The organism is Faecalibacterium sp. I4-3-84 (assembly GCF_023347255.1).
GTDB lineage: Bacteria > Bacillota > Clostridia > Oscillospirales > Ruminococcaceae > Faecalibacterium > Faecalibacterium taiwanense.
Genome location: NZ_CP094466.1, coordinates 2460688 through 2571919, shown reverse-complemented (window position 1 = coordinate 2571919; position 111232 = coordinate 2460688). Strand labels below are relative to the sequence as shown.

Here is a 111232-nt window from a genome sequence, read left to right as displayed (position 1 = left end):
TGCCGCCCCAGTGGATGGGGATGTTCCAGTCGCACCACTCCGTTTCGTTGCCGCGCTTGCCCTCGATAAAGGAGCGCAGGCCGTCTACGCTTTCGTCGCGCTCGATGTGGCTGATGTCGTTTTTCTTCTGTGCGAAGCAGTACCGGCAGCCGTGTGAGCAGCCGCGATAGGTGTCGAAACGCACAGGCAGGTTACAGAGAATAATCTGGCTCCCGCATTTGCAGCCCATTAAATCTCACCTCTAATCTTCTGGACGATTACGGCAACAAGGTCCTCTTTTCCGTTGTCCTTTATGTACTCTTTCAGGACGTCGCGGTCCTCCGCGCTGAACTTGAGCGAGATGTTGAACGTCTCCTCGATGCTCTTGAGCTCGCTGTCGAGAAAGTCGCCGTCTACGAGAGCGTCCACGTTGTTTTCGAGGGCCTCGATTTCGTACAGGTCGAATCCCGTCTCCGGGGCCGCGTCGCCGAGGCCGTCCAGCAGCTCCTTGAGCTTTACCTCGTCCCACTCGCCCGTCACTTTGTTCATGGCGATGTTGAGCTGCTTCTCTGCGGTCTCGTCGAGGTCAACAACAGAGACATCCGTCTCGGTGACGCCCTCGTTCATAAGCACGGTGAGACGCTGGTGGCCGGACACGACACGGTTCGTGCGCTTGTTCCAGATTACTGGGACTACCACGCCGAACCTGTCAATGTTCCTCTTGAGCTTCTCATACTCGTCATCGCCGGGCATGAGCTCCACGCGAGGGTTATACTCCGCGCGCTCCATGTCCGCGATTCTCTTTTTGATAATTTCCATCAGATAAGCCCCTTTGCCTTGTTCACGAGCAACTGCGCCAGTTCGACCTTGCCTGCGGGGTTCTCGTCAATGTACTTATCCATTGCCTCATGCACCTCCTCGGGCAGGGTGAACGTCATGGTGTAGCTTGTCGGCTCGCTCTTGCCGGTGTCGGAAAAGTCCTCGTTCAGCAGGTCCTCGATATGGTCGTATGTCACCTTGAGAGCATCGAGCTCCCAGTCATCAAAGCCGGTGAGGGCCATTTCGCCCTGCTCTTTCAGCTCGTCCAGAATCGCGGTGAGCTTCTCGTTGTCCCACCGGCCGGAGATTTTGTTGAGTGAAACATTGAGGATGCGCTCCTCCTGCTCGTTGAGCCCGACCTCTACCACCTGTACCTCGGTGTAGCCTTTCTGCACCAGCACCTTGAGCCTCTGGTGGCCGCCTACGATGTTGCCGGTGGTCCGGTTCCATACGATGGGCTCAACGTAGCCGAAGGTCTCGATGCTCCGGGCCAGCTTTTCGTACTGCTTGTCGCCCGGTGCGAGGTCCTTCCTCGGGTTGTAGTCCGCCGGATGGAGGTCGCTCACCGGCAGAGTGATAATTTTCATCTGCCGTTCCTCCTTGACCCGTTTCGGGTCGCTCCTGCGCATAAAAAAGAGGAGCCGCCCTGCGCAAGGCGGCTCCCGTCAAATAGGAGAAAAATTATGGGTTTAGGGGATTTCTTTTTGCTGTTGGTATTCTACATTTTGTAGTTTAGCACTCGTATAGTGCCTTGTCAATGCCGTGTTTTTGCCCCGAAACGGGTCGTCCGTCTCGTGCCGTCAGGCTTTCTTGATGCCGTCAATGCCGAAAATCAGGGCGGAGAGTGTAGCGCAAGCCGCGTCCACATCCTTGTAGACCGTCCGCTTGTCGATTTTTTCCCGCTCCGCTACGGCCGTCGGTGAGAGCGGCCGGTCTCTCAGGTAGAGGGCTTCGATGACGCGGTAGTGCCTCTGCTCGCCCTCGTCTACGCTGTTTTCGCAGACGACCTTGTAGATTCCGAGCATCCTGTTCACATGGCGCATAATAAGCTGCGTCCGGGCTGCCGACTTCATAATGCTCTCGACCTTGAGGTTCTCCTCGAGCAGCTCGTCCAGTGCCTCCACGATTTCCTCGACGCTCTCCTCTCCGGTGGCCGCGCTGGCCGCGTCGTATACTGCGTGGGAGCAGTTGGCATTGAGCACGGTATAGTTCCGCAGCAGGAGCTTGGTATTGCGGAATCTCCTGTCGCTCCGGCCGTCCCGGAACTTCTTGCGCTCCTGCTCCACGGCCTTGATGCTGGCCTCCGCTCCGAGGCGGGCAGCGTCCGTCACAGCGGCCTCGACGCTCTCCTGTATCTCTTTCCCTAAGATGGCCCGAACGGCAGCGACAGCCGCCTTTGCCGCTACCTCTGCGGCCATCATCACAATTTCCTGCTCAGTCATCGTGCTCCTCCTCTTTGATTCCGTCCGGCAGTTCGTCGAGTGTGGCCCGGGCGATTTTTGCAAAGCGTTCGCAAACTCCCGCCACTTCGAGTGCGGAGACGCCGCATTTCTTCATTGCCTCTTTGAGCTTGCCTGCGCTGTCCTCCGTGATGGGAACGCCCATAAATGAGAATATCGGGTTTCCCATGTTCGGTTGCTCCCTCCGTATTTCGTTCACCGGCACAAAGCGTTCCGGCGTCGTCCAGTTCATAAAGCGGTTAAATCTGTACACGGCCGCGCGCCACTCTGCCGTCTCGGGCTGCGTCCCGTAGGGCATCCCACAAAACGCCGTGAGTACATCGCTCACATTGGAAAGCGGGTTGATGTCGTACATCGTCGGGATGCCACGCAGTAGGTCCGGGGTAAAGCCCGGGCCAAACCGTACCGCGTATTCCTTGAGGTCCGGCTCCGTGACATAGCTCCGGCCGTACCGCTGCTTCATGCTGCGCCAGACTGTCCACGGGATTCTGTACATCCGTAGCCCGTCGAATGTGGCGACGATGAAGCAGTGCGCGCCGAGGGCTTCGTAGGAATCGAGCTTTTTGGCCTGCTCCGGGAGAACGCGGTCTTTGTTCAGCCTGCCGGTCCCGGTGCTCTTTGCCTCGAACATCACCGCGCGGCCGCCGAGCATGACGCCCTTGAAGTCTGGTTCCGCCTTTTTGGTGTAGACTGCGCGGAACTGGCCCGTTTTGTTCGGCTGGCTTACCGGCCGCATGGGCTCCGGTGTCTTGCTGATGTCCGCGCGGCCTGCCTCCGCCAGCCGGGTGCAGGATGCCTCGATTCTCTCCTCGAGCTGCCCGCCCTGCGCGCGGCTCCGGGCTCCCTGCAATGCCCGGAGCGGGTCCTTTACCGCGCCGCTCATTCGAGGTAGCCCTGCTGGCGGGCGAACTCTTCGATTTTGTAGGCGGTCGCGCTCTTGATGCCCTTGCACTCTCCGGCGTTGAGCTGCTCGAGGAGCTGTGGCAGGGTCTTGCCCGGGGCCGGGGTCGATGCGCGCTGGGCCTCGGCTTCGGAGTAGCCGGTGTTGTAAGCCTCTTCCCGGATGTGGTCGATGTGCTCCACGAGCTTGTCGTCGGTCATCTTGCGCAGCTTCACGGCGCGCTCATGTACATTCTTCTCCTCGCCGGTCATCCGGCAGTTCCTTTTCTTCACTGGGCTCCCTCTCTTTCCAGCCGCTTGCAGCGGCCATCCTCATAGGCCATGCACTTCTTTTCCGAGCACCAGCCGAAACGCTCCGTTGTAATCTCGGTCCGGCTAATCCACGAGTAGCTCACTTCCCGTTTCGTGCTTTTCTTGTACGGGCAAAACATACCATCATCTCTCATTGTGCTGTCTCCTATAAAACATTCATGTGAAGCGGCTGCCCGGTGGCAAGCTGCCGATGGATAAACTCACGCTCGAGGCAGTTACTCACCATAACGAGGGCTCGCAGCTCTCCGGGGAGAATCTTGCTGTCGAGATAGAGCTTCTCAATTTCCGGCCCCCGCGCGTGGAGCTCCCGGATGGCCGCCTCCGCGTCCTCCCACTCGGTCAGGTCGTACAGCTCGCCGAGTGCCTTGTCGAACTCACTCTTTTCCGGCATCGCTGGCCTCCTGCTTTGCTGCCTCTTTGTCCAGATTGTCATTGAGCCGGTCGAGCTTGTCCCATACGACTTTCGTGATGTTTACCAGCTCGTGAGGGTTAAAAATTGCAAAGAGCTGCACCAGCATGATGAAAACATCAGCAATTTCCTCCTCGATGTTCGAGTGTACTTCCTGCGTCTCCCTGTTAAACGGGGTATCATACTTGCGCTTGCACTCTTTGAGTTTGCAGAGGGCTTTGGTGAGCTCCGACATTTCCTCCACAGCCTTGGTGAGCTGGGCGTCTTTGCCGTAAGTGCCGATGGCGCGGTCGATGGTCTGCAAGCCCTCCGGCATAATCTCCGGAATGAGCGCGTCCTCGTAGTGCTTGAGCTTGTCGCGCAACGAGGCGAGAGCCCACGAGAGGGTGTAGTGCTCTGCAAGCAGGCCCTCGATGGTCTCCGGGCCGTCGAACAGATGCTCGCACAGGGTCATGTCGAACTCCTCCGGAGTTCCCTCGGTGTCAATATCTGCGTTGTGCGCCTTGATAAGCTGCTTCATGTAGTCGTTGAGGCTGATGCTCCGGCTGGGCATCTGCACCCAGCCGTCCTCGCCGCGCACGAACAGGTTGAGAGCCTGCTCATAATTCCCATCCGGGGTGTCGGTCGTCATTCTTCTCTGCGGAAACATAAATTTTATCCTCCAATTTTCAAATTTGATGGTTAAAGATTGAAATGCGCTTGAATCATTTTCAAGTTTCGGGGTTAGATTTTGCTTTATCGGTTCTGCTGTTCCACCTTTGGATGTCGTCTGGCGTGTCGAGAAAAAACATCCCGAATCCCAAAACGCAATCAGGCGTTTCGGGATGCTTCCAATACGTAATGCCGATATTACTACTTATCGCTTCACCGGTTTCGGTATTGACGACCTCCCTTTTTTCTGCAATGCGGCACGGATTCGCTCCGCAAAACGGGCAGGGCAGGATCTCTACTTGTCTTTCTTTCATTCCTGCCCATCCTCCGTGTATTTATTGTCGTAGAACATCCCGTCTTGCCCGATGGAAAAATCTTCATCTTCCCAGTATGCGCCGCAACCGTTTTCACAGGCCGCTACGCTCTCGCTTAGTTCTCCGCTTCTGGATACATAGCGTTTCGGAACTTTTCCGTCTTTTCGGATTGTGTAGTCCCGTGCGTTCTGGTAAAATTCCGAATAAATAATTTTCCCGCCACACCTCGGGCATCGGCCCCGAATGACTCCGTTCACGTTTCATCCTCCTTTTTTGTTTTCTTCAACTGGCGGCCGCACTCCGGGCAGAAGTTCAGCGGCCGTCTTTTGTGAGTGTAGGTTGAGGCAAGCCCGCAGCCCTTTCTGAGGGTTCTCTCATAAAGGCAGACGTAATACTTTGTGTATAACTCTCTGCCGGTCTTTGGCCTGTGCTTCTTGCTCCACTCGTAATCTTCGCAAAATTGGCAGTTCATACGCTTTCCTCGATTACTTCGAGGTCATACCCGCTCTTGACAAACTTCATGCACAGCTCGTGGTTGATGCCGTTGCCGAGGTTGGTGTAGATGTACTCCATGTCCTCCGGCGTGAATTTGGTGTCGAGCAGCTTGTTGATGCCGTCGAGATGCTCCTTGCGCAGCGGCTTTGTGAACGCCTTGAACGCAAACCGCGATACACCCTCGATGACCTCCGCCTTGAACTCGTCCGGGGTGCTGCAGTGGTTGAGGTTGATGTATGTGTTCGTCCTCGGGACGAGAATCAGCTCGAAGTTCATGGTGACGTAGGCTTTCGGGAAAGCGCGCTGAATCTTCCCGCACCACGGAGCCGCGAATGGGCTGAACCACGGCAGCATATAGCTGCGGAGCTCCTGCTGACTGACTGCTGGGGCGTCCCGAATGTGGTCAATGCAGCACTCGATGGCCTCCCGCTCTGCGAGGCTGTCCGCCTCCTCGAGCCAGCCGTTGAATACACGGACGATTTCCTCTGCGTTAATCGGTTTCATGTTGCTCCTCCGTTTCATCCTCCATCTTGAACCCGCAGACCGGGCAGAAGTTCCAGACCCAGCTGTCGAAATCGCTTTGCGAAATTTTGGCATTGCAATGGGTGCAGCGAATTGCCGGTTCCTCGTGACTGTTGTTTTCATCATCGACGATGATAAACTTCAATTCCTTGTCCTTCACCCACTTGGCATGACCGCGCAGGCTCTCTGGGTCGATGGTGGGAGCCTCATCCACGCTGTTCAGGGCGTCCTTATAGCAGCATTCTTCAATAGTGAACGGGTTACTGGCATGGAGATTCATTTCGATGCGCTTGTGCAAAGCGTTCGCGTCAATCAATCTTACTTCTTCCATTTTTGATAGCCTCCTTTACAAACTTCAAAGCGCGTTCTTTGAGCGGAATGCGCTGGCAGAGCCTCCCTTTTCCGGCGTTCCGGGCTGAAATCACCGGCATAACGCCGACGACCTCGATTTCGTCACACTCGCGGTGTTTCTTCCGCCCTGCTTCGTGTCCGAGGTACTCCGCCTCTTTTTGGTCGTCTGCCATGACTGCGACGCCGAAGTAGCAGGTGGAGCTCTCTGCCCTGCCCTCAAGGAACACATCATACCTCGGCATCCGGTTCCTCCTCGTATTGGTGAACATCGACGAAGATGGCTTTCTTCCACGGGAGCGCGTTGTACGCCGCCCGCGTCTCCTCCTCCGTCATGTTGTCCACGAGCTCCGGGTCATAGTGTTCACAGAGGACGTCGTTCATCTCTGAAATATCGTCCTCCCGGTAGTAGGTTCTCTCTCTGCCGATGACGAACTCCTGAACCGCGCTCTCTCCCCATGAGCCAAGCCAGCAGTAATACTCGTCGCCGCTGACAACATCCCCATCTACACAGGGAATGACCGGGAGCTCCGGGTTTGCCTGCATGAGCTCAAGGAGCTGCGTGAGCTTTTCGCTCTGTTTCATGTCATCCCATCCTTTCTTTTCCGGGGCTCCGCCCGGGTTGCTTTCTGCTCGGCGGCCTTGCACCATACATAGGCCACAACAACTATTACTGACAAGGCGACGGCCGCAAAGGAAAGCCAGTAAGTTAAGGTTTCCAGCAGGTCGTCAAGCTCTAAAAGAACCTCGTACATAGTCACCACTCCTTTACCTGAATTTCTTCTTGAAACTGCGCACGATGGCTCGGTGCGTCCACCTACGGCAGTAGGGGTTTCGGACGCTCCCGTCGTACTCCTGCTTCATCTTCTGGTATGCCGCCTTGTTCTCCGCATACCGTTCGCAATGGTCGTGGCATCCCGGGTGTCTGTCCGGGCACTCTTTCGGGCAGATAGTCATAAGCCGAGCATAACGCTGGCCCGTTTCCGGGCGGCCGTCATGGTTTCGTCGTACTTCGCTGCGCTGTATACCGCGAGCGGAGCCACTGCCCGGGCTGCTCTGGCCCTCCTGAATATCTCCGAGTAGACAGCGGCCGTCTCGTATACGCTGGGGCCTCTGCCCGGGGTCGAAAGCATCCCCTTGCGGTCGTCGGTGTCAGTGACGCGGAGGTCCTCTTTGAGGGCGTCCTGTACGCATCTGCGCAGACGGTCGAGGGCGAGGTCCTTATCCTCTTTTTCCCACTCGAGGTACTGCTTGTAGTTGTTCATGGAGTTCTGCTTGAGGCGCGCCAGCCGGTCTCTCCCGTAGCCGAACGTCTCGTGACAGGTGGCCGCCATAACAAGCCACGCGATTTCTGCGCCCTGATTGCTTGCCATGCGGAGCTGCTCCTCCCGGCGTCCTCTCGGAGCTCGGTCAACCGGCAGCCGGACCTCAAAATCACAGATGCCTTTGAGGTTCTCCCTCATGGCGTCCGTTGCGTTCTTGCTGCTGCCGTATAGGATGGCCGTCTGGTATTTTTTCTCAAAAGCGTCCATCTCGTTACACGCCCGCAGGAGGCGGGACGCGCCAATGCCGTCGTCTTGGTGCATAGAAACGACGATGCACCACATAAAGAGCTGCGCGGAGCGGTCGCGCTGGTCCTCGCGCTCCTGCTGGATGTTGTGGGTCAGTGCTTTCATCATCCAGCCCTCCTTACGTCGTATAGCAACGCTTGGCCGGGTTCCACGTGAGCTTCGGGATGCTCCGGCCGCAAACGCAGGAGAACTTCTCGTTTACGATTTCGGCGTCCTCGACGTTCGTCCGACCGTAGCTCTCCTTCTTGCAGACCGGGCAGGTGAACTCGAACCGTGCCAGCGCGTCCAGCGGGATTTTCGCGCCGCACTTCCGGCACTCGTTGGTCGTTTGCGGTTCGCGCAAGAACTGTACAAACTCGCTCTTGCATTTCGGGCAGCGCAGGAGCATGAGCCCCTTTGCGCCGACGGGCGTAAGCCAGCTTACCGGCTTCTTGGGGGGGGGCTTTCTTGTCCGCCGTGGAAACTACCGAGGCGGCCTGCTTCGGCTCGCTGGTGACGCTCTTTTCCGCCTCCGGCGCGCTGTCGCCGTTGTACAGCGTCGTGGTCTTGGCGATGGTCTCGAGTGTTTTGAGCGCGGTGTCGAGCTCTGCGGGGCTCTTGCCGGTCAGCGTGACGCTCACATCCGGTTCTCCCTGAAACTTGAAAATTTCCATCGAGACTTCAAACTTCGTACTTGCCATGTCGGTTATGCCTCCTGTTTCTTTTCTTCCAGCTTGTTTGACGGGTCGAATTTCCTGCCGTCCTCGACGCCGCGCCATGCTGCGTCGAGCTCTCCAACCGTCTTTGGCTGGGGCGTCTTTTTGAACTCTTTCGGCGGTCCAATCTTTTCGAGCTCGTCTTTGACCTCCTCCGGGACTTTCAGCACAAGGCCGTATTCTTGATTTTCCTCATTCTGTCTTGTGAACGCCTCGTATACACCTCTGGCGAACCCATAGCCGTAGGAATCGCAGATTTTTGCAATCTCCTGCGGTGTGTAATAGTCCCGGTGCTGTTTGCGGAGCTTCTTCTGCTCCGATTTAATGCACCGGACCGCATACCGGAATATCTTTACGCAGATTTCAATATCGCCCTCCAAGCCGATAAATCCGACGTGCCAAACGGTTGTTTTTGCGCTAATTTTGCATCGAAACGCCGAGCAGCAGTAGTTTTCTCCAATAACGATTGAGAGCGGGTCCATCCACGAGTTTGCTTTCTTGGAAAACTTCTCGCCGATGGCCCGTTTTATGACCGTAGTGTTCCGTTCCTCGAGGTCCCGCTCGCTGAGCTTGTGCTCCGCCATAAGCTTGCGGGCCTTGAGCAGGGCGAGCTTTGCCTCCTCCGGCTCCGGGCTCTTTGCAAGAGCGAGGAGCTTTCGGATTTTGTCCTTGTAGTCCATTAGGCTTCAACCTCCTGCGCTACAACTCCCAGTAGCTTACAGCGTGTAAGCATCATCCTCTCTAGCGAGGACTGGTACTTCTGAACTGGCTCCGCAGAGCCCTCAAAACACCGTCCTGCGTACCGCCATGTGCCGCCCTGTCGCTTGAACGTAAGGTAGGTCGGCTGCCAGCGTCCGTTGACATCCTTTGCGGTGCTGATTTCTCCGCCCACCTGCAACAGGCCTGCGCGGTTTGTGCGTGGCGGTAAGACGTCAAGAAAGTAGCCAATCAGGTCCTCGTCTACCTCGTCGCCCGGTTCGAGATAGTCCTCTGCGGTCGGGAGGCCGCTCTCAAACCATTTCCCGAGCGTCTTGAGGCCGGTTCCTGCGCACTCTGCGCGTTGCCTCTCGACTTCGTTGGCAATTAACGCCATCTGCGTGTTGCTCAAAAAAATGTCGCTGCCGTCGTCGAGGCGGAGATAAACGACGCCCGCCTCGAGGAGTGTTACAGGGAGGTCGAGGTATGTCGTTGTCGCTCCGCTCCTGTCAACTACCGGGATGCAGATGCGCTCGCGGGCGGCTCGTCCGCCCCTGTGGTAAAGTATCCTGTCGAATGCGTACCTGCGGCAGTCGCATTTCTCGGTGCAATAATTGACCGCGTCGTCCGGCCACAGGCCGATAATCATAAGTCGCTTCATGCTGTCCTCCTCAAACGTAATCGGCGTACCGGGTGCTGATGCTCTGCACCCACTCTTCGTCCAGCTTGTTGAGGTATGTGCTCCACGCCTCCTCGTAACTGTTCCACCACCATTTCCGGCTCTTGAGGGCAACAATAAGCTGCTGCCGAGGCTTCATAACGAACTTGATGTACGCCCGGTCGCCCATCGTGTAGGCGACGAGGTTCTCGTCCTCGAAAAACTTCTGCCGGTTCAGGTTTGCGAGTTTGCCCTCTTTCCCGGCCGCGTAGAGCTTGGCGATGACGCTGTTCTTGCGCCAGCGGTACTTTTCATGGAGCTTCTCGTAATACTCCATGAAGAGCTCCGGGTCCTTGTTGGCGAGCTCGCATAGGCTCGCGGTAGGATTAAGCGTCGGCCGCTCGATGCAGAATTTGATGTCATCGACCAGCCGCGCAATCTCCTTTGCGTCCTTGTCCTCGATACGGCCCTGCCAGACTTGCTCCTGCAGGCCGTTGAACCACTCCACGAACTCAGAGGAAAGGCGGAGAATGGTGTCGCTGTGGTCCAGCTTCTTTGCGTTGTACCGCGCCGGTCCTGCGACGGCGACGCTCACATGGGCTGCCTCGTGCCGGAGCTGCTCGCTCCACTTGGCATAAATCTGGTCCACGATTTTCTGCTTGCGGCTGTCCGGGATGTTCCAGCTCATAACTTTCTGGCAGTAGACCTCGTACTCGTGGGCCGAAATGTCGCCGCGCTGGCCGCTCATGCTGTTGCTGTTCGCCTGATGAATGAGGCTCTTGTCCAATTCCTTGATTTTCACCTCACTCATGGTAGACCTCCTGCCGGTTCAGCGGCGGTTTAGGGATAGAGGGCTTCTGCGGGGCCAAAACCAGCTCGTAATCGGATGCCTGTTGCGGGTCGAGCGGTGTGGCGTACTCAATGTAGCCCCATGCTTTATTGTCGATTTCCTCGCAATAGGTCCGACCGCTCTCGAAGTTTACGATTTCGGTAACGCTCTCCGTAGAGGGGATTCCGCCCACCATCAGCGGGCGGCGTGTGCTGTAATATCTGTAAGCCATAATTTTCTCTCTGCCTCCTGCAATTCAAATGCGAGCTCGTCAAGCTCTTTCTCGATTTCCTCCGCGTCGTGGACAATCTGCCGCGCGCCCGGAACGCCCTTCGTACCGTTCTGCTTTGCCTCAATCCACATCGCAATATGCTCGTCCGGGTCAAAGCTGTCGGAGTAGTCCAGAATCTCGTCCGGGAAGTTCTCGACTTTCACGCAGACAATGAAGTCCTCTCCGGCCGGTGAATACCACTCGAGCTCAACGCGGCCGTCGTCCGTATAATCGCAAACGCTCCATTCACGTTTCTCGAGAATATCCAAATACGCCTGCGGCAGCTCCTCTTTTGGCCTTTCGGTCTTATTCGAGCGGTTCGGGTCCAGCCAAATAGAGATGTTGTAGATGTACTGACCGCACCGAACGCATACATCATGTTTGCCCCAATATCCGAGCTTTTTCATGCCTCGGACGCTGCCGGTATAATGGATTGATGGATGCCGTTCTTTTTGCTCGTCAGTTAATTTCATGTACTTCAACGTCTGCTGCCTCCTGTTCTATAATCGGGCCACGCCATCGTGATGACCGTTGAGACCTCCCGCAGGCGGCTTATGATGGCCCGGGCTTTTGTGCCGTCTCCGCCTTTCGGGGTCAGTGCTCGCACCAGCTCGTCGGCGTTGTAGTTCGTCGTGATGATGGTCGGCTTCATATCCTCGTACCGGTCGTTCAGGATGGAGTAGAGGGTGCTCACGCTCCAATCGGTACATTGCTCTTTCCCGAGGTCGTCCACAATGAGCAAATCGACCGTTTTGTACGCTTTGAGTATCTCGTACTCGGTGGCGTCGCTGTTGTCGAAAGCCTCCTTGATGTCGGCCAGCAGGTCGCCGGACGTCTTGCAGACGACCGGGACGCCGCATCCTATGAGCTGCAAGGCGATGGCGGCCGCGAGGTGCGTTTTGCCGGTTCCGTATGTTCCCTCTATGTAGAGGCCCTCGCCACGCTCTGCGCGCTGTGGAAAGCTGTCTGCATAGGTTTTGGCCGTGTCGTAGCACCGCCGCCGCTCCGGGGTGTCCCGGATGAAGTTGGCGAACGTCCGCTGCTGGAAGCGTTTCTTGATGCCGCTCCTGCCGAGCAGCCTCTCGATTTTGGCGCGCCGTTTGGCCTGCGCCGCCTCTTTCTCGGCCTCCGCCTTTTGTCTGGCCTCCTCTGCGTCCGCCTCCGCCCATTTGGCTTTTGCCTGTTCACAGGTGCATCTCTGCGGGAACGGGGCAAACATGAGGACCGTTCGGCCCATCACGAGGGCCTCGTGGTACAGTTTCCGGCCGCAGAACTCGCACTCGACCGGCTCCGGGATTTCGCGCTGGCAGTTGTAACCACCAGCCAGAATATCCTTGCTTGTCGGCCGTCGGTGCTGTGTGGTCTCAGCCGAACGAGCCGAATCCGCCGGACGGAGTGAATCCAGCATAGCCGTCATCGTTTCCACGCTGCTCACCTCCTGTGTAGTCGTTCATGTAGCCTTTTGCATTAAGCCAGCTTGCCGGGTTTGGCGTGAATTGCCGCTCCCGGAACCGGCTGTCATATTTCTTTGCGGCCTCAACCGCCGCGATGATTCTGTCGGTCGCCGCGTCGTCCGGCTCCGGGTTGATTTTGGCCCACGCCCGCTCTGCCGTGGCCCGGTCCACCTTTTTCGGGTAGGCCGCGTAGAAGCGGTCAAACCGTTCGGCCTGCTCTGCCGAGAGGCTCCCGGCTTTACGCCGGGGAGCTTTCGGTTTGTCGTGCTCCTCCGGCGTGGGCTCCGGTACGGCCGGTGGCGTTTCCTCCGCCTCTGTGGCCGCTGCAGGCTCCTGTGCAGGGCTTTCCGCCCTGCGGCCGGGAAAGTTATCGACCGACGGTTTCGTCGGTGCTGCGGTGCGCTTTGAGTAAAGCTGGCGGAGGTTCTCAAGGAGAGACTGCACCCAAATGACGCGGCAGCTCTCCCACAGCTCTTTGTCCACCTTTCCCATGGAGGCGAGCGTGTTCAGGATGGCCTCCGCCGTTTCGGCTGTAACTCCGGTGACGGCGAGTAGGTACTCCCATCCCATCTTGTCCCAGCAGTCGTAATACTGGCCGTCTGCCGCGCAAAGAAGTTCGAGCAGCTTAAACCAAAAGGCATACCCGTCGTTTCCCCAGTTCTTTTCAAGGATGAACTTTGTCCGGCTCTTTTCCCCGACGTAATGGGGGAAGTAGTCGGCGGTCTGCCTGTTGCTTCTTCCCAAGTCTCGCACCTCCTTTCTGCTGGTGATTTCAAGAGTAGATGACCTTGCTGCCCTCCGCCGTCTTTACAACGTCAACGGCCTGCGGGAAACGGGCTTTCATCTCCGGGTCGTGAGTGATAGCCATAATCTTGAGCGAGGAATACCGTTTCTGGATGGCCTCGAGGGCGTCGCAGTAGGCCTGTACACCCTTGTCGTCGAGGAACGGCGGCTCGTCGATAAACAGGAATCCGAGCTGCACTCCTGCGGTGCTGCTCTTGAGCTCTGCCAGCGCAAGGATGACCGAGAGGGCCGCCTTAACGCGCTCGCCGCCGGAACGGCTCATATAGGGCAGAGCTCCGGTCGCCGCGTCGTTTACGATGATGTCCAGCGCGGTGACCTCTTTCTTGCTGTTGCTCTTGAGGGTCTTTTCCATGCGCATCTCAATGCTCATGTGGCCGCCTGACATCTGGCTGATGATGCTCGTCGCGGTCGCCTCGAACAGCGGGACGATGCTGCGGACGATGTTATGCGGAATACCGTCCTGAGAGAAAGCCCGCTTGAGCTCCTCATAGCCCGCTGCAAGCTGGCCCTGTTCCGTCGCCTGACGGCGAAGGACTTCGAGCTTTGCCTCTGCCGTCTCGATTTCTTCCATCTGCCTGCGGCTGTGTCCGGCCTGCTGGTCCAGCTCTTCAATGCGGATATTGTCCACCGTGAGGGCTGCATCCGCCTCCGCGTACTGCTCCTTGAGTTCGTCAACATCAGCCTGCGCCTTTGCGAGGGTCAGAATCTCCGCATTGATGCCATCAATCGCCGTCCGGGTCTTTTCTGCGTAGGTCAGGAGCTCCGTGAGGCGGGTCTGCGCTGCGCTCTTTTTAGCCTCCGCTGCCGGGAGCAGCTTTTCCAGCTCGATGTATTTCTTAACGTCCGAAAGCTGCGCCTCAATGCTGGCGAGCTCCGCTGCGTTCTGCCGGAGCTTTTTCAGCTCGTCCTCAACGACGAAACGGTCTGCCTCGAGGCTCTCGATATTGGCCGGAATGGTTTCAAGCTCCTCGTCGATGGCCTTGATGCGCTCTTTAACTTCCGCGAGGCGTTCTTTCTGCGCCGCCAGCTTTGCGAACCGCTCCGAGGCTTTCCGCAGGTCTGCAACGAGGAAACGCTGGGCCTGCAAATCCTTGCGGCAGTTGAGGCCCGTTGCCTTTTTCTTTGCGGCCTGATACTCAGCGTCGAGCTGCTCGGCGCGCTCCTCAGCCTGCTGCCGGTAGGTTTCCAGTTCCGTCTCGGCCGCAGGCAGTTTCTTTTTCGCCTCCACTGCATCCTGCAGGAAACGGCATTCCGGGTTCTCGACCGGGCAGCCGCAGGTCTCGAGCATGATGGCCCGGGAGCGGATATGTGTGACCTCGTTCTCTTTTATGTCGAGCCAAGACTGTATCCGCGCGGTTTCTGCGTTCTTGGTTTGGAGCAGCTTCATGGCCTCTTGGTCTGCTGCGAGATACTGCTCGTCCTGTTCTTCCAGCGCGGTGAGCCGTTCGCTCGCTCCTGCGAGGTCTGCCGCTTTCCGCTCGAGCTCGTCATAGTCCGCGAGGGCCTGCTCATAGCTCCAACACGTTGCCTGTGCAGAAAGTTTTTCGGCCTCGAGACTGCCTTTCTTTTTCCGCTGGGCAGAGAGCGCGGCCATAACGTCCCGCAGCTTTTCTTCCTTGGGCTGAATCAGGGCCGCCGTTCCCAGCAGTTCCTCCCGCCGCGCGGAAAGTTTTTCGTAACTCTGGCTGCCCGCCTCGACCTCCTCGCGCTTATCGAGGAGAGCCTGTGCATCAGAAATCTGCGCTCTGCTAACCGCCTGCGCGCTGGCGTTCGCGTTCTTCTCCGCAATCCAAGAGCCGAGCTCGCTGGCGAGCTTTTCCGACCGCTTCTGCGCCTGCTTGGCAATGTCGAGCTTTGTCTGCGCCTCGCTCATGGCCTTTGTGTGGATGGCCCTGTCTGCTACCGCGCCGGCCTTTTCGACGGCCGTCTTGTTCATGGCCGCCTCGACCGTTGCCTTGTCCGGCATCGTCCGCCCGGTCTCCTCCTGCAAATCCGCGATGCGCCGGAGCTCCCGGTTGGCGTCTGCTGCCCTGTTGGCCGCCATGCTCTCCATGCGGTCATAAATGCCGAGGCCGAGGATGTTTCCGAGAATTGCCATGCGGTCCGCCTTGTCGGCCTGCAAAAAGAGGCCGTACTGGTCCTGCATGATAAGCCCAGTCGCCTTGAGCGTCAGGCTGTCCATGCCGATGGTGTTCTCGATGATGGCCTGCGTATCGCGGTATTTCTCCGCGCTGCGGTTCTGCCAGCTCTCGTCCACATACTCGGAGAGATTCAGCGTCGCCTTGCCGCTCTTTGTGCGGGTACGGGTCACGCGGTACAGCTTGTCTCCGAGGTAGAATGTAAACTTGATGGAGCCGCTGCGGGCATCCGGGTCGTTGCAAATCCAGCCCGTGAGGTCGCCCTCCCGGGGCTCCTCGAAAAGGGCGTCCAGCATAGCGTCCATAAACAGGCTGGACTTACCTGCGCCGTTCTCGCCGTTGATGGTGGCAAAGGAAATGCCGTCGTAGCTGAACAGCTCGTCGCGGTAGTTGCGGTAGTTCTTGACCTCAATCTCCACCGGCATAAACACGCCGGTCGGGGTCTCAAGGCGGCCTTTTTCCATCGCCTCCGAGATAATCGGACGGGCTAACTCAATGATGCGCTGGGCGTCCTCCGGGCTCTTTTCCTTTTCGGCGAGGTACTCCGCGAGGTTCTGCTCCGGGCTGTTGTCGCCGTGGAGCTCGTCGCGGTTCACACTTGTCGTGATTTCCTCCGGCGTGATTTCGGAGACGTAGAACACGCCGCCGTCATAGAGCCTTTTTTCGAGGACGGCTTTGTTGAAAGCCTTGTTTGTCTCGTCTGAACAGGTATAGAGAACGCGGACGATTTTCCCCTTGAGTCGGTCAGGTACAACAACTCGCTCTGCACTCAGCATTGCGCGGACGTCGTCCTCTCCGAGGCGGATGGTCTCGAACTCCCGGTAGGGCGTTTCGACGTACTCGCTCCATGTCTCCCCGTCGTCGTCGATGTCGTGGATGTAAAAGCCTCGCGGCTGGCCCTCGTCGTTGAAGTTGAGGCCTGTAATGCTGCCGCAGTAGAACACCGCACGGCCTGCCTCCGGGAGCTGCTGCGGCCGGTGGATGTGGCCAAGTGCCACGAGGTCGAAGTCTGCGGCTTTCAGGGTGTCGGGGTAGATGACGGGCTCAAACTGTGCAAATAGCGCGGTCTGGCCGCTCTCCATGTTGCATCCCGGGACAGTGAAGTGCGTAGACAGGATGCTCGTCACACCGGGCTCGCACTGGGCCTTGAGGCCGAGGACAACCTTTGCCAGCTCGTCCGTGAATACCTGCGTTTCCTCCTCTCGAGAGAGGCCCGGGTGCGCTGCCCGGTGTACACCACGGTCAAAGCCCGGAATACAGGCCACATCTACGCGCTGCCCGTGGTAGGTGTGGATGTGGAGCACCTCCGGCTCCGTTACGACGCTGACCGAATCATCGCCGTAAAAAGCCGTCGTCAGCATCTCGAACTGCTCCTCGCTGTCGTGGTTCGGAGTGCCGCGCAGCACGACGGTCGGGGCCACGTTGGAAAGCCGCCGGATGTGGTCTATAGCCGTCCGGCTCTCGCGGAGACCTCTGTCCGACCATACGCGGGCCTGATGGAAAATGTCGCCAGATACGACGATAAGGTCCGGCCGGTGCTCCTCCGCGTACATCTCCTGAAAATCAAGGCAGCGGCAGATGTCCTGAAAGCGGGCATTCTGTCCGCCGACCTCTGGCCCGGGGAAACTGCCGATGTGCCAGTCTCCGGTGTGCAATACTTTCAGCATCACATATCCTCCTTGAGCAGCTCTTTGATGATGTCGTCGAGCTTGCCGCGCCGCGCTGCATCCGCACGAGACTTCGCGCCCTGAATATTCCTCATTTCATTTTCGGTCGGAACCTGCGCGTAGACCTTGTGGCCAGAGCTGATGCTGAACGAAATGTAGTCCAGCGCGATCTTTGCGAGCTCGGTGCGGTCAGGGCTGCGGAACGTCCCAATAGGGTAGCAGATGCGCTCGGCGTTGGTGTAACGTCCGCCGCCGGAAATAAAGATGGTCGCCATGAGCTGTGCCTCGTGAGGGATTGTTTCAGTCTCCTTGACCTCAAACATTGCCACGTTGTCCGAATTGACGGCTACCATGCCGTCCTGCGAAAGAATCATCATAATCATTTCCTCCATGTATGGTTTCTCTGGCAGTCGCGGCAATAAGCCACTCCGCCGAAATGCTTGCGGCTGTACTCTGCTACGTCGAGGCCGACCTGCTTACCGCAGTCCGCGCAGAACTCGCTGTCGCCGTTCCGGCCCTGCTGTCGGTTGCTCGGCGCGGGCTGCTGCTGGCGAGGCCGCTGCGCCGGTCTCTCGGGCTGCTGCTCCTGCTGGGGCTGCTCCGGTACGACCTCAAAATCCGGCTCCGGCTGCGCATACCCCTCGTCGTCATCGTCCACATAGACCGTATGGCTGGTTTTCGGGCGGCTGCCGTACAGGTCATTCGCCGCGCCAAACATGGACTTTACCGCCTCCTCGCGGACGGCCGGGTTGTCAAGGTTCGGGACAAGGTATGCCACGACAAAGGGCTTTTTGAACTCCTCGATAAGGTAACTGGACTTAATCTGCATCGCGGTGCGGAGTGCGCGGTTGAGGGCCTTGCTCTCGCACATCTCGCTGCGGAACTTCATAAATTCTGCCCGCTGCTTCTCTGTCATCCCGGCTGTCACATCATCCACCGCAATTTCCTTATGGGCGACGATGGTGACATTCTCGCCGGTGAGCTGCGGGACGCTGATTCGGACCTCGTGCTTGACGTCCTTGTTGGGGCAGCCTCCGCAGCGAATCGGCTTTCCGATGCTGCGGTTGACCTCAGCGCACTTCTGGCAGGTGGACGGGACGACCGGGCGGCTGGAAAGAATCTTGATGCCTGCGGCTCGCATGAGCTTGGTGAGGCCCTTTTTGGTGAGGGCGTACTTGGCCGGGGTCGCTTTGTGGACGTACCCCTTGCTGTCGCGCCACTCGTCCTTGGCTTTCTCCATCTCATAGATTTCGCCGTCGTTGAGGTTGGTGCTGATGCTCACGGAGTTCATCACCGGCTTTTTGATGTCGGCAATCTCCGTCACGGTCTGCATCGGGACGAGGAGGTTGTACTGAGCTGGCGGGTACTGCTGCGCAATGGTGAGCGCAGCGTGATTGTTCTGTTCGTTCATAATTCACGCTCCTGTTGACTTTTGATGTGGAGCGAGATACAATAGGCTTGTCCGACAAGAGGGTCGTGCTTTCGAGCGCGGCTCTTTTTTTATGCCTGTGTATCCGGCTCCTGCTGCTCTGCCGCTGCTGCGGCCTCCTGCTCGTCCAGCTCCTTGAGCAACTGGGTGATGGTCTTGCCTGTCTCCTTGCGGCAGCAGGTCGAGCCCATACCGACGCGACGGGCAGCCGCACTGCGCAGCTTGCGCGAGCATCTGCCGCAGAGGCAGAAAAGGTTCTGTTCAGCCATGTGGTTCACCTCCTTTCAGTGGTGCTTGAGCATTCCGAAAAATGCGTTGTTGATGACGTGGAACGCAAGCAGCGTGACGCCGAGCACGATAAGCCACTCGCCACCAAAGGCGAAGTAGCCGCGCGCTGCGTAGCTGGCCGGAATGAGTGCCAGCGCGGCGATGAATCCGCAGATACCGGCCGAGAGGACCTCTGCAATCCAGATGGCCGCAATGAGAATCGCTCTGTGAATCTTCCAGTCCATTTAGTGCTCCTTTCTCTTGAGGGCCTGCGCCGTCTCAATGACTGCGCGGCTGTATTTGCTGCTGTGCTGGCCCTTGCTCCACGCTGATTTCATGCCGCTGTCGCCCATGTTGTAGGCCATGAGAGCCTTGTCCGGGTCGTCGTACTTTTGGAACGCCCGCCCGAGGATGTATAAGCCAGCCTCGATGTTCTGCTCCGGGTCCATCACATCCGTAATTCCGAGCTCTTCGTAGAGCCAGCGGTGATTGCAGATGTTAATCTGCATAAGGCCGAAGTCTCCGGTGTCGCTGACCGCATCCGGCTGGTAGCTGCTCTCCCGCTCGATGACGGCGAGGGCGATTTCAAACGGGACACCCTGCCGCTCCGCCTGCTCCCGGATGTACCGTTGCAGCTCGTCGCTCATGGGCACGTCGTAGAGGAGCTCCGGCTCCTGTTCGGCCTCTGGCTGCACCTCCATGTAGGCGAGCGTCACATATTCCGTTGCCGGTGCTGCCGCTGTCTGCTGTGCGAGGTTTGCTGCGGCCGTCGTCGCGCAGGAGTAAGCCGCAATGAGTGCGGTGACTGTGCAGAAAAACGCAACGGCCGCAATCTCCATCTTTCTTTTAAGCGCATCCATAATCAGGTGTGGCGGTTGCCGTGAGCGAGCCGACCGTCCTCCGTGCGACGCGGTTGAGGATTTCTTTGACCTCTCCGCTCGTCCGGGTCCGGCAGAAGTCGTCGCAAATCTTGATTCGGGTGTTCCCGATGGTGAAGTCCTCCACGACGTTCCCGCTCTGCTTCGCCTCCAACACTTTTTACACCTCCTGTTTTCCGAATTGCTTTCTGTAAATGAGCTTCAAGGTCTGAGCCTTGTTCGTTATCTCGTCGAGTACCTCGAGGTACTGCTCCATGCGCGGCTTTTCTTTCGCGTCGATGACGCCGTCGGCCGCGATGTCGATGATTTCGTCCTTGACCTCCGGTAACGACTTCATTGCCGAAATGAGCTGCAATGTGACCCGCTCGAGCTCTTCCAGCTCAATCGGTGAAATCGTCCCGATGCCGAGCGGGCAGAGGTGCGAGCAGAAATGGTTTTGCAGCTCCGGCGCGTTGTAGGTGTCCGACAGCATCAGGACCTCCTCCGGGTGCGGGTTGATGGTTCCGAGCTCGATGTTGGCGAGCCGTGTCCGGTCGATGCCGGTCACCTCTGACGCACCCTCTCTGCTGCCTAACCGGTCGTTCCACGATGCCGCTGCGATTCGTGCCTTGTAGAACACGTTATCTGCGGCTTTCGTTGCCATTTTAGGCATTTATCCCGTGCCTCCTTTCGGTTAAAATATTTACAAGGAAACGCCAAATGTTTGCTTTTGGCGTCATCATTTCGCATCAATGACGCGAAACGGGTCGCTTCGGGTTAAAAAAAAGGTCGTCGTAGGGATAGCCGATGGCCTGCTTGATTTTCAGGCTCAGCTTGAGGGACGGATTCTTGTCTCCGCTCTCAATCTGTGCGTAGTGGCTCCGGCTCACGCCCAGTCGCTCGCTGAAAGTCTGCTGGGTATAGCCTGCGCCCTCTCGGAGCGTTTGCAGCTTTTTCCGCATTCCGCCTGTCTCCTCCTTTCTGTGTGACCCTTTTGGGGTCTTTCTGCGGTTTATTATAGTCCCTAATTGGGTCAAGGTCAAGTTTTTTTCAAAAATTTTTGCTATTTATGACGCAATTAGCGTCATTTGTCCCCGTGAGGGGATTTTTGTGATACAATATATAAGTCTTAGGGAGGTACGTCTGTATGGATAAGTTTTCTGAACGGTTGGTCGCGCTCCGCAAGGAGAAAGATTTGACGCAGGCCGAGTTTGCCCGCCTCTGCGGTAAGCAGCGCACTACGGTCTCCGGCTACGAGACCGAGGGCAAAGAGCCAGATTTCGCCCTGCTCTGCCAGATGGCGGACTATTTCGGGGTAACCACTGACTATCTGCTGGGCCGCGAGGATGAGCGCGCCCACGGTAACGAGGCGTTCCGTCAGGACAATGCAAACTTCAAGCGCAGATATGACGCCCTCTCGAAAGAGCTCCGCGCCGTCGTCTCCTCGACGTTCGATTCGGTCTATGTGCTGCTCTCCCGGTGTATGAACGCGCAGAACGCAGCAGAGCTGGCCCTGTACCGCGAGCTGTTCTCTGAGCTGCAAACCGGTCGCGGCGAGATAAAGAGCATCCTCGCTGATTGCGGGGGAGACCTGGCAGATGCTTTCCCGCAGATTATGGAGAAGCAGAACACGCTCAAGGCCAAAACCGCCTCTATTCTGGATAGCCTCTTGCAGGCTGACGTTGCGGCCTTAAAAGACAGCAACAAGTAACCTATTGGCCTGCGCTCCGGCGCGGGTCTTTTTGTTTGGAGGTCATCATGGAGCAGTATCTCATATACCTGCGCAAGTCTCGTTCCGACCTCGAGGCCGAAGCGCACGGCGAGGGCGAAACGCTCTCCCGGCACGAGCACACTCTGCTCGAGCTGGCGAAAAGGCAGCATCTCAACGTAACCGATATTTACCGTGAGGTCGTCTCTGGTGACACCATCGCTGCCCGCCCAATGATGCAACGGGTTCTCTCCGAGGTTGAGCAGGGCGTCTGGTCCGGCGTCCTCGTCATGGAGGTCGAGCGTCTGGCGCGCGGCGACACCATCGACCAAGGCATCATCGCGCAGACATTCAAGTTCTCTGGGACAAAAATAATAACTCCTATAAAAACGTATGACCCCGACAACGAGTTCGACGAGGAGTATTTTGAGTTCGGCTTGTTTATGAGCCGCCGCGAGTACAAAATCATCAACCGCCGGTTGCAGCGTGGTCGCCTCGCCTCCGCCAAAGAGGGCAAATGGCCGTCCGGTTTGGCTCCCTTTGGTTATCGTCGGGTAAAGCTCAAAAACGAAAAGGGCTGCTCACTCGAGCCCATCGAGGAGCAGGCCGCAATAGTCCGTATGATTTTCGACCTGTACACGGTCGGTTTGCAGGACGAGGATGGTTCCGCTCGCCCGCTGTCTCTGGGTTCAATCGCCACGAGGCTCAACGATATGCACATCCCGTCTCCGTCCGGTTCGCAATGGGCAAGAATCACCATTCGCGGAATCATCAAGAATCCGACGTACATCGGCATGGTGCGCTGGGGCAGCCGTGAGACGAAGAAGAAAGTAGTTGACGGCAAGGTCGTTTCTGTACGCGGTCCTGCCGACCCAGAGAAAGAGTGCATATTCAAAGGCATTCACCCTCCGCTCATTCCGAAAGAAACATTTGAGCTCGCAAACGATAAGCTCACCCGGAGTGAGAATACTTCCACGCACAAAGAAAAGGTTGTCCGGAATCCTCTGGCCGGTCTGCTCGTCTGCTCCGAGTGCGGCAGGCAGATGATGCGAATGATAAACCCTGTCCGTCCAGATATGCCGGTCGTGCGCTGTCCTCGTCGCGGCTGCCCGAATTGTTCGAGCTATCTTCCTATCGTCGAGGAGCGCGTCATACAGGGTCTCTCCGAGTGGATGAAAGGTTATGAGCTCGAGTGGAGCTCCGCTGCCGCGTCGTCCTCCGTGTCGTCGGTCGGCGTCCGGGAAAAAGCTCTCGCCAGCGCGGAGGCCGAGCTCCGCAAATTACAGCAGCAGCTCGAACGTACTCACGACTTCCTCGAGCAGGGCATCTACGACACAGACACCTTTCTGTCCCGCTCCCGAATGCTCTCCGACAAAATCGCTGCCGCAAAGGATAGTGTCGCCCGCTGCTCCCGTGAGTTGACCGAGGAGAAGCTCCGGGAGACCAGCCGCCGTGACATCATCCCTAAGGTTAAGAATTTGCTCGACGTGTACCCGCTGCTCGAAACGGCCGAGGAGAAAAATGCTCTCCTAAAAGAGGTGCTCGAAAAGGTCGTCTACCAGAAGCTAAACGAGAAGCGCAAAAAGAGCCCTGATGGTTTCACCATTGAGATATACCCGCGCATCCCAAAATCCGAAAAATGAAAAGAGAGGGCCGTTTCGGTCCTCTCTTTCTTATAGTTATCCTGTTTAGCCATACTCATAGGGACTGCCCACGATGTCACCCAAGATTGCTCCTAACATGGCTGTTTCCTCCCTTATCTATGATGCCGCTTCTGGAAATCAGCTTCGATTTGTTCTTTCCACTCTGCGCCGATGGCCGCGCAGCAGGGTGCCTCCCGCATCCGGGAAACCGTCTCGCTGACAACGTGGTAGTTGACCGCCACGCCCTGTGCGTCATTCTCGAACCGCACAGCCCGGTCGGACGAGATGCCGAAGCGGGCAGCTTCCTTCACGGCGTCCATGTTGGCACCGAGGAACAGGAACTCCCAGCCGTACTGCTCTTTTTCCCTCTCGATCATCCGGCGGATCTTCTCATAGCTAAACCGTTTGCTGGCGTTTTCCAGTCCGTCGGTGGTGATGACAAAGATGACCTTTTCGGCACGCTCGTCCTCCGGCAGATGGCGCTGAATATTCACCATCTTTTCCATGCCATAACCAATGGCATCCAGCAGCGCCGTGCAGCCCCGGACGTAGTAGTTCTTTTCCGTCAGCGGTGCAACAGCCTTCAGCGGGAAACGGTCGTGCAGCAGCTGCACCTCATGGTCGAACAGGATCGTGGTCACATTGGCCTCGCCCTCCTGCTCCTTCTGCCGGGTCAGCATAGCATTGAACCCGCCGATGGTGTCCTGCTCCAGCCCGCCCATGGAACCGCTGCGGTCCAGAATGAAAACAAGCTCGGTAAGATTTTTCTTCATAATAAATGCCCTCCGTTTTGTGGTGTATCGCTTTCGTTGGCAAAAGGATACCACAAACCGGAGGGCAAAAGGTCAACGGGCAGGCGACAAATCACGCACCCAGCTGTTCCTGATCGTATTCAAACAATAGCGTATTGACCTGATTGATGTTATAGATTTTGTGTTCCAGGCAATACCGCACGATCCAGTCCCGCTTGGAGCCATCCGAAAAGGCATAGCCCGCGCTCTTGAGCAGGTCGATGGTTTCATCTTCGGACAGGTGCAGCCCCACCGCAAAGGCCAGCACCGTTTTCTTTTTGGGGTTGTAGTCGCGATTGCACTGAATTTTGGAGAAATGCTGCCGGGAAATGTTGGACTGCTTGTACACGGTGGAGTCTTTCAGCCCCCGCTCGTCAATGAGCCGCAGCAGCCGGGTGGTGAAGCTCTCGCCAAGGTTGTCCATCAGGCTTTCCAGACTGCGGGCTGTCCTGGGTGCCGCGGCGGGTGTCGGAACTGCACCTAGCATCGGCACGGCGGCATCTTCTTCCAGAAGCCTCCGCCGCTCTGACAATTCCCTGCGCCGACGGCCAAATCCGTAGCTTTCATCGTTCTGTGCTACATAGTGGTCGTCAATGTACTCCTCCACCGAGGCGAACAGCTTCCGGCTCACGGCCAGCGAGTCCCGGTCGTAGAGCACCAGATACACGGTCAGGTCGTGCTCCATGACGTATTGCGTGATGGTGTCCACCGCAATGCGGAAGGCCTGTTCTTTGGGGTAGCCATAGTTCCCGCTGGACAGCAGCGGAAAGGCCACGCTCTCGCAGTGGTACTCTGCGGCTAATTCCAATGCGGAGTGGTATGCACCGGCTAATTGTTCAGCTTCGCCGAACCCGCCGCCGTGCCACGCTGGGCAGACTGCATGGAAAATATATTTTGCGGGCAGACCGAATGCCGGAGTACACACGGCTCTGCCCAAATCGCAACGGCCGATGGCTTCGCAGGCGGCGGTCAGCTCCTGCTCCCCTGCCGCCTGATAAATGGCACGGCTGGTGCCGCTGCCCTGCAAAAGGTTCCGGTTGGCCGGGTTGACAATGGCATCCGCCGCCACTTTGGTGATGTCATTGCGGATCATCAGAAACGGCATGGTGGTTCCTCCCTCACATGGTTTTCTTCATCCTATCACATCCGGCGGGGCGGTGCAAGGGGTGCTCTTGTTTCCTGTCCGCGCAGCTATTATAATAATAGGTATCGAAAGAAGGTGAGCTTCCTGCACGACATCTGGAATCCATGGCACGGCTGCGTCAAGTGCAGCGAGGGCTGCCAGAACTGCTACATGTATTTTCTCGACCGGATGCGGGACCAGAACGGAGCCGAGATTTACAAAACGAAAAGCGGCTTTTCCTATCCGCTCCAGAAAGACCGCACCGGACACTACAAAATCCAGAGTGGTGAGCAGATCCGGGTCTGCATGACCTCGGATTTCTTCTTGGAAGAAGCCGACCCGTGGCGGGTTGAGGCGTGGGACATCATGCGCCAACGCAGCGATGTGGTGTTTTTTCTGCTCACCAAACGGCCGCAGCGGGTACGGGAGTGCCTGCCGCCGGACTGGGGCAGCGGTTGGGACAACATCTTTTTCAACGTCACCTGTGAAAATCAGCGCCGCGCCGATGAGCGCATTCCCATTCTGTTTGACCTGCCCTTCAAGCACAAGGGCATCATGTGCGCACCCTTCATCGGGCCAGTAAGCATCCGGCAGTACCTTACCGCCGGGCAAATCGAGCAGGTCATCTGCGGCGGCGAAAACTACGATGGTGCCCGCCCCTGCAATTTTGATTGGGTCAAGTCTCTCCGGCAGGAATGCGTGGATGCCAACGTGACCTTCTGCTTTATCGAGACCGGCACCGTGTTCATCAAGGACGGCAGGCGCTACCACCTGCCAAACAAGCAGCTGCAAAGCCGAATGGCCTGTAAATCCGGCATGAATTTTCAGGGCAGGCCCATTCATTTTGACCTCGTGGACGACTGGGGCTACCCCATCCCGCAGGAAGATCTCTATGTGCCCCATTTCCGCGCAAACTGCGAGACCTGCGGCAGCAAGTTGATCTGCAACGGCTGCAGCGATTGCGGAAAATGCTTATAAAATAAAGGAGTTCCAGGAATCAATACAAATGAAATTTATGGCTGATCTGATGTGCAATTTCATCCGGCAGCGGGCGGAAACCGATGCAGGTCAGGGTCATGCCCTCTCCGTTTTCATCAAATTCTTCCGGTTCCAGCTCGGTGTGGCAGGCATCCCGGATAAGGAAGAAGTCTTTGTTTTCCACAAGGCCCAATTCCTCGGCAATTGTCTTTGCTTTCAGCAGTTGATTGCGGTTCTTTGCCCCGCAGATAGTTTTGGTAAAAGAGCCATCGAACCATTCTTCATAGGTTGCTTTCTCCAACATGATTTCTGCCCGATAGCCGGTAATTTCTCCGTCTTTCTCAATGGGTTCCACGCCCTGTCCCATGCCGATGGGGTCGGTGAGGAATGCCAGCGAAGCATGGCAGCACTGCGCCGCCAGCTTACCGGGAGACATCTGCAGGTCCTTTCGGGCAATGATGAGTTGACGCATTTTCTCTCCTTCTTATGACAGCTTGATCTTCAAATCTGCCAGCAGATTCACTGCTTCCGGCAGGGAAAATTTCGCATCCTTCAGGCGGCTGCCCAGAATGTCCACCCTATAACCGGCGGCATCCCGGAAATCCGCCTTGCGCAGGTCACACTGGTAGAATTCCGTTTCGTGAAGTTCCGCGCCCTTGAAATTCGCCAGCTGCATCTCGCATTTGGCAAACATTGAGCCGACAATTTCGTTGCCATCCGAAAAGTCGAAGCGGTTGAAGTTCATTTCGGTGAAGGTGTTATATTTCAGACTGCACTCTTTCAGCGTGTGAATGGGGTCTGGGAAGGCACCATTGGACATCAGCGGTGCCCACTCGATTTCATTCAGGCGGCAGTCCTCAAAATCCAGCGACTGCACCGAGGAATGGGTACTGCGCAGACCTGTGATCTCACACCGCACGAATTTGCACTCGTTCAGCGTGGTATGATCCAGTTCGCACTTGGTAAAAGAGCAATCCGCAAATACGCAATCGGTAAAGTCGCAGTCCTCAAAAGTCTCCTCGGTGAACGACAGGTCAGCAAACCGTTCACCCTCACAATAACGCTCTGTCATAAAATTCTCCTGTCAGCGCAGTTCTTCCAGCAAAGCCGTGCAGCTTGTATCGTATCATTTCAAATTTGGAACGTGCGCGTTCCAAATTTACGCTTGCTTCAAGAACTCCCGCAGCACATCCTCTGGGCGGGGTGTATGGTTCGGGTACTTTTCCCGCAGCGGTGCGGCGGCACCATCCATAATGTAGGGCACACCCACAATGTCCAGCATCGACACATCGTTATAATTGTCGCCAAAAGCCATCACATCGGCAAGGTCGATGTCCAGCGTCTTGCAGATGCTGCGCACACCGATGCCCTTGTTGGCAAAGGTGGTGTCGATCCAGTACGGCCCTGCCACAGCGCAGTTCGCCTCTTTCCATCGTGGGACAAACCGTTCCGTGTAAGATTCTACGCCTTCGTGCAGATACACCGATACTTTTGTGATCTCCTCCGGCACCTCAGACGGGGCATGAATGATCTGATAGTTGTTCCCGATGAACTGAATACGCTTGAGCATTCCCAGACCCCGCTCCATCAGGTAGGCGGTATTCTGACCGGAGAGCATCACTTCGCCCTGCCCGTCGCTGCGGGTCCACAGGTCGTTGGCGATTTCTTCGGCCAATGCACGCGGCATCGGATTCTTGGCGATGCACTGTTCGTCCTTATAGATCACGCCGCCGTTTTCGCAGAGAAACACACAGCAGTCCGCCACCGGTGCAAAGAGCTTGCGCAGGCTGGTATACTGCCGGCCGGATGCCGGGCAAAACAGAATGCCGCGCCGATGCAGCTCCCGTATCTGCTCAAAGATCTCGTCTTCCAGTTCCTTTTTGCCGTATTGCAGCAGCGTACCGTCAATGTCGCTGCAAATCAGTTTGATTGACATTTTCCGTCCTCATTTTTCAAGATAATTTTAGGCAATTCCCCGGCATCCAGAACACGGACGCCTTCGTCCATCAGCATCATGGCAAAAACGCCCTGTCCGGGAATCTTTGTCCCGGAAAACGTTCCATCGTAAATTTCCTTCACGCCGCAGCTGGGGCTGCGGGATTGCAGGATGGCAAGCTCCACCCCATTTTCTTTTGCGATGGCAAGGGCCTTGGCTGCGCCCGCTCGGAACTCCCGGTCCACATTGATGCCCTCTTTGTTCGTGACAACGCCCTGCACGATTTCCGCCGGGCACCGCGGTGTGGGCAGGCCGCCCAGCACCTCCGGGCAGACCGGAACCACCTGATGCCCCCGCGCAAAATCACAGACCGCCTGATTGTAATTGTTTCCGCCGCTGTATTTGCAGTTTTCGCCCAGCAGGCAGGCGCTGACCAGAATCTTCATTGTTGCGCGCTCCGTTTTTCAGATACTGAATCTTTTACCTATTCTACCACGCTTTTGGACATTGAAAAAGAGGATTTTGCTTTTCCTATCCCCATACCGGGAGGTCCGCCGTAATCTTTTCTAATTCCTGTGCAAGAAACGTCAGTCTTTCCCTCAGATGGTTGTTATGCGGTGCATCTCCGTTCAGCAGATAGTCCGTTCTGACATTCAGGCAGGACGAAAGATCCTGCAGCAACTCAATCGAGCAGCAGCGGCTTCCCGTTTCAACTTTTGCAAGATGATTCGCACTAACGTTCAGCATTATACTCAACTGTTCCTGTGTAATCCCCTTCTTTTTCCGCAAATTGCGGATACGTCCGCCGAATTCTTTTGCATCAAATCGCATTGTTCAATCCTTTCCTTTGCGCCGAAAACACAAACAGGCCGAGACTCCTTTTCCAAGTCCTGGCCTGTTTTCAGCTTGAAAATGCACAATGACCGCGACTCGATGGAGCTGCTCTTGTGAGCAGCTCACGGAGTATTATCAGCCTTTAATGCATTTCAGGCAATTTTCCCTCTTGCGCAACTGAAACTTGCGCCATGGCGATATTATAGCAAGTGTTTTCATCACTGTATCCATCCCATTTATACACAGTTCCGAACCAAAAGAACCGCATAAAGTTCTCATCAAAAAACAGGGAGTGACATCAAATCACTCCCTGTTTGCATTGATTGTATCAGAGTTTCGTCATCCAAAGGCCATGCAGGTTGCAGTATGCGTAAACAGCCACCGGCTTTTCACTTCCCAGTTCAAACCCCACGTTGGGAGCCTGCCCCGGATTCAGATAGCGGATCTGCCCGCCGTTCTCAGTCTCCACAAAAATCCACTGAATATAGTGAACATCCGCCATGGGGTGCTCCACCGCGCCCACTGTGACCGTGAGACGACTGCCGGAAAGCTCTGCCACCGGCAGATGCTTCTCGCCGCTGGCTTCCACCGTATTGGGAACCAGCTCTTTCATCTTCTCCCCGCAGCAGACCAGCGGAACGCCTGCGTTATGGATGGTATAGAGCCACGTTATCATAGCGGACAGATCGTATGGGTAAAGCGCTGCGAAGAACTTGAATGCGGAGATATCGGGATATTCGTATATGATGACTGCAGATACCTGTAAATATGACAGCAAAAAACTCCCCGGCATCCTTCTTGGAAGGAATGCCGGGGAGACGTTCAATGTTTTATGGGCTCAGTTGTCCGGTATCAGCCGCTGACGAAGTACTTATCAGTGCAGCTCCGGCCAGTAAGCCTTGTTGGCAACGATCATATCGTCCAAGATCTTCTTGGCGACCAGCAGGCTGGGCACGGTCTTGGACAGAGTAAAGGCCATCAGTGCCTTCTCGTAGGAGTGCTCCACAGCAGCATCCACGATCAGCTTCTCCACAGCCTCCTGCTGCTCGATCAGACCCTTGTAGAAGGTGGGAATCTCGCCCACACGCACGGGTTCCGGGCCGCGGTCGGTGATGTAAGCGGGAACCTCCACCATGGCGTCGGAGGGCAGGTTCTCCACAGCACCGTTGTTTTCCACCATGACCAGATAGCGCTTGCGCAGGTCGAAGGCAAGGCTCATGGCAACGTCCACGATGAACTCGCCGTGCACACCGCCGAAGAACTTGGTCAGGTCTACGTCCTTACCGGCACGATAATCTGCCACAGCATCAAAGATGCGCTTCTCGCGGCCTTCCATGACCTCATTGGCACGGGTGTGGTTGGGATCGCTGCTCTTTACAACTTCATCGCCCAGCAGGTAGTACTGCATATAGGTGTTGGGCAGATAGTCATGGAAAGCAGAGCAGATGTTCTTGGCGTTTGCGTAGGTGTGCAGCCAGGACGGATCGCTGTGCAGCACATCGCTCTTGGCGTTCTGGGGCATATAGCCGTGCTCTGCTACATAGCTCTTGAGCTTCTCGGTCACATCCTCACCGTTCAGGCGCACCTTGGTGAACCAGCCGAAGTGGTTCAGACCAAAGTAGTCCACTTCCAGATCATGACGGTCGCACTCCAGAATCTCGGCCATGTTGCGCTCGATGGCAACCGGCATATCGCAGATGTTCAGGATACGAGCCTTCGGGCGCAGACGGAAGGTTGCCTTTGCCACGATGGCAGCGGGGTTGGAGTAGTTGACGATCCAGTAGGTGGGCTTTGCGTACTTCTCGCAGTAATCGATCAGCTCCACCATGGGGTAGATGGTACGCAGACCGTAAGCCAGACCGCCAGGGCCGCAGGTCTCCTGACCCACAACGCCGTACTTCAGCGGGATTTTCTCGTCCTGCTCACGCATAGCGTACAGGCCGACACGCATCTGTGCAAAGATGAAATCTGCATCGGTCATGGCAACTTCCGGGTCGGTGGTCAGGGTCAGCTTCAGTTCCGGGTCGAACATTTCCACCACATGGCGGACGATGACACCCACAGCCTCCTGACGCTCTGCGTTGTTATCGTAGAGCACCAGCTCATTCAGCTTGAAGCGATCCTTCTGCACCAGCAGGCTCTTGACGATGCCGGGGGTATAAGTGCTGCCGCCGCCGGCGATGACCAGTTTGAACGTTTTCATAAGGCAAGCCTCCTATTATAATGTTTTTTGTATGATGAATAAAAGCGGATATCTTATTCTGCGCGACCAAGGTAGCTGTCCACGATGGCACGCATCTTTCCCACTTTGGGGCCGTAAATGATCTGGATGTTGTTGCCCTTTACCACAAGACCTGCGGAGCCGGTGGGCTTGAACCACTCCTTGTCCTTGACCAGAGCGGCATCCTTGACCTGCACTCGCAGACGGGTCATGCAGTTATCGGTGTTCAGGATGTTCTCTGCACCGCCCAGTCCTTCCACGATATGGGCTGCGGTCTGTGCATCGTTTGCGCTGGCAGCAGTCTTTTCGGCTGCGCCGCTGCGAATCTGCTGCTTGACGGCAGCTGCGTTTGCGGCAAGGTCGGTGACTTCTTCGCCGTCCTCACGGCCGGGGGTCTTGAGGTTCATCTTCACGATGAGGAAGCGGAAAACGAGGTACATTACCACGATCTCCACCAGACCCACCAGCACGTACAGCGGCCAGTGGGTGCGGCCAATGCCTGCGGGCAGGTTCAGCACCAGAAAGTCAATGATGCCGTTGGTGGCGCAGACCCGGACGCCAATAAGGTAAACGATCATCTGGAACAGACCGTCCAGAACCGAGTACACCAGCCACAGCGCAGGAGCTGCAAACAGGAAGGTAAATTCCAGCGGCTCGGTCACGCCCACCAGACAGGCGGTAAGGGTAGCCGGGATGATCTGTGCCTTGGTGGCAGCCTTCTTCTCCTTTTTGGCGGTGGAGATAAAAGCCATTGCCACGCCGATCACGCCGAAGGTCTTCATCAGACCGTAGGTCAGAAAACGTGCGGAATCCCGCATCATTGCCACGCTGGGGTCACTGAGCAGGGCAAGGAACACAGGCTTTGCGCCAACGATCTGCTCACCGCCGATGATCATGCTGTCGCCCAGTGCGGAGTAGAGGAAGGGCGACCAGACCAGATGATGCAGACCCGTGGGGATCAGCACGCGGTTCAAGAAACCGTACAGGAACACGCCGAACGCGCCTGCACTTGCCATGACACCGGTCAGGGCGTTGATACCCGCCGCAGCCACAGGCCAGACGTAGCTGGCAACCACCGCCATGACCAGAACGATGGGCAGCAGCACCACAAAGACGAACTTGCTGTTGCCGTACATGGCCATGGCACCTTCAAACTCGGTGTCGATGAAGCGGTTGTGGACCAGCGCCACCACCACGCCAAGGATCATGCCCAGAAATACGCCCATGTCGGTAACGTGATAGCCGAGGCAGATGGTCTGACCGGTGCCGTACAAAGCGCTTGCCGTATCACCGGCGATGGTCAGTCCTGCCACATCCAGCCAGCGGGCATTGGCTGCCAGCCAGACCAGATAGCTGACCAGTGCCAGAAATGCCGCATCTGCCTTGCGCTTTTTGGCAAGGCTCATTGCGATGCCCACGCAGAACAGGATACCCAGATTGCCAATGACTGCACTAACGCCGCCATTGATGAATTTGCCGAGGGTCCAGACAACACCGCCCTCTGTCACCAGTGCCGTGTTGCTCATGACCGAAGAAATCGCCTGCAGCATACCCGCAATGGGCAGGAACAGAACGGGGCCCATCAAAGCTTTGGAAAAGCTCTGCATCGCATCCATAACTTTTTGTTTCATTGGTGTTCTCCTAACGTTCCATGAATCTCTCTTTTCAAATTGTCTCTTCGTTTCGGGGGTGCACCTTACCGTTTCGATGGCTTGATTATATCACTCTGCACAAAAAAATCTACCGAATTGGACTTTTTTTGAACTTGTTCGCAAAAGCTGAAACATGTTTCGCTTTCATGTTGGATACATCGAAATGTTTATTGACAAAATACGCGATTCAGCGTATACTTTATGGAATCAAGCCGTTCTTTGATTCGAAAATCGGAGTAAAATATGAAACACGACCTTTACAAACTGGCAGATCAGCACCATCTGAATGCCAACGAGCAGCAGCTTTTGCAGGCGGTGCTGGAAACCGCAAAAAACGGCGGTCAGTGCAGCGTGCGAGAGTTTGCAGCGCAGAATTATACCTCCCCGGCGGCCGTGATCCGGCTGAGCAAAAAGATGGGCTATACCGGCTACACCGATATGATCTACCGCATCGGTTTTCTGATCCAGAACGAGATCGATAACAAAAACCACGCCTCCGACATTACCGCCTTTATCGGGGATATCCCCGAAGAAAAAATGCACAGCTTTGTGGAGCTGCTCCACGAAAACCGGCAAAAGCCCATTCTTGTGACCGGCACCGGGTTCTGTGCCCCTTTGCAGGAATTTATGGTGCGGAAGCTGCTGGTTCTGGGCTACTGCGCCATCGGCTCCAACAGTTATGAGGTCTACGAAAGCGGTGCACTGAATGCCGGGCTGGTCATCGCCATCAGCAAAAGCGGAAAGACCAATACCATCCTGAAGCCGGTGCAGGACTCCTTTGCACAGCACCGGAGCATCATTGCCTTTGTGGGTGCCGACAATTCTCCCATCGCCCGCTGTGCAGACCCTGCCTTTGTGCTGCTGGACGACAAGATGCTGGACGACCGGAACCTTACCGCCAACTATTTCTATGCGCGCGTGCTTATCACCTTTGAATACCTCATGGATCTTGTTCTGGAGAAGGACGAGCATCCGAACGGAAAAGAAGGGCAGTGAGCGGTTTTCACGCCTGAGAATACGGTCTCTCCTTTCCAATGCCATCAGAAAAGCCGCCCCGGCTAAACCCGGAGCGGCTTTTCTGGTGCAGATATAAAAAGCTAATTATTCAATTTTGACCCGGTGTCCAGAAAACTGGGTACACATTATTTCAAGCTGAAACGCTGTCACTCTGTAGGAACTGCGTAATGTCTGACGATTATCCTTCTACTTTGACCGTAGCACGATTGCTCTTTGCGTTTCCATCCGCATCCAGCGTGATCTGCACAAAATGTTCCGGCTTGTCGTAATCCTTTGTCTCGCCGTCATCGGTAAGAAACTCTGACATTGGCTGGAGCACTTGTGGCTTCAGCCTTATTTTCAATCCAATAGCTGCGGTTGTGCAGCTATTTCAATACAATATCCTCGAAACGTGATGTTCCTGTTTGCCCAGATACAGTTCCACGACCATCCTGCCGCTTTCACTGTTGCAGAGTTCTTCCTTGCAGTAGCCGCAGAGTTTTCCTTCCGCTTCCGATACGTAGCGGTGCAGCGATTCCTGCAGGTCTTTCGGGATGCTGCTCCATGGAATGACATAGCTCATGCCAGTATCCCCCACATCCACGGTGCAGGCCCGCTCACTGTCCTCATCGGACAAAATCAGGTTCACCAGAAACACATCCGCAAACGGTGCTCCCTGATACTCTGCCTTTTGCCGTCTGCGCTCTGTCCGAAGCTCGTCCAGTGCCCGATTCAGGTCATTTTCTGTCAGCGTGGACTTGTACAACAGGACATGCAGTTTCTGCTCCACCGCCCCACTGTCATTCTGACCGTTGGCCGAGAGTTCTACATCTGCATGGATGGCGCAAATTTGTTTCTGCATCGCAGTGCGCAGAGTTTCCAGTTTCTGCTGCCGTTCTGCTTCCAATTGCTGTGCGGACTTTTGATGTACTTCTTTGGTTTCTGACTGTTGCGCAGCATGCTCCTGCTTGGGCTCTGGCTTAGGCTTTGACCATTCGCTGTGCTTTTCTGCGTCAGCCTCCGAAACGTTTTGCCCTAGTACAGTCGGCACCGACACGCTTTTGGCACCGCTTTGTGCTACCGATGCTTTCTGTGCCGCAGAAGGACGCTCCGTTCTCCTTGGTTTTACCGACCGCGTTGCACCTGTGCCCGTGTTTTTCGCTTCCGGCCTTGGTGTTTTCACTTCAGGAGCAGAATTCTTGACACTTGCCGGTCGAGCCTGTGTCTGCATCTGCCAGAAATCGCCGCCGGTGCGCTGACAATAGGACGTCTCCGCTCGTTTCCGGCTGCTGCGTACACCTTCACAGATCCACGAAAAAATCAGATAGCGCTCCAGCGTATTCCAAAAGCTGCTGCGCCGATAGCGGGGTTTATGACGTCCACGGGACGCATACACAATCACCGACAAACATCCGAAGAACAGAAAACCTGCCGCAAAACCGATCCCTGTAAACAGCTTTTTGAAAAAGCCCATCTCTCACACCTCTTCCGGTTACAGCCTTGCCTGATACACCCGCTCCGTCCGGGCATCGAAGCAGCAGAAAATCACCTGCATTGCGTAATCCGCATGTGCTTCCAGCCACTGCGCCACTGTTTTGACCGCAATCTCCGTGGCATCTTCCAGCGGGTAGCCATACACGCCGGTCGAAATTGCCGGGAACGCAATGCTATGGACATCATGCTCTTTGGCAAGGTTCAGCGAATTGCGGTAGCAGTCCGCCAGCTGCGTGGCATCCTCTGCTGTGCCGGAATAAATTGGCCCTACTGTATGAATGATATACTTTGCTTTCAACTGGTAGCCCTTAGTGATTTTTGCTTCTCCGGTGCGGCAGCCGTGCAGCGTGCGGCACTCCGCCAACAGTTCCGGCCCTGCTGCCCGGTGGATGGCACCATCCACACCGCCGCCCCCCAGCAGACTGCGATTGGCCGCATTCACGATGCCGTCACAGTCCAGTTTGGTAATATCACCCTCCACCACTTGAATCTGATTTTTTACTTTTTCAGAAATCATTGTAAACACCTCACTTTTTGAGCAGCTCCAGCGCCTTGTCCATAGGCACGCAGTCAGCATAGCGGTCCGGCCAGAGGAACTCATTATAATAGCGGTAGCTCTGCTCCCCCGTCATGTACTCGTTGTCCTGCGTGGAATTTGCATAGGCAGGAACGATCATGTGCAGGCCATGCTCAAAGCCCGCCTCCACCGTTGCATTGATGCAGAAGTCGGTCATGATGCCGCAGACCATCACATCTTTTTCGCCCTTTTCCGTCAGATATTCCAGCAGATCACTCTCTTTTTTGAACGCACTGCATACGGTTTTGACGAACCGTTTTTCAGTCAGCAGCGGTGCAAACCCGGAATAGACCTCAAATTCATCGTCTCCGATGGAAAAGCCTGTACCGGGCCCATCGTCATGCTGGACATAGACGACCTCGATTCCCTGTTCGCGGGCAGTCCGGATTAGTTTCCTGATGTTGCTGACAAACTTTTCAAACGCATACAGGCGTTCATCCACGATACCTTTCTGTGTATCCACAACCAGTAAAACCATGTGTAAGCCCTCCTGTGTATCTTTGGTTTCATCCTACCATAGACCGTTGCTTTCTACAAGCGGATTCAAAAAATCCCCACAGGGAAAACCTGTGTTTCACCTGCAGGGATTGATTCAACCACCCAAGACGATCAGGATCAGCACCACGACCACTGCAATAGCGATCAGGCAGCCGTACCCGCTGCCGTCCCCGCCGCCACCGCCATTGTTGTTGCGGTTTCCACCACCACCACCGCCGCCGGACGAGCCGCCGAAGTTGCGGTTGAACGCCGTCATGTACTGGGCATAGCCCGTATCGCCTTTGCCGAAGTAACCATAATCACCGTTTGACATTGTTTTGTCCTCCTCAGAAGTCTGTTGTCGCTTCTTCTGAAGGCATCTTACAAAAAGTGATGTCCAATAAACATCCTTTCTAATTATTTTTTGAACCTCATATAATATTTTTCAAGGCTCCTGTCGCAGACGTCCACAATATGCAGCCAGTCTTCCCGTGTCAGCTTGCGGAAGATGATGGGATTCACTTCAACGGTCTCTACATCTTTGCAGCGCATCAGAAAGCGCATGTCTTCAAAACGCTTGAAGGGGTTGGAGAGGATGTTCTTTTCCACATCCTTCTTAGTATAGCCACCCTTTTGGTAGATACTGTTGGGCTTTTCCGCAATCATCCCATGCGCCTTACGGTCTTTATAGAAGTCAATGAAGTAATCTACCACATCTGGCAGGGCAACTCTGCCATTGCTGTCCATATACTCATAAATTGCTTTGAGCAGGACCGGCTTATAGGAGAAGCTCATATCCCATCGTTTCAATGAATTTCATGAACTTATCTGCCATATTTTGCGGCGTGATGAGATCCCAGCCGTACTGCTTGGCAATGTTTCGGACACTTTCTTCGCGGAAATAGTGGAACATCCGCTTGTCGCCAAACGGGACAGAAAGATCCGGCTTGATTTTTCCATCCTTGATATAACGATCTACCGTTTCGGATTGCACATCTACCATCCGAACAAACTCAATCTGCGAGATCATATCCTTGACGCTGTTCTGCCAATTGAACAAGTCGATGATTTCGTAGTCGTCTACATCAATCGGCACATCCAGCCACGCTTCCGGCTTTTCTCTCTTGAACAGCATGTCCTGATCCAGCTTCCGCTTGTTCTCCGGGGCCAGCACATAGGCCATGGGCTGATATTTTGAAATATCCAGCGCCCGATGCAGACTGTAGGGCATATTGAACATATTGGCGTTGTCCACAAAGTCAACCACCAGCAGATCCTCTTTCCCCGGGCAGCGGCGTGTGCCACGGCCAAGCTGCTGCAAATAGATTGTTTTGGACATGGTCGGGCGTGCCATAAACAGCACCGTGGTATGCGGACTATCCCAGCCCTCATTCAGCAAGTCACAGGCACAAAGAACATTCGTAGAACCGGTTTCGTAATCTTTCAAAATCTTTTCCCGGACCTCAACACGATCCCGCCCGGAAACCGCTTCCGCCTTCACGCCGCTATCCCGCAGCAGCTTTGCAATTTCGGCTGCATGGTCTACGCTGGCACAAAAGATCACGGTCTTTTTGTCGTTGACGTACTTTAAATATGTATCAACGATCAACTGATTCCGTTCCGGGATGAACAGCTTGCTTTCCAGATCCTGCGAATTGTATTTGATGCCGTTGATCCGCACATCGGTCAGGTCGATGTTGGTCTTGACCCGGATACAGCGAATCGACACCAGTACGCCACGCTCTACAGCAGTTTTGAGATCCATTTTGTGGGCAACGTTCTGGGGAACAGTTCCAGCATATCTTCGCCATCGCTGCGTTCCGGGGTAGCGGTCAGACCCAGAACGAACTTCGGGTGGAAGTAGGTGAAGATTTTCTGATAAGTGTTGGCTGCAGCATGGTGGCATTCGTCCACGATCAGGTAGTCGAAATCCGTAGGAGAGAACTTTTCCAGATCCTTGGAGATACTCTGCACCGTTGCAAAAATGACCGTTTGGGTCATATCCTTCTGGCTTTCGGTGTACTCTCCCAAGGTCGCTTCCGGCCAGACCTTGGCAAAGGTCTCTTTTGCCTGCGATGCCAGCTTCAAGGCGTTGACCAGAAACAGCGTGCGTCCGCCCACTGCCTTGGCATCCGTTGCTGCCGTGATGGTTTTGCCTACGCCGGTTGCATGGTACAGCAGCGCAATGGTCTTGCCGTCCTCACGCATCTTCTGCAGGTTCTCGGTAGCCTCCTGCTGGTAATCCCGAAGCTCGATTGTCTGCCCCATCTGAACCGGCAGGTCCGCTTCAAAAGCCTTGAACATGGGGCTGGTGCCCAGGAATGTGATCAGCTCATCTTTGACTTTTTCCGGTTGCTTTTCCAACTGGCTGTAGATCCAACGGTAGACTTCCCAGTTGTCATAGATCAGGCTGTTCTGCTTCAGAAGGTCATCAGCGTATTTGTTTTCGGACACTTTGCTGGGGTTGTGGTAGGTCTCGCCGTCAATTTCAATTGCAATTTTGGATTCAGGCGATTCCAGCGCAAAGTCGATGTAGCGATGCCGTCCATAGATGTCCACGCATGGGTACTGGACCTGCAAATTTTCGGTTTTCTCAGGTCCAAAAGCCCCACAGAACAACTGAACAAACAGTTCTTCCGCACGGCTGTTAACACTGGTTGCTTTTGATGGTTCCATGATGGCCTCCCAGTCATATCATAGCTGCTTCAAACGAGTACCCCATCGCCCGCGAACATTCGCAGTTGGTTTGTTTTCTTTCAGTCTTGCCATGATTCCATCTTCTTTTTACCAAAATAAAGCAGTAATTGACAATTTTCAATTTACTATATCAAAGTATACTCTTTGCTTAATTTTCAGGCAATGTTTTTGTGAAAATTCCAACATTTCAAGTTGCTTTCCGTACCTTTAAACAAAAAATTTCCGTTATCTTTGTGGATTGTAACAGCTTGCGCAAGCAGGGCGTCTGTCTATACAAACGCCATTTTTGCTTCGCAAAATGCTTGTTGGGAATTCCCAAACCCTTTGTGATCTGCATCGTACCGCTGCAGGCTGCGCGTTCCTGCCGAACGCTTTTTTGATGGAGTTCATGATTCAGTGATATATTCGCTGGGCACAGACCCACTTAAAAGAAAAAGTGCCGACAATGATTTTGTCAGCACCCACTGTAACCTATTTACTTCTCTTTGATGTACGGTATGTTATCGATATATGCGTTCAAAATATCGGTTGCGGCTTTCTTCTGCCCCGGTGTAAGACGGCTCAACTTCCGGTTCAGCTCATCATCTGCCACATAAGATGCTGGGGCTGCGGAGTCCCGGATCAACACATCTGCGGGAACATCCAATGCTTCAACGATCCGGATGAAAGTGTCCAGACTTGGCGTCTTCACCCCACGTTCCAAATCACCCACATAGTTTACAGACAGATCTGCTTTCTCGGCCAGTTTATCCATTGTCCAGCCTTTTTTCCTGCGTTGTTCTCTGATTCGTTGGCCTAAAAGTGTTTTCATAACATCCTCGCATTCTATTAGCGTTAGTTACACGCCACTAGAATAAAGGCCGTGTATTTCTTTATACACAATCATTTTGCGTTTGTTCAACTCAATTAGCGTTTATTTCGGATAGAAAATTTTAGATCATTTCTATTACAATAAACATGGAACCGGATATGGCAGCCAGCCATATTCCATTCCAACTCGTACCTAAGCTACAATAAGAGAGTAATCGGCTAACGCATCATTCTCTGGGCTTCTACGCCCGTTCTAAAGACAGTTGACCATCTCTCTTGTTGTAGCATTCGTTTTAAGCAGGTTGAGCCACCCGCCAAGCGGAGCGTTCGTGTCACCCAATAGATTGAATCGGCAACGAGTAAAAGATGGATTCCGGTTGCAAATACAAAGTAATGGAGGAACCGTTATGAACGCTGTAGGCATTGACGTTTCCAAAGGAAAGAGCATGGTTTGCGTCATGCGCCCCTTTGGAGAAGTAGTACTCGAACCCTTTGAAGTTTTACACACCGCCCAAAGCCTGAACGATCTGGCTGGGAAGCTCAAAGCTTTGGACGGAGAGACCCGTGTCGTCATGGAAGCCACCGGGAATTACCACAAACCAGTTGCTTTCGTTTTACACGATGCGGGCTTATTCGTTTCCGTAGTCAATCCTGTTCTGATTCATGACTATGACAACAACAGTTTAAGACGTGTCAAAACGGATAGAAAAGACGCTGTTAAAATCGCCAACTATACGCTCGACAAGTGGACACGGCTACGACAGTATCTTCCCGAAGATGATACCCGGCTGGCTTTGAAGAATTGTTATCGTCAGTACCAGCAAGCCGTGGCAGTTCGTACTATGCTGAAGAATAATCTGATCTCATCTCTTGACCTGACCTTTCCAGATGCAAACAAGCTATTTTCAAGCCCCGCAAAGAGCAACGGGTGCGAAAAATGGGTCGATTTCATTGGAGACTTCTGGCACAGTGAGTGTGTTTCAAGCCTTTCCTCTGATGCCTTTGCTAAAAAGTATTTAAAGTGGTGTCAGAAGCACGGATATAATTTCACTCGCTCAAAATCGGATACGATCTATGCCTGTGCAGTCAATGCTGCTTCTCTTCCAAAATCCCCAACCTCAAAACTCCTTATTCAGCAACAGGTCGCTCAGCTGAAAGCCGTATCTCAGTCCGTGGCTGCATTCCAGCAGGAGATGCTTCGCCTTTCTCAACAGCTTCCGGAATTTGATACTGTGATGGAAATGTACGGCGTCGGCCCTTCTCTCGGTCCTCAACTGATGGCTGAGATCGGAGATGTCCGTCGTTTCTCATCCAAGAAATCACTCATTGCATTTGCAGGAATTGAACCGCAGCCAAATGATTCTGGCAAGATTGTGGGCAACGATAGCGGAATTAGTAAAGTGGGTTCGGCTGTTCTACGTAGGACGCTCTTTCTGATTATGACTGTCATCTTGAAGACACAACCTCAGGATGAGCCGGTTTTTCAATTCATGAACAAAAAGCGCTCTGAGGGAAAACCCTACAAAGTTTACATGATGGCTTCAGCCAACAAGTTCTTGCGAATCTATTATGCTAGAGTGAAAGCTGTAATGGACTCCAAACACTCAAAATAAGCATGGATATTTGTTTTTGGTCGTAATTTCCTCTTGAGCCTGAGCTGAATTCAAAGAACCGCTTAGCTGGCGCAGCGAACCCTTGACAAACCGAAGCATTCAAATGCTATCCTGATTTTGCGAGGGCTGGCTGGGCTTGCTTTGCTATCCCCTCCGTCGCCCTCGCTGTGTTTTGACCAGCATTTGAATACTGTTTGTCATGGGCAGCGGTCGGTTAGCGAATTTTCTTGTTTTGGGACTTGACTTTTATTAGCAGGTCTTTGTTCAAATCATCAATGGCCTTTTTGAACCGGGCATGCTACAATAGCAATGTTGTGCAATGCACATCAAACAAGAATAAAGGGAGCTGCCGAACGTGGATTCAATCTACCTGCTGCCCGGTGAAGAACGCTGTGTCAATTTCAGAGATTCCGATGGCATCCCAAAGGTACACTACACATATTGTTCTTTGCACGGCAGACTTTTCAACTGCACCTGCCGCTCAAAGGACGAAGCGCAGCGGTTATGTGAGGATTGGCTCGTCACGCAGGACCGCTGCTATATAAACTAAAAAAGCCACCGAGGATTCTTTCCCAAAACGGATTGGGATCGAATTCTCGGTGACTTTCGTTTTATCGGGTCTGCTGCTGTTCCTGTTCGCTCCTGTTGTCTGCAAAAAACATTTCTACGTTTTTCTGCGCCTTCATCAGTTCCTGCATTCTCTCTCGTGCTTTCCGATAGCTCGGATATTCTGCTTTTTTCTTTTTCAGAAGCTCAACATATTCGATGCTCAGTTCTTTTACCTTCGGAAGTTTTTTCAGCCCAGCCTCATCGAAAGCCGCTTTGGCTGCCTTGTGCAACGCAATGCTTTCCCGATTTGCTTCCAAGAATCGCTTGCTGTATCCTGCTTTCCGATAGGCCTCATAGATGGACCTTGTTTTGGCATAGTTGATAATGTGCGTTTTCATTACCGCAATTTCTGCCATCCGCGCTTCCGCAGCTTTGATGGAGTCGCCCAGTTCGTGATAGCGCATCGTTGCAGCACGTACCTGTTCTTCCATTTCATCCATGCTCCCGATTTTGTTTTCCTGCAGAAAAATCATCGTCTTGGACATCTCCTTCAGGTTGTACCGCTTCGCCCAACGCGCATAGCCGTCTCCCTTTCCTTCAGCCAATTTTGCCTGAATATCCACCAACATCTGAAATTTCTGTTCCTGCACCGGATGTTTTTTTCGCGGGCAGTGCTCTGCTTCTCCGGCGAGGACCGCTTTTAATTCTTCCTCACTGTATCCCGCCCCCAAAGTCCGAAACCGGGTGAATCGTTTTTGCCGTACACCTTTCACCGATGTGATTTTTCCGCGCTTGACCTCATATCCCTGCTGTTCCAGTTTTTTCAAAAATTCTTCGTAACTGCCCGGCTTGTCCGCAAGGATGCTGTCAATCACACCGCACAATTGATCGCGGTTGCTTTCTTTTGGCGGGTAAAGTACACGCTTCTGCCGCTCCCGGTAGGGCTTTATTTCAATCACAGACAGGCTGTGTTCCAGGCAAATCAGGTCACTCAGCCGCTGCACGGCCAACCCCGACAGCAAAAAGTCCCGGAATTTACGGCTGCAGTCCAGAGCCGTAGAGTTATAGATAATGTGATTGTGAATATGCTCCCGGTCGGTGTGCGTAGCAACCAGAAAAGCATACTTGCCTTTTGTAAAGCTCATCGCCAACTCATAACCTACTTTGTTGGCTTCTTCAGCGGTGATTTCTCCGGGTTTGAAGGACTGCCGAATCTGATATGCAATCACGTCATTTTTCTGTCTGCGTCCTGTAACAAGTTCGTACTGCCGCTTGGACAGCATAAATTCTTCATCTACAGTCAAGGGGCTGCATTTATAACTGCTTACAAGCTGCCCCTGCTCCGTTTTATCCGGGTTTTGTGCATCTCCTTCCACCACGGTATAACTGAAGTTCTTCACATCGGGGTCTGCAGGCAGGGTCCTGCGCTCCGCTTCCGTCTCTGCAATGTCCGGCACCTCCGCAGCAGCTTCCAGATACTGCCCTTCCAACTGCTGTACAGCCTCACGGAGCTGGTCTGCCAGATTTGCACCTTCTATCGGGACGACCGTAGCTTCTTCTTTGCCATACTGTGTGTTTTCAGTGGTCAATTTGCCCAGAATCATCTCCGGGTGGTCCGCAAAGTAGCTGTTGATGGCGATGCCATCTGCCGTCTTTCCCAGCTGCACCCATGCAGGTTCATGATCCATGGGCCGGTCGCGTTTCTGCAAAAAGATGATGTCACTGACAACATCAGTGCCCGCATTGGCGCGGAATGCGTTGTTTGGCAGGCGGATTGCTCCCAACAGATCCGCACGCTCCGCAATATGCTTCCGGGCAGCAGAATCCTTACTGTCCAGCGTATAGCGGCTGGTGACAAATGCCACAATGCCGCCGGGCCGCACCTGGTCGATGGCTTTCGCAAAGAAATAATTGTGGATATTCAAAACTCTCTTCTCAGCTTCAGCTTTCATAGCTGCCCGCAAGGAACTTACATTTATTCGACTCGAATGTTTACCGGATTCAGTGTAAGGTTGCCTCCGCCCGCCACCTTATACCATTTGCCTCTTTCGAGTTTGATTCTTTCCGTTACGCCCTGTGTAATATATCCGATTCTGTATTTTTCTCCAGTCTCTACATCGGTAAAGACCACCTCAGTATCACAATCACCGCTCACTTTTACAGTTCCCCAAAGTGGCTGTATTTGTTCTGTCTTTATGGTGCCTTCATCGTTTGAAAGGGTGAAAGTATGGCTTCTCTGAATATTGATATAAATCGCCACCAGAAAAACCGTTGCCAGACATAAAGCAAACCTTCTTGTTTTCATCGAAACACCTCCTGCAAATTCGGTTTTATCGAATCATATCACATAAGCGGACTCTTCAAACTTACAGCTCGGTTTCCACTGCAAGCTGCTCCTGCTTCTCCTTTTCATCAGCGATTTGGACATCAACATCTTCGCACATCTTTTTTAGAAGTGTAAGGACTCGCTTGATTTGGCTCTTGGTGTTTTCCACTCTGCTCTGCGCCTGATTGATGTGATCCAGAACTGCCCAGTCTGCAAAGAGGCCATCAAAGAAGAAATCTGCGAATTTCAAAAAACTGTCTACCGCAACCTGAAGGTCTGCGGTGATCTCAACATCGGCAAGCTCAGTTTTGAACCGCCGCAGTTCCACTTGAAGCTGTTCCACCTGCTCCTGTGCATTGTCCAGTTCCTCATACTTGGCAAGATCAGCCATCAAACCGCCGCCCATTACGTCCCATGTACTCCAGCCCTCGGCATTATCCAGCGTTTCCAGAACTTCATTGACCGTGTGCAAGGCGGTCTTTCCGGCGTTGATGGCTTCCAGCAGCTCCCGCTTTTGGACTTTCAGTGCGGCAATGCGGCTTTCGCTTTCCACAATCTGCTGTGCGGCAGGGTGGGCAGAGACTTTGATGCTTTTGATTTTTTCGGAAAGAGCAGCTTGATACTGCCTTTCGCAATCGGACAGCCGTTCCAGTCTATTTTGAATCTGCTCCAAGTCGGCATCAACGGAAGAAAGGTCATGGAAAGCAGCATCGTACTTGACACGGGCTGCATAGGCTTCCTGCCGTTCCTTGTCCAGCTTTTCGTCCATTTTTCCAATCACTTGATAGAAAAATGCGGCAAGGCTGTGCCCCTCCAGACGATCCACATCAGCCTGTTCTGCCAGCTTGGATTTTTCCAGCTTTTTCAGGCGGTCCGCAAGCGTATCTCTCTGGGCGGTCAGTTCTTTCTGCTTTGCTTCACAGTTCTTCTTTTCTGCGACCTGCTGCCAAAGCTCTTTCAACGTAGAATCACTCATAAGGAATGTCCTTTCCCGGCATTACGTTTCTTCGTTCAGAAGCTGGTTCAAAAAATGCTGCCGATTATTTACAAATGTTTTGGTGATAACGTAGCTGTCCGTATCTTCATACTGACAAGGATGAATCGTGCCATTGTCGAAGCTAAAAATTTCAGCATCAGGCATTCCGAGGAGAATGGGTGAATGTGATACGATAATGAATTGCGCCCCTTCTTGGGCACACCGATGAATGTTGATCAGTAACGTGAGCTGCCGCTGCGGGGATAAAGCGGCTTCCGGCTCGTCAAAAATATAGACTCCATCTGCACCCATGTAGTCCTGCGCAATAGCGAGGAAACTTTCACCGTGTGATTTTTGGTGATAGCCTTTGGAGGGATGATCGTCATCGGAATAGTCGATTTCCTTGGTGGCTACATTATAGAAACTCTCTGCTCGGAGAAAATACCCGAACTTTGGTCTGCGATACCCCTTGGAAATCGTCATAGCCTCACATAGTTCCGAATGGGAGTTGTATGTGGAAAATGAATAGTTCTTCGTTCCACCCTCTGCGTTGAAGCCGTAAGCAACAGCGATTGCTTCCAGAAGCGTAGATTTTCCACTTCCATTTTCGCCAACAAAGAACGTAATGGGCTTATGGAATGTAAAAGTGTCGATTCCACTGATGGCAGGAATCTGACGAACATAATTGTATGGGCGAACTCTGTTCCAGTCGATGGTCAGCCCTTGGATAAACAAATCGTTCATACAGCACTCCATACTATATAATGTAAGAAACACTTAGCTCCGCTCAAACCCAAGATAGCGGGTGCCCTGAAAACTCAGCTTTCCGATGTCGCCCTGCACGAGCAGACCATAATCGCTTCCGTCCACTTCAAATTCCATCCGGTCGCCGCTCTCCACCTGAAAAGTCACATAGTACGATGTAAATGTGCTAGTGTCGTATCCGTGCGCACCGGACATATCTCCGGCATTGGCACTGCTGGAATGCGAAACATCGGTGCGCTTTGCTACCACTGTTGCCGGAACGGTAAGCCGCGGCGAGTGGTTGTTTTTGTTCCATGTGCGGAGATTTGAAATTAGAGCAAAGAAAAACATTCCAATAAAAAGCAGGAACAGGATTGGGAAAATGAAGCTGAATATAGCGTCAAACCATCCAAAAAACATTTTACTCCTCCAAAATTTCTTCCAGCAGGTCCTTTACATCGTCCAGAAAAGATTCTTCTCCGAGGGTGTTCACCTTGAAGAACACCGCTTGACTGCCTCCTGCGGTGATGGCAGACAGCCGGATCGGACTGTCTCCATTCTGGAACAGGGTCAGTGTCAGACTCAGGCGGTTGCCGCCCATCATGCTGTACCGTTCAAATACACGGACACTGCACCGGGCATCGCCCTCTTTGAAATCACTGCCTGCCTCTAAATCTGCCGACCAACTGCTGTCCGGGATTTCTTGTTCCAGCTTCCGAAGCAGCTTGTCAAAGTTTTTGTTTCGGATGGTCTTTTCAAAGATTGCCATAATGGTTCCTCCGTTATGCCAACGAAATTCGGTTCCTTTATCTGGAATACGAGCGAAGCTGCCGAAAAATTGCAGAGAAGCTCCTCTCAATAACCGAAAGCCAGTGCGCCGCCATCCACGGCAAAATCCTGTCCGGTGATGTAAGCGGCACCATCGCCCACCAGGAACTCGGCCATCTTACCCAAGTCGCGGGTGTCACCGTAGGCGTGCAGCGGCATCCGGTTCAGAATTTTCTGCTCCCGGGCTGCGTCCACTACCTGCTCGTTCATTTTGCTGCGGAACCACCCCGGCGCAATGCTGTTGACGGTGATGTTGTCCTGCGCCCACTCCACGGCCAGAGCGCGGGTCATCGCCAGCACAGCGCCCTTGCTGGCGCAGTACGGCACCACCTCGCTGAAGCCCAGATGGGCGCTCATGCTGGTGATGTTGATGATGCGACCCTTGTCCGCACTTTTCTTCAGATAGGGGTAGCAAATCACACTCATCTGGAACAGATATTTGACATTCACATTCATGATATTGTCAAACTGCTCCATGGGAAAGTCCTCGGCCCGGCATTTATAGCTGACGCCTGCGTTGTTTACCAGAAAATCCAGACAGTCGTTATGCTTTGCGGCCAGCTCCACCACCAGTGTTTTCATAGCTTCTGCATTGCCGATGTCCCCCTGCAGATGGACAACGCCCGGTGCACTTTCGCCTACACCCTCTTTGGGCTTGCCGGTGCGGCTGATGACATAAACTGTCGCGCCGGCCTGAGCCAGCACATTTGCGATCTGGAAACCGATTCCGCTGCTGCCGCCGGTGACGATACCGGCCTTTCCCTTCAAACCTGCCATAAAAAGCACCTCTCATCTTTTATCTGCGACCTGAAAGCTGTCAGCTTCAGTATAGCACACCTTTGCAGGATGCGAAAGCTCTTATGTACGCCGCCCGCAGGCGGCAAAAATCAGTTCATTGGAAATTCCAGTCCTGCAAACTCGGCATCCGTCAGCCGTTTCAGCTTTTCAATGACCTGCTCTGACAGTTCCCGCAAAGCAGTTTCATCCGGCATCAGGTAGCACTGCATCAGCCGCAGCTCCCGCACTAGCCCCTGCCGGGTGCCGGTATTGTAGAGCATCATCAGCATCAGTTCTTCGTGGTCAAAGTTCATGGGCATCCCTCGCTTTCCGGCAGACGGTGGGGTTGCACTCCGGGGCATCGCACTTTTCTTTAAGAGTTTGCAAAACCGAGGTGCGCTCCGGCTTTTTATCCAGAAAACCCGGCAACTCCTTGAAGCCGATGCTGTCCACATAATGCGCTGAAATCTTCCCATCCTGATTCAGCATGATTACATCGCTGACCGACAGGCTGTGCCCATGGTAGTCCAGAGGGCGGGCGCAGTTGAATTTCTGGTACAGTTGTTCCAACAGCTCTGCCTGCGGAACGCTGCGCTTTCCTTCCGGGAGGTTGCCCCGGTACAGGATCTCATAATTCTCAATGGACGGAGCAACGTTCTGCTTGTTCAGATAGCGCATGGCAGCAAAGCGCAGCGCAGGGTCCGCATCCTGTTGCAACTGCATGACCAGATAACAGTCGTGCCCGCTTTGCTGGAATTGCTTCATACGGTATGACTGTATCTCATTTCGGTCTGCAAGTTTCTGGGTAAACTCCTCCTGAGTGAGCGGGATGCAGTCTTTGTTCCGCAGATTGTGGCTGTACAGAATCTCGTCCCGCACCTCCTCAATCCTCAGTTCGGGCGCATCAATTTTCCCACGCTCCAACAGGCAGCAGTCGCCCTGATAGAGCGCATACTCCCACGAGCCATTATCTGCCGCCTGCACAGTGAGATAATAGTCGTATTCCAGATTCCACGCCCGGCAGTCCTGCTGCGTCAGCGGCTCCGGCTCTACAATGCCACGGCTGCGCGCCATGCGCTCTGCAAATTCACAGATGTGCTGCACCGTGGACCCGATCTTCATGTGGTAGTCATCGAGATATTCGACCTTCTCGGAACGCTGGTGCCCATCCGGGTAGGTCATCTGCACAACACCGCCGTCCGGCACCCGGAACAGCTCATTGTACTGCGGGTCGATGAAACGCACATCATTTTCCGGCAAAGAACGTGGAGCCAGATTCCTTCGCCTGCGAACCCCGGAGCGAAACTTCTCCAAGGTGGTAACGGCAACATTCTGGATCTTCCCCACAGGTTCATCCTGATGCTCAGCCAGATAGTACGCACGGGCGGTCTCGATGCGCCGCTGACTGTTGCCCAGAGCTTCCCGTGGAATCTGCCCTTCCTCCACCGGGAGCGGGCTACTTTTGTCGAAAACCTCGTACCCGACACCTTGGAGATTTTCCCGCAGATGCAGATACGTCTGCTCGTTGATCAGATATCTGCTGCCTCCAACTTCCGCCCAATTTGGGTGGAAGTCAAATCCGACCTAGCACCTTGATTTTTTAAGGCTTCCAGCTTCATTTTGTACGCAAAAGCCCGCTCACTGGGCAGGATGTGTTCACGTTGCAAATTGGAATCCACCATAAGCAAAACTGCGGCATCGTCCGTCATTTCCCGGACGATAACGGGCAGCGTGTCCAGCCCGGCAAGCTCGGCGGCGTGCTGACGGCGGTGGCCGGAGATGATCTCATATCCGCCTTCCGGTCGGGGCCTTGCAATCAGCGGAGCCAGTACGCCGTACTGTGCCACGCTTTCCACCGTACGCTGCATAGCCTCATCGTCCAGCACCTTGAATGGATGCTCCTTGAAAGGGAACAGCTCCTCGATGGGAATCTGCTGCACTTGCTCCCGTTTTTGCTCCTGCCGGGATTCTTCGGTGGAAAACATCTCATCGAGACCTTTCAGCGCCAAGTTTGCGTTGCTTTTCGGCATCGGCCAGCACCTCTCTCGTCAAAGATTGATAGGCCGCTGCCACCTTGCCTTTGGGGTCATGGGCAAAGATGCTCCTGCCCCCCGCGCTGATTTCCGCTGCACGGACAGAGTGCGAAATGGGCTGCTCAAACACCCGGATTTTGCTGCCGTACACCTGCCGAATCAGTGCATCGATTTCCCTGCCGTAATTGGTGCGGCTGTCCGTCATGGTCATCAGGATACCCTCGATTTTTAGCTTCGGGTTGATTTGCCGGCGCACTTTCTGAATGGTCTGCAGCAGCTGCTCCAGTCCCTTTGCCGAAAGGTACTGCGCCTGCACCGGAATCAGAGTGGTATCCGCTGCGGCCAGTGCATTGATGGCGGTATCTCCGCAGGAGATAATTATAAATTCGCACATAGTGCGTACCGCTAGCCATAGAAGCGGAGCGACTACGGTCAGCATTCCCAGAGACGGCGTACAATCCAGCAGGATATAATCGTATTCCCGCCGGGCGCTGTCCAACACCTGTTTGAGCATCTTTTCCCGGCTCATACTGTTGACAAGGGCCACTTCCAGCCCTGCCAGTTCGATGTTGGCCGGAATCAGGTCAACGCCTTCCACATGGTGCAGGATGCCTTCACCGAGCGGGATGCACTGGTCGTTCATGGCTTTTGCCATCAGGGCAGAAAGCGTAACAGGCAGTTCATCGGGCTGCTGCCAGCCCATGCTGATGGCAATGTCTGCGCAGCGGACAACTATGAATCCGCATGCAGTGCGCACAACTGGCCATAGGAGCGAAGCAACTATGGTAAGCGACCCCTGCGGGTCGGCATCCACCAGCAGCATCTTTTTGCCTTCCCGTGCAAGCCCTACGCCCAGATTTTCGCAGGTCGTGGTTTTGCCGGTTCCGCCTTTCTGATTGACGATGGCAATCGTGGTTGCTTTTTTCGACATTTTCATCACCCCCTGTTCGATAAATCATGATTGGTTTGGTTCTGGTAATAAAGCTGCATGGTCGTGGGTGCATTGTAGAGTGCAGCCATCCGTTTTTCACGGACAGGCTCATGCGGTCCAACAGGATGCCGTACAGCGTTTTGGCATCAGTGGACAGGTCCTTGAATTTTATGTCCCGGAATAAAATTTTGGGCACCCGGAAATACGAGAACATCTCGCCCGACTGCCCATAGAAATAGTCAAACATCCTGACTTCCTCGCTTGTTCTGCCTTGTCACATCCTTGACACCTCCGTTCGTAGTATGATGAAATATGTATGACTATCGTTATTTTTCTTTGCAAAGATGGCCTGCCATGCTACAATAGCCGCATCTACGGCCACCGGATAACAGGAAAGGAGTATCTCATGGCCAAAACTGCCGACACCATTGCCATCTATTCCCGCAAATCCCGCTATACCGGCAAGGGCGAAAGTATCGGAAATCAGATCGACCTCTGCCGCGAATATATCTGCACTCACTACGGCGATGCCGCTGCGGAACATGCCGTTGTCTTTGAGGACGAGGGCTTTTCCGGCGGCAACCTGAACCGCCCAGATTTCAAAAAGATGATGACTGCGGCCAAGGACCGGAAATTCAGGGCCATTGTGGTCTACCGTCTGGACCGCATCAGCCGCAACATCAGCGACTTTTCCAGCCTGATTGAAGAACTGGGACGGCAGGGCATCAAAACAAAAACCGGGCGTTCTTTCACCCGGTTTTCCATCAAGTCTATTTTGCAGAATCCCGTCTACCTCATTGCAGACAAGGACGCTTATCCGTATTTTATGGACAACGAAGCGGAGCTGTTCGCACGGGAGGCAGGAAAATAGGCAAGCCCTCCTTCATAGATTACAGTAACCGTTTATGATACTATGGGGAGGGGTCGGCATGTTTTTATCTCTTCTGCAATTTTTTGCCACAAAGTTTCTGGTCCTGGCGCTTCATCTGGAAAGCGGCAGCTTCCCGCGGCCCCTCTCTGCCCGGGAGGAAAACGAAGCCTTTGCCGCACTGCGTGCCGGTGACCCTGCCGCACGGGAAAAACTGATCCGGCACAATCTGCGTCTGGTGGCACACATCGTAAAAAAATACTACGCCCTGCCCGGCGATCAGGACGACCTTATTTCCATCGGCACCATCGGCCTGATGAAAGCGGTAGACACCTTCGACTCTGACCGTCGGGCACGCTTTTCCACCTACGCCAGCCGGTGCATTGAAAATGAGATCCGGATGCAGTTCCGCCGGAACCGCAAAACCGGCGGGACCGTCTCGCTGCAGGAAGCGCTGGAATCAGATGGTAACTCTGCGCTGACGCTGGCCGATGTGCTGCAGGACAGCTTCTGCATGGAGGACACCTGCGAAACGCAGGACGATATCCGCCGGATGCGGCAGCTGCTGGACGGCCTGCCCGCCAGGGAGCGACAGATCATTCTGCTGCGGTATGGTCTTTCCGGCCAGCCGCCGCTGACCCAGCTGGAAACTGCAAAACTGCTGGACATCAGCCGCAGCTATGTTTCCCGTCTGGAAACTCATGCGCTGGAACTTCTGCGCCAGCGGTGGGATGTTCCGGGTACAAAAACAGCGCAGAGGTGAGCGGTGCGCTCGCCCCTGCGCCATGCAGTCAGCTATCCAGGATTTTCAACTGCAGTTCGTCCAATTGTTCAAAAGTATACAGTCGATTCAGCGCTTCCACCAGCTCCTTTTTGGAAAGACGCGGCGGCAGGTTCAGCGCGTTCAGAAGCTTTGCCTTGCGCTCGGCGCTGCCCGGCCTGCCGGAAAGCCCCCACTCGTAGAGGTCGGTATAGGTGATCTGCCGTCCTTCCGGGCGGGCCGCTGCGGCACCCGCCTCAGCGCCAAGGGCATCCCGCAGCGCCTGCAGAACGATGGCATCGTCCACGCCCTCGACCCCCAGCAGGCCCTCCTTGCCGGGCTGTTCCTTGCGCTTTTCCTTGCCGTGGATCGCGGGCACGTAAGCCTGCACCACATTCTTTTCTCCCACCAGATTGGTGATGTAGGTGCGGATGCGGAAGCCTGCTGCGTCCGAATCCGTGAGCAGGATCAGGCCGTTTTTCTGCGCCAGTGCTTTGAACAGCTGCTGGCGCTTTTTGTCGCTGTAAATGCCAAAGCCATCCGTCAGCAGGATCATGGCATCGGTCAGATGGGAAAGCCGGGCCGCATCGTATTTGCCCTCCACAATGAGCACCCGGCCTGTATGGATCATTTCGTTTTCCTTCATCGTCCGCTCCCCGCCATTGCCAACCGGCACAGCGCTGTTTCCAGCAGGATCTGGTCATCGGTAGGCTGGCTTTTCAGGCTCTGGTCCAGTTCCAGCAGCACCTGCATACAGTTTTCGATCTGGCCCAGCGTGTAATGCGAGGCTGTTTCGGCCGACCGCTTGAGCCGGTAATCACTGCCCTTATAGCCAAAATCCTTGAATACCGTGCTGTAATTTTTCCGTTTTGCTGCCCCCAGCTTGACCCGGTACAGATCCACATAGCTGCCGATCATGGCCGCTGTAATGGCAATGGGCTCCTGCTGCAGGCGCAGCAAAGTCTGCAGCTTTTTGCAGGCACCTGTGGCGTTTTTGGCCGTGATCATGCGGATCATCTCGAACACGTCTGCTTCCAGACTGACCGTGCCCATTTCCGCCACCATCGCTGCCGTGACCGTCTGATACCCGGACAATGCACAGAGTTTGTCCACCTCATTTTCCAAAAGGAACGGATCCTCGCCGCAGCGCTCCAGCAGCGCCGCCGCTGCGCCGTCTGGCAGGGTGGTTTTCTGCTCCTTTGCGCGATCGATCATCATCATTTTCAGTTCAAAGGGCTTGGGCTTAGCCAATTCTTCGGTGTAGCCAAGCGCCTTGCACTGCGCGATCAGCTTCTGTGCGCGCTTGCCTGTTTTGAGCTTGCTGCGCTCCAGTTCAAACACACTGCCCAGCACCACCACAGCATTTTCCAGACTGGAAAGGGTGCTGTTCAACTCTTCCAGATCCTTGTCACTGTAAGCTGTAGGGTCGATCTCCGGCAGCACCACCACACGCCGGGTACCAAAAAATGAGATGGTACCCGCCGCCATGATGAGCTGTTCGATCTCCGGCGCAGCTCCATCCAGAACCGTGGCATCCTCGTCGCTGTCTGCGGTCAGGATGCGGGTGATGGCCGTGATCGCCTGCCGGACAAGATACCGCTCGCTGGAATAAAAATAATATACCGGACAGCCCTTGTCGGCCAGCTGCCGCAATTTTGCTTCCGTTGCCAAACGGCTCTCCCCTTTCTGCTGTAGCTGGTACTATACTTATAGCAAATGTTATTGTACCACACTCGGCCCGGATTGCAAAGCATCAGTGCAGTTTCAGCCCGCCGCGCCGCCGCAGGCTGATGGATGCCGCCAGTTCTTTTCTGTTGTCCATCCAGTCATAGCTGCGCAGGGCCAGAACATTTTTATACTGCACAGCATCCGGCTTTGCAGGGGATGCCAGCAGCCACTGCACTGTGACCTGTTTTGCCAGTTCTACAGTTCCATTGACCACGGCAAACTGCCGGTTGCCGATGGTCAGCCGCACAAGACAGCCATTTCGGGTGCGCAGCATTTCCACCAGAGCCGGTGTGCACCGCAGCTTTTGTGCTGTGTTCACCGCCATTTCTGCTGCCGGAAGTGTCCGCTCTGCTTCCAGTGTACAGGCCGTTTTAGGGTTTGTGTTAGGGTTTGTGCGCAGGTCTGCCACAAGCTCCACAGTCTGCACGCCCCGCCGGGCAAGCTGGTTTTCCACTGCGTTCTGGGCAGAAGCTCCGCCCCGGAACAGCACCACGGCGGTATCGTTCTGGGTGACGACCACTGCCGGCGCGTTGGCGCTGCCTACAAGGTCGATGTGCACCACATCCCGGCTGAGAGCATTGCCCAGCCCGATGGAAACAGCTGCCGCCAGCAGGATGCATGGCCCTGCCACCCGCAGCCGTACCCGCCAGTGGAACGCCAGCCAGCACAACAGGATCAGCACCAGACACACGATGGCTGCATAGGCCGTATCGAAGTAGATTCCCGCGCCCGGTTTTGCGGAAATCCAGACGGCCCAGCGGTCGAGCAGGCCGGTCAACGCCGCAGACGCTGCGGACAGCACCCCATACAGCGGAGTAAGAGCGGGTACCAAGCCGGCAAAGGCCGTGCCAAGGCCCAGCAGCATCATGGGCTGGATGAGCCACAGCACCGCCACACTGGATACCACCGCATAAATGCTCACACTCAGCCCGCGCAGCACCAGCACCGGGAATGTGGCCACCGAAGCACAAAACGAGATGCAAATGCTTTCCGCAAGGCCCCAAAGACGTTCCTGCAGTTTGAAATACCATGGGCGCTTCACCGGGTTCTTTGCTTTCTTCCAGAAGCGGTGGTACCACGCATCCCGGGCGCGGCGGATGCACACACCGCCTGCCACCGTGCCCACCACCGCCGCAAACGAAAGTTCAAAGCCGATATCGCACACTGCATAACTGTTGCCTGCGGTCATAACGATACCTGCCACCGCCAGAGAGGTAAGGGTATCCGGCGGGCCGTACAGCCACACACCCAGTGCACCGACCCAGACCGCCACTGCGGCGCGGCATACCGAGGGTGTGAAGCCGGTCACGCCCATCAGCAAAAAGGCCAGCAGACTTCGGAATACCGCCCGGCATCTGCGCCTGCGGTAGCTCTGCTCCCACTCGTAGGGCAGGAGTGTGCTGAGGATATCACCGCACAAAATGGACACATGCATTCCGCTTACCACCAGCACATGGGCAAGACCCGCGCCCCGGTAGGCGCTGCGCATGGCCGAAGACAGATAACTCCGGTCGCCGGTAGTCATGGCAGCCAGCACACCGCCGGTCTTGCCGTCCATACGGCGGCGCAGCGACGCACTGAGCCTTTGCTGCAGGCGGTGGGTGCGGGCGCGGAAGCTGCCGCTTTCGCCCAGAACTGTAAGCTCCGGCCCATCCTCGTCCATTTCCGCCTGCAGAACGATGCCGTCCGCATACAGGCTGACCCGGCTTCCGGATGCCGGGGCCGACAGTATAAATCTTCCCTGCACCCTTTCCCCGGCTTTGCACTCCGGCAAAGCACTGCACTCCACCCGGAAGGATGCCGCGCTGCCGTTCACTTTCTCTACATGCAAAACAGCATCCACGATACCGGGATCGTAGGAATCCGCCGTGCTTTCCACCTCTGCGGTCAGCACCAGCGGACGGCCTGCATATTGCACACGGATGCGCTCCAGCCGGTTTGCCGTGTGCAGCACCGATGCCATACCCACAGCAGCACCCAGCAGGATGCAGAGCGCTGCTTTGCGGGCAGCATCAAAGATGCACAGCACCAGACAAACGGCAACAAAAAATGCCGCAAACGGCACAAAAAGTTCCGTTTGCGGCAAAAAAACGCACACTAACTCCACACCCAGCATTCCAGCACAGAAAACGCAGAGCGGGCGTCGCATTGCAGCTTAGTGGAAGAACAGAGGCAGCGGCTCCAGGAAGATGATATCCTTGCGCTCAGCTGCATCGCCCTCGGCCAGAACAGCGGCCTGGCCCACAATGGTGCACTGGGTCTGCTCAGCCAGCGCGTCCAGAGCCTTGAGCGAACCGCCAGTGGAAATGACATCGTCCACCACCAGAACGCGCTTGCCGCTCATCTTGTCCAGCTCCTTGCGGTCGATAACCAGCTTCTGCTTGCCTGCGGTGGTAATGGACTGATCCTCCACCACCACGGGGTCGGTCATATACAGCTTTTCGCCCTTGCGTGCGCAGACGTAGGGCTTACCGCTCTGGCGGCTCATCTCGTGTGCCAGAGGGATGCCCTTGGCCTCGGCGGTCAGCAGGATATCAAAATCCGGGCACTTCTTCAGCAGTTCAGCGGCAGCAGCCACGGTCAGCTCGGCATCACCCAGCATGATAAAAGCAGCAATGTCCATGTGGTCATTCACCTTGCAGACGGTCAGCTCACGGGTCAGGCCTGCAACGTGCAGAGTATAGGTCTCAGCCATAATTCAACGCTCCCTTTTTATTGGAATCAAACAGGCAGCTTTTCGCCGCCCAGAACATGGAAATGCAGATGTTTCACGGTCTGGCCTGCGTCCTCGCCAACATTGGAGATGACGCGGTAGCCGCTGTTCAGGCCCTGCTCCGCAGCCAGCTTTGCGATCACTGCAAAGATATGGCCCAGCAGTGCGCCGTCCTCTTCGGTCAGCGCAGCGGCAGAGACAATGTGCTTTTTGGGCACCACCAGAAAGTGCACCTTGGCCTGCGGGTTGATGTCGTAAAACGCCACCACCTGCTCGTCCTCGTACAGCTTCTTGGAGGGGATCTTCCCCTCCGCGATCATACAGAACAGACAATCTTCCATGGGAAACAACTCCTTCCTGATATTTTATAAACGTCCCCGCCCTCTCAGGCCGCTTTGCGTCCATCTCTCCCAAAGAGAGAGCCCTTGGCAAAACCATAAACTTTGGCAGCGCGTCAGCGCTGACGGAGAGGGCGAACCCGTTTTCTTATTCGCCCAGAGCCTTCTTGACGATGGCGCCGACAGCAGCCAGAGCTTCGTCGATCTTGGTCTCGTCCTTCAGGCCGGCCATTGCAAAGTCCGGCTTGCCGCCGCCCTTGCCGCCGGCAATGGCAGCGATCTCCTTGACCAGAGCACCGGCCTTCAGACCCTTTTCCTGTGCCTGTTTGGTCACAGTGACAGCCATGGTGATCTTATCCTCAGCCTTGCCCACCAGAACCGCCACAGCGGGCTTCACAGCCTTGTCGCGGATGGTATCGCACATGCCGCGCAGGGTGTCGCCGGTGGTGCCGGTGAAGTATGCAGAAGCGATCTTCACGCCGCCGATCTCCTCGGCATTATCAAACAGGCTGGTCACCTTGGAAGCGGCGACCTGTGCCTTGATCTCTTCCAGCTCCTTGGCCAGAGCCTTGTTCTCAGCCATCACGGCCTCGGCACGGACGGGCAGAGCGGTCACGTTATTTGCCTTCAGGGTGTTTGCCACGGTATGCAGCATAGCCTCCTGCAGGTTTGCACGGATCAGCAGGTTGCGGCCGGTGACAGCCTCGATGCGGCGGATGCCCGCAGCAACGGAGGCCTCGCTCACGATCTTGAAGCCGCCGATCTGGGCGGTATTCTTCACGTGGGTGCCGCCGCAGAACTCGGTAGACCAACCCTCGATGTCCACAACACGCACGACCTTGCCGTACTTTTCGCCGAACAGAGCCATTGCACCCAGCTTCTTGGCTTCCTCAATGGGCATTTCCCGGACGGTGACGTTCATGGACTCGTAGATCTTGTCGTTCACGATCTTCTGCACGCGAGCCAGCTCCTCGGGAGTGACAGCGCTGAAGTGGGTAAAGTCGAAGTGAGTGATCTCTGCATCCTGATAGGAGCCTGCCTGATGGACGTGGTCGCCCAGCACTTCACGCAGAGCTGCCTGCAGCAGATGGGTGGCGGTGTGGTTGCGGGCAATGGCCATACGGTATTCCTTATCCACCTGAGCGGTCAGGTGGTCGCCCACCTTCACGATGCCGCTCTCCAGCACGCAGGTGTGGACGTAGTATCCCTTGGGGGTCTTCTTCACATCCAGCACGCGCAGGCTGCAGTCGGCGCTGTTCAGCATGCCGTGGTCCGCAGCCTGACCGCCCATCTCAGCGTAGAAGGGAGTCTTATCCAGAACCACCAGCACGCCGTCCTTCGCTTCCTCGTCGGTAGCAATGGCATCGGTCAGGGTCTCCTCGTCGCTCAGGGCCACCACAACGCCGTTGTCGCACAGGGTGTCGTAGCCGGTAAAGACGGTGGGCTCTGCATCCAGCGCACCGAACAGATCCTCGCTCCAGCCGGAGATGTTCTTCTTCAGGCGCTCTGCACGGGCACGCTCCTTCTGCTTGGTCATTTCGGCGTGGAAGCCTTCCTCGTCGATCTCAATGCCCTGCTCTGCAGCGATCTCCTTGGTCAGATCCAGCGGGAAGCCGAAGGTATCGTTCAGCTTGAACACATCCAGACCCTTCAGCAGGTGCTGATGTGCCTTTTCCAGACCGTCGATCATGTTGTTCAGGATGTTCATACCGGCATCAATGGTACGGGCAAAGTTTGCCTCCTCGGTGCCGATGACCTTCTTGATATAAGCATCGTGCTCGCGCAGCTCGGGGTATGCGCTCTCGCTGGACTGGATGACAGTCTCCACCAGCTCCACCAGGAACGGGCGGGTGATGCCCAGCATACGGCCATGGCGGGCAGCACGGCGCAGCAGGCGGCGCAGCACATAGCCGCGGCCCTCGTTGGAAGGCAGGATGCCGTCGGACACCATGAAGGTGCAGCTGCGGATGTGGTCGGTGATGACGCGGATGGAGATATCGTTCTTGTCGTCCTCGCCGTAGGTCTTGTTGGCAATGTGCTCTACATGGTGCAGCACGCTCTGCACAGTGTCCACCTCAAACAGGTTGCCCACGCCCTGCATCACGCAGGCCAGACGCTCCAGACCCATGCCGGTATCGATGTTGGGGCGTGCCAGACGCTCGTAGTGGCCCTTGCCGTCGGCATCGAACTGACTGAACACCAGATTCCAGATCTCCATATAGCGGTCGCAGTCGCAGCCCACGCCGCAGGTCGGCTTGCCGCAGCCGTACTCGGGGCCGCGGTCAAAGTAGATCTCGGAGCAGGGGCCGCACGGGCCGGAGCCATGCTCCCAGAAGTTGTCTTCCTTGCCCAGACGCACCATGTGGTCGGGGGCGATGCCCACCTTCTTGGTCCAGATATCGTAAGCCTCGTCGTCCTCTTCGTACACAGAGATGTGCAGGCGGTCCTTCGGAATGGCCATCCACTCGTCAGAAGTCAGGAACTCCCATGCCCAAGGAATGACCTCCTCTTTGAAGTAATCCTGGAAGGAGAAGTTGCCCAGCATCTCAAAGAAGGTGCCGTGGCGGGCAGTGATGCCAACACGCTCGATATCCGGGGTGCGGATGCACTTCTGGCAGGTAGTCACGCGGTGACGGGGCGGCTCTTCCTGAGCCAGAAACCACTTTTTCATGGGGGCCATGCCGCTGTTGATCAGCAGCAGGCTGGGGTCGTTCTTGGGCACCAGCGGGAAGCTGTCCAGACGCAGGTGGCCCTTGCTCTCAAAGAAGCTCAGGTACTTTTCACGCAGTTCATTCAAACCGGTCCATTGCATAGGTTTTCTCTCCTCAATCGTCTTTGGCGCTTGTGCGCCGTTTTTATGCTGTTATGGCAGAGGGGCGGCACGGTGAAAAAACAAAAAACAGCCCTCATCCCAAAAGGGACGAAGGCTGCTTGTGCATCAAACTCCGTGGTACCACCCAAATTGCAAAGGATAAAATGTGTCCCCTGCCGCTTTCAGCGCGTTAACGCTGCGCTGCGTCCGACTTGTGTCGCCGGAAGCTCCGGGGCGGCGCAAAATGGAACCGACCGGAACGCCTTGCAGCTGGAAGCGCTCTCTCTGAACGGCGGTGTGCATTTCTGACCCCATCATTGCCATCTGTCATAATTTTACATTCCGCAAGGCAGGCGAAATGCCCCTTTGCGTACAGCTAAATTATAGCATACGCAAAACGTTTGTCAACGGGTTTGGACAAAATTTTCAGTCTGCTGTGCTTGACGCAGCGTGCCTGTTCCGCTACAATAAAAATATTGAAAGCACATTTTTATTTTATAATAGAGAGGGATTTTTTCTGTGAAGATCATCAAAGTCAAATGTCTTGCCCCCACCCGGCTGGACAACTACCTGATGCAGCAGTACCCGGCACTGAACCCGGGCCGCCTGAACAAGGCCCTGCGGGAGAACAAGATCAAGCTGAACGGCAAAAAGCAGCCGCTTTCCACCCGCGTGATGGCCGGTGACGAGATCAAGCTGTTCATTCTGGATGAAGTTCTGGATGCGGACCGCCGTGTGGACGGCCCGGCGTGGAAGAACGCCCGCGGCCCGGCACAGGTGGTGTATGACTGCCCACAGATCGTCATTGTGAACAAGCCCGCCGGTCTTGCCGTGGATGGTCCGGAGGACGACACCCTGCTGAACCGCACCCTGCTCTACCTGAACCAGCAGGGCGAGTACAAGGAGAACGACCTGTACACCCCGGCGCTGTGCCACCGGCTGGACACCGGCACCAGCGGCCTTGTCATCGTTGCCAAGACCCCGGAGGCCGAAGAGCTGTTCCTTGCAGCCATCAAGAACCGCGAAGTGAAAAAGACCTACCTCTGCGTCACCTTCGGCCGTCCGATGCCGCCGGATGCCACTCTGGGCGGTTATCTGCTCAAGGACGCGGACCGCGGCATCGTGAAGATCGTGGAAGAAAAGCAGCCTGGTGCCAAGGAAGTGGAGACCCGGTACGAGACCATCGCCGTCTCCGGCCGTCTGGCCCTGCTGAAGGTGCAGCTGATCACCGGCCGCACCCATCAGATCCGCGCACACATGGCCAGCATCGGCTGTCCCATTCTGGGCGACAGCAAATACGGCAACAACACAGCCAACCGCGAGCTGAAGCTCAAGTATCAGGCCCTGTGCGCCTACGAGCTTACTATGCCCCGCTTCAACCAGCCGGATTTTGAGTTCCTCAGCGGCAAGACCTTCCGCGCACCAAAGCCCTGGTATTACAGTCAGGTACTGGACGGAACCCTGAAATAAGCTTTTTTTACAACAAATTACAGCAAAAAAAGAAATCCCGGAAGTGTATTCCGGGACTTCTTTTTTTCGTTTATGATTTTACTGGAATAGACCGCCAAACCAGCCCAGAGTGGACTCAGTTGCATTTGCAAAGGCATCCTGAACTTCCTGAATGCTGTCCAGCAGCTTGGTGCCCTCGGTATCCTTCACCGACCAGTAAACGCCGCTGCTTGCCGAGCCATCCGAAACCGTGAAGTCACTGGTAAAGCAGAGGTTATCGCCCTGAGAATCGGTCACGACCACCATGTAGGTGTAATTGCCTGCGGGCAGTTCACCAAAGCGGATGGAGCTGTCCAGCGACTTGAAGGAGAAGATCGCCGTATTGGGTGCTGCCTGTGCAGTGAACACCGTCTGGTCGTTCTCGTCCAGCACTGCCACCTGCACATTGGTCAGGGTGGTGCCCAGCGCAGCATTTGCAGTGCCGGTCAGCGCCATGCCCTTGCCCGCACGGACATTGATGGGGTAGCTCATGCCTTCCAGACGCAGGCCGTCAGCCTCTGCAGCAATGAAGTTGTGATCTGATGCCACATACCAGTAGCAGGAGGACCTATTGACCGAAACGCTGGAGTTTTCCAGCGGGATGCGTCCGGAAGAGATGTTGCCTGCCGGATCGGAGCAATAGAAGGTGCCGTTGGTGTAGTCGGTGAGCAGCACTGCATGGGGCTGGCTGCGGTCATACAGCACGATGCCCTCCGGGTGCTGCGAAAGCAGAGTGATCAGGGTCTGCACTTTTTCCTGTTTGCGGGAGGGCAGTGTGCCGTAGCCCACCTGCATCTCCTTATATGTAAAGCTGTGGGAAAGCCCGTTGGACCATGCTGTGGAACGGACACTGTTCTCGGTCACAGTGGACCAGTCGGTCAGGCCGTCAAAATAGGCACGGCGGCGCAGCATCATGGCTGCGGATGCCAGTGTGCAGGTGCCGCCGCGGCTCTGCTTGAAGTAGAAGCCTGCGTCCACATTCAGATCAACTGCCAAGGCAGCCGGCAGGCAGGTGAGCATAAACACCAGTGTCAGCACAAGGCTCAGCAGTTTTTTACGGGACGGTGCAGCGGTATTCACGGGTAGGTTCTCCTTTCAGCTTCCATGGTTTGTTACGTTTACCACCATAAAGTATACCAACCTGTTACCTTTTTGTAAACGTTTGTGAAGCTTTTTTCTCAATATCAACACGTTTTGGCAGTTTTTGTTGGAGAGAATGCACAGTTTCCGGCAAGATATTCTACATTTTTTACAAAAATCCCGTCCTGACATTTTTCAAGCACACCGCATTTTGCATTCTTTTTTCATTTTCTGACCACACTGTGGGCAAACAAAAAAGCTCCACAGACGAACTTTCGCATTTATGCTGCGCCAAAGTATTTTTTGCTTTTTGAACCCTACCGCGCCGCCGATGGTCGCCGGTCTGCGTAAACTGTAATATTTTTGTAACCATACCGCAAATAAAAAATCCCCCGCCAGCTTTCCTCTCGGATTGCCAGCGGGGGCTTTTCATTTCAGTGCAGAATCATCGTCAGTTCATAGGCCACAAGGCCGGAAACCAACGCCGCAATTACAGCCCACCAAAGTTTGTTCCCAAATGTTCCGGGGGCTTTTTCCAGCGCGGTCAGGCGGTCGTCCTGTTTTTTGTTTTGAGCCGTTACAATTTCAAGGCTCTTGTTTGTGTTTTCGAGTTGCTGAATCGTCAGCATGATGTTGGTGTTCATGCCATTCACCGCATCAGTCAGCTTTTCCAAGTCGTCTAGCGAAGTAACCAATCCACTTTATCAAAGGCCAGCGCATAGAGGAACAGCGGTTCTTTCAGGCGGGGATTTTCAGCCATATGATCTGCCAGCTTATGGGCGCTTGCCGTCTGAACCCCGGAAAGCTCTGCCACATACTGCTTCAAAAAACCTTCAAATGTCAGCTTTCGCATGGTCTCCACCTCTCCACATACTCCTGATAACGGATATAAAAATCTCGATAATGACCGTGCTGATTGCCGTATCATAATCTTCCGGTGGATACTTATATTTTTTCAGCAAGTGCTTCACCATCTTACGCATACTGGCACGAGCGGCTTCTTTTTTCTGCAGGTCTATTACGCTCGCATTACTGAATTTTTGCGTTTCCAGCCATCTCCATTGCAGCGTTCGATTGACACAGGTTGAGTTATCGGCAGATACAGAAAACACAACGGGCGGCTCTGGTAACAGAGCCGCCCGTTGTGTTCGTTTATGAAAAGGAGAGCTTAGATCTCATACCACTTGATCTCGTTGGCATCCAGATGCAGAGCAAAGCTGTTGCCATCAGTCGTATAAACTGTGGTATCCTGCGGCTCGTAAGTGTTGTTCACAACGCAATACTTGCCATTTTTGACATAAGCATGGACTTCCACATTGTAGTTGGAACTGAACCAAGTGTGCAGTTCACCCTCGCTGTGGGCACTCCACAAGATGGCTCGATAAAGGGTGCGGCTGTTGGCAAAACTATACGGTACACCGCTGATGTATACGGCACGTCCCTTGCCGAAATCATGCGCCGCCATCTGCACTTCCTTATTCCGCTGCACCAGCACTTCCGTGCCTTCCAGGGCATAAATGTTCTTCTTTCCCTCACCGAAGTCGATGGGTTTGTCAGCATCCTGCAAGATGAAATGATTCGGATGCTCTTCCCAGTTGTACTTGTCGTAGTTCAGAGTGAAGCCGTTTTCTTCCTCCACACCCAAAACACTGGCCATCTGGAGGATATGGCCCTGATATGGATGACCGGACGGTTCTCCAACACCGATGAAGCCGCCACCGTTCCAGACGAACCGGCGAATGGCGGAGGAGATCTCCGGGTCTTCCCACCAGATACCGCCAGTGTGGGCGGTGTCGGCATCGCCTACATTGATGATGACATCCACCGTTTCCAGCAGCTTCGGATCGTTCTTGATATCCTCAAAGCTGATAAACTTCACATCAAACGGTGCGCCAGAAAGCATTTCAATCACGCCCGAATAGCTGTAATTCTGCTTGTAGTAGAGGGCATGATGCACCATGTGACAGCCCCATGCCCGCATTTTACCCCAGCAGTTCAGCACAGCCACCCGTTTGACGCAGTAAGGCGTAGTGCCCTTGATATTTTCATACAGTTCGCGGAACTCCTCACAGACGCTCTCTACATAATCCACGAACTCCGGGAACTGCAATGCCAGCTTCAGATAGCCGCCATAGCCAATGCGGTCAATAGGCTTGCGCAGGATGGCACGGCGGGCTGTGACCCAGTTTTCTTTGGCTTCTTTCACCGGGTCGCCGCCCTCATGGAACGTGTCCGGGAAGAAGTAAGGCAGAAAGCGTCCTTCCGTGTACTTCACGCCCTCGATGTCGGAGATCAGACGCAGCGTGGAGCCATTGCCCACGCTGCCCACCACGGCATCCAGACCAATGGTCTTGAACTCCGGCATAAAAGGCTCGGTGCCGATCCAGTGATCGCCCAGGAACATCATCGCCTCGCAGCCGCACTCGTGCGTGATGTCCACCATTTCTTTGGCCAGCTTTGCTACTTCGCGCCGCTGGAACGCCTGAAAATCACGGTATTCCTTGCTGGGCACACGATACTGGTTGTTGTAGTAGCCCTGGTCGATGATATACTCCGGGCGGAACTTGTAACCTACTTCCTGCTCAAACTGATTGAGGATATAGGGGCTGACGGAAGCAGAATAGCCATACCAGTCCACGAATTTTTCCCGCTTGAGTTCATCGAAGATCAGGGTGAACTGATGGAAGAATGTGGTATAGCGGATGACGTTCACATACGGATGCTCTGCAATGAATTTTCGCAGACGCTCCATGGAATATTTGTGGGTTTTCGGCTGGCGCACATCAAACGTGATCTGATGCTCGAAATTCGTCCAGCCGTTGGTGGTGGCATTGTACATATGCACCGGATCCCAGATGAGGTAGGCAAGGAAACTCACGGTATACTCATGGAACGGCACCGCCTGCACGGTCACGCTGCCATCCGCATAGCTCCATTGTTCTGGCGGCACAGGCTGACCCGTGGAGCGATCCATGACCTCCCACCAGCGGGTGATGTCATCGTGATCGTTCACTTTCATCAGCTCCGGGCTGATGCCTTTCATCAGAGGGATGGTCACGGTCTCTCCGGGGGCAGTGTAGAAACCCGTCATAATGTAGCACTGCTGCACCTCGTCCGGGTTCGCTTTGGCCCATGCGTTATCCTTGCGCGTGGTATAATAGGTGGAATAGATCTTTGCATCGGCATTTTTCAGTTCCTGCGGAAAATCCGTACCATCGCAGTCACGGATGGCATCCGCACCCCACTTTTTCAGAATCTCCAACGTTTCGGGCACCACATCCAGGTCGGTCGGAATGGTAACGCGCCCGGTCTTGCACTTATCTTCCATAGTTTTCCTCTCTTATCCTCAATCCTGATAGGTTGCGTTGTAAATGGCCAGTACCGCCAGCAGCAGTGCCACACCCACAAGCATGATGCCCAGCCCTGCCAGCTGTCCAGTCATTTTCCAGCCTGCCACAACCAATGCAATGGACAGCACAAACAGCACGATCATCAGCACGATGCGCAGGGCAGGATGTGTTTTCCAGAATGTTTTCATGTTTTGTCACCTTATCCTTTCAAGCCGCCCACCGTCATGCCCTGCGTCAGCTGCTTCTGCACACAGATGTACAAAATCAGAGTGGGCAGCATCACCAGCACAAGACCTGCGTACATGGTGCCGTACTGCGCAGCACTCTGCTGGGCCTGCATCAGATTCAGCAGACCCACCGGCAGAGTACGGGGTGCGCTGGTGGAACTCATAAGGGTCATGGAGATGATGTACTCATTCCAGAAAGACAGGAAGTTGAACAGAATAATGGTGATGATAGACGGCTTCGCCATTGGGAAAATGATACGGGTCATTGCAGAGAAATAGCTGGCACCGTCGATGTAGGCTGCTTCTTCAAAGTCATGAGGCAAAGTGGCAAAATAGCCCGACAGCAGATAGATGGTAAAGGGCAGTGCCGTAGCTGCATACACGACAGCCAGAATGAACAGGTTGTTCAGCAAAAAGCCGCTGCCAATATGGTTTTTCAGCCACACATCACCGTCACGCAGCATCAGGAAGATGGGAACTACGATATAGTTGACATTGATGAACAGACCTGCCATAAACAGCGTGTTCAGCAGCTTGCAGCCCTTGAACCGGAAACGGGACAGGCAGTAAGCTGCCGGCAGCGCAATCACCAGCAACAGCACCAGAGCCAGTGCTGTGACCAGAACGGAGTTGAGCATATATTCGCCCATCTTGGCTCCATTCCACGCATTGACGAAGTTCTGCCAGTAGAATCCGGCAGGCAGTGCCCACGGATTGCCGTAGAACTCTGAGTTCTGCTTGATGGATGCCATAAACACCCATGCCACCGGCACAATGATCGTCACAGCCAGCAGGATCAGTACAAAATAGATGAAAAATTTGTACAGGCCCTCCGCCGAACGGGAGGATTTTTCTTCCGTTTTCTTCATGTTTTTCCTCCTTAAAATTCCAGCGGTTCACGGCTGGTGGCACGATTGACACAGGCAGACAAAGCGAACGAGAACAGGAAGATAACCACACCGATTGCCATGCTGTAACCGTACAGACCTGCATCTTTCTGGCTGTACATATAGTTCAGGGCCACATCCGAGGCACCGTTCGGCCCGCCGCTGGTCATCGCCTTGACGAACAGGAACGCCATATTGATGGTGGAAATGATAAAGAAGGTCAGGGTGGTACGGATGTTCGTCCAGACCAGCGGAATCGTGATCTGGAAGAACTGGGTCAGACGGCCCGCTCCGTCCAGATTGGCGCTCTCGTACAAGCTGGCAGGCACCGAGGACATGGAAGCCATATACATCACCATATAGTAGCCCACAGCCTGCCAGACCATTGCAATGATGATGGACGGAATGACCAGCTTTTCGCCTTTCCAGAGGATAGGGTCAGTCATATCCCGGAACAGCCCGATGATGCTGTTCAGCATACCATTCTCCGGCTTATAGATGGCAGAGAAGATACCGGAGATGACGACCACAGACAGGATGTTCGGGATGTAGAAAATGATGCGGAAGAAATTCTGCCCCTTGATTTTTTCGCGGGTCAGGATGGCTGCAAACACCAGTGCAAACGCAAAGGTGATGATGGTAACGACCACCACCAGCAGGATCATGTTCTGCATGGAGCGGATGAACTGGGTGTCCTTCAGCAGATGCTGAAAATTTCTCAGCCCGACAAAGGTTTCGTTTGGCGAGTAGGCTCCACGCTCATACAGGCTCATGCGGAACACATTGAGGGTTGGCAAAATCATAAAAATGAAAAACAGGATGGTGGCCGGTGCCACACAGAGGAACACGAACCGTTTGCGGCTTTTGTCAGATTTCATAGACAAACCGTTCCTTTCTACTGGAATCCAGAAACCCAAAAAAGCGGAGGCGGTCAAAACCGCCTCCGCTGGGCAGGGCCTTGGAAGCTGTTTTCGGATGCAGCTTCGTTCTTACTCGATGATGTTGGCGCGCATCTGGTCGCTGGCGGACTTGATGCCATCGATCCACTGCTGTTCCGTCGTGCTGCCGGAAACCAGAGAGTTGACAGGGTCAAAGAACACCGTGCGGACTTCCACACCGGGGATAGCGGTGAAGGAAGCAAAGTTGCCCATAGCTGCCTTTGCGCCGTTGTCGTAGATGGAGTAGAACATCTTGTTGTCGCCGTCCAGATCATCGGCAATCCCCAGCACAGGCTGGATCGCGCCGCTTTCGGCAAACAGCTTGCAGGCTTCGTCGCTGTACAGGTAGGCTACAAACTGCTTGGCAGCATCCAGATGCTCCGCACCTGCCGGAATCCATGCCTGCTCAAACCATGTATAGCTGTACTGATCGCCGCCAGCCTTGACTGCAGGCAGAGCAGTCATGCCCCACTCGAAGCCATCCGCGCGGGGAGCTTCGCCCATTTCGCCCACGATCCATGTACCGTTGGGCATGAACAGAGCCTTGTTATCCAGCACCAGCTGCTGATTCTGGGTAAAGTCCTGATCGTTCGCCTGTGCCGGAGTGATGGGGTTGGTGTAGGAGGCCAGTTTGGTCACGATGTCAAAGCAGGTCTGTGCTTCGGCAGTGTCCCAGATGCCTTCTTCATAATGGGTCGCCTTGTTGAAGAAGTCGGGGCCGCCTGCTGCATACATCAGCGCATAGAAGAATGCATCAAAGTAGCCGGTGGTGGGGTAAGTGAACAGGTAGGTGCCCTCCGCAGCCGCCTTGTCACCCAGTTCCCACATTTCATCCCATGTGGTGGGCACATCCCAGCCTTTTTCTTTCAGGAACCCTGCGTTGTAGAACAGACCGCAGGGGCTGTAGAACATGGGAGCCAGATAGGTCTTGCCGTCGCCGTAGGGGTTGGTCAGGGAGGTGTCGGTAAAGCCGCCGGCGATCTTCTCGCTCACCTTCTTGCTCTCGCCGGGCACGGTCATGCTCAGCACATCGGTGATGTCAGCGATCAGGTTGCCCTTGATGAACTGCTCGGTCAGAGCAGCTTCACGGCCGGTAGCCAGATGGACCACGTCGGGGTAGTCGCCGCCCTGCATGGAGGGGCCGATGACATCTTCCAGGTTCTTGTCGGTGGTCAGTTCCACCTTGATGCCCGTCTGGGCGGTAAAGGCTTCGGTGACTTTCTGCCACATCTCGGAGCCGTAAGCGGTCTCAATGGCAGCGACTTTGATGGTCACATCCTCCGCAGGCGTGGCAGAGGCAGCAGCCGAAGAAGTCGTGCTGGAACCGGTAGAGCTGGAAGAACTGCCGCAGGCGGCCAGCCCCAGTGCAGCGGCACCCACGCCAGCCGCTTTCAGGAAATTGCGACGAGAAATGCGTTTCATAGTGTATCCTCCATCATAAAGATTCCGTTCAAAACCACAACCGGGACAAACAGGTTTTGTCCGAGAGGGTCGTGTGATTTATTGATTTCAATATAGAGGTTTTTACCCTTTGCAACAAGATGTTTGTTGTTTCGTTTTTTATAAATCTTGCTTTTTAGAAATTTCTTTCAGCAAAAGCGCTAAATTCGTCCCGTCTGTTTTGGTACATTCTTCCCGTTTGTAACCAGTTTGACATATTTTTATTCTTTAATGGCATCAAAAATATTTATCCTGTCCAAAATCAGGGCTTGCATTTTTTCTTCTTTGCCCCTATAATGAGAAAAACGCACGATTCAACGCATCGGTTTTTGCGATTATATTTTTAGTCTCTTGTTTTTATTTTTATGTTTATTGCGTTTCGCTGTAAAGGAGCCTGTTATGAGCACCGAACGCTTTGATATCCGTCATGCTCCCGCTCCCCGTGAGTCCTTTCGCTTGCTGTACATCAGCAAAAGCAAATTCGGCGGCGACTGGAACAGCACGGCTCACACCCATTCCTGCACGGAGCTGTTCTATTGCCTGAGCGGAGAAGGACAGTTCTACCTAAGCGGGCAGCTGTACCCGGTCAAGCCGGATGATATGGTCATCGTCAATCCACAGGTGGAGCACACGGAATTGAGTCTGAACGCTTCACCGCTTGAATATATCGTTCTGGGTGTGGCTGGCATTGAGATCTTATTCGGCAAGGCTGAATCTTCTTATGCTATCTTCAACTGCCGTGAAAACCGGGAACGGATGGTCACTCTGCTGCATATGCTGCTTGCCGAAGCCGACCGCAGTCTGGATGGCTGCGAAACCGTCTGTCAGGACTTGCTGGAGGTGCTGCTGATCTGGCTGGTACGCTGCACAACGCTCTCTTTGCAGGTGGAAGAAACGCCACAGTCTGACAGCCGGGAGTGTGTAGAGATCAAGCGATATCTGGACAGCAACTTCCGAGAGGACATCTCACTTGACCGTCTGGCAGAGATCGCACACATCAACAAATATTATCTGGCCCACACCTTTCAAAAGGAGTACGGCATCTCTCCCATCACCTATCTGAATCGCCGCCGCATTGAGGAAAGCAAATATATGCTGGGCAATACAGGTTACAGCTTGGCTCAGATCAGCGAACTGATGGGCTTTTCGTCCCCCAGCTATTTTTCCCAGTGCTTCCGCAAAGCGGAGGGGCTGACTCCCAACGAATACCGCCGTCAGGTACGGCAGGGACAACGCCCTGCCCCGGCAAAACGGCATGAAAGATAAAGAAACGAGGAACTTCAAATGAAACCTGTCACCGAACCCATTCTCTGCGCTGCTGCATCCGCCTTTGATTTTGGTGGGCCGATGGTCTGCGATCCACACCACTATGGTGAGGGCCACATCAATGACACCTTTGTGGTCTGGCGGGCAGATCATACCAAACGCTTTATCTTACAGCGCATCAACACCGATACATTCACCGATCCAGCAGGACTGATGGAAAATATCTGTGGCGTGACCCGGCATTTACGGGCAAAGATTCAGGCAGAGGGCGGCGATCCTGGCCGGGAATGCCTGAACGTCATTCCCACTCTGTCCGGTGCATCCTACTATATCGACACGGAAGGCAATGCATGGAGAGCTTATGATTTTGTAGAGAATACCGTCTGTCTGCAACAGGTCGGTTGTGAGGCAGACTTCCGCACTGTGGCAGAAACACTGGGCAAGTTCCAGAACCAGCTGGCCGATTATCCTGCTTCCACCCTCCACGAAACCATTGCACGTTTTCACGATACGCCCAACCGTTACGCAAACTTTGAAAAAGCCCTTGCAGCCGATGCGCTGGGTCGAGCCAAAACCATTGTGCCGGAGATTGCTTTTATCCATGCACGGGAAAAGGACTGCCACGTTCTGCTGGATCAGCTGGCCGCTGGTGAGATCCCGCTGCGTGTCACCCATAATGATACCAAAATCAACAATGTTCTGCTCGATGAAGCCACCGGCAAAGGCATCTGTGTCATTGACCTCGACACCGTGATGCCGGGTCTGTCGGCTTATGATTTCGGCGATTCCATCCGCACCGGTGCCAACGACTGCGCCGAGGATGAACCTGACCAGAGCAGAGTCCACTTTGACCTGCATCTGTATGAAGTGTTTGCCAAAGGCTATCTTTCCACTGCTGGCTCCACCATGCACACAGCTGAAAAAAGGAGTCTTGCTTGGGGTGCCAAACTCATGACGTTGGAATGCGGCATCCGTTTCCTGACCGACTATCTGGAGGGCGACCATTATTTCCATATTGCCCGCCCGAACCACAACCTCGACCGTGCCCGCACCCAGTTCACGCTGGTACGACAGATGGAAGATGTATTCGATCAGATGCTGGAAATCGTCTGCCCGGACAATCACTGATTTCGCAATCTCCTCCATTCGGATACAGCAAGAAGCATGGACGCTCTCCTTTTCGGGGGCGTCCATGCTTCTTTTTAGTCCAACTCCGGCCTCTGCGCCATGGTCACGTCCAGCGCATCCTCGACCCCGGTGCAGTCAATAGAGATTTTTCTGCCATCCCGGAGTAGCAGCTCCACGCAGCCGGTGTCCATATTGAAATGACAAGCTCTTGCATCGTAAAGGTCGTAAAAGGTACGGTCAGCATCGGCAGTCCGAAATCCAAAGACAGTATCCGGGATATTCCGGTGCCGCTGAATGTCCGCCCCTGTGCCATCAAGCTGCGGGATACCACCGACCAGTTCATCTGGGAAAGCCCCAAGACCGGCTTGCCCTGCAATCCCACCCATTTCCGAGATGTGTTCCGCAAATCTCTGGAAGAAGCGGGCGATGTCCGCTTGCTCACACCGCACAGCTGCCGCCACACCTATGTGTCGCAGATGCAGGCGTTGGGCGTGGATATTCAGACCATCCAGAGCATCGTAGGCCATGCCGACACCGAGATGACTGAGCATTATCTCCATGTTCAGGAATCCATTCGGCAGAGTGCGATCCAGTTGTTCAGTGAGGCTTTTTCGGCCTGAAAATTGGACGGAACAGCACTAATTAGACCAGATAAAATCTTTGGCATTGTGGTCAAAATTGTGGTCAAAACCAAATGAGGTCAGCCCACAAACAAAAAAATCCAACGATTTCTAACGTGAAATCGTTGGATTTATGGTCCGAGTGGCGAGAATCGAACTCACGGCCTCTTGAACCCCATTCAAGCGCGCTACCAAAACTGCGCTACACCCGGATATCTGCAAGCGGTTATCGCTCACAGCTCAATTAGTATACTTGATTCAGGGTGTTTTGTCAAGCTTTTTCTGTCAGTTTTTTGCAAATAAATTTTCAAAACTCCGGCTCGTTTTCCTGCAGCGGCTGATTCCTTGCGGGAAACGTTTCAAATTCAACAGTGGCAAGTGCAATTGCAAACACACTTTCGGCACCGGCTGCCAGCAGCGCCTGTGTGCAGGCTGCTGCCGTGGCACCGGTGGTGATCACATCGTCTACCAAAAGCACTTTTCTGCCCTCCACAAGTTCCGTATCCGTCACCCGGAAGGCACCCGCCACATTGGCAAGGCGCTGCTCAAAGGGCAGGCCCGCCTGATGCCGCTTTGCACGAGTGCGTCCCAGTGCTTTCGGGTACAGCGGTACCCCCAGTGCGCGGGCCAGCGGCACCGCCATGAGCTGCGGCACATTATAGCCGCGCGCTCTGCCGGATGCCGGTACGGGAACGATGCAGTCGTACCCAAGGGACATGCCTTCCACAAGCTCCGGCACCGGTTCTGCACCGGCCATATGCATCTCGCTGCCAAAGGCCAGCTTTGCCAGCCAGAGGCCCAGCTCCACCGCCGTCCACGGTGCAGCATGGTATTTGGTATGCAGGATGCCGCGCCGCACACAGCCCTCATACCGAAACGGTGCTGCTGCGCCGGTCAGTTCTCCTAAATAATGCTGAGAAGCGTCCAGCCGCATTCCTGGCTTCCGGCGCAGCTCTTCCAGCTCTGCGGCACAATCCGGGCAGATGGGCACACTGCCCAGCACCCGATCACAAAACGGGCAGCGGCGTGGGTACACCAACTGCCTTGCCCCGCGCAGAATGCGGCGCGGGACGCTGTAATAATCCATCAGTCCCTTTTGACGGCCACGATCACACGCACGCGCTTGCCCGCAGCACAGCCAAAGTTATCGTACCAGCCGGTCAGGTAGTAGCCCTCCGAGTTGACCTCGGTCAGCTTGGTGGCGTAGTACTGACCCTTGTACCACAGATACACCTGTGCGTCGTCCGCCATCTCAAAGCGGGTGCCGTTGCTCATGACCGACGCTGCACCCACCTGATCGATCTTCATGGGCATGAGCTGGACCATCGTCCGCACGCTGCCGGTCGTCTCTCTGCGGGCTGCAACACCGCCTACCAGCACCGGATATTTGACGTTGGTGGTGAAAGCTACCTGCGAACCATTGACATAGCACACATAGGTAGCACCGCCGCCAATATAGCGGAAGATGGATGCATACGGTTCGCCTACAAGGCTGCCCACCTGCCGCAGACCAAGGCTGAGCAGGCTATCCGTGTTGGCTGTGATCTTCTGCCACAGAGTGGAGAGGATGTCGCCGTTGATCACACCCCACAGCACTTCGCTGGTGGTGGGCACCAGAACATCCTTCAGGTCGTCCACGATCTTATCCTGCGTATCCGTGCTGTCGCTCTTGCCGGTGGAAATGATCTTGGCCAGCGTCTGCAGTTCCGAGTAGTTGACTGCCACATTCTTGATATCATCCAGCACGCCGTAGGTCCACAGGTCGCCGGTGACATCATTCAGGATCAGGCGGTCGATCTCGCCCTTCTCATTCAGCGTATAGTAGCGGACGTTCAGAAGATTCAGGTCTGTCCCCGCTAGGCGGCTGGGACGAACCGTCCCAGCCACACCCTCCGCAGTTGTATCCAGAATCTGTACATCGTCGGCAAGGGCATAGCTGCCCAGTGCCGTTGCATCTGCATTGACCTTGCCGGTAACGACCTTGTTCTCGATGCCGCTCACGGACTCGCCTTCCGGCGTTACGCGGATCTCTACCAGCCAGCCCTTGGGGTAGTTCAGGCTTTTGTCCACATTCACAGTGCGCTGAACACCATCGGTGCACATGACAGCCACGCGTTGCAGCACATCCGCGCCGTTATCTTCCACAAGGCTGCGGGCTGCGCCCTGCACCACGCCGTAGAATACCTCGTCGGCCTCTGCGCCGGTAATAACATCCGCCGCCTCATTGTTCATGCCCAGCAGCAGAGTAACCACTTCGCCCACGCCGCCGCCGTTCAGGCTGGACACCTTGGAAGCCACTGCTGTGCTGCCCAGCTTATAGCTGGTGCCCGCCACAGTAACCGCCGTGGGAGCGCTTGCACTGGGCGAAACCGCAGTGATGCGGCCCGCTGCACGGCGGGTATAGATCCATACCGTCTGCAGACTCTCGCTGTAATAATACACATCGTAACGGTTCAACTCTGCCGAAGCCGAGACCTTATCGTTGCGGTACACGCTCAACGGCGTAAAAGGCAGCTGGGTGCCTTCCGCTGCCACAAAGGGGCCCTTCAGACTCTTGAGCATCACGGTAGAGGTGTCCACCTGGCCATTGGAGACTGTAAAGCCCAGACTGGTACCGTAAGCGCTGCCGGAAGCGGTGTTGGCGGTGAGGGTATTATACAGCAGCAGAGCACAGTCCTCATAGTTCATGGCCTCGCTCTGGCTGCGGTTCAGCTGGTTGCGCAGGCCCAGTTCCTGCGCCTTGTTCAGCTGTGCCGTCGGGAACACGCCGTTGAGGTCGGTCATTTTATAGCCCAGCAGCTTGAGCGCTGCGGTGCAGGCTTCTTCCAGCGTGACCACATTATCCGGGCGGAATGTACCATCGGTATAGCCGTTCATCCAGCCCTGCTGCACCGCAATGCGCACATAGGGTGCCCACTGAGAGCTGCCGGGCACATCCTTATACAGTGTGCCCAGATTACCCTGCTGGCTGGCGCTTTCGCGGTAGGCCGAAAAGGAGACCAGCATCTTGGCAAATGCACCGCGGGTGACGGCAGCATCCAGACTGCCGGTCTGGCTGGTATCCATAGCGCCCAGCGTGATGGCCGTCTGGATGGCCGAGTTGTTCAGGCTGGCTGCTGATGCCGGAAGCACCAGCACGGATACAGCCAGGCATGCTGCAAGCAGACATGCGAAAAGACGTTTTTTCATAGGTATATTCCCCTTCCTTGGTGTTTGGCAGTCCGGCGCAACGCCGGCTGAGAAGAGTTCAGTCATAGCGCAATGCTTCAATGGGGTTGAGCCGCGCTGCGCGCTTTGCGGGCAGGTAGCCGAACAGCACGCCAATCCCCACCGAGATGCCAAAGGCCACCGCAATGGAGTTGAAGGACGGGCTGACCGTGACCGTTGTGCCGCTGGTGAACATGGGCAGCAGCCGGTTCGCCACCATGGATACGATGTAGCCCAGTGCAATACCCAGTACACCGCCCAGCGCCGAGGTGGTGGCTGCTTCCACCACGAACTGCGACAGAATGGTGCGTTCCTTGGCACCCAGTGCCTTGCGAATACCAATCTCGCGGGTGCGCTCAGTCACCGACACCAGCATGATGTTCATGATGCCAATGCCGCCCACCAGCAGCGAAATGCTGGCAATGCCGGTCAGGATCACGATGACCATGTTGATCATCTTGTTCATTTCCTCCAGCCACTCGCTGGCGCTGTAGACGTAATAGCCGTTATCCGAGCCAAGCAGGTGCTGCAGCTCGCCTTCCACTGCAGACTTTGCTTCGTTGGCGCGGCTCTCATCCTCCATGACTGCGGCATAGTTGCTCACTATGCTCTGGCTGGACAGGCGCATGGCCGTGGTATAGGGCAGATAAACGCAGTCGTCGTCGCTGCCCTGCTGCATGTCCGGGTCGCTCACCTTTGCCGCCAGCACGCCCACGATGCGGAACTTGTTGGCACCGATCTTAAGCGTCTGGCCCAAGCCGTTGCCGCCAAAGGCTACGCGGTTCAGATAATCGCCGATGACGCACACCTGCTTGTTGTCCTTGATATCCATGTACTGCAGACCGCGTCCCTGCGCGATCTGGTAGTTCTTCATAACGGAATAGTTTTCGTCCACACCGCTGATGTTGGACCAGCGGTAGCTGTTGGTTCCGATCTTCAGCGTGCCGCTGCCGCTGAAATCGATCTGCGGCGAAATGGACTGGATCAGCTCCGGGTACTTCGTGGGCAGCTTGTACATTTCCTCCACCGGAACAGTGCGGGAGCCGTTGCCCCACACCTGCACCGAAAGGGTGTTGGTGCCCAGTGCCGAAAAGCTGTCGCGCATGCTCTTGGTCATGCCGTTGCCCAAGCCCACGATGACGATGACTGCCATAACACCGATGATGATGCCCAGCATGGTAAGGAAGGTGCGCAGCTTGTTGCTCCACACGTTCTGGATGGCCTGACGGAAGGTTTCAATGATCATGCTTTCTCCTCCTCATCCGGCGTTTCCGGCAGCAGCGTGGGCTGCACCATGGCTTCCGGTGCATGGGCATCGCCATCGTAGACCACCCGCCCGTCCTCCAGACGGATGATGCGGTCTGCCTGCACCGCAATGGAATTATCGTGGGTGATGAGCACCACGGTGTGGCCCTCATCGTGCATCTGCTGCAGCATTCCCAGCACTTCGCGGCCGGTGTGGCTGTCCAGTGCGCCGGTAGGCTCGTCGGCCAGAATGACCGCCGGGTTCCGCACCAGTGCCCGGGCGATGGAAACACGCTGCTGCTGGCCGCCGGAAAGCTGGTTGGGGCGGTTCCTGAGCTTATCGCCCAGACCCACCTGCTCCAGCACCTCTTTGGCCCGGGCGTGGCGCTCGGCGCGGCCAATGCCCGCATACACCAGCGGCACCTCCACGTTCTCCATCAGGTTGAGCCTTGGCAAAAGATTGTACTGCTGGAAGATAAAGCCCAGCATCTCGTTGCGGATCGCAGCCAGCTCGTTGCGGTTCATCTTGCCCACATCCCTGCCGTTGAGCCGGTAGGTTCCGTGGGTGGGCACATCCAGACAGCCGATGATGTTCATACAGGTGGACTTGCCGGAACCGGACTGGCCGACGATGGCCACGAACTCGCCTTTTTCGATTTTCATGGTGATGTGGTCTGCTGCTTTTACCGTGGTATCACCCATCTGGTAATACTTGCACACCTCATCAAACTCGATCAGAGCGCTCATCGCTTCCTCCTGCGTTAAAACATCATGACACTGCTGCCATCGTCGTAATAGTCATCGGTGCTCACAGAGCTGGGATCATAGGCCACGGTGTCATTACCGGTGACACCGCTGATGATCTGGGTATAGTCATCGTCGCTCACACCAGTCTTGACCGGAACGTACACATAGCCTTCCGGTGCGGTCATATCGGGGTCTGCATTGGCGGCACTGGGCGAATCCTTGGTCACCAACACATAGCCGCCGCGCACGATGGCTGCATTGGGCACCGCCAGAGCGTTCCCCGCCTCCGCGGTCACGATCTCTGCGTTGGCATTCATGCCGGGGCGCAGACCCTCGGTCTCATCGATGCGCACCGTGACCGGGTAGGTGGTGGTGCCGCCGCTGGAGGTACCCTTCATGGAAACACGGGTCACTGTGCCGGTATAGGTCTTATCCGGCACTGCATCCGCCGTCACCTGTACGCTCTGGCCCACCGAGACATCGCTGACCTGCAGCTCGTCCACATTGATGACCATGACCAGATAGCTCAGGTCGTAGATGGTGCACAGGTCGGCACCGGTGGCCAGTGCATCACCGGCCTTGGCGTTCTTTTCAATGATGGTGCCGCTGATGGGCGAAGTGACCGTGTAGTTGTTCATGGCCTCCTGCAGGTTGTCCATGTTCAGCTCTGCGCTGCGCAGGGTCTCGGCTGCGGACTGGATGGCCTCGGTAAGGTCCTCGCCGCTGATCTGCAGCACGATATCGTCCTTGTTCACTGCTCCGCCTTCCGGCACATTGATGGCCGTCACGGTACCGGCGGCAAGGGCAGTCAGGGTGCGCTCCGCCTGATACTCAAAGCACTTGGCAGCAATGCAGTTCACGCCATTGATGGTTGCCGTTGCTGCCTGCGCAGTGGTCAGGCCACCTGCATTGCGCACAGCAATGGTCACGGTGCGGGTGAGCAGGTTGCCGGTGCTCAGGGCATCGGTACCGGTCACAGCGGTCACGGTGCCGGTCAGCATCTCAAAGGTACCGTCCAGCGTCACCTCTGCGCTCTGGCCCACCGAGAAGGTGGCGGCATCCGCTGCCGGGAACTCCAGCTGCAGCACCATTTTGGAGCTGTCACGGATGACCGCCACTTCCTGACCGCTGGTCACTTCGTCGCCCTTGGCTACCTTGAGGGTACTCACAACACCTGCCACCTCGGCGCGCACATATTGGCGGTCCACGGTCTTATCGTAGCTGCGCTGTGCCTGCTGCAGGGTGATGGATGCCTGCTCTGCCTTGGTGGTGGCATCGGAGGCATCCACCGTGTACAGCACAGTGCCTTCCTCCACAATGTCGCCTTCCTCAATGGTGCTGGTGAGCACCTTGCCTGCCACCAGCGATTTGACGTTATATGTATTGGCCGGGTTCAGAGTGCCGGTGCCGCTGAGGGAGTTGGACAGATCCCGCTTTTCCGGCGTGGTCTGCACATAGCTCACATCCACATTGGTGTCCTGTGCCTTGTCCGGGCGCAGGATGAACCATCCGCCCAGCACGGCCACGCACACCACCGGCACCATCCATTTCCAGTTCTTGCGGAAAAAGGCTGCTGCTTTGCCGCCCTTCGCTGCGGGCTTTGCCTCACCCGCAGCCGTCTGCTGTACCGCAGCATCCTGCTTCTTTTTAAAGATCATGCTTGCTGTTTCCTCCTGTATCTTTCAGGGCATGCCCTGGTTTCGGTATCGGGCGCAGACTTTGCAAAAGCGCGCGATAAAGAGTTTATTGTTAGTTTATCGCATTTTCGTCTATTACACAAGCGTCTAAATTTTGTTTTGACGCATTTATGTCAAAGTTTTATCCAACTTTCACACCGTGCCCTCTTTTGCCTTCCAGACAAAACAAAAGAGACAGTGCCCCGCTCTTGCAGGGTACTGCCTCTTTTTTGAAGCACGATCTTTATTCAGCTGTAGTTTCCACTACCACATACACCCCGGCAGGGACGCATGCAGCCCATGCGCCGTCCTTGTCCAGCCAGCCGAATTGCTCGCACACATGATCCGGGCACTGACTGTCCAAAAATGCGATGGCACCATCCTTTACCTGCAGATGCACGACATAATTGCCCACATCATACAGGTAATCGTGGTCTGTATCCAGCGGCAGAGTCTCGGTGATGCCATCGCCAAAATCGACGGTGGCCTGCAAACCGCTGCCCTTGCTGCTGTGTGCTGCGCGCACGCCGAAATACAGCGCTGCTGCCAGCACAAGGATCACTGCAGCAAAGATCAGGTTCTTCATCCATGGCTTCAGGCCTTTGGAGCCGGAAGCATCTTCAGATGCTTTGCGGGTACTCATGCAGCGTAGTCGCTGGCAGCCTTACCTGCAATGCGGCCAAACACGGTGAAGTCTGCAACAGCGTTGCCGCCCAGACGGTTTGCACCGTGCACACCGCCAGTGACCTCACCTGCTGCAAACAGGCCGGGGATCACAGTGCCGTCCTCCTTGAGGACTTCGGTGTTGGTGTTGATGGTCAGGCCGCCCATGGTGTGGTGCACACCAGCAGTGACCTTGATTGCATAGTACGGAGCAGTATCCAGCGGGTTTGCAAAGCTGGTGCGGCCAAAGTCGGGGTCATTCTTGGCCTCAACATAGCCATTCCAAGTCTTCATGGTCTCGGCAAAAGCAGCCTCATCAACGCCCATTGCCTTGCCCAGCTCCTCGTAGGTCTCGCCGGTCACGGTGAAGCCCTTCTTGATGTAGCCCTGAATGACGCTGGAAGCATCGACCATAGCCTGATCGACCACCAGCCAGCTGTAGCTGCCGGTCTGAGCGATCTCAGCAGCAGAGACCACGTCACGGGTGCCCACTTCGTCGATGAAGCGCTTGCCCTCGGCGTTGATCAGCACAGCGCCGTCGCCGCGCAGACCCTCGGTGATCAGGGCAGCGGTGTTGGCCTCAACGGTGGGGTGGATCTGGATCTGGTCCATATCCACGGTGCCAGCGCCGATCGCGGTCGCCATCTCAATGCCCTGACCCTGAGCGCCGGCAGCGTTGGTGGTCATGAAGCCCTTCAGCTCAGGCTTGTACTCGGTGACCATGTCCAGATTTGCGCCGAAGCCGCCGGTGGTCAGCACCACAGCCTTGGCGTTCACGGTGACGGTCTCGCCGGTAGAACCGGTGGCCTTGATGCCCACAGCAGCGCCGCTCGCATCGGTCAGGATCTCGTTGGCGGTGGTGTTCAGCAGGATCTGAACGCCAGCCTTCTCACAGTTCTCCTCCAGCAGGGGGATCATGTAGGAACCGACAGAAACGGTCTTGCCCTCTGCGTCCACAGGGCGATGGATGCGCTTGACGGATGCACCGCCAAAGCTGGAAACGCTGTGCAGGGTGATACCGTGCTCGTCCAGCCAGTCGATGGCATCAGCAGAGTTGGAGCACAGGGTCTCCACCAGAGCAGGGTCGTTGATGCCCTTGCCGCCGATCATGGTGTCCAGCTCCATCAGCTCAACAGAGTCGAAGTAGCCGGTGGGGTTCTTCTGGTACTCTGCCCACTGCTCAGAGACGGTCTTTGCCAGAGCGGTGATGGTCTCGTTGTCAGCGTACTTTTCAGCAGCGGTCTTCAGGGTCTTTTCGACACCGGCAGACTCGCCGAACTCGTTCTCATCCTGATACACGGTCTTGCCGGCGTTCATGCCGCCGGTAGCGCGCACAGAGTTGCCGCCCACCATGGCCTGGCTCTCCACGATCACAACGCTCTTGCCCTCGGCAGCAGCGGTGATGGCAGCGGTCATGCCTGCGCCGCCTGCACCCACGATGACAACGTCAGCGTCAATGGTGGAATCCTCGGCCTTGGTCTCGTCGGCCTTGACCTCGATCTTATAGTCGTCAGCATTCAAGCCGGCGGCAGTCAGGGCAGCGGCTGCTGCCTCCTTGATGGCGTTGGAGGTGATGGTCGCGGTGGACACGCCGTCCACAGCGATGCTGCCGGTCTCAGCGATCTGAGCGGGCAGCTGCTCCAGTGCCAGCGTACCGATGCCGGGGGTCTCGTCCTTACCCTCAGCGGTGCAGCCGGTGATCTTGCCGTCTTCCAGCGTCAGGGTAACGGTAACGTCGCCGCCCATACCCTTGGCAGTGCCGGTGAAATCGCCGGACACGCCGCCTGCGGTGGAAGCGGACTTGCTGCCGCAGCCGTAGCCCAGCAGACTGACACCCACAACAACCGCCATGGCCAGCGCAGCCACGCTCTTGCGGATCTGATTCTTTTTCATTGTTTCTTCCTTCTCATATTCGGGTTGCTTGTGTTCGGACATCTATCAGCAAAAAAGGGGGAGCTGCTCATTCGGAAAGCAGCTTCCCCTCGCTGAAACTTAGGAAAAACTTAGGCGTTAGCCTGAGCTGCAGCAACAGCGCATGCGACGGTAGCACCAACCATGGGGTTGTTGCCCATGCCGATCAGGCCCATCATCTCAACGTGTGCAGGCACAGAAGAAGAACCTGCAAACTGAGCATCGCCGTGCACACGGCCCAGAGAGTCGGTCAGGCCGTAGCTTGCGGGGCCTGCAGCCACGTTATCGGGATGCAGGGTACGGCCCGTGCCGCCGCCGGAAGCGACAGAGAAGTACTTCTTGCCGTTCTCGATGGCCCACTTCTTGTAGGTGCCGGCAACCAGATGCTGGAAGCGGACGGGGTTGGTGGAGTTGCCGGTGATGGAGCACTGAACGTCCTCCTTCTTCATGATGGCAACGCCTTCCATAACGTCGTTTGCACCGTAGCACTTGACGGCAGCACGCTCGCCCTCAGAGAAGGGGATCTCCTTGACGACGGTCAGGGTCTGAGTGGGGATGTCGTACTCAGTCTGAACATAGGTGAAGCCGTTGATACGAGAAATGATGTAAGCTGCATCCTTGCCCAGGCCGTTCAGGATGACGCGCAGGGGGGTCTTGCGGACCTTGTTTGCAGTGCGGGCGATGCCGATAGCACCCTCAGCAGCAGCAAAGGACTCGTGGCCTGCCAGGAAAGCGAAGCAGGTGGTGTCCTCGCTCAGCAGACGAGCGCCCAGATTGCCGTGGCCCAGACCGACCTGACGCTGCTCAGCGACAGAGCCAGGGATGGTGAAAGCTTCCAGACCTTCGCCGATGGCAGCAGCGCACTCGGCAGCATCGGTCAGGCCGCGCTTGACAGCGATAGCGGTGCCCAGGGTGTATGCCCAGACAGCGTTATCAAAGCAGATGGGCTGAACGCCGCGCACGATCTTGTCGCAGTCGATGCCCTTTGCGAGGAGCATCTCGTTGCAAGCGTCCAGAGACTCCAGGCCGTTAGCCTTCAGGCATGCCTCGATTTTCGGCATGCGGCGATCCATAGATTCAAAAGTTGCCATGAGTTGTTCCTCCTCTCTTATTCCTCACGCGGGTCAATGTACTTCACAGCACCCTGCTCCTTGCTGAAGCGGCCGTAAGTACCCACGTTCTTCTCATAAGCCTCGTTGGGGGTCTTGCCGTGACGGATATCCTCCATCATCTTGCCCAGCTTGACGAACTGATAGCCGATGACCTCATCGTTGGCATCCACAGCCAGCTTGTTGATATAGCCCTCGGTCAGCTCCAGATAACGGACGCCCTTTGCCTTGGTGGAGAAGATGGTGCCGGTCATGGAGCGCAGGCCCTTGCCCAGGTCGTCCAGACCTGCGCCGATGGGCAGACCGTCCTCAGAGAAAGCGGTCTGGCTGCGGCCGTAGACGATCTGCAGGAACAGCTCGCGCATAGCAACGTTGATGGCATCGCACACCAGGTCGGTGTTCAGAGCTTCCAGAATGGTCTTGCCGGGCAGGATCTCGCCTGCCATAGCAGCAGAGTGGGTCATACCGGAGCAGCCGATGGTCTCCACCAGAGCCTCCTCGATGACACCGTTCTTAATGTTCAGGGACAGCTTGCAGGTACCCTGCTGAGGTGCGCACCAGCCCACACCGTGGGTGTAGCCGCTGATGTCCTTGATCTCATAGGCCTTGACCCATGCGCCCTCTTCGGGGATGGGAGCCGGACCATGCTTAGGACCTTTGGTGATCGGGCACATATTCTGTACTTGCTGCGAATAGGTCATAATCATACTCTCCTTTTGACAAATGTTGCTTTGCAGCACAAAGCCGCCGCCGCGCCCTGCCGGCACAGCCGCTGCCCTTTGCTGCTTGCATCTGACCGGGCGCGCCGCTCTCTTTCAGCGCCTTAACCGGTACTACCACGCATGATTTTATTATAGAGAAAGCTGACGGATTTTGCAATACATTTCCGGTAAAAAACATCAAAACTATTTGCAGTTGTCTTCCGCTAACTGTCAATTCGGATGCTTTTGTCATTTCATTCGTCAAGTTTTTGTCAACTATGTCAAGAGGGCAAATTTCACGCTCCTGTGTCCTGCCTGCGCGGTGTCTGCCCGGCAGGCTTCAGTACCCACATGGCCGCAAAGCCCGCCGCTGCGCCGCCCACGGCAAGCCAGTGCCGCCCGGCTTCCAACCCCCAGAGATTTGCTGCAAACGGAAAGGCCAGACTGCCCACGCTCTGCCCCAGTGCCAGAAAACCGTAGTTCACCCCTGCGTGCGGCAGGCCGAACAGATCGGTGGAAAGGGCGGGCAGCACTGCTGCAAGGCCGGAATAGCAGAAGGTAAGCCCCGCATAACAGGCGATCACCCACCAGCCCTGCGCAAACGCAAACCCTGCCGAAAGCCCCAGCGACACCGCAAACAGCAGCAGATCGGTGGGCCTGCGGCCAATTTTATCGCTGAGCATGGGCATCAGCAGGCGGCCCGCCGCACTGCCCACGCTGCCCAGCACCACGCTCCACAATGCAGCGCTTTCGTCCAGCCCCCGCTCCACGCCCAGCTTCAGGATGATGGGGCTGAACAGAAGCACCGCCGGGGTGGAAAAACACACCGCGCCTGCGCACAGCCAGTACTGCTTTGTTTTCAGCATCTGCCACGGGGAAAGGTCAATGGTATTTTTGTCGTTTTGCTGCTGTTTTTCGGCATCCTTCGGCGGGTCCTGCAAAAGCAGGCTGCCCGCAAGGCAGACGGGCAGCGTGACGGCCCCCAGTGCCCAGAACGCACCCCGGATGCCCTGCACGATCCCAAAGCCGCTGACCGCCGTGCGCACGAACACGGTGAGGAACGCACCGGAAAGGCCCACCGCCCCGCCGATCACGCCGGTGGCAAGGCCCTTGCGCCCGGCATACCACTTCTGTGCGCAGGACTGGATGGATGGGTACAGAAACGCCGTGCCCAGCCCCGCCGGGATACTGAATGCCAGAAAAAAGCTGCCCGCACTGCCGCCCGGCAGGATGGCCGCTGCAAAAAATCCGCCGCACAGCAGTGCTGTTCCCCACAGAGCCGCACACCGCGGGCCTCGGCTGTCCTGCAGAAAGCCGCCGAGGACGCACCCCACGCCGAACGCCGCAATGAGGATGCCGAAGGCATAGCCTGCCCCCTGCTCGCTCAGGCCGTACTCGTCCATGACCGGCTGCTGGAATACGCCCCACGCCGCCGGGATGCCCGTGAGCACCTGAATGGCTGCGCCCGCCGCAAGGATGGTCCACGGATGTTTTGCTGCAAATTGCTGTTTCATCGTCTGTCCTCCGAATGGTTTTTCCCTTACAGTGTGCCCATTTCAATTGACAAAACGGCAGATTTCTTTATAATGAATAGGGTAAAAGTATTTACATTGATTTATGATTTATATAGAGAGGAACCATCTTATGAAAACACAGGCATTGAAGGGCATGCGCGACCTGCTGCCCGCAGAGCAGACCCTGCGCGATTACATTCAGGGCAAAATTCTGGAGACCTACCGCGCGTCCGGCTTCGAGCGCATTTCCACCCCCATGCTGGAGGATATGGAAAATCTGGACAAATCCGACGGCGGCGACAACCTGAACCTGATCTTCAAGGTGCTCAAGCGCGGCGATAAGCTCACCGCTGCCCTGAACACCGGCGATCCCAAGCAGCTGTCCGATATGGGCCTGCGCTATGACCTGACCCTGCCGCTGAGCCGCTACTATGCCGCCAACAAGGATAAACTGCCCAGCCCCTTCAAGGTGATCCAGACCGACCGTGTGTTCCGCGCCGAGCGCCCGCAGAAGGGCCGTCTGCGCGAGTTCGTACAGTGCGATATCGACATTCTGGGCGATTCTTCCCCCAATGCCGAGGTGGAGCTGATCGACGTGACCACCCGTGCCCTGCTGAACATCGGCTTCACCGGCTTCACCGTCAACATCAATGACCGCCGCATCCTGCGCGGGATGCTGGAGAGCATGGGTTTTTCCGCTGATACGCTGGATTCCGTCTGCATCACCTTTGATAAGATGGACAAGATCGGCGCCGATGGTGTGAAGGCTGAGCTGACCGAAAAGCAGCTGCCGGAAAATGCCATCAACGCACTGGCCGACTTCATTGCCGCAGGCGAAGTCACGCTGGATGCCGTGGCTGCCCGCTGCGCAGACCCCGCCATTGCCGATGACCTCAAGTATGTCCTTGCTACCGCCAACGCCATGGCTGCAGGCCGCTATCAGGTAGCCTACTGCCCCAGTCTGGTGCGCGGTCAGGGCTACTACACCGGCATGGTGTTTGAGATCACCTGCCCGCAGTTCAGCGGTGCCGTGGCCGGCGGCGGCCGCTACGACAACATGGTGGGCAAGTTCCTGGGCACTCAGGTGCCCGCCGTGGGCTTCTCCATCGGCTTCGAGCGGGTGTGCGGCATCCTGCTGGAGCAGGGCTACCAGATCCCCGGCGCAAAGCAGAAGATCGCCCTGCTGTACGGCAAGGATGCCGACTTCACCGCCGTTCTTGCCAAGGCTGCAGACCTGCGCAGCAGCTACAATGTCACCGTTCTGCAGCAGGCCAAGAAGCTGGGCAAACAGTTGGGCCAGCTGGAAGCTTCCGGTTTTTCCGGTGCCGCCTTTATGGATAAGGATGAGATCAAAATTTTTGCGCAGCAGTAAATAATTGCACACAAAGCCCCTTTACTTTTGATATGCTACCCCTAGAATAGACAGAGTAAAAACAAAACTCTGAGTACTCTTGGGGTATTTTCATGTCAAGAAAAAACACCTCAGAAAATCGAGCGATTTTCTGAGGTGTTCTTGTTTTTTCTGGTTTAAAAGCCGGTAGGCGGCACATAGTAACTGGGGATCGAGGCTGTTTTCTGCACATTTGCCTGCTGGCGCAGCGCTGAACGGGTCACCTCTGCCCAAGAATACTGGGTCATATACTCGCCGCGATAGGAATTGGTGGCCGAGCGGCTGCCCCGCAGGAAATTGTAATAATCACAATCCACCTTGCTGGTGTCCAGCGCCAGTGTGCTGCGGCCGCGGATGAGCAGGCCGGTAACACCTGCATCCTCCAGCGTATGGCTCAGGTCAAAGATCAGATTGCGGAGATGGCTGTGCAGCGATGCGGTGTCGGGCTTATCCTCCCACAGCACGGCCAGCATTTCGCCGTTGGTGCAGGTGGCACCATTGCGATCCACCAGATAGGCCAGCAGCTCCTTGCTCTTGCTGCGCTTGAAGGCCAAAGCGCGCCCGCCCACGAAGATCTCAAAATTGCCAAAGCACTGGATCTTGATGCCGACAGGGGCATTCTCCGGCGGGTAGCGCAGATGCTCCAGCACATTGCGCACATCTGCCTCGTTTGCAGGCTTGAGTAAAAAGCCGCTCACGAAGATCTGCAGCGCTTCCAGCGCATACTCCGGGTGCTCTGTTACCACAATGATGTTGCAGCGCGGCTGCAGCTTCTGGATCATGCGCGTCAAAGCAAGCCCGTTCATGCCGGGCATTTCCAGATTGAGGAAAGCCGCGTCCATCGGCCCCTGACGCATCCAGCTCAGTGCATCCTCGGTCGTCATGGCGCTGATATAGTCACAGTCGGGTGCAACGCGGCACAGGATGCGGATCAGCGAGTTGATTGCAAGCTGTCCATCATCGACGACCAGTATCTTCATTCGTACACCCCCGCAAGTTTACCATACATGTTCCCTGTTTCAGTTTAACACTTTGTCCTTTGATTCGCAAGTTTTTTTGCACAAAAAGCCAGAAGCTCCACACTTCTTTACAAAAGGACGTTCCTTTCCCATCCGTTTCCTCACGAAGCAGCTGGCTGAAAGAGGCGTCTTTCCCATTTTCATTTCCGGCAGTCAAAGCAACTATACAAGATACTCTGTGCCATCCAGTCCGGTCAGTTTTTGTGCTGTCGTTTGTCCCACACGGGTGCAGAGCCGCTCATACGCCTGCCGCATCCGGGTCGGGCGCGAGGTGCAGTTGTGTGCATCCGAAGAGATTGCATCCACAAGCCCCGCCTTGACCCAGTGCTCCAGCCGCATCCACTGCCAGAAGCCGCTGTCCAGCACAGCCGAACAGTTGATCTGGCAGCGCAGCCGGTACTGCTCATGCAGGCGGGCCAGCAGGCCGTGCTGCGCAAGGCAGGGATACCGCTCAATGTGGGCCACCAGAATGCGGTAACCCGCACCCGTGATCTCCCGCAGGGCCGTTTCCAGCTCCTTTGCCGTTATGTTCGGCACAAATTCCAGCAGCACCCAGCCGGTATCTCCCAAGGTCAGCAGCTGGCGCTGGACTGCCGCATATCCCGTCGCAGGGGTATACAGCAACTCAGAGCCGTGCTCCAGCTTCAGGTCGTAGCCTTTTTGTGTGCAGTATGCGCGGGCCAGCGCCAGATGCCGGTCATAGACTTCCTGCGGGAAGCGTTCCATGCCCGGCGTACTGTGCGAGGTAGCAAACAGGTGCCGCACACCGTCTGCTGCCGCTGCATCCAGCATGGCATACATTTCTTCTCTGGTCTGCGCACCATCGTCCACGCCGTAGACGAAGTGCGCATGATAATCCGTAAAGCCGCTCATTTCTTTTCCGCTTCGTGGCTCCGTTTGTAATACTTTCTGTAATAACCGTACTTTCCATACTTTGAGTAGGATTTGTAGTACTTGCGGCCCATATAGTTGTCGTAGTCCACCTGATTGAGCACGGTGCCCAGAATGGGGCAGCCGGTCTGCTCGATCTGCTGCTTCACGTCCAGCAGCTCCTGACGGCTCACATCGTTGTAGTGCACTGCGATCAGGGTGCCGTCACATGCCTTGGCGATCTCCGCCGCATCGATGACCACGCCCACCGGGGGTGCGTCCACAATGACGTAATCTGCCATTCTGGCCAGCATATCCAGCAGTTCGGCAAAATGGCTGTTGGTCAGCAGCGCCAGCGGGTTGGGCACATCGCGGCCCACCGGCACCATGATCGCGTTGGGGATATCGGTCTGGTAGATCACCTCATCCATGCCCACCATACCGGCCAGAAAATGGGAGAGGCCCTTACCGTCGCTGCGGCCATCCTCATATTTCAGGCCGTAGTCACTGTTGACCAAGCTGCGGCGCAGGTCTGCGTCCACCAGCGCCACCTTGATGCCGCGCTGTGCCAGCGTGCGCATCAGGTTCATGGACAGATAGCTCTTGCCCTCTGCAGCATGGCAGCTGGTGATCATGATCTTTTTGACACTCGCACCTGCAAAGGAGAGGTTGGTGCTCAGGGTATTAAAGGCTTCATTTCCCGCATAATCCAGAGCCGGAAATTTTGTGATCTTCAGCTGTTTCATGCTTTCCTCCCAGAGCTGCCACCCACACGGCGGCGGACATCATTGGCAAACCGCTTGGTGCGGCGCTTGAACTCGCTTTTCTCTTTCGGCTGTTCGCCAGCATCGGCCAGCGGGATCGATGCCAGCACGACCATGCCGGTATACTTGCGGATATCATCGGCAGACTTGTAGGTATCGTCCAGCATGGTCCGCAGCACCACCACGGCGCAGGCCAGCACAAAGCCCACTACAAAGCCCAGCAGGATGTTCTTGGCCTTGTTGGGACTGAACGGGTTCTCCGGCACACGCGCAGAAGACATCAGGGTGGGCTCGTCCGTCTTCATCTTTTCCGAGATGTACTTTGCGCCCACATCCGCATACTCGTTTGCGATCGCTGCTGCTTCTTCCGGGTCCGGGTTCGTGACCGTGATATCCAGCATACGGGTGTCGCTGGTGTTGGTGACAGACAGCATACTGGCCATATCGGTGTAGGTGTAATCCAGATCCAGGTTGCTGATGACCTTTTCGTGGACTTCCCACATTTCAAAGACCTTGATGTAATCGCTGGTCAGCTCGCTGCCGACCTGTAGATCGGAGAAGTTCAGCACCGAATCATTGCGGCTGACCACATAGATGGTAGCCGTTGCCTTGTACATCGGCGTTACCAGAAAAAACGTATAAAGCGCCATCAGCACGGCACCCACCACAGCCGTGGCTGCAATGAGCGTCCAGTGGGCCAGCAGGCCCATGAACAGTTCCAGCAGATCAATGGTATCTTCTCCCTGTTCCTGCTGTACCGCTAAAGCTGTGCGCTCCTTCACAAAAGTATCTTGCTGCACGATTTCACTCCTTATAATACTGCCGCCCATGCGGCCCGGGCATTGCGCCCTTTCCTCTGTTTTTCTGAATCCTATACGCCAAAAATGCGGCGTTCCCTTTTTCATCAGGGAGCACCGCAGAACATTTCTAGTTCTTAGCCCTCAATGGTCTTCACGGCCACCAGAACGAAGTTGGAGCCATAGAGCTTGACCTGACGGCCCTTCAGGTTCACCACGATCTTGCCATCCACGACCTTACCGGGCACAGTATAGTAGGTATAGGTCACAGTGCCGTCTGCCTTCGTCTTGGGCACAGCCACCAGAACGGTAACTTGCTCGTTGTCCTCGTAAGCAGCCTCAATGACCTTGGACTCAATGGTCAGCTTAACATTTGCAGCGTCGAGCAGGTTAGAGGTCTGCATCTCAAAGGCCTGCGTTACAGTAACATCTATCGTCGTCTTCTTTTTTTTCGAAGCGCCCGCAGCCTTCTGCAGGTCTGCATCAGAAGTGATGTCCTGCAGGACTTCCTCGACCTGAGCGGTATCCTCCTTGGCAGTGACCTTCACATCGCTGACAATGCCCAGAACACCGGTGACGGTAGCAGAACCGCTGGCCTTGACCTCATCTGCCACAGTCTTGCTGGGCGTTGCTGCCAGAACAGACACACCCATGCCCACGACCATAGCAGCGGTCAGAACAGCGCTGATAACTTTCTTCATAATGAAGATCTCCTTTCACTTCAAGCCGCACTCCCCAAGATGCTGCTTTCTATCGCAAATGCTTTTCAACATTTACATCATTCTTCAACAGGCTCCCAGAACAGCGTCAGAACCGCTTTCTGGATGGAAGCTTCGGTCGGATAGAATTCGGTGAATCCGTCCTCTGCCACCTTGTGCTCGCCCTCCAGTGCAATGGCAGGTTCCACAGTATCGTCCTTTGCGGCCCACACCTCATTGACCAGCTGACCCTTTGCAAGGTCGGTGACCAGATAAGGTTGCAGCGCATCGTACACCTGTGCGGTGAACTGCTGATCCTGCTGCACCCTGCTTTCCAGCTGTGCGGAAAGCTGTGCAAGATACTCCTCCTGCCGCACCATGCGGGCTTCGTTGGTGCCTTCGCCAATATCCATGCGCCTGCGCACAAAAATCTCAGCCTGATCGCCCTGCAGCGTCAGGGTAGCTCCCTTGGTCATGGCCGGGTCTGCTGCGGAGAAGTCGTCCTCCAGCGTCACGGTCACACCGCCTGCAAGGTCGTTCAGCACCGAGATGCCGTCCAGACTCATGGCAAGGTAAAAATCGATGCTCTTGCCCTGCAGCAGGCGCGAGACTGCGTCGCGGGCGTAACCGCAGCTTTCTTCCCTGCCATCGCCAAAGCCATGGGCAAGGCTGATCTGCATTTGGGTGGTGCCTACCGGGTTGCCCAGCATACCCAGCACCGTAACCCCTGCCATGGTGTCGCGGTCGATCTTGAGCTGACGGACAGTCTTGTTTTTGCTGTCTATCACGATCAGCCGCTGGAAATCCGCCTGACCGCCCTGATAGGAGCCTTCTGCCTCGATCTCGCTGTCATGATCGATGCCCATAACAAGAATGGTGGTCAGGTCTGTGCGCCTGCGGTAGGTCACGCCGTCCACTTCCATGGTCTCAGCGGTCTCCTGCGGCAGCTCCGTCCGGGTCTCCGGCTTTTGGCTGCGCTTTTCCAGCCAGCTTCCGCCCACAAAAAACAGTACAGCTGCCAGCACCAGCACAGCCAGCGCAGCAGCGGCACCACGATGTTGTTTTTGTCTGTTCAAGCGGGTAAGCTTCCCTCTTTTCTTCGGAATATAGTTTTCTGCGGGAAGGTCTTTCCATTGCCACAGAAAGATATTCCTTGGCTTATTATAGCGTCACAGGTGTGCAACTGTCAATGCATTTTCGTTATTTTCCGGCAGGAAATTTCGCATTTTCAGCCTTTAGGGAGCCACCGATAAACACAAACCCCCGGCCATGCAAAGTTCATCCGCACAGCCGGGGCCAATTGGTATTTATTTGATATCCAGTTCAGGCGGCACATCGATCTGGTCCGAGACATACTTGCCGTTCTTTTTGCGCTGCCGCACGCACTCCGTCAGCAGATATTCGATCTGCCCGTTCACCGAGCGGAAGTCATCTTCGGCCCAGGCGGCAAGGGCATCGTAGAGCTTCGCGTTCAGGCGCAGGGGCACCTGCTTTTTTGGTTCTGCCATCAGTACAGGCTGCCGCTGTTCACGATGGGCTGGGCATCACGGTTGCCGCACAGCACCACCAGCAGGTTGGAGACCATTGCCGCCTTGCGCTCGTCGTCCAGCTCCACTACCTTGTTCTCATTCAGGCGTTCAAGGGCCATTTCCACCATGCCCACAGCACCGTCCACGATCATCTTGCGGGCATCGATGATGGCGCTTGCCTGCTGGCGCTGCAGCATCACGGCCGCGATCTCCGGCGCATAGGCCAGATAGGTGATGCGGGCTTCCACTACCTCGATGCCGGCCTCGGCTACATTCTTCTGGATCTCGTCCCGGATGCGGGCGGCTACCACCTCCGAGGAGCCGCGCAGACTGCCCTCATCGGCTACGCCGTCGCCGGTGGTGTCCACATTGGGAGCCACATCATAGGGGTAAACGCGCACCACATTGCGCAGAGCGCTGTCGCACTGCAGGGAGAGGTACTCCTTGTAGTTGTCCACATTGAACACGGCCTTTGCGGTATCGGTCACGCGCCAGATGACCGCAATGCCGATCTCCACCGGGTTGCCCAGACAATCGTTGATCTTCTGGCGGGAGTTGTTGAGGGTCATCATTTTTAGCGAGATCTTCTTGCTGGTCAATTCTGCGGTCTGGGAACTGCTGTTACCTGCCTTAAGCAGGACCGCCATGCCGGTTTCACCACTGTTCACATCGCCGCTCTGGCTCAGTTTGGTGCCAGCTGCCGGGTTGACTGCAGTGCAGAACGGATTCACCCAGTAAAAGCCCTGTCCCTTCAGAGTGCCGATGTAATCGCCGAACAGGGTGAGCACCAGTGCTTCCTGGGGCTTTAACACCTTCAGGCCGCAGAACAGGAAGATGCCCGCCACCCAGTATGCGATGGACAAGATCGTGAGCAGGATGCCCGGAAACAGGCTTTCGTCCAGCAGAATGATGCTGTAGAAAAACAGCGGGACGGTAACAGCATAGCCCAGCAGGGTGAGCAGCAGCATGACCATGCCGTTCTTTTTCGTCTGCAGAATTTTCTCTTCCATAACAGTTCCCTCCTTCACAAGGTGTGGAAGCGTTTCTTTGTGATATCAAAATCATATCACTTTATATCATTCTTGTCAAGTCCTCCGCAGGCAAAAAAAGAGCCGCCGCACAAACACTGTGCAGCAGCTCCTTTTTGTTTATCTTTTTATAATGTAAAGGGCACTTGCTCTCAGGCGAAGGTCAGCACCACCTTGCCAGCGCCGCTGTTGCGGTCTGCAAGGGTATCGAACGCCTTCTGGAACTCCTCTGCCTTGAACACATATTTTACCGATATCTTTCCGAAGCTTCCCATATATTACTCTTCTCCGATATTTATGTACAGATCCGGCGTGATTTTTGCTGCATTTATTTTGATGATGAAATCACCCAACAACTGGCCAAGCAGAATTCCTGCCCCGTTTCCAACTGTTGTGATCAGAGCTGCATTATACATTTCCGGAAAACAGAAAATGCCAGATGCAGCCCATAGACACAAATAATAATGGTCTGCTGTCCATTTATCGCAATTTTCAAAAATAGTGCCTATTAAAACGGCATATTTGCGATATGCAGTTTGCGGATGTTGCTTGTGCATTAAAAACGCAAACTGCTATAAACAGATAAATCTCACGAAGCACTGTTTGAGAGAGAAGATAGCATAGCATATATGCTGAAAATACGATCAGCAAAAATCCGGAGCAAGTTTTATTTTTTGAAAATGTGTTCTTCATACGACGTTTGAATCCTATCTGCAATGTATACTGCTCATCTCCGCGTTTTCTTGTAAAGCAGCTTGGCAGCTTACTTCAATACGATTTCAACCGTTGGCAGCTTGCTATCCGTTCCGAGTTCATCATCTTCTGCAGCTCTATAACCGGTAACATTTATTGAATACATATAATCTAAAATATCCAGATCTTCTTCATCCTCGGGAAGTTCAACTTGAAAAGTCTCAAACTCAAACACATAAGATGTTCCTTCAATCAGTTCGCCTGTCAAGTCCTTCTGGAAATGAAGCAAAAATGGCCTGTCCTGAAAGAAGTGAACAACGGCAATCGTTTTTCCCGGAAGTGCGTAATAATCAGGCAGGAGCTGCTCAACAGTAGCTGTAAAAGAACCCGAAAACTGCGCAAATCGCTTTTCATTTCCGGTCACTTGCTGTTTTCCATCATGATACCCTGCTTCGTAGCCAGCAGTGTATCCCTCTTCGTAGTTCGCATTACATGTATCTGAACTTTGAGCATTTGTTCCGCAGCCAGATAATGAAAGTGCCAGCACAAGACAGAGAATCCCTGCAATCATCTTTTTCATACTGTTTCCTCCATTGAAGAGAAGAAGTCCGCGAATTTCAGAACACTATCTACTGTAGCTTAAATTTAATCCAAGTTTGTTCACTCGTCTACAAAATTTCTCAAAATCGTATAGTTGCATATAATTTCATAAAAATTTGTAACACAATCACGATACCCCGCGCAATGATTCTCAGGTTTATATAACAAAAAAGGGGCTGTTGCAAAATAAAAATGCGATAGCAATTTGCACAAAGAAATCTACAAACAAAAAATCCCCCTACACTGGCCGATGAAGTCAGCGAAGGGGAATTTTGTATGCCGCCGGAGCGGCGAAATGTAAAAAATCAAGAGCGGAACTGCAAACGGTTATCGGTCTTGGCAGAGACGGCACGGTCAATGTATCGCAAATATACTATTTGTATGTTGCGTTAATTTTTATCTTGTGACGGTTTTGCAATAAGACCAAAGTGAATTTTTATTTTTGGATCATAAAACGGAACGAGGTTCCCTTCTCCACCGCAAAGCAGGTGTCCGCATGGGGCTTTGCGCCCCAGCTGTTGTCGCCGCCAACGCCGCGCTGGAAGGCCGCGCAGCGGACAACAGTCTTACTGTCGTCCCGGGGCAGTTCATAGAGGTGCCGGGCGTTTTCCAGCTCATGGGGCGTATAGGGCAGTGCCGAGAAGGTCATGCCGTCCCCTGCAAAACCGATACCCGGGATGCTGCCGGTGACAGTTGCACTGTACACACCTGTGCGGCTGCCGCACTCCTGCGGATAGACCGGAGTGTACTGGGCAAAATCCTGCTGGACGTTGTAGTTCCACACACCCATCTTACCGCCTGCGGTGCGGTCAGCGGTGGTCTCCCGGGGGCCAAGCCCCAGATAGGAGACCTCGGTCAGTTCCCGCCGCAGCGGGAAGAGTAATCCGAACTCCGGCAGTTCGGTGTGCTCGCCCTGCCATGTCATAGTGATATCGCAGCGGCCTGCGCCGTCGATGGCAAAATCAACAGGCAGCATCTGCCCATCTGGCAGGGTATAGTTTGCGCGGACGGTGACGAACTCACCCTTTGCTTCGGCAGTCAGGTTATCGCAGCGGGCATACAGTCCGGCGGTTTTCCAGAAGGCAAATTCAAAGGGTTCTGCACAGCCCTCGTCGTTGTTGGTAGGCGCACGCCAGAAGTTGGGGCGCACGGTATCGTCCAGCAGCTGCACGCCGTTATAACGGATGGATACAAGACCCTTGCCTCGGCTGAAGATGTACTCAAAGCCCTCGCCCTTTACGCCGATGTTGTAATCCATCTCCACCAGCTGCGGGGCGGGCAGGGTCAGCCGGGCAGTGGTGTGGTCGTGCCATACCTGCCCAAAGGCGGCTTCATAGCCCGCCGTGATTCCGGGCAGCGCAGCCCGCTGGATAGCGGTAATGGTCATGCAGGAAAGCCCTGTTTCCGGCAGAGCGAACGGGAACACGATGTGCACAGTCTTGCCGGGTGCGCAGTCTGCCCGCAGTACCGCGCGACGCTCCGGCTTGCCGTTGACCGAGGATGCAAACACAAGGTCGTAGGCGTTCAGGTCGGTAAAGAGGTTCCGGTTTTCAATCACGGCTTCGGTGTCGGTCAGGGTGATTTTCAGCGGCGCGTATGCCGCCTTGACCGCATCCATCTTGGGGGTATTGCGGCGGTCGGGCAGCACAAGGCCGTCCACGCAGAACTCCCGGTCGGTGGGGCGGTCGCCAAAGTCCCCGCCGTAGGCAAAGCCGGGCTTGCCGTCCGGTTCTGTCACCGCGATGCCGTGGTCCATGTACTCCCAGATAAACCCGCCCTGATACAGCGGCTCTTCGTAGGCATACTCGGTGTAGTCGGTAATGCCGCCGTTGGAGTTGCCCATGGCGTGGCTGTACTCGCACATGATGAAAGGCTTTTCCGGGTGCTCTGCCAGAAACTTTTTGATGTCTGCCACCGGGGTATACATCTGGCTTTCCATATCGGAGGTGGCGGGGTATTCCCGGTTCCAGAAAATGCCCTCGTAGTGCACAAGGCGGCTGGGGTCAGTGTGGCGGAAGTATTCGCTCATCTCCCACAGGATCTTGCCGCCGTGGCTCTCGTTGCCGCAAGACCAAATGAGGATGGCCGGGTGGTTTTTGTCCCGTTCCAGCATGGCTTCGGCGCGGGCAAGCACATTCTCCCGCCACTCCGGGCGCGCACCGGGCAGCGTCCATTTGTCCGAGCCGTCCGCACCCAGCTTCTGCCATGTGCCGTGGCTTTCCAGATTGGTCTCCCCGATGACATACAAGCCGTATTCATCGCAAAGCTGTAAGAAATACGGGTCGTCCGGGTAGTGACTGGTGCGCACGGCGTTGACGTTGTGGGTCTTGAGGTTCTGCACATCCCACAGCATCTCTTCCCGGCTGACCGTGCGGCCGGTGCGGCAGCTCCACTCGTGGCGGTTGACCCCCTTGAACACGATGCGCTTGCCGTTCAAAAGCATCTGACGGTCTTTCAACTCAAACCTGCGCAGACCGACCTTCAGCCCGGTGCGTTCCACGAGAGCACCCTCGCGCAGCAGGGCAATTTCTGCCTCGTACAGGTTCGGCTGTTCGGCGCTCCACAGGGCAGGGTGCTCCACCGCAAAGGTAAAGGAAACATCCTGCACGTCCTCCTCCACATCCGGGTCAGCCTCGCCCTTGCCGAACACCACACCGCTGTCGTATTCGGCAGGCTCACCCACCTCGGCAGACTGCTCCTCGCCGTCAAACACCACCGAGATGGTGCCTGCGCCGCTGACCTTGCAATCAAAGGTGACGGTTGCGCTGGAAAAATCATCTGCAAAACTCTGCTTCACAAAGACATCCTCGAGGTGAACTTCCGGTTTTGTGAACAGCTCCACCGAGCGGAACAAACCGCTCATGCGCCAGAAATCCTGATCTTCCAGCCAGCTGCCGGAGCAAAAACGATACACCTGCACAGTCAGGGTATTTTCGCCGGGATGGATGGCGGCGGTCATATCAAATTCAGCGGGGGTAAAGGCATCCTCGGTGTAGCCGATGTACACCCCGTTGCACCAGACGGCGGCGGCGCTGTCCGCACCGTTCAACCGCAGGTAGCAGCTTGCCCAGTTTTCCGGCAGGGTGAAGCTGCGCCGGTACTCCCCGATGGGGTTATACGCCTGCGGGATCTCGCCGGGATGCAGCTTTTCATGACCATCCCATGGGTACTGGGTGTTGACGTAATGGGGCGTGCCGTAGGGGTGACCGGGCTTTTGCAGACTCTGCAGCTGGATAAAGCCCGGCACGGTCAGGGTGTCCCACTCCGAGAAGGGGGCGGTGAGATTTTCTGCATAGCGGAAGCTCCACGCGCCGTCCAAACTGACGGTCAGGGGCATTTCTGGGCTGGTCTGGTCCGCAAAATGGGCGTGGAAAGGCAGGCGGTTCTGCTGAAAAATTTCCGGGTCGGCCAGCAGCGCCGGGGTGATCGGGTTATTCAAGGGCATAAATTTCACCTCGCAGCATAATTCTGCTCTCATTATAGCACAGCAAATAGGAAAATCAGCCGTACAAAAACGACTTTTTCCCGGAGAGAAGCGGCATCAGTATGCTTCGTCAAAAATCTCGGTATCCAGCTCTGTATGCCCCTTGGGGATGTGGTACTTTACGGCAGGCAGGTGGACGTTGGTAAAATACAGGCTGGTGTTGGGGTCACAGCCAATGACAACGGCCTCTCCCCTGCCTGCCACGGCACTGCGCAAGGTATCGCAGCTGGCGGTGGCAAGGCCATCCTCGGCGCATTCCTTGTAGTCCGGCGCAAAATTAGGCACGGCAAAGCCGCAGTCGTAGGCATCGCATTCGTATATGCTGTCAATTTCGTGGTGGCGGCGGTGGCCGGTGGAAGTGGGGGTAATGGTGGTGGTCACCTCAATACCGGGGAAAGGTGACCACTGCGCAGTCACAGCCCCTGCTTCAATTTTCCACGTTTTGCTCACCTTGCGCACAAACACATTGTCGTCGATGACAAAGGCCAGCATACTGTCCGGTGCAGCCTGATTGAGCACCTCACGGCTGCGGGAGGCGCAGAAGCCAAAGCGGGTATCGTAGGCAAATTTTGCGTACTTTTCCGGGAACTGCCCATGCCCGTGTCCCTCGTTGACACCGGCGGCGTAGGCCGTCACCCGGCCTGCACGGCGCTGCACCAGCATATTGGCATAGGGCATGGGTTTGAGCCATTCTAATGCGGGCATGGGAGCGGCCTCTGCAGACCAGAAGGGGTGGTCGTCCGGCAGAGCAAGCAGCAAAAAGCTCTTCATGCCCCAGTAAGGGCTGCCCGGGGCGTTGTACCGCTCGGCCATATACATCTGCGGGTAGCAGTAGCCGATGGTCAGAATGCCGTCCCGGTCGAACATCTTCTGTTCCAGCCACCAGTTGAAGTTGCGGACGATGATCCCCTTCATTACCGGCAGAGGCAGCGGTTCCACCCCAGCCCAGATGCAGGCTGCCCAGAAGCTGTTCTGGGCAAACCGGTAGGTCAGGCTGCGGCCAAAGGGCAGCGCTGCACCGTTGGCATCGAACCAATAGACGAACTGCTGTGCAAACAGCTGGGCGCGCCGACGGTAGAGTTCTGCGCGCCGGGGGTCGGTGTCGGCGGCAAGCTTAGAGTACAGCAGCCCGTAATACTGGATGGCCCAAGGAATGTAGTAATCCTTCTGGATGCTGGCACCATCGGTAGACCAGCCGTCGCCGCTGTAATAGCTGTCAATTTTGCAAAGGCCATCCTCCAGCAGCTCCGGGCTGTAGGACATCCCCACACTCTTGAGGGCAAGGTTTACCAGAATGCGGAAGAACTGCCAATTGCAGTCCGGGATGGTGTGGACATTGATCTGCCCCAGCCATGCGGCAAGGTTCTGCTTTTCGGTGTCCGAAAGCGGTGTCCAGAGCTTTTCCGGCGCGGTGAGGATGCCGCAGGCAATGGCAGCCATTTCCACATAGCACTGGTCGTACTCCCCAGTAGTGCCCCAGTATTCGGGGTTTTCCGGGTCGGCACCGGCGGCAAGACCCTTGCGGTAGATTTCTTCAAATTGCGGGTCAGAGCCACCGCCCACCCAGAAGGGTACCAGTGCCCACAGCGGGCGGCTGAAGGCTTCCAGCTCAATGGCGCTCCGGTTGTAGGTCACGCCGGTCTCGCCCAGATGCAGCCGGGCACAGCCTGCGGAATAATACGGTTTGAGCGGGTCGAGAAATTTGTGCATCAGCGCGGTAAAATCCGCTTTGGTCTGCAAGTTCATCACCAGTACATCTCCCAGTCTTTGGTCAGGCGGGTCAGCGCCTCCATGTAGAAATAATCGCCCCAGCTCGTGCATTCATCCACGCCCTCCGGGGTGCAGGTGTTGTAGGGGCTTTTTTTGCTGTAAGTGCCGTGGAGCAGTTGGCCGGAGCCCAGAGTGCCGGGCTTGACGGCATAGTGTGCCGCAAGGCTGCCCAGCATCTGCCGGGCCAGAGTGCGCCACTGGGCAGCTTCTGTTTCGTCCACATATTTTGCAGCCTCCAGCAGGCCGCAGGCCACGATAGCCGCCGAGGAACTGTCCCTCGGCTCGCCGCTTTCCGGGGCAAAGACCATATCCCAGCAGGGCACCAGATCCTCCGGCAGGCGGGAGAGATAAAACTCCAGCGCCTTGCGGAACACCTCGAGGAACTTTTCATCATGGGTGTAGGTGTAGCCGATGGCGCTGCCGTACACGCCCCATGCCTGCCCTCTGGCCCAAAAGCTGTCATCCTTGTAGCCCTGACAGGTGCGGCCACCCTTGGGGGTGCCGTCCGGATTCATGAAGAAGGTGTGGTAGGTGCTGCCATCCGGCCGGAAGGAATTTGCCAGTGTGGTTGCTGTATGCGCTGCCGCGATCTCCCGGTAGTGGTCGTTTCCGGTGGTCTCGCCGGCCCAGTACAGCAGCGGAACATTCAGCATACAGTCGATAATATAGCGGTAATTGTCGGGGTCATCCATGGTGCCCCAGGCCTGCAAAAACTTTCCGCTGGGCTGGTAACGGGTCAGCAGCTGGTCGGCGGCAGCGATGGCGGCATTTTTGCCTTTTTCGCTGCCCACCAGCTTCCACGCTGCCACGCAGGTGGGGCTGTACAAAAAGCCCATGTCGTGGTGGTCTACCTCCACCTTGCGGGCAATGCGGTCGGCAAAGCTGTCCACCTGAATGAGGGCGGCGGTCTTGAATTTCTCGTCGCCGGTGGCCTCGTAGGCCAGCCAGATCTCCCCCGGCCAGAAGCCGCAGGTCCACTGATCGTTAGCGCAGCCGGGGTAGATATTGTTCACGCTGGAATGGTTCTGACACTGGTAGGTGTACAGCGGCAGATTGGTCTCCACCTGCTTGCAGGCATCGGCCAGAGCCTGCCTTGCCTCGGCATCGGTCATAGCGTGGTTTTGGTAGGTTTTCATCGTGATCACTCCTTAAATCCAAAGGTCGGAATATCGTGCCATCGTTGGCGCAAAAAGTGCATTCCCAGCTTGGGGCGGCGATCCCGGGTGAACAGACCCTTTTTGTTGCCGTCCACCCGCATGGGGCCCTGCACGGTGTCGTAGTCTGCAAAGTTCCAGACAAATTCTCCCACAAACCACGGGCGCTTGTCAAACTCTGCATCCAGACGGCGGTAAAACTCCACCTGAAACTCCTCGCTGAACATCTCTGCTCCGGCGGTGTGCAAGCCTGCTACGGTGTCCGCGCCGTATTCGCTCATCATCACGGGCTTGTGCTGAGATCCCCAGAAATCCAGCTCCTGATTCAAGCCATAGCAGGCAGCGTCCATGTCTCCGGAAAGGTTGTACCAGCCGTAGTAGCGGTTGATGCAGACGATATCCATGGTGCGGGTGGTGATATCCCTGGTATAGTCGTTCTGGCAGCAGACGAGGGTGACCGGGCGATCCTGCGGGTCCAGCTGATGCGCCAGCTCATACAGCGGGTGCCAGTAGTCGTAGGCATCCTGCGGGAAGTGCTCCAGATCCGGCTCGTTGCCAAGGCTCCACAGCACCACGCAGGGGTGGTTTTTGTCCCGTTGGATCATCTCGGCAAGCACCTGCCGGTGATGCTCCGCAAGGGGGTATTCCTTGTAGGGGTTCAGCGCAGCTCCGCCGCCGATGCCCACCGCCGGGGTCTCGTCCATGACCAGAATGCCCTCCCGGTCGCACAGGTCGTAAAACTCCTCGGCATAGGGATAGTGGCTGGTGCGCACAGCGTTGGCGTTTGCCCAGTGGATCAGGTTCACGTCCTTTACGTTCAGCACCGGGTCAAAGCCGCGGCCGTGGGCGGTAAAGTCCTCGTGCTTGCAAAAGCCCTTGAAGTAAAACGGCTTGCCGTTCAAAAGCACCCGGGTGCCCTTCACCTCAATGCTGCGAACCCCAAAGGTCTGGTCGTAGACGTCTGCCCCACAGGTGATGTGGAGGGTGTACAGGTAGGGCGTGCCGGGTCTTGGCTCCCAAAGGTGCACTTCCGGGATGGTGATCGTGCCCGCTGCGCCCTCTGCCTGTGCTACGGCGTTGCCGTCAGCGTCCAGCACGGTGACATGGACAGGTGCGCCGCCGGTGGTTTTTACCGTGTACTGCACCGTGCCGTCCACGGCGGGCACTACGGTCACATCCTCAATGTACTCTTTAGGGGTAGTGTAGAGCACCACCGAGCGGTGGATGCCGGCATAGTTGAAGAAATCAAAGTTGGGGCGGTTCTGGGGTGCGGCGGCACGCTTTGCAGCCTCCACACTGGGAATGCCCGCATTGTCCGAGCCAAAGAAGGCCAGCTGCCCGTCCTCGTTGCCCACCGGCAGGGTGCTGTGGTTCACCCGGTTGTCGCAGGCTACGGTCAGCAGTGCAGTCTCGCCGGGGCGCAGCAGGGCGGTAACATCTGCTTCAAAGGGAGTAAAGCCGCCCTTGTGCTGCGCAATGAGCCGGCCGTTCAGCCAGACCTTTGCGGTGTGGGTCACCGAGCCAAACCGCAGCACCACCCGCTGCCCGGTGCAGAAGGCGGGCAGGGTGACCTGCCGCTGATACCACGCCCAGCCGTAGTGGCGGCGCAGGGCGGTGGTCTGGTCGTTCTGGTCGTTGTAGCTGGCAGGCACGGCGATGGGCTGGGCATCCGGCAGCGGCTTTGCGGGGTCGAACCGATTTTCCTCGCAGTTGCCCAGCATAAACTCCCATGTACCGTCAAGACTCAGCTTCAGGCGAGCTTCATTCTGTTCAGGATATAACATAACGCATTTCCTCTATTCAAACAAAACTGCGGGGCGCAGGTACTGCCCACGCCCCGCTTACGGGTGATTTGTTTAACCCTTGATGCCGGTGGATGCCACGCCCTGCACAAAGTATTTCTGCAGGGAGAGGAACACGATCAGCACCGGGATCAGTGCCACCACAGAGGCTGCCATGATCAAGCCGTACTCTGCGGAATACTGGGTGATGAACATGCGCAGACCGATCTGGATGGTCTTGAGCTCGGTCTTGGTCAGATAGATCAGGGGGCCAAGGAAGTCGTTCCAGGTGTTCACGAAGGTGAAGATGGTCAGGGTGGACAGCGCGGGCAGGCTGAGGGGCAGCATGATGTGCCACCAGATGCCGTACTCGCTCAGGCCATCGATACGGGCAGCCTCACACAGCTCGGTGGGCACGCCCTCGTAAAACTGCTTCATCAGGAACACACCAAAGGCACTGAAGGCCTGCAGGCACATGATGGCCAGATGGGTGTTGTTCAGGTGCCACGAGCTCATCATCATGAACTGCGGCACCATGTAGGCCTGCCAAGGTACGGCAATGGTGGCAATGTAGCCGAGGAAGAGCACATTCTTGCCCTTGAACTGCATCTTGGCAAAGGCGTAGGCCGCAAAGGAGGAGGTGAACAGCTGCAGCAGGGTGACCACCACGGTGATCTTGACCGTGTTCTTCACAAAGGTGAGCAGCGGGATCTGGGTCCAGATGTCCACATAGTTCTGCCAGCGCGGATTTTTGGGGATCCACTGGATGGGGAAGCCGAACACGTCCTTATTCAGCTTAAAGGAGGAGGACAACATCCACAAAAAGGGCAGCAGCATACAGGCTGTGATGACGATGAGGAAGAAATAGATCAGGAACTTGGAGATGAAGTTGCGGCGCTTCTGGGAAGCGTGGTCTTTAATAACAGCGGTTGCCATAGCTTCTTCCTCCTTTCTCAGTTATCGCCCTTGGAGCCGCGGAACTGGATGATGGTAACGATCAGCACCAGTACGAACAACACCATGGCAATAGCACTTGCGTAGCCGTATTTCGGGGTATTTACGAAGGCTACATTGTAGATGTAGTACACCAGCGTCATGGTAGCGGTACCGGGGCCGCCCTGCGTGATCATGTACATCTGGTCGTAGACCTTGAAGCCGGAGATGGTGAGCATGATGACCACAAAAAAGGTGGTGGGGCGCAGCTGCGGCAGGGTGATATGCCAGAACTGCTGCCAGCGGTTTGCACCGTCCAGCTCAGCGGCTTCGTTCAGATCCGGGTTGCAGCCCTGCAGGCCGGCCAGATAGATGACCATGTAGTAGCCCATGTTCTTCCACACGCTGAACAGGATGACCGTCAGCATGGCGGTATCCTTGCCGGCAGCCCAGCGGGGCAGGTTTTCCACTGCCACGCCGAAGAACTGGTTCAGGAGCATGTTGATGGGGCCCATGGAGGGGTTGAAGATCATGTTCCACACCGCTGCCACCGCAACCAGCGAGGCAACGTAGGGGAAGAACGCCACGGTGCGGAAGAAGTTGCGCAGCTTCACATTCTGGTTCAGCAGCACGGCCATCGCCAGTGAGCAGGCCAGCGTCAGCGGCACAGTGCCGATGACATAGACGATGGTGTTTTTCAGCGCCGCCTGAAAGATCTTATCGGTGGTGAAGAGCTTTACAAAGTTCTTCAGGCCGATAAATTCGATGGCGTGGCGGCCGTCCCATGCGCAGAAGGCCAGCGCAATGGCAAACACCATGGGCACCAGCGTAAACACGCAGAAACCGATGAAGTTTGGCGCAATAAAGGAATACGCGATGAGAGAATCGCGGGTCGATTTTTTTAGCACTTTACGGGGAGTTTTATTCTGGACAGCAGCACTCGCCATAAAAGAGCCTCCTTTCCAGGAAGTATAACAGCTTACCAAAAAATGAGCGGGGCGGGCGCTGTGCATACCCGCCCCGCTCGGACAGGGCTTTTTCCAATGTGTGTTTATTGGAAAATAAATGGGGAATGAAAATGATGAAGAAGGAGAAACGCTAAGCAATGCGAGAAACGCTTTATCAGCCGAGAACTGCGGGAACCTGATCGTTCATGTTCTGGATGCCCTCGTCCACGGTCTCGCTCATGGTCATAATGGCATCGTGCTCGGCGTTCAGGATGGTCTCGATATCAGATGCATACTGGGTGTAGGGCATTTCCAGATAGACATTGCTGGTGGTCAGTGCATCCACGGAATTGCTGTCCTCAGGGAAGCCCTCGGTGGACTTGATGATCTCGGCGGTAGCATCGGAGCCGCAAGCCGGGAAGGTGCCGGTCTTGGCAATGGCCTGTGCGCCCTCCTCGGAGACACACCAGTTGATGAAGTCGGCAGCGGCCTCAGCCTTGGGAGAATCGGCGTTGATGGCCAGGCTGGTCACAGTGCCCAGCGTAGAACCGGCAGCTGCACCGGCGGGGTGCGGGTACTTGACGATGCCCCAGTTGAACTTGGTCTCAGCATCCTTCATGTAGGCTTCCAGCGTGGAGATGAACCAGCTTCCCATGTTGACCATTGCGCACTGCTGGTTCTCAAAGGCTGCGGAGTAGTGCAGAGAGGATGTCTTGAGGTAGCCGTAGTCCATGCAGATGCCGTCCTTCTGCTGGGCAATGACCATATCGTAGGTGGGCTTCATGAAGTCGTAGGTGCCGTCGATGATGGTGTTCTTGCCGTCCAGAATGGAGAACAGAGAAGCGGCGGAGCGCCAGGTGTGGTAGTGGCAGCCATAGACCTTGGTATCGCCGGAGCCGCTGGTCATCTTGCGAGCCAGAGCATCGTAATCTTCCAGCGTCATGTCGTTGGAGGGATACTCCACACCGGCCTTATCGAACAGGTCCTTGTTGTAGTACACCACCCAGAAGTCGCTGCGGAAGGGCACGGCGTAGAAGTTGCCGTCGTCGGTGGTCAGCTGCTCGATGGTGCCGTTGAAATCGCCGGCATCGCGGGTCAGCACCTCGTTCAGGGGCTTGAGGTAGTCCAGATTGATCAGGTTTGCGTAGCCGGGGATATCCTTGACGGTCACGACATCCAGATCGGCGCTGCCGGCCAGCTGGGTAGCCAGAACGGTCATGTAATCGCTGGAGCCAAGGTCCACCATCTCGATGGTAACATCCTTGTGGCTTGCCATGTAGCCGTCGGCCATGGCCTGCCAGTAGGGGGTGGACTCCTTATCCCACACCGACCACTGCAGGGTAACAGGGCCTGCGGCTGCGGATGCAGCGGTGGAACTGGCAGCGGAGGAAGCAGCCGTGGAGCTGGCGGAAGAGCCGCCGCAGGCGCTCAGGGCAGCAGCTGCGCCACAGGCGGCGGCAGCGGTAAGGAACGAACGGCGAGAAATCTTTTTCATAAGTGTGTCCTCCTTCAGGGCAGTGTGTGTTTCGTACGGCGGTGTCCCCCGTGCTTGGGAGCCGCTTGCTTTTGTTGACACTAGGATACCGCACAGGCGCAAAAAACGGAATGGAAAAAATTCTGGAACTGTTGCAGTTTTTCTGCGTCTTTTTGAAAAAGATGCACTTTCTTACACTGGGGTCTGCACTTTCTTGCTTTCTTGCACAGTTTACATTCTCACCGAAAGAAAAAAGCGTATAAAGCGCACAATTTTCATGCAAAAAGCCGTTGACAAACAGCGTCGGAATCAGTACTGTATAAAGGAAAGAATACAAAATATTACCGGAAAGGAGGTTCCGTCATGAAAAGCAGTCATCGTTTCCCTCTGCGGCGGCAGATCATGTGGGGGATGCGTTTTTTTACCCTCCTTACCTCGCTGGCTGTGGGCGCAGCACTGTTCACCCTCTCCAACCAGTATGTGCGCGCCAACTCTCTGCAGGCGGCGGAGTTCAACCTGCGGCTGGTGGCTACCTCCATCGAGACCAGTCTGGACAGCGCCGATGACCTTTTGAACTGGGCTTCCATCAACAGCACCGTGCGGCGGTACATCTCGCAGGAGGATGTCAATGGCGCCCAGACCATTGCCGCCTACAAAGCTGTGCAGGAAAAATACTATTCCAGCACCCTGTACAGCCACATCCTCCGCTTCTTTATTACCAACGAGAATGACCGGCATTTGCAGTTCGGCACGCTGAACGCCTCGGCGGCGCTCAACCGCACCAGCGTAAAGCAGTTTTTCTCCAAGGGGTACGGGATGCAGTTCACCACCGACCCGCTGCTGCCCGGCAACCCGGATTGCATTGCCATCAGTCAGCCTATCCGCTGCGGCAAGGGCACTCTGCACCGGGGCAGCACCTACCTTGCACTGGATACCGCCATCGTCACCGACCCGGCGGCGGGTTACAGCCTGACCGACGGCAGCGCGCTGTACTGGGAGACGGGCAGCCGCCTGTGGCAGATCGAAAATGGCAGCCTGACCGAGACCGAAAACCGGCTGCGGGAGGTAGCCTACACCCTGCGCACCGAAAGCAATAACGGCATGACCGAGCAGACCGCGTGGCAGGGCAAGGTGCAGCTGAACGGCCAGAGCTACTATGTTGTCAAGGTTACGCTGAACGGCCGCAGCGCGGCGCTGGTGCAGCTTTTGCCCGCAAGCACCTTTTTGCAGCACTACGGCGTGTACCTGTGGCTCATCGCCCTTGGCATAGCCATCATCTGGGGACTAAGCTTTTTTATACAGTATTGGCTGGAATTGGTCATCACCCGCCCGGTGGAGGCGCTGCAAAAGCGCATCGAGACCGTGGGCAGCGGCAACTTTGCCCCGGACCGCGCGGTGGAGTGGAACAACGAGCTGGGCGACATTGGCCGCGGCATCAACCAGCTTGCCGAAAACGTAGACAGCCTGATGACCCGCCGCGTGGAGGACGAACGTCGCAAGCAGGAGCTGGAATACCGGATGCTGCAAAACGAGGTGAACCCGCACTTTATCTACAACACCCTCAACAGCATCCGCTGGATGGCTACCATCCAGCACGCGCCCGGCATTGCCGAGATGGTCACCGCCTTTGCACGGCTGACCAAAAGCATCTCCAAAGGCACCCAGAAGCTGGTGCCTTTGCAGGAGGAGCTGGCATTGCTCAACGATTACTTTACCATCCAGCAGTACCGCTACGGCGGCGACCTGGAGATTGAGGTCTCCCGCATTGAAAGCGAGACCCTTTGCCGGGACTGCATGATTCCCCGGTTCACCTTGCAGCCGCTGGTGGAAAACGCCATCTTCCACGGGCTGGAACCCAAGGGCGGCCACGGCAGCGTGCTGCTGGATATCTCCACCGACCCGGATACCGGGGACGTATTGCTGCGCATTACCGATGACGGCGTGGGCATGCCGCCGGAGCAGGTAGCTCACCTTCTGGACGAGCCCGCCGAGGGTGCCGAAAAGGCTGAAAAGTTCCGTCATGTCGGCCTGTGGAACGTGAACCGCCGCATCCGGTATTCCTTTGGCGAGGGTTACGGCCTGACCATTGAAAGTGAAGAGGACGTGGGCACCGAGGTCACCATCCGGCTGCCCTATCAACAGAAAGGAGACACCCATGCTGCGGATATTACTGGTGGATGACGAGCCGCTGGTGCTCATCGGCCTGCAGGGGATGCTGGAATGGGAAAAGCTGGGCTATACCGTCTGCGGCACCGCCCGCAACGGAAAGCTGGCGCTGGAACTCATTGAGCGGGAGAAGCCGGATATCGTCATTGCCGACGTAAAAATGCCGGTGATGGACGGGCTTACCCTTGCCCGCACCTGCCGGGAGCGCAACGCCCTGCCCGCCTTTATCATGCTGACCAGCTTTGAAGAATTTGATTACATCAAGCAGGCCATGGGTGCCGGAGTGGTGGATTATCTGGTCAAGCTGGACCTGACCCCCGAAAACCTGCAAACCGCCCTTGCCAAGGCCGCCGAAAAGGTAAAAAAGGAGCGTGCTTTGCTGGGCGAATTGTCAGCACAGGAAAATCTTGCCGAGAGTGTGCGCAGCTATCAGGAGCGTTTTTTCGTGCGGTTGTACGCCGGGCTGTTCCCGGACGAAGCCGCATTGGAGCAGCCTTTGCAGCACATGGAGCTGAACCTTGCAAGCGACGCCTACCTTGTAGCCAGCTGCGAGATCATCGCCAACACCGCCCTTACCCCCGCCCAGCAGCTGAAGCTGAGTTTTTCCTGCGGGCGGATGCTGGAGACCACCCTGCAAAACTACCTGCCCTGCTATGTGACCGGGGCGGATGCCATGCGCTGCAATGTGCTTTTCTGCCTGACCGATGCCCAGTGCCAAAAATACCGGACGGTACTGCGCCCGCTGCTGGAACGCGCCAGCCAAATTCTATACAACTATTTCACGGTACGGCTGCTCTGGGCGGTAGGACGCCCCACCGGCTCCCTGCTGGGGCTGGCGCGCCGCTGCCGGGAAAACGCCCACCTACAGCCCCTGCTCACGGTGGAGCAGCCCATCCAGTTCGTGGAGGTCAACGAGGGCGACGCCACCGCCGGGAAGATACAGGTGGTGGCACAGGTGCAGGAGTATATCAAGAATCACCTTTCGGAAAAGCTGACGCTGGCAGATGTGGCTGCGGTGTTCAATTTTTCGCCCAACTACCTCAGTCAGCTGTTTGGCAAATACGGCGACAGCGGCTTTGTGGAGTACATCACCGAGACCCGCATTGCTGCGGCCAAGGAGATGCTGGAACAGGGTGATTTGAAGGTCTACGAAATTGCGGAAAAACTGGGCTACGAAAGCGCCTTCTATTTTTCCAAGGTGTTCAAAAAGGTCACCGGGCTCAGCCCGCGGGAATATCAGCAAAGTATTTGAAGTCGGAGGCTTTTATGATACAGGAACAGCTTGCCTTTCTGCCGGAATTTCTTCCCGACTACCGCCCCTTTCCCCCTGCCAAAGAGCGCCCCGCATGGCTGGCTTTACCCCCGCGGGCAAAGCACCGCTTTTTGAAAGCCGGAGAAGCCGCGCTGCAAACACCCCTTGCGCCCCTGCCGCTCTCCCTCTGGCTGGATTTCACCCGCACCGGGCAGCGTGCCGCATGGGAGGCGGCTTATTTTTCCCGCCGGGCGCGGCTGTGCGCACTGGTATGCGCCGAGTGCGTAGAGCACAGCGGGCGCTTTCTGGATGCCATTGCGGATACCGTATGGGCGCTCTGCGAGGAAAGCGCATGGCAGCTGCCTGCCCACAACAGCTATGTGCGGGACACCCCGCAGCTGCCCCTGCCGGACACTTCGAAGCCTATTGTAGAGCTTTTTGCCGCCGAGACCGGGGCGCTGCTGGCGCTGACCCGCTACCTGCTGCACGACGAACTGGATACCACCGCGCCGGGCATTGCAGCGCGGATGGAGCGGGAGCTGAACGCCCGCATCCTGACGCCCTATTTTACAGGCCACTTCTGGTGGATGGGAAACGGTGCGGAAGCCATGTGCAACTGGACGAGCTGGTGTTCCCAGAACGTGCTGCTCACGGTTTTTCTGCTGCCCACCTCGCAGGAACAGCGCTGCGCAGCGGTAAAACAGGCCGCGTATAGCCTGGACTGCTTTTTGAAGGACTACGGCGCGGACGGCTGCTGCAACGAGGGCGCACAGTATTATCGCCACGCCGGGCTGACCCTGTGGGGCTGCCTTGAAATTTTATCTGCCGTAGCACCGCAGGCCTTCTGCGCCCTGTTCCATGAGCCTAAAATCAAAAATATTGCGGAGTACATCTGCAATGTCCATGTAGAAGGGCCTTACTACCTGAACTTTGGCGATTGCAGTCCCCTTGCCGGGCGGTGCGGTGCGCGGGAATACCGCTTTGGGCAGGCCGTTGGCAGCGATGCTTTGCAGGCACTTGCGGCGGCAGACTTCCGTGCCGATGCCGACCCCGACCACCTGCAGAACCCGGACGGCAGCACCCACATCAACCTGTGGTACCGGCTCATCACCGCCTTTGCAGAGCAGGAGCTGATGGAATGCGCTGCAATTCCCCAGCATCTACCCACGGTGTGGTACCCCAGTGTGGGCATTTACGCCGCACGGCAGGGTCGCTGGGTGTTAGGGGCAAAGTTTGGCTCCAACGGCGACAGCCACAACCACAACGATACCGGCAGCATTACTGTATACAAAGACGGGAGGCCGTTCCTGATCGATATCGGGGTGGAGAGCTACACCAAAAAGACCTTCAGCCCCCAGCGGTACGAAATTTGGACGATGCAGAGCGCATGGCACAACCTGCCAACCTTTGACGGCATCCAGCAGCTGCCCGGCGCGGAATACGCCGCCCGGGAGGTGCACACCACGGAAAACAGCATCACCGCCGAGCTGGCAGGCGCGTACCCGCCTATCCCAGGGCTTACCACCTACCGCCGCTGTGTATCGGTCAGTGAACAGGGCATCACCCTGCGGGACGAAACAGACTATCCCGGCACGGTGGATCTGACCCTGCTCACCGAGCAGCAGCCTGCCGCCACCGCAGATGGCTTTGCGGTGGGCACGCTGGGCGGTATCCGGTTTGACCCGGAAAAGGTCGCTGCCAAGGTCACACCGGTACCCATCACCGACCCGCGCCTGCGCACCGCATGGCCGGAAACGATCTATAGGATCACCCTGCATTTCAAAAAATCACTGAATGTCGTGCTATATTAAGGAGAACCGCCATGGAGACCATCAAGCTGAAAATTCTGGACGAAGTGGGTCACACCCTGATGACCTGCGATGCCGACACCAACGTATCCCTTGTTTACACCAACTCCTACAAGCCCGGTGACCGGGTGGCGCTGGAAATCGACCATCCCGGGCAATACTGCGTCATTCAGTTTGAGGACACCATGCCCGAAGCCCTTGTGTATGTGGTAAAACGGGAGATCAATTTCCATATTCCCTTCGGGGAGCAGGCCATCACCTACTCGCCCAAAAGCTTTGTGGGCAGCCGCCATGTCGTCCGCGCACGCCTTGCGCTGCCGGAAGAAATTGCTGCACGGCGGAACTTAGCCTTCAACTGCTACGATGAGCACGGCGACACCGGCTTTTATCCCCACGCCAG

Annotated in this window: 122 protein-coding genes, 1 tRNA gene and 4 pseudogenes (2 of these 127 running past the window's edge); 17 read left to right on the top strand and 110 right to left on the bottom strand. The window is 55.7% G+C overall.

The genetic code is table 11. The features are described 5' to 3' along the window. From MTP41_RS12720 to MTP41_RS12555, 34 genes are all read right to left on the bottom strand, one after another. A protein-coding gene (locus tag MTP41_RS12720) for a radical SAM protein (protein ID WP_249235658.1) crosses the window boundary here: on the bottom strand, positions 1–229 show its beginning. Its footprint begins 791 nt before the window's first position; only the first 229 of its 1020 coding nucleotides appear in the window; it begins with the start codon at positions 227–229; its stop codon lies off the left edge, out of view. After that, positions 229–798, bottom strand: coding sequence for a ParB N-terminal domain-containing protein (locus tag MTP41_RS12715; RefSeq protein WP_117505029.1), 570 nt, complete (start codon positions 796–798; stop codon positions 229–231). Before MTP41_RS12715 ends, MTP41_RS12720 begins: the two co-directional genes overlap by 1 nt. Beyond that, complete coding sequence (locus tag MTP41_RS12710; protein ID WP_249235657.1) at positions 798–1385, bottom strand: ParB N-terminal domain-containing protein; 588 nt, start codon at positions 1383–1385, stop codon at positions 798–800. Before MTP41_RS12710 ends, MTP41_RS12715 begins: the two co-directional genes overlap by 1 nt. Positions 1386–1598: 213 nt before the next feature. Then, the gene (locus tag MTP41_RS12705) at positions 1599–2240 is read right to left on the bottom strand and encodes a hypothetical protein (protein ID WP_117505032.1); all 642 of its coding nucleotides are present in this window, start codon (positions 2238–2240) and stop codon (positions 1599–1601) included. Beyond that, positions 2233–3141: a Holliday junction resolvase RecU gene (locus tag MTP41_RS12700; RefSeq protein ID WP_249235656.1), complete on the bottom strand. Its 909-nt coding sequence runs from the start codon at positions 3139–3141 to the stop codon at positions 2233–2235. Before MTP41_RS12700 ends, MTP41_RS12705 begins: the two co-directional genes overlap by 8 nt. Beyond that, positions 3138–3431, bottom strand: a complete 294-nt coding sequence (locus tag MTP41_RS12695; RefSeq protein ID WP_238077791.1) for a hypothetical protein — start codon at positions 3429–3431, stop codon at positions 3138–3140. Before MTP41_RS12695 ends, MTP41_RS12700 begins: the two co-directional genes overlap by 4 nt. After that, entirely contained in the window at positions 3428–3604 is a 177-nt protein-coding gene (locus tag MTP41_RS12690; RefSeq protein WP_238077792.1) for a hypothetical protein, read from the bottom strand. The genes MTP41_RS12695 and MTP41_RS12690 overlap by 4 nt, the downstream gene beginning before the upstream one ends. An 11-nt stretch (positions 3605–3615) precedes the next feature. Then, positions 3616–3861 (bottom strand): hypothetical protein, encoded by a 246-nt coding sequence (locus MTP41_RS12685; protein WP_249235655.1) that lies wholly within the window; start codon positions 3859–3861, stop codon positions 3616–3618. After that, positions 3845–4528: a hypothetical protein gene (locus MTP41_RS12680; RefSeq protein ID WP_249235654.1), complete on the bottom strand. Its 684-nt coding sequence runs from the start codon at positions 4526–4528 to the stop codon at positions 3845–3847. Before MTP41_RS12680 ends, MTP41_RS12685 begins: the two co-directional genes overlap by 17 nt. A gap of 61 nt (positions 4529–4589) precedes the next feature. Beyond that, positions 4590–4844, bottom strand: coding sequence for a hypothetical protein (locus tag MTP41_RS12675; RefSeq protein ID WP_249235653.1), 255 nt, complete (start codon positions 4842–4844; stop codon positions 4590–4592). Then, positions 4841–5101 (bottom strand): hypothetical protein, encoded by a 261-nt coding sequence (locus MTP41_RS12670; RefSeq protein ID WP_238077796.1) that lies wholly within the window; start codon positions 5099–5101, stop codon positions 4841–4843. The genes MTP41_RS12675 and MTP41_RS12670 overlap by 4 nt, the downstream gene beginning before the upstream one ends. A 211-nt stretch (positions 5102–5312) precedes the next feature. After that, a complete protein-coding gene (locus MTP41_RS12665) occupies positions 5313–5843 on the bottom strand; it encodes a hypothetical protein (RefSeq protein ID WP_249235652.1) in 531 nt (176 codons plus the stop codon). Next, positions 5830–6192: a hypothetical protein gene (locus MTP41_RS12660; RefSeq protein WP_238077798.1), complete on the bottom strand. Its 363-nt coding sequence runs from the start codon at positions 6190–6192 to the stop codon at positions 5830–5832. The genes MTP41_RS12665 and MTP41_RS12660 overlap by 14 nt, the downstream gene beginning before the upstream one ends. Then, positions 6170–6454, bottom strand: coding sequence for a hypothetical protein (locus tag MTP41_RS12655; RefSeq protein WP_238077799.1), 285 nt, complete (start codon positions 6452–6454; stop codon positions 6170–6172). The genes MTP41_RS12660 and MTP41_RS12655 overlap by 23 nt, the downstream gene beginning before the upstream one ends. Then, entirely contained in the window at positions 6441–6794 is a 354-nt protein-coding gene (locus tag MTP41_RS12650) for a hypothetical protein (RefSeq protein WP_129872751.1), read from the bottom strand. Before MTP41_RS12650 ends, MTP41_RS12655 begins: the two co-directional genes overlap by 14 nt. Beyond that, on the bottom strand, positions 6791–6964 hold the full coding sequence (locus MTP41_RS12645) for a hypothetical protein (protein WP_154251255.1): 174 nt from the start codon (positions 6962–6964) through the stop codon (positions 6791–6793). The genes MTP41_RS12650 and MTP41_RS12645 overlap by 4 nt, the downstream gene beginning before the upstream one ends. A gap of 198 nt (positions 6965–7162) precedes the next feature. Continuing rightward, positions 7163–7888, bottom strand: coding sequence for a hypothetical protein (locus tag MTP41_RS12640; protein WP_129872750.1), 726 nt, complete (start codon positions 7886–7888; stop codon positions 7163–7165). Continuing rightward, positions 7885–8460: a hypothetical protein gene (locus MTP41_RS12635; protein ID WP_249235651.1), complete on the bottom strand. Its 576-nt coding sequence runs from the start codon at positions 8458–8460 to the stop codon at positions 7885–7887. Before MTP41_RS12635 ends, MTP41_RS12640 begins: the two co-directional genes overlap by 4 nt. 5 nt (positions 8461–8465) lie before the next feature. After that, entirely contained in the window at positions 8466–9155 is a 690-nt protein-coding gene (locus tag MTP41_RS12630) for a DUF2786 domain-containing protein (protein WP_129872748.1), read from the bottom strand. Then, positions 9155–9832 (bottom strand): hypothetical protein, encoded by a 678-nt coding sequence (locus tag MTP41_RS12625; RefSeq protein WP_249235650.1) that lies wholly within the window; start codon positions 9830–9832, stop codon positions 9155–9157. The genes MTP41_RS12630 and MTP41_RS12625 overlap by 1 nt, the downstream gene beginning before the upstream one ends. A 10-nt stretch (positions 9833–9842) precedes the next feature. Further along, positions 9843–10640, bottom strand: coding sequence for a hypothetical protein (locus MTP41_RS12620; RefSeq protein WP_249235649.1), 798 nt, complete (start codon positions 10638–10640; stop codon positions 9843–9845). Then, positions 10633–10890 carry a hypothetical protein gene (locus MTP41_RS12615; RefSeq protein ID WP_173014764.1) on the bottom strand — a complete coding sequence of 86 codons (258 nt, stop codon included), beginning with the start codon at positions 10888–10890 and terminating at the stop codon, positions 10633–10635. Before MTP41_RS12615 ends, MTP41_RS12620 begins: the two co-directional genes overlap by 8 nt. Next, complete coding sequence (locus tag MTP41_RS12610; RefSeq protein ID WP_238077805.1) at positions 10854–11411, bottom strand: hypothetical protein; 558 nt, start codon at positions 11409–11411, stop codon at positions 10854–10856. Before MTP41_RS12610 ends, MTP41_RS12615 begins: the two co-directional genes overlap by 37 nt. Next, the gene (locus tag MTP41_RS12605) at positions 11408–12346 is read right to left on the bottom strand and encodes an ATP-binding protein (protein ID WP_238077816.1); all 939 of its coding nucleotides are present in this window, start codon (positions 12344–12346) and stop codon (positions 11408–11410) included. Before MTP41_RS12605 ends, MTP41_RS12610 begins: the two co-directional genes overlap by 4 nt. Next, on the bottom strand, positions 12294–13127 hold the full coding sequence (locus MTP41_RS12600; RefSeq protein WP_249235648.1) for a Lin1244/Lin1753 domain-containing protein: 834 nt from the start codon (positions 13125–13127) through the stop codon (positions 12294–12296). Before MTP41_RS12600 ends, MTP41_RS12605 begins: the two co-directional genes overlap by 53 nt. A gap of 28 nt (positions 13128–13155) precedes the next feature. Beyond that, a complete protein-coding gene (locus MTP41_RS12595) occupies positions 13156–16992 on the bottom strand; it encodes a metallophosphoesterase (protein ID WP_249235647.1) in 3837 nt (1278 codons plus the stop codon). Further along, entirely contained in the window at positions 16992–17369 is a 378-nt protein-coding gene (locus MTP41_RS12590; protein WP_249235646.1) for a hypothetical protein, read from the bottom strand. Before MTP41_RS12590 ends, MTP41_RS12595 begins: the two co-directional genes overlap by 1 nt. A gap of 2 nt (positions 17370–17371) precedes the next feature. Beyond that, the gene (locus MTP41_RS12585) at positions 17372–18403 is read right to left on the bottom strand and encodes a hypothetical protein (RefSeq protein ID WP_249235645.1); all 1032 of its coding nucleotides are present in this window, start codon (positions 18401–18403) and stop codon (positions 17372–17374) included. Between the two features lie 89 nt (positions 18404–18492). Further along, a complete protein-coding gene (locus MTP41_RS12580; RefSeq protein ID WP_117505089.1) occupies positions 18493–18690 on the bottom strand; it encodes a DUF6011 domain-containing protein in 198 nt (65 codons plus the stop codon). 15 nt (positions 18691–18705) lie between these two features. After that, on the bottom strand, positions 18706–18933 hold the full coding sequence (locus tag MTP41_RS12575; protein WP_117505091.1) for a hypothetical protein: 228 nt from the start codon (positions 18931–18933) through the stop codon (positions 18706–18708). Next, positions 18934–19527 carry a transglycosylase SLT domain-containing protein gene (locus MTP41_RS12570; protein WP_249235644.1) on the bottom strand — a complete coding sequence of 198 codons (594 nt, stop codon included), beginning with the start codon at positions 19525–19527 and terminating at the stop codon, positions 18934–18936. Between the two features lie 7 nt (positions 19528–19534). After that, positions 19535–19723, bottom strand: a complete 189-nt coding sequence (locus MTP41_RS12565) for a hypothetical protein (RefSeq protein ID WP_249235643.1) — start codon at positions 19721–19723, stop codon at positions 19535–19537. A 3-nt stretch (positions 19724–19726) separates the two neighbouring features. Further along, the gene (locus MTP41_RS12560) at positions 19727–20218 is read right to left on the bottom strand and encodes an XRE family transcriptional regulator (protein ID WP_249235642.1); all 492 of its coding nucleotides are present in this window, start codon (positions 20216–20218) and stop codon (positions 19727–19729) included. 76 nt (positions 20219–20294) lie between these two features. Next, positions 20295–20507 carry a helix-turn-helix transcriptional regulator gene (locus tag MTP41_RS12555; protein WP_249235641.1) on the bottom strand — a complete coding sequence of 71 codons (213 nt, stop codon included), beginning with the start codon at positions 20505–20507 and terminating at the stop codon, positions 20295–20297. A gap of 185 nt (positions 20508–20692) precedes the next feature. On the opposite strand from MTP41_RS12555, the gene MTP41_RS12550 reads away from it, so the two are divergent. Continuing rightward, positions 20693–21256 (top strand): helix-turn-helix domain-containing protein, encoded by a 564-nt coding sequence (locus MTP41_RS12550; protein WP_156070655.1) that lies wholly within the window; start codon positions 20693–20695, stop codon positions 21254–21256. A 47-nt stretch (positions 21257–21303) separates the two neighbouring features. Then, positions 21304–22896, top strand: a complete 1593-nt coding sequence (locus tag MTP41_RS12545; protein WP_249235640.1) for a recombinase family protein — start codon at positions 21304–21306, stop codon at positions 22894–22896. Between the two features lie 113 nt (positions 22897–23009). On the opposite strand, the gene MTP41_RS12540 is transcribed toward MTP41_RS12545, so the two are convergent. Then, complete coding sequence (locus MTP41_RS12540) at positions 23010–23669, bottom strand: vWA domain-containing protein (RefSeq protein WP_249235639.1); 660 nt, start codon at positions 23667–23669, stop codon at positions 23010–23012. A gap of 91 nt (positions 23670–23760) precedes the next feature. Further along, the gene (locus MTP41_RS12535) at positions 23761–24792 is read right to left on the bottom strand and encodes a macro domain-containing protein (protein ID WP_249235638.1); all 1032 of its coding nucleotides are present in this window, start codon (positions 24790–24792) and stop codon (positions 23761–23763) included. 114 nt (positions 24793–24906) lie between these two features. Between MTP41_RS12535 and MTP41_RS12530 the strand changes: the two genes are divergently transcribed. Then, a complete protein-coding gene (locus MTP41_RS12530; RefSeq protein ID WP_341474312.1) occupies positions 24907–25788 on the top strand; it encodes a DUF5131 family protein in 882 nt (293 codons plus the stop codon). A gap of 19 nt (positions 25789–25807) precedes the next feature. Here MTP41_RS12530 and MTP41_RS12525 read toward each other — a convergent pair whose 3' ends face one another. The 8 genes from MTP41_RS12525 to MTP41_RS12490 form a co-directional block, all read right to left on the bottom strand. Next, entirely contained in the window at positions 25808–26260 is a 453-nt protein-coding gene (locus tag MTP41_RS12525; RefSeq protein ID WP_005946299.1) for an aminoacyl-tRNA hydrolase, read from the bottom strand. 12 nt (positions 26261–26272) lie between these two features. Next, the gene (locus tag MTP41_RS12520; RefSeq protein WP_118528193.1) at positions 26273–26860 is read right to left on the bottom strand and encodes a pentapeptide repeat-containing protein; all 588 of its coding nucleotides are present in this window, start codon (positions 26858–26860) and stop codon (positions 26273–26275) included. Between the two features lie 87 nt (positions 26861–26947). After that, positions 26948–27724 (bottom strand): HAD-IIB family hydrolase, encoded by a 777-nt coding sequence (locus tag MTP41_RS12515; protein ID WP_249235637.1) that lies wholly within the window; start codon positions 27722–27724, stop codon positions 26948–26950. Continuing rightward, positions 27709–28170, bottom strand: a complete 462-nt coding sequence (locus MTP41_RS12510; RefSeq protein ID WP_249235636.1) for a DUF523 domain-containing protein — start codon at positions 28168–28170, stop codon at positions 27709–27711. Before MTP41_RS12510 ends, MTP41_RS12515 begins: the two co-directional genes overlap by 16 nt. A gap of 85 nt (positions 28171–28255) precedes the next feature. Beyond that, positions 28256–28555: a helix-turn-helix domain-containing protein gene (locus MTP41_RS12505; RefSeq protein WP_097778295.1), complete on the bottom strand. Its 300-nt coding sequence runs from the start codon at positions 28553–28555 to the stop codon at positions 28256–28258. Positions 28556–28886: 331 nt separating this feature from the next. Beyond that, positions 28887–29234 carry a desulfoferrodoxin family protein gene (locus MTP41_RS12500; RefSeq protein WP_097778394.1) on the bottom strand — a complete coding sequence of 116 codons (348 nt, stop codon included), beginning with the start codon at positions 29232–29234 and terminating at the stop codon, positions 28887–28889. Positions 29235–29432: 198 nt separating this feature from the next. After that, positions 29433–30761, bottom strand: coding sequence for a 6-phospho-alpha-glucosidase (locus MTP41_RS12495; protein WP_120019610.1), 1329 nt, complete (start codon positions 30759–30761; stop codon positions 29433–29435). Between the two features lie 53 nt (positions 30762–30814). After that, positions 30815–32410: a PTS transporter subunit EIIC gene (locus MTP41_RS12490; RefSeq protein WP_097778297.1), complete on the bottom strand. Its 1596-nt coding sequence runs from the start codon at positions 32408–32410 to the stop codon at positions 30815–30817. Positions 32411–32674: 264 nt separating this feature from the next. On the opposite strand from MTP41_RS12490, the gene MTP41_RS12485 reads away from it, so the two are divergent. After that, positions 32675–33427 carry a MurR/RpiR family transcriptional regulator gene (locus MTP41_RS12485; RefSeq protein WP_097778298.1) on the top strand — a complete coding sequence of 251 codons (753 nt, stop codon included), beginning with the start codon at positions 32675–32677 and terminating at the stop codon, positions 33425–33427. 199 nt (positions 33428–33626) lie between these two features. Here the strand turns inward: MTP41_RS12485 and MTP41_RS15605 are convergent, their stop codons facing one another. The 9 genes from MTP41_RS15605 to MTP41_RS12455 all read right to left on the bottom strand — a co-directional run bounded on the left by MTP41_RS15605 (position 33627) and on the right by MTP41_RS12455 (position 39483). Then, a complete protein-coding gene (locus MTP41_RS15605) occupies positions 33627–33755 on the bottom strand; it encodes a hypothetical protein (RefSeq protein WP_256372185.1) in 129 nt (42 codons plus the stop codon). 63 nt (positions 33756–33818) lie between these two features. Continuing rightward, entirely contained in the window at positions 33819–34901 is a 1083-nt protein-coding gene (locus tag MTP41_RS12480) for a hypothetical protein (RefSeq protein ID WP_249235635.1), read from the bottom strand. Positions 34902–34919: 18 nt separating this feature from the next. Further along, positions 34920–35438, bottom strand: coding sequence for an O-acetyl-ADP-ribose deacetylase (locus MTP41_RS12475; protein ID WP_097778300.1), 519 nt, complete (start codon positions 35436–35438; stop codon positions 34920–34922). Between the two features lie 10 nt (positions 35439–35448). Then, positions 35449–35976, bottom strand: coding sequence for an isochorismatase family protein (locus MTP41_RS12470; RefSeq protein ID WP_097778301.1), 528 nt, complete (start codon positions 35974–35976; stop codon positions 35449–35451). Between the two features lie 114 nt (positions 35977–36090). Beyond that, the gene (locus MTP41_RS12465) at positions 36091–36309 is read right to left on the bottom strand and encodes an HFLK protein (RefSeq protein WP_097778302.1); all 219 of its coding nucleotides are present in this window, start codon (positions 36307–36309) and stop codon (positions 36091–36093) included. 83 nt (positions 36310–36392) lie between these two features. Next, complete coding sequence (locus tag MTP41_RS15660; protein WP_330220989.1) at positions 36393–36770, bottom strand: hypothetical protein; 378 nt, start codon at positions 36768–36770, stop codon at positions 36393–36395. Beyond that, positions 36754–37740 (bottom strand): DEAD/DEAH box helicase, encoded by a 987-nt coding sequence (locus tag MTP41_RS15655; RefSeq protein WP_330220988.1) that lies wholly within the window; start codon positions 37738–37740, stop codon positions 36754–36756. Before MTP41_RS15655 ends, MTP41_RS15660 begins: the two co-directional genes overlap by 17 nt. Then, on the bottom strand, positions 37719–38555 hold the full coding sequence (locus MTP41_RS15650; RefSeq protein WP_330220987.1) for a DEAD/DEAH box helicase family protein: 837 nt from the start codon (positions 38553–38555) through the stop codon (positions 37719–37721). Before MTP41_RS15650 ends, MTP41_RS15655 begins: the two co-directional genes overlap by 22 nt. A gap of 592 nt (positions 38556–39147) precedes the next feature. Further along, positions 39148–39483 (bottom strand): helix-turn-helix domain-containing protein, encoded by a 336-nt coding sequence (locus MTP41_RS12455; RefSeq protein WP_097778303.1) that lies wholly within the window; start codon positions 39481–39483, stop codon positions 39148–39150. A gap of 406 nt (positions 39484–39889) precedes the next feature. Here MTP41_RS12455 and MTP41_RS12450 point away from each other — a divergent pair, with 406 nt between their 5' ends. Together MTP41_RS12450 and MTP41_RS15735 are read left to right on the top strand one after the other, a co-directional pair. Continuing rightward, on the top strand, positions 39890–41095 hold the full coding sequence (locus MTP41_RS12450; protein WP_154244678.1) for an IS110 family transposase: 1206 nt from the start codon (positions 39890–39892) through the stop codon (positions 41093–41095). Positions 41096–41450: 355 nt separating this feature from the next. Beyond that, the gene (locus MTP41_RS15735; protein WP_097778304.1) at positions 41451–41645 is read left to right on the top strand and encodes a DUF3873 family protein; all 195 of its coding nucleotides are present in this window, start codon (positions 41451–41453) and stop codon (positions 41643–41645) included. Positions 41646–41706: 61 nt separating this feature from the next. On the opposite strand, the gene MTP41_RS12445 is transcribed toward MTP41_RS15735, so the two are convergent. From MTP41_RS12445 to MTP41_RS12390, 12 genes and pseudogenes are all read right to left on the bottom strand, one after another. Next, positions 41707–43062, bottom strand: coding sequence for a relaxase/mobilization nuclease domain-containing protein (locus MTP41_RS12445; RefSeq protein WP_249236572.1), 1356 nt, complete (start codon positions 43060–43062; stop codon positions 41707–41709). 557 nt (positions 43063–43619) lie between these two features. Then, a complete protein-coding gene (locus MTP41_RS12440; protein WP_097778305.1) occupies positions 43620–43949 on the bottom strand; it encodes a hypothetical protein in 330 nt (109 codons plus the stop codon). Between the two features lie 61 nt (positions 43950–44010). Then, positions 44011–44946 (bottom strand): hypothetical protein, encoded by a 936-nt coding sequence (locus MTP41_RS12435; protein ID WP_249235634.1) that lies wholly within the window; start codon positions 44944–44946, stop codon positions 44011–44013. A 21-nt stretch (positions 44947–44967) separates the two neighbouring features. Beyond that, positions 44968–45690 (bottom strand): AAA family ATPase, encoded by a 723-nt coding sequence (locus MTP41_RS12430; RefSeq protein ID WP_097782402.1) that lies wholly within the window; start codon positions 45688–45690, stop codon positions 44968–44970. A gap of 33 nt (positions 45691–45723) precedes the next feature. Beyond that, entirely contained in the window at positions 45724–46110 is a 387-nt protein-coding gene (locus tag MTP41_RS12425) for a DUF2500 domain-containing protein (protein ID WP_015536783.1), read from the bottom strand. A gap of 1 nt (position 46111) precedes the next feature. Next, positions 46112–46459, bottom strand: coding sequence for a DUF6054 family protein (locus MTP41_RS12420; protein WP_249235633.1), 348 nt, complete (start codon positions 46457–46459; stop codon positions 46112–46114). 86 nt (positions 46460–46545) lie between these two features. Then, positions 46546–47295 carry an SDR family NAD(P)-dependent oxidoreductase gene (locus tag MTP41_RS12415; RefSeq protein WP_097778309.1) on the bottom strand — a complete coding sequence of 250 codons (750 nt, stop codon included), beginning with the start codon at positions 47293–47295 and terminating at the stop codon, positions 46546–46548. Between the two features lie 110 nt (positions 47296–47405). Beyond that, entirely contained in the window at positions 47406–47609 is a 204-nt protein-coding gene (locus tag MTP41_RS12410; protein ID WP_097778396.1) for a transposon-transfer assisting family protein, read from the bottom strand. Next, positions 47599–48741, bottom strand: a complete 1143-nt coding sequence (locus MTP41_RS12405; protein WP_179859711.1) for a YodL domain-containing protein — start codon at positions 48739–48741, stop codon at positions 47599–47601. The genes MTP41_RS12410 and MTP41_RS12405 overlap by 11 nt, the downstream gene beginning before the upstream one ends. Positions 48742–48836: 95 nt before the next feature. Continuing rightward, a pseudogene (locus MTP41_RS12400) lies at positions 48837–49325 on the bottom strand (ParB/RepB/Spo0J family partition protein); the annotation flags it as partial. After that, positions 49282–50265, bottom strand: a complete 984-nt coding sequence (locus MTP41_RS12395; RefSeq protein ID WP_249235632.1) for a ParA family protein — start codon at positions 50263–50265, stop codon at positions 49282–49284. The pseudogene MTP41_RS12400 and the gene MTP41_RS12395, both read right to left, overlap by 44 nt. Positions 50266–50341: 76 nt before the next feature. Next, positions 50342–50506, bottom strand: a pseudogene (locus MTP41_RS12390) (replication initiator protein A); the annotation flags it as partial. 69 nt (positions 50507–50575) lie between these two features. Here MTP41_RS12390 and MTP41_RS15730 point away from each other — a divergent pair. Beyond that, positions 50576–51130, top strand: a complete 555-nt coding sequence (locus MTP41_RS15730) for a recombinase family protein (protein WP_442900306.1) — start codon at positions 50576–50578, stop codon at positions 51128–51130. 58 nt (positions 51131–51188) lie between these two features. Next, entirely contained in the window at positions 51189–51890 is a 702-nt protein-coding gene (locus MTP41_RS12380; RefSeq protein WP_249235631.1) for a sigma-70 family RNA polymerase sigma factor, read from the top strand. A 28-nt stretch (positions 51891–51918) separates the two neighbouring features. On the opposite strand, the gene MTP41_RS12375 is transcribed toward MTP41_RS12380, so the two are convergent. The 6 genes from MTP41_RS12375 to alaS form a co-directional block, all read right to left on the bottom strand. Next, positions 51919–52533 carry a toprim domain-containing protein gene (locus MTP41_RS12375; protein WP_097778312.1) on the bottom strand — a complete coding sequence of 205 codons (615 nt, stop codon included), beginning with the start codon at positions 52531–52533 and terminating at the stop codon, positions 51919–51921. After that, a complete protein-coding gene (holA, locus tag MTP41_RS12370) occupies positions 52530–53558 on the bottom strand; it encodes a DNA polymerase III subunit delta (RefSeq protein ID WP_097778313.1) in 1029 nt (342 codons plus the stop codon). The genes MTP41_RS12375 and holA overlap by 4 nt, the downstream gene beginning before the upstream one ends. 82 nt (positions 53559–53640) lie before the next feature. Continuing rightward, entirely contained in the window at positions 53641–55701 is a 2061-nt protein-coding gene (locus MTP41_RS12365; RefSeq protein ID WP_249235630.1) for a ComEC/Rec2 family competence protein, read from the bottom strand. Between the two features lie 69 nt (positions 55702–55770). Beyond that, positions 55771–56310 (bottom strand): phosphoribosyltransferase family protein, encoded by a 540-nt coding sequence (locus MTP41_RS12360; protein WP_097778314.1) that lies wholly within the window; start codon positions 56308–56310, stop codon positions 55771–55773. Positions 56311–56336: 26 nt separating this feature from the next. Continuing rightward, on the bottom strand, positions 56337–56669 hold the full coding sequence (locus MTP41_RS12355) for a histidine triad nucleotide-binding protein (RefSeq protein WP_249235629.1): 333 nt from the start codon (positions 56667–56669) through the stop codon (positions 56337–56339). Positions 56670–56814: 145 nt separating this feature from the next. Then, entirely contained in the window at positions 56815–59478 is a 2664-nt protein-coding gene (alaS, locus tag MTP41_RS12350) for an alanine--tRNA ligase (RefSeq protein WP_249235628.1), read from the bottom strand. A 519-nt stretch (positions 59479–59997) separates the two neighbouring features. Between alaS and MTP41_RS12345 the strand changes: the two genes are divergently transcribed. Beyond that, positions 59998–60948, top strand: coding sequence for an RluA family pseudouridine synthase (locus MTP41_RS12345; RefSeq protein WP_249235627.1), 951 nt, complete (start codon positions 59998–60000; stop codon positions 60946–60948). A gap of 78 nt (positions 60949–61026) precedes the next feature. On the opposite strand, the gene MTP41_RS12340 is transcribed toward MTP41_RS12345, so the two are convergent. From MTP41_RS12340 to MTP41_RS12300, 9 genes and pseudogenes are all read right to left on the bottom strand, one after another. Then, positions 61027–62046, bottom strand: coding sequence for a hypothetical protein (locus MTP41_RS12340; RefSeq protein WP_249235626.1), 1020 nt, complete (start codon positions 62044–62046; stop codon positions 61027–61029). Between the two features lie 434 nt (positions 62047–62480). Beyond that, a complete protein-coding gene (locus tag MTP41_RS12335; protein WP_243112271.1) occupies positions 62481–62690 on the bottom strand; it encodes a hypothetical protein in 210 nt (69 codons plus the stop codon). Between the two features lie 35 nt (positions 62691–62725). Then, positions 62726–62899, bottom strand: a complete 174-nt coding sequence (locus MTP41_RS12330; protein ID WP_242959392.1) for a hypothetical protein — start codon at positions 62897–62899, stop codon at positions 62726–62728. Then, a pseudogene (locus tag MTP41_RS12325) lies at positions 62880–63065 on the bottom strand (type I restriction enzyme endonuclease domain-containing protein); the annotation flags it as partial. The pseudogene MTP41_RS12325 and the gene MTP41_RS12330, both read right to left, overlap by 20 nt. Before the next feature lie 149 nt (positions 63066–63214). Next, positions 63215–65374 carry a 1,3-beta-galactosyl-N-acetylhexosamine phosphorylase gene (gnpA, locus tag MTP41_RS12320; protein ID WP_249235624.1) on the bottom strand — a complete coding sequence of 720 codons (2160 nt, stop codon included), beginning with the start codon at positions 65372–65374 and terminating at the stop codon, positions 63215–63217. An 18-nt stretch (positions 65375–65392) separates the two neighbouring features. Then, entirely contained in the window at positions 65393–65584 is a 192-nt protein-coding gene (locus tag MTP41_RS12315; RefSeq protein ID WP_097778319.1) for a DUF6903 family protein, read from the bottom strand. Between the two features lie 11 nt (positions 65585–65595). Next, entirely contained in the window at positions 65596–66492 is an 897-nt protein-coding gene (locus MTP41_RS12310) for a carbohydrate ABC transporter permease (protein ID WP_249235623.1), read from the bottom strand. Between the two features lie 11 nt (positions 66493–66503). Further along, entirely contained in the window at positions 66504–67388 is an 885-nt protein-coding gene (locus tag MTP41_RS12305) for a carbohydrate ABC transporter permease (RefSeq protein ID WP_097778321.1), read from the bottom strand. A gap of 111 nt (positions 67389–67499) precedes the next feature. Continuing rightward, positions 67500–68870: a carbohydrate ABC transporter substrate-binding protein gene (locus MTP41_RS12300; protein ID WP_097778322.1), complete on the bottom strand. Its 1371-nt coding sequence runs from the start codon at positions 68868–68870 to the stop codon at positions 67500–67502. Between the two features lie 417 nt (positions 68871–69287). On the opposite strand from MTP41_RS12300, the gene MTP41_RS12295 reads away from it, so the two are divergent. Together MTP41_RS12295 and MTP41_RS12290 are read left to right on the top strand one after the other, a co-directional pair. Further along, positions 69288–70154, top strand: a complete 867-nt coding sequence (locus MTP41_RS12295; protein WP_097778323.1) for a helix-turn-helix domain-containing protein — start codon at positions 69288–69290, stop codon at positions 70152–70154. A gap of 18 nt (positions 70155–70172) precedes the next feature. After that, positions 70173–71282 (top strand): phosphotransferase enzyme family protein, encoded by a 1110-nt coding sequence (locus MTP41_RS12290; protein ID WP_249235622.1) that lies wholly within the window; start codon positions 70173–70175, stop codon positions 71280–71282. A 77-nt stretch (positions 71283–71359) separates the two neighbouring features. Here MTP41_RS12290 and MTP41_RS12285 read toward each other — a convergent pair. Further along, positions 71360–71473, bottom strand: a pseudogene (locus MTP41_RS12285) (DUF6061 family protein); the annotation flags it as partial. A 6-nt stretch (positions 71474–71479) separates the two neighbouring features. Here MTP41_RS12285 and MTP41_RS12280 point away from each other — a divergent pair. Next, entirely contained in the window at positions 71480–71902 is a 423-nt protein-coding gene (locus MTP41_RS12280; RefSeq protein WP_243089071.1) for a site-specific integrase, read from the top strand. Between the two features lie 134 nt (positions 71903–72036). Here the strand turns inward: MTP41_RS12280 and MTP41_RS12275 are convergent. The 11 genes from MTP41_RS12275 to MTP41_RS12225 form a co-directional block, all read right to left on the bottom strand. Continuing rightward, positions 72037–72114: transfer RNA gene (locus MTP41_RS12275), tRNA-Pro, on the bottom strand. A gap of 95 nt (positions 72115–72209) precedes the next feature. Beyond that, the gene (locus MTP41_RS12270; protein WP_249235621.1) at positions 72210–72989 is read right to left on the bottom strand and encodes a ComF family protein; all 780 of its coding nucleotides are present in this window, start codon (positions 72987–72989) and stop codon (positions 72210–72212) included. Next, positions 72989–75091, bottom strand: a complete 2103-nt coding sequence (locus MTP41_RS12265; RefSeq protein ID WP_249235620.1) for an S-layer homology domain-containing protein — start codon at positions 75089–75091, stop codon at positions 72989–72991. Before MTP41_RS12265 ends, MTP41_RS12270 begins: the two co-directional genes overlap by 1 nt. Before the next feature lie 58 nt (positions 75092–75149). Then, the gene (locus MTP41_RS12260; RefSeq protein ID WP_120019596.1) at positions 75150–76355 is read right to left on the bottom strand and encodes an ABC transporter permease; all 1206 of its coding nucleotides are present in this window, start codon (positions 76353–76355) and stop codon (positions 75150–75152) included. Beyond that, positions 76352–77101 carry an ABC transporter ATP-binding protein gene (locus MTP41_RS12255; RefSeq protein ID WP_118528235.1) on the bottom strand — a complete coding sequence of 250 codons (750 nt, stop codon included), beginning with the start codon at positions 77099–77101 and terminating at the stop codon, positions 76352–76354. The genes MTP41_RS12260 and MTP41_RS12255 overlap by 4 nt, the downstream gene beginning before the upstream one ends. A gap of 14 nt (positions 77102–77115) precedes the next feature. After that, positions 77116–78759, bottom strand: coding sequence for an HlyD family efflux transporter periplasmic adaptor subunit (locus MTP41_RS12250; RefSeq protein WP_097778329.1), 1644 nt, complete (start codon positions 78757–78759; stop codon positions 77116–77118). 262 nt (positions 78760–79021) lie between these two features. Next, a complete protein-coding gene (locus MTP41_RS12245; protein WP_097778330.1) occupies positions 79022–79420 on the bottom strand; it encodes a NusG domain II-containing protein in 399 nt (132 codons plus the stop codon). Then, positions 79417–81333, bottom strand: coding sequence for a flavocytochrome c (locus MTP41_RS12240; protein WP_249235619.1), 1917 nt, complete (start codon positions 81331–81333; stop codon positions 79417–79419). The genes MTP41_RS12245 and MTP41_RS12240 overlap by 4 nt, the downstream gene beginning before the upstream one ends. A gap of 110 nt (positions 81334–81443) precedes the next feature. Continuing rightward, entirely contained in the window at positions 81444–82442 is a 999-nt protein-coding gene (locus tag MTP41_RS12235; protein ID WP_005935035.1) for a GGGtGRT protein, read from the bottom strand. A 17-nt stretch (positions 82443–82459) separates the two neighbouring features. After that, on the bottom strand, positions 82460–83161 hold the full coding sequence (locus tag MTP41_RS12230) for an iron-sulfur cluster assembly scaffold protein (RefSeq protein WP_044953520.1): 702 nt from the start codon (positions 83159–83161) through the stop codon (positions 82460–82462). Between the two features lie 296 nt (positions 83162–83457). Next, complete coding sequence (locus tag MTP41_RS12225; RefSeq protein ID WP_249235618.1) at positions 83458–84675, bottom strand: MFS transporter; 1218 nt, start codon at positions 84673–84675, stop codon at positions 83458–83460. 130 nt (positions 84676–84805) lie between these two features. Here MTP41_RS12225 and hisS point away from each other — a divergent pair, with 130 nt between their 5' ends. Next, positions 84806–86047: a histidine--tRNA ligase gene (gene hisS / locus MTP41_RS12220; RefSeq protein WP_097774680.1), complete on the top strand. Its 1242-nt coding sequence runs from the start codon at positions 84806–84808 to the stop codon at positions 86045–86047. A 155-nt stretch (positions 86048–86202) separates the two neighbouring features. Here the strand turns inward: hisS and MTP41_RS12215 are convergent, their stop codons facing one another. The 18 genes from MTP41_RS12215 to MTP41_RS12135 form a co-directional block, all read right to left on the bottom strand. After that, positions 86203–87045, bottom strand: coding sequence for a response regulator (locus MTP41_RS12215; RefSeq protein ID WP_005940544.1), 843 nt, complete (start codon positions 87043–87045; stop codon positions 86203–86205). Between the two features lie 201 nt (positions 87046–87246). Next, on the bottom strand, positions 87247–87957 hold the full coding sequence (locus MTP41_RS12210; RefSeq protein WP_249235617.1) for a CpsB/CapC family capsule biosynthesis tyrosine phosphatase: 711 nt from the start codon (positions 87955–87957) through the stop codon (positions 87247–87249). Next, positions 87954–88700 (bottom strand): CpsD/CapB family tyrosine-protein kinase, encoded by a 747-nt coding sequence (locus tag MTP41_RS12205; RefSeq protein WP_120080817.1) that lies wholly within the window; start codon positions 88698–88700, stop codon positions 87954–87956. The genes MTP41_RS12210 and MTP41_RS12205 overlap by 4 nt, the downstream gene beginning before the upstream one ends. Continuing rightward, positions 88697–89518 carry a YveK family protein gene (locus MTP41_RS12200; RefSeq protein WP_249235616.1) on the bottom strand — a complete coding sequence of 274 codons (822 nt, stop codon included), beginning with the start codon at positions 89516–89518 and terminating at the stop codon, positions 88697–88699. The genes MTP41_RS12205 and MTP41_RS12200 overlap by 4 nt, the downstream gene beginning before the upstream one ends. Before the next feature lie 134 nt (positions 89519–89652). After that, positions 89653–90216 (bottom strand): hypothetical protein, encoded by a 564-nt coding sequence (locus tag MTP41_RS12195; RefSeq protein WP_249235615.1) that lies wholly within the window; start codon positions 90214–90216, stop codon positions 89653–89655. A 77-nt stretch (positions 90217–90293) separates the two neighbouring features. Further along, complete coding sequence (locus MTP41_RS12190) at positions 90294–91289, bottom strand: LCP family protein (RefSeq protein ID WP_249235613.1); 996 nt, start codon at positions 91287–91289, stop codon at positions 90294–90296. Between the two features lie 231 nt (positions 91290–91520). Further along, the gene (locus tag MTP41_RS12185; RefSeq protein ID WP_005940562.1) at positions 91521–91721 is read right to left on the bottom strand and encodes a PTS ascorbate transporter subunit IIC; all 201 of its coding nucleotides are present in this window, start codon (positions 91719–91721) and stop codon (positions 91521–91523) included. Next, positions 91721–92752 (bottom strand): SPFH domain-containing protein, encoded by a 1032-nt coding sequence (locus MTP41_RS12180; protein WP_249235612.1) that lies wholly within the window; start codon positions 92750–92752, stop codon positions 91721–91723. The genes MTP41_RS12185 and MTP41_RS12180 overlap by 1 nt, the downstream gene beginning before the upstream one ends. 170 nt (positions 92753–92922) lie before the next feature. After that, on the bottom strand, positions 92923–93045 hold the full coding sequence (locus tag MTP41_RS15600; RefSeq protein ID WP_256372187.1) for a hypothetical protein: 123 nt from the start codon (positions 93043–93045) through the stop codon (positions 92923–92925). 3 nt (positions 93046–93048) lie between these two features. Continuing rightward, entirely contained in the window at positions 93049–93327 is a 279-nt protein-coding gene (locus MTP41_RS12175; protein ID WP_242959396.1) for a hypothetical protein, read from the bottom strand. A 206-nt stretch (positions 93328–93533) separates the two neighbouring features. Then, positions 93534–94043 (bottom strand): hypothetical protein, encoded by a 510-nt coding sequence (locus MTP41_RS12170; RefSeq protein ID WP_242959398.1) that lies wholly within the window; start codon positions 94041–94043, stop codon positions 93534–93536. 456 nt (positions 94044–94499) lie between these two features. Further along, positions 94500–97508 (bottom strand): glycoside hydrolase family 2 TIM barrel-domain containing protein, encoded by a 3009-nt coding sequence (locus tag MTP41_RS12165; RefSeq protein WP_249235609.1) that lies wholly within the window; start codon positions 97506–97508, stop codon positions 94500–94502. 96 nt (positions 97509–97604) lie between these two features. Further along, positions 97605–99293 carry a DUF2264 domain-containing protein gene (locus MTP41_RS12160; RefSeq protein WP_249235607.1) on the bottom strand — a complete coding sequence of 563 codons (1689 nt, stop codon included), beginning with the start codon at positions 99291–99293 and terminating at the stop codon, positions 97605–97607. Further along, positions 99293–100453 (bottom strand): glycoside hydrolase family 88 protein, encoded by a 1161-nt coding sequence (locus tag MTP41_RS12155; RefSeq protein WP_120119722.1) that lies wholly within the window; start codon positions 100451–100453, stop codon positions 99293–99295. Before MTP41_RS12155 ends, MTP41_RS12160 begins: the two co-directional genes overlap by 1 nt. A gap of 5 nt (positions 100454–100458) precedes the next feature. Continuing rightward, positions 100459–102255, bottom strand: a complete 1797-nt coding sequence (uidA, locus tag MTP41_RS12150) for a beta-glucuronidase (RefSeq protein WP_249235605.1) — start codon at positions 102253–102255, stop codon at positions 100459–100461. A 72-nt stretch (positions 102256–102327) separates the two neighbouring features. After that, on the bottom strand, positions 102328–103188 hold the full coding sequence (locus MTP41_RS12145; RefSeq protein WP_097778345.1) for a carbohydrate ABC transporter permease: 861 nt from the start codon (positions 103186–103188) through the stop codon (positions 102328–102330). Positions 103189–103205: 17 nt separating this feature from the next. Next, entirely contained in the window at positions 103206–104132 is a 927-nt protein-coding gene (locus MTP41_RS12140) for a carbohydrate ABC transporter permease (protein ID WP_097778346.1), read from the bottom strand. A 175-nt stretch (positions 104133–104307) separates the two neighbouring features. Beyond that, the gene (locus tag MTP41_RS12135; protein ID WP_097778347.1) at positions 104308–105627 is read right to left on the bottom strand and encodes an ABC transporter substrate-binding protein; all 1320 of its coding nucleotides are present in this window, start codon (positions 105625–105627) and stop codon (positions 104308–104310) included. Between the two features lie 342 nt (positions 105628–105969). Between MTP41_RS12135 and MTP41_RS12130 the strand changes: the two genes are divergently transcribed. The 4 genes in view from MTP41_RS12130 to MTP41_RS12115 are tightly spaced (at most 14 nt apart) and all read left to right on the top strand, a layout consistent with a single transcriptional unit that may run on beyond the window. Continuing rightward, entirely contained in the window at positions 105970–107787 is a 1818-nt protein-coding gene (locus MTP41_RS12130) for a sensor histidine kinase (RefSeq protein WP_249235604.1), read from the top strand. Further along, positions 107762–109024 (top strand): response regulator transcription factor, encoded by a 1263-nt coding sequence (locus tag MTP41_RS12125; protein WP_249235602.1) that lies wholly within the window; start codon positions 107762–107764, stop codon positions 109022–109024. Before MTP41_RS12130 ends, MTP41_RS12125 begins: the two co-directional genes overlap by 26 nt. 14 nt (positions 109025–109038) lie before the next feature. Further along, positions 109039–110835, top strand: a complete 1797-nt coding sequence (locus tag MTP41_RS12120; RefSeq protein ID WP_097778350.1) for a heparinase II/III domain-containing protein — start codon at positions 109039–109041, stop codon at positions 110833–110835. An 11-nt stretch (positions 110836–110846) separates the two neighbouring features. After that, positions 110847–111232, top strand: partial view of a carbohydrate-binding protein gene (locus MTP41_RS12115; protein WP_097778351.1) — the start only. It continues 409 nt past the right edge of the window; 386 of the gene's 795 nt are visible here — the first part of the coding sequence; its start codon is at positions 110847–110849; its stop codon lies off the right edge, out of view.

Excerpts from the sequence above, each read along its gene's own strand:
- MTP41_RS12260 (WP_120019596.1), bottom strand. The coding sequence starts at position 76,355 with ATGATCATTGAAACCTTCCGTCAGGCCATCCAGAACGTGTGGAGCAAC.
- MTP41_RS12165 (WP_249235609.1), bottom strand. The coding sequence starts at position 97,508 with ATGCCCTTGAATAACCCGATCACCCCGGCGCTGCTGGCCGACCCGGAA.
- MTP41_RS12635 (WP_249235651.1), bottom strand. The coding sequence starts at position 8,460 with ATGGCAAGTACGAAGTTTGAAGTCTCGATGGAAATTTTCAAGTTTCAG.
- MTP41_RS12225 (WP_249235618.1), bottom strand. The coding sequence starts at position 84,675 with ATGAAACAGCAATTTGCAGCAAAACATCCGTGGACCATCCTTGCGGCG.
- MTP41_RS12175 (WP_242959396.1), bottom strand. The coding sequence starts at position 93,327 with ATGCACAAGCAACATCCGCAAACTGCATATCGCAAATATGCCGTTTTA.
- MTP41_RS12545 (WP_249235640.1), top strand. The coding sequence starts at position 21,304 with ATGGAGCAGTATCTCATATACCTGCGCAAGTCTCGTTCCGACCTCGAG.
- MTP41_RS12605 (WP_238077816.1), bottom strand. The coding sequence starts at position 12,346 with ATGACGGCTATGCTGGATTCACTCCGTCCGGCGGATTCGGCTCGTTCG.
- MTP41_RS12640 (WP_129872750.1), bottom strand. The coding sequence starts at position 7,888 with ATGATGAAAGCACTGACCCACAACATCCAGCAGGAGCGCGAGGACCAG.
- gnpA (WP_249235624.1), bottom strand. The coding sequence starts at position 65,374 with ATGGAAGATAAGTGCAAGACCGGGCGCGTTACCATTCCGACCGACCTG.
- MTP41_RS12375 (WP_097778312.1), bottom strand. The coding sequence starts at position 52,533 with ATGAAGGAAAACGAAATGATCCATACAGGCCGGGTGCTCATTGTGGAG.
- MTP41_RS12590 (WP_249235646.1), bottom strand. The coding sequence starts at position 17,369 with ATGATGATTCTTTCGCAGGACGGCATGGTAGCCGTCAATTCGGACAAC.
- MTP41_RS12485 (WP_097778298.1), top strand. The coding sequence starts at position 32,675 with ATGAAACACGACCTTTACAAACTGGCAGATCAGCACCATCTGAATGCC.
- MTP41_RS12420 (WP_249235633.1), bottom strand. The coding sequence starts at position 46,459 with ATGGCAATCTTTGAAAAGACCATCCGAAACAAAAACTTTGACAAGCTG.
- MTP41_RS15730 (WP_442900306.1), top strand. The coding sequence starts at position 50,576 with ATGACTATCGTTATTTTTCTTTGCAAAGATGGCCTGCCATGCTACAAT.
- MTP41_RS12425 (WP_015536783.1), bottom strand. The coding sequence starts at position 46,110 with ATGTTTTTTGGATGGTTTGACGCTATATTCAGCTTCATTTTCCCAATC.
- MTP41_RS12130 (WP_249235604.1), top strand. The coding sequence starts at position 105,970 with ATGAAAAGCAGTCATCGTTTCCCTCTGCGGCGGCAGATCATGTGGGGG.
- MTP41_RS12555 (WP_249235641.1), bottom strand. The coding sequence starts at position 20,507 with ATGCGGAAAAAGCTGCAAACGCTCCGAGAGGGCGCAGGCTATACCCAG.
- MTP41_RS12435 (WP_249235634.1), bottom strand. The coding sequence starts at position 44,946 with ATGAGTGATTCTACGTTGAAAGAGCTTTGGCAGCAGGTCGCAGAAAAG.
- MTP41_RS12230 (WP_044953520.1), bottom strand. The coding sequence starts at position 83,161 with ATGACCTATTCGCAGCAAGTACAGAATATGTGCCCGATCACCAAAGGT.
- MTP41_RS12550 (WP_156070655.1), top strand. The coding sequence starts at position 20,693 with ATGGATAAGTTTTCTGAACGGTTGGTCGCGCTCCGCAAGGAGAAAGAT.
- MTP41_RS12705 (WP_117505032.1), bottom strand. The coding sequence starts at position 2,240 with ATGACTGAGCAGGAAATTGTGATGATGGCCGCAGAGGTAGCGGCAAAG.
- MTP41_RS12680 (WP_249235654.1), bottom strand. The coding sequence starts at position 4,528 with ATGTTTCCGCAGAGAAGAATGACGACCGACACCCCGGATGGGAATTAT.
- MTP41_RS12300 (WP_097778322.1), bottom strand. The coding sequence starts at position 68,870 with ATGAAACGCATTTCTCGTCGCAATTTCCTGAAAGCGGCTGGCGTGGGT.
- MTP41_RS12645 (WP_154251255.1), bottom strand. The coding sequence starts at position 6,964 with ATGTACGAGGTTCTTTTAGAGCTTGACGACCTGCTGGAAACCTTAACT.
- MTP41_RS12140 (WP_097778346.1), bottom strand. The coding sequence starts at position 104,132 with ATGGCGAGTGCTGCTGTCCAGAATAAAACTCCCCGTAAAGTGCTAAAA.
- MTP41_RS12335 (WP_243112271.1), bottom strand. The coding sequence starts at position 62,690 with ATGAACACCAACATCATGCTGACGATTCAGCAACTCGAAAACACAAAC.
- MTP41_RS12560 (WP_249235642.1), bottom strand. The coding sequence starts at position 20,218 with ATGCCTAAAATGGCAACGAAAGCCGCAGATAACGTGTTCTACAAGGCA.
- MTP41_RS12210 (WP_249235617.1), bottom strand. The coding sequence starts at position 87,957 with ATGAGCGGCTTTACGGATTATCATGCGCACTTCGTCTACGGCGTGGAC.
- MTP41_RS12710 (WP_249235657.1), bottom strand. The coding sequence starts at position 1,385 with ATGAAAATTATCACTCTGCCGGTGAGCGACCTCCATCCGGCGGACTAC.
- MTP41_RS12270 (WP_249235621.1), bottom strand. The coding sequence starts at position 72,989 with ATGGATTATTACAGCGTCCCGCGCCGCATTCTGCGCGGGGCAAGGCAG.
- MTP41_RS12570 (WP_249235644.1), bottom strand. The coding sequence starts at position 19,527 with ATGGAGATTGCGGCCGTTGCGTTTTTCTGCACAGTCACCGCACTCATT.
- alaS (WP_249235628.1), bottom strand. The coding sequence starts at position 59,478 with ATGCAATGGACCGGTTTGAATGAACTGCGTGAAAAGTACCTGAGCTTC.
- MTP41_RS12465 (WP_097778302.1), bottom strand. The coding sequence starts at position 36,309 with ATGTCAAACGGTGATTATGGTTACTTCGGCAAAGGCGATACGGGCTAT.
- MTP41_RS12245 (WP_097778330.1), bottom strand. The coding sequence starts at position 79,420 with ATGAGTACCCGCAAAGCATCTGAAGATGCTTCCGGCTCCAAAGGCCTG.
- MTP41_RS12410 (WP_097778396.1), bottom strand. The coding sequence starts at position 47,609 with ATGAACTTTGACCACGAAGAACTGATGCTGATGATGCTCTACAATACC.
- MTP41_RS12540 (WP_249235639.1), bottom strand. The coding sequence starts at position 23,669 with ATGAAGAAAAATCTTACCGAGCTTGTTTTCATTCTGGACCGCAGCGGT.
- MTP41_RS12520 (WP_118528193.1), bottom strand. The coding sequence starts at position 26,860 with ATGACAGAGCGTTATTGTGAGGGTGAACGGTTTGCTGACCTGTCGTTC.
- MTP41_RS12525 (WP_005946299.1), bottom strand. The coding sequence starts at position 26,260 with ATGCGTCAACTCATCATTGCCCGAAAGGACCTGCAGATGTCTCCCGGT.
- MTP41_RS12265 (WP_249235620.1), bottom strand. The coding sequence starts at position 75,091 with ATGAAAAAACGTCTTTTCGCATGTCTGCTTGCAGCATGCCTGGCTGTA.
- MTP41_RS12145 (WP_097778345.1), bottom strand. The coding sequence starts at position 103,188 with ATGGCAACCGCTGTTATTAAAGACCACGCTTCCCAGAAGCGCCGCAAC.
- MTP41_RS12155 (WP_120119722.1), bottom strand. The coding sequence starts at position 100,453 with ATGAAAACCTACCAAAACCACGCTATGACCGATGCCGAGGCAAGGCAG.
- MTP41_RS12655 (WP_238077799.1), bottom strand. The coding sequence starts at position 6,454 with ATGCCGAGGTATGATGTGTTCCTTGAGGGCAGGGCAGAGAGCTCCACC.
- uidA (WP_249235605.1), bottom strand. The coding sequence starts at position 102,255 with ATGTTATATCCTGAACAGAATGAAGCTCGCCTGAAGCTGAGTCTTGAC.
- MTP41_RS12510 (WP_249235636.1), bottom strand. The coding sequence starts at position 28,170 with ATGAAGATTCTGGTCAGCGCCTGCCTGCTGGGCGAAAACTGCAAATAC.
- MTP41_RS12675 (WP_249235653.1), bottom strand. The coding sequence starts at position 4,844 with ATGAAAGAAAGACAAGTAGAGATCCTGCCCTGCCCGTTTTGCGGAGCG.
- MTP41_RS12250 (WP_097778329.1), bottom strand. The coding sequence starts at position 78,759 with ATGATCTTTAAAAAGAAGCAGGATGCTGCGGTACAGCAGACGGCTGCG.
- MTP41_RS12395 (WP_249235632.1), bottom strand. The coding sequence starts at position 50,265 with ATGAAAATGTCGAAAAAAGCAACCACGATTGCCATCGTCAATCAGAAA.
- MTP41_RS12120 (WP_097778350.1), top strand. The coding sequence starts at position 109,039 with ATGATACAGGAACAGCTTGCCTTTCTGCCGGAATTTCTTCCCGACTAC.
- MTP41_RS12305 (WP_097778321.1), bottom strand. The coding sequence starts at position 67,388 with ATGAAATCTGACAAAAGCCGCAAACGGTTCGTGTTCCTCTGTGTGGCA.
- MTP41_RS12440 (WP_097778305.1), bottom strand. The coding sequence starts at position 43,949 with ATGAAAACAAGAAGGTTTGCTTTATGTCTGGCAACGGTTTTTCTGGTG.
- MTP41_RS12500 (WP_097778394.1), bottom strand. The coding sequence starts at position 29,234 with ATGATAACGTGGCTCTATACCATCCATAACGCAGGCGTTCCGCTGGTC.
- MTP41_RS12125 (WP_249235602.1), top strand. The coding sequence starts at position 107,762 with ATGCTGCGGATATTACTGGTGGATGACGAGCCGCTGGTGCTCATCGGC.
- MTP41_RS12685 (WP_249235655.1), bottom strand. The coding sequence starts at position 3,861 with ATGCCGGAAAAGAGTGAGTTCGACAAGGCACTCGGCGAGCTGTACGAC.
- MTP41_RS12160 (WP_249235607.1), bottom strand. The coding sequence starts at position 99,293 with ATGAACTTGCAGACCAAAGCGGATTTTACCGCGCTGATGCACAAATTT.
- MTP41_RS12330 (WP_242959392.1), bottom strand. The coding sequence starts at position 62,899 with ATGCGAAAGCTGACATTTGAAGGTTTTTTGAAGCAGTATGTGGCAGAG.
- MTP41_RS12310 (WP_249235623.1), bottom strand. The coding sequence starts at position 66,492 with ATGAAGAAAACGGAAGAAAAATCCTCCCGTTCGGCGGAGGGCCTGTAC.
- MTP41_RS12495 (WP_120019610.1), bottom strand. The coding sequence starts at position 30,761 with ATGAAAACGTTCAAACTGGTCATCGCCGGCGGCGGCAGCACTTATACC.
- MTP41_RS12215 (WP_005940544.1), bottom strand. The coding sequence starts at position 87,045 with ATGAAGATACTGGTCGTCGATGATGGACAGCTTGCAATCAACTCGCTG.
- MTP41_RS12360 (WP_097778314.1), bottom strand. The coding sequence starts at position 56,310 with ATGGCTGAGACCTATACTCTGCACGTTGCAGGCCTGACCCGTGAGCTG.
- MTP41_RS12295 (WP_097778323.1), top strand. The coding sequence starts at position 69,288 with ATGAGCACCGAACGCTTTGATATCCGTCATGCTCCCGCTCCCCGTGAG.
- MTP41_RS12255 (WP_118528235.1), bottom strand. The coding sequence starts at position 77,101 with ATGAGCGCTCTGATCGAGTTTGATGAGGTGTGCAAGTATTACCAGATG.
- MTP41_RS12630 (WP_129872748.1), bottom strand. The coding sequence starts at position 9,155 with ATGGACTACAAGGACAAAATCCGAAAGCTCCTCGCTCTTGCAAAGAGC.
- MTP41_RS12595 (WP_249235647.1), bottom strand. The coding sequence starts at position 16,992 with ATGCTGAAAGTATTGCACACCGGAGACTGGCACATCGGCAGTTTCCCC.
- MTP41_RS12615 (WP_173014764.1), bottom strand. The coding sequence starts at position 10,890 with ATGGCTTACAGATATTACAGCACACGCCGCCCGCTGATGGTGGGCGGA.
- MTP41_RS12195 (WP_249235615.1), bottom strand. The coding sequence starts at position 90,216 with ATGAAGAAAGTTATCAGCGCTGTTCTGACCGCTGCTATGGTCGTGGGC.
- MTP41_RS15655 (WP_330220988.1), bottom strand. The coding sequence starts at position 37,740 with ATGGATCTCAAAACTGCTGTAGAGCGTGGCGTACTGGTGTCGATTCGC.
- MTP41_RS12575 (WP_117505091.1), bottom strand. The coding sequence starts at position 18,933 with ATGGACTGGAAGATTCACAGAGCGATTCTCATTGCGGCCATCTGGATT.
- MTP41_RS12690 (WP_238077792.1), bottom strand. The coding sequence starts at position 3,604 with ATGAGAGATGATGGTATGTTTTGCCCGTACAAGAAAAGCACGAAACGG.
- MTP41_RS12170 (WP_242959398.1), bottom strand. The coding sequence starts at position 94,043 with ATGAAAAAGATGATTGCAGGGATTCTCTGTCTTGTGCTGGCACTTTCA.
- MTP41_RS12185 (WP_005940562.1), bottom strand. The coding sequence starts at position 91,721 with ATGGCAGAACCAAAAAAGCAGGTGCCCCTGCGCCTGAACGCGAAGCTC.
- MTP41_RS12490 (WP_097778297.1), bottom strand. The coding sequence starts at position 32,410 with ATGAAACAAAAAGTTATGGATGCGATGCAGAGCTTTTCCAAAGCTTTG.
- MTP41_RS12480 (WP_249235635.1), bottom strand. The coding sequence starts at position 34,901 with ATGGGCTTTTTCAAAAAGCTGTTTACAGGGATCGGTTTTGCGGCAGGT.
- MTP41_RS12455 (WP_097778303.1), bottom strand. The coding sequence starts at position 39,483 with ATGAAAACACTTTTAGGCCAACGAATCAGAGAACAACGCAGGAAAAAA.
- MTP41_RS12580 (WP_117505089.1), bottom strand. The coding sequence starts at position 18,690 with ATGGCTGAACAGAACCTTTTCTGCCTCTGCGGCAGATGCTCGCGCAAG.
- MTP41_RS12700 (WP_249235656.1), bottom strand. The coding sequence starts at position 3,141 with ATGAGCGGCGCGGTAAAGGACCCGCTCCGGGCATTGCAGGGAGCCCGG.
- MTP41_RS12625 (WP_249235650.1), bottom strand. The coding sequence starts at position 9,832 with ATGAAGCGACTTATGATTATCGGCCTGTGGCCGGACGACGCGGTCAAT.
- MTP41_RS15605 (WP_256372185.1), bottom strand. The coding sequence starts at position 33,755 with ATGTCAGAGTTTCTTACCGATGACGGCGAGACAAAGGATTACGACAAG.
- MTP41_RS15600 (WP_256372187.1), bottom strand. The coding sequence starts at position 93,045 with ATGGGAAGCTTCGGAAAGATATCGGTAAAATATGTGTTCAAGGCAGAG.
- MTP41_RS12620 (WP_249235649.1), bottom strand. The coding sequence starts at position 10,640 with ATGAGTGAGGTGAAAATCAAGGAATTGGACAAGAGCCTCATTCATCAG.
- MTP41_RS12355 (WP_249235629.1), bottom strand. The coding sequence starts at position 56,669 with ATGGAAGATTGTCTGTTCTGTATGATCGCGGAGGGGAAGATCCCCTCC.
- MTP41_RS12180 (WP_249235612.1), bottom strand. The coding sequence starts at position 92,752 with ATGGAAGAGAAAATTCTGCAGACGAAAAAGAACGGCATGGTCATGCTG.
- MTP41_RS12715 (WP_117505029.1), bottom strand. The coding sequence starts at position 798 with ATGGAAATTATCAAAAAGAGAATCGCGGACATGGAGCGCGCGGAGTAT.
- MTP41_RS12135 (WP_097778347.1), bottom strand. The coding sequence starts at position 105,627 with ATGAAAAAGATTTCTCGCCGTTCGTTCCTTACCGCTGCCGCCGCCTGT.
- MTP41_RS12470 (WP_097778301.1), bottom strand. The coding sequence starts at position 35,976 with ATGGTTTTACTGGTTGTGGATACACAGAAAGGTATCGTGGATGAACGC.
- MTP41_RS12235 (WP_005935035.1), bottom strand. The coding sequence starts at position 82,442 with ATGGCAACTTTTGAATCTATGGATCGCCGCATGCCGAAAATCGAGGCA.
- MTP41_RS12505 (WP_097778295.1), bottom strand. The coding sequence starts at position 28,555 with ATGCGATTTGATGCAAAAGAATTCGGCGGACGTATCCGCAATTTGCGG.
- MTP41_RS12240 (WP_249235619.1), bottom strand. The coding sequence starts at position 81,333 with ATGAAAAAGAATCAGATCCGCAAGAGCGTGGCTGCGCTGGCCATGGCG.
- MTP41_RS12205 (WP_120080817.1), bottom strand. The coding sequence starts at position 88,700 with ATGAAACAGCTGAAGATCACAAAATTTCCGGCTCTGGATTATGCGGGA.
- MTP41_RS12450 (WP_154244678.1), top strand. The coding sequence starts at position 39,890 with ATGAACGCTGTAGGCATTGACGTTTCCAAAGGAAAGAGCATGGTTTGC.
- MTP41_RS12515 (WP_249235637.1), bottom strand. The coding sequence starts at position 27,724 with ATGTCAATCAAACTGATTTGCAGCGACATTGACGGTACGCTGCTGCAA.
- MTP41_RS15660 (WP_330220989.1), bottom strand. The coding sequence starts at position 36,770 with ATGAGCTTCTCCTATAAGCCGGTCCTGCTCAAAGCAATTTATGAGTAT.
- MTP41_RS12660 (WP_238077798.1), bottom strand. The coding sequence starts at position 6,192 with ATGGAAGAAGTAAGATTGATTGACGCGAACGCTTTGCACAAGCGCATC.
- MTP41_RS12290 (WP_249235622.1), top strand. The coding sequence starts at position 70,173 with ATGAAACCTGTCACCGAACCCATTCTCTGCGCTGCTGCATCCGCCTTT.
- MTP41_RS12415 (WP_097778309.1), bottom strand. The coding sequence starts at position 47,295 with ATGGCAGGTTTGAAGGGAAAGGCCGGTATCGTCACCGGCGGCAGCAGC.
- hisS (WP_097774680.1), top strand. The coding sequence starts at position 84,806 with ATGAAAACACAGGCATTGAAGGGCATGCGCGACCTGCTGCCCGCAGAG.
- MTP41_RS12585 (WP_249235645.1), bottom strand. The coding sequence starts at position 18,403 with ATGAACGAACAGAACAATCACGCTGCGCTCACCATTGCGCAGCAGTAC.
- MTP41_RS12665 (WP_249235652.1), bottom strand. The coding sequence starts at position 5,843 with ATGAAACCGATTAACGCAGAGGAAATCGTCCGTGTATTCAACGGCTGG.
- MTP41_RS12475 (WP_097778300.1), bottom strand. The coding sequence starts at position 35,438 with ATGATTTCTGAAAAAGTAAAAAATCAGATTCAAGTGGTGGAGGGTGAT.
- MTP41_RS12380 (WP_249235631.1), top strand. The coding sequence starts at position 51,189 with ATGTTTTTATCTCTTCTGCAATTTTTTGCCACAAAGTTTCTGGTCCTG.
- MTP41_RS12280 (WP_243089071.1), top strand. The coding sequence starts at position 71,480 with ATGACAAGCTCTTGCATCGTAAAGGTCGTAAAAGGTACGGTCAGCATC.
- MTP41_RS12315 (WP_097778319.1), bottom strand. The coding sequence starts at position 65,584 with ATGAAAACATTCTGGAAAACACATCCTGCCCTGCGCATCGTGCTGATG.
- MTP41_RS12535 (WP_249235638.1), bottom strand. The coding sequence starts at position 24,792 with ATGCCGTTTCTGATGATCCGCAATGACATCACCAAAGTGGCGGCGGAT.
- MTP41_RS12650 (WP_129872751.1), bottom strand. The coding sequence starts at position 6,794 with ATGAAACAGAGCGAAAAGCTCACGCAGCTCCTTGAGCTCATGCAGGCA.
- MTP41_RS12430 (WP_097782402.1), bottom strand. The coding sequence starts at position 45,690 with ATGAACGATTTGTTTATCCAAGGGCTGACCATCGACTGGAACAGAGTT.